At 47.6% G+C, this 85,084-nt stretch carries 66 protein-coding genes; 17 read left to right on the top strand and 49 right to left on the bottom strand.

Annotation, left to right across the window (positions count from 1 at the left end; all coding sequences use genetic code 11):
* Window positions 1-504 precede the first annotated feature (504 nt).
* From AC4BAP_RS17955 to AC4BAP_RS17935, 5 genes are all read right to left on the bottom strand, one after another.
* Entirely contained in the window at window positions 505-2,013 is a 1,509-nt protein-coding gene (locus AC4BAP_RS17955) for an NFACT RNA binding domain-containing protein (RefSeq protein WP_490584060.1), read from the bottom strand.
* A gap of 187 nt (window positions 2,014-2,200) precedes the next feature.
* Window positions 2,201-2,962, bottom strand: a complete 762-nt coding sequence (locus tag AC4BAP_RS17950) for an MBL fold metallo-hydrolase (RefSeq protein WP_490584059.1) — start codon at window positions 2,960-2,962, stop codon at window positions 2,201-2,203.
* Window positions 2,959-3,234, bottom strand: a complete 276-nt coding sequence (locus AC4BAP_RS17945) for a hypothetical protein (RefSeq protein ID WP_490584058.1) — start codon at window positions 3,232-3,234, stop codon at window positions 2,959-2,961. The genes AC4BAP_RS17950 and AC4BAP_RS17945 overlap by 4 nt, the downstream gene beginning before the upstream one ends.
* Window positions 3,235-3,612, bottom strand: a complete 378-nt coding sequence (locus tag AC4BAP_RS17940; RefSeq protein WP_490584057.1) for a response regulator — start codon at window positions 3,610-3,612, stop codon at window positions 3,235-3,237.
* A gap of 9 nt (window positions 3,613-3,621) precedes the next feature.
* Entirely contained in the window at window positions 3,622-8,835 is a 5,214-nt protein-coding gene (locus tag AC4BAP_RS17935) for a PAS domain S-box protein (protein WP_490584056.1), read from the bottom strand.
* 179 nt (window positions 8,836-9,014) lie between these two features.
* Between AC4BAP_RS17935 and AC4BAP_RS17930 the strand changes: the two genes are divergently transcribed.
* Together AC4BAP_RS17930 and miaA are read left to right on the top strand one after the other, a co-directional pair.
* A complete protein-coding gene (locus AC4BAP_RS17930; protein ID WP_490584055.1) occupies window positions 9,015-10,103 on the top strand; it encodes a glycosyltransferase in 1,089 nt (362 codons plus the stop codon).
* A complete protein-coding gene (gene miaA / locus AC4BAP_RS17925; protein WP_490584054.1) occupies window positions 10,091-11,014 on the top strand; it encodes a tRNA (adenosine(37)-N6)-dimethylallyltransferase MiaA in 924 nt (307 codons plus the stop codon). Before AC4BAP_RS17930 ends, miaA begins: the two co-directional genes overlap by 13 nt.
* A 213-nt stretch (window positions 11,015-11,227) precedes the next feature.
* On the opposite strand, the gene tamL is transcribed toward miaA, so the two are convergent.
* From tamL to pfkA, 3 genes are all read right to left on the bottom strand, one after another.
* Window positions 11,228-13,603, bottom strand: coding sequence for a translocation and assembly module lipoprotein TamL (gene tamL, locus AC4BAP_RS17920; RefSeq protein ID WP_490584053.1), 2,376 nt, complete (start codon window positions 13,601-13,603; stop codon window positions 11,228-11,230).
* Between the two features lie 32 nt (window positions 13,604-13,635).
* Window positions 13,636-18,480, bottom strand: coding sequence for a translocation/assembly module TamB domain-containing protein (locus AC4BAP_RS17915; RefSeq protein WP_490584052.1), 4,845 nt, complete (start codon window positions 18,478-18,480; stop codon window positions 13,636-13,638).
* A 516-nt stretch (window positions 18,481-18,996) separates the two neighbouring features.
* Window positions 18,997-19,968 (bottom strand): 6-phosphofructokinase, encoded by a 972-nt coding sequence (gene pfkA / locus AC4BAP_RS17910; protein ID WP_490584051.1) that lies wholly within the window; start codon window positions 19,966-19,968, stop codon window positions 18,997-18,999.
* A gap of 269 nt (window positions 19,969-20,237) precedes the next feature.
* Here pfkA and AC4BAP_RS17905 point away from each other — a divergent pair, with 269 nt between their 5' ends.
* The gene (locus AC4BAP_RS17905) at window positions 20,238-20,666 is read left to right on the top strand and encodes a TerB family tellurite resistance protein (protein WP_490584050.1); all 429 of its coding nucleotides are present in this window, start codon (window positions 20,238-20,240) and stop codon (window positions 20,664-20,666) included.
* Window positions 20,667-20,669: 3 nt separating this feature from the next.
* On the top strand, window positions 20,670-21,002 hold the full coding sequence (locus AC4BAP_RS17900) for a hypothetical protein (RefSeq protein ID WP_490584049.1): 333 nt from the start codon (window positions 20,670-20,672) through the stop codon (window positions 21,000-21,002).
* A gap of 7 nt (window positions 21,003-21,009) precedes the next feature.
* Here AC4BAP_RS17900 and AC4BAP_RS17895 read toward each other — a convergent pair whose 3' ends face one another.
* The 4 genes from AC4BAP_RS17895 to AC4BAP_RS17880 all read right to left on the bottom strand — a co-directional run bounded on the left by AC4BAP_RS17895 (window position 21,010) and on the right by AC4BAP_RS17880 (window position 24,640).
* A complete protein-coding gene (locus tag AC4BAP_RS17895) occupies window positions 21,010-21,633 on the bottom strand; it encodes a hypothetical protein (protein ID WP_490584048.1) in 624 nt (207 codons plus the stop codon).
* 48 nt (window positions 21,634-21,681) lie between these two features.
* On the bottom strand, window positions 21,682-23,439 hold the full coding sequence (locus AC4BAP_RS17890) for an SLC13 family permease (RefSeq protein WP_490584047.1): 1,758 nt from the start codon (window positions 23,437-23,439) through the stop codon (window positions 21,682-21,684).
* A gap of 395 nt (window positions 23,440-23,834) precedes the next feature.
* Window positions 23,835-24,278, bottom strand: a complete 444-nt coding sequence (locus tag AC4BAP_RS17885) for an SDR family oxidoreductase (RefSeq protein WP_490584046.1) — start codon at window positions 24,276-24,278, stop codon at window positions 23,835-23,837.
* Window positions 24,215-24,640 (bottom strand): SDR family NAD(P)-dependent oxidoreductase, encoded by a 426-nt coding sequence (locus AC4BAP_RS17880; RefSeq protein ID WP_490584045.1) that lies wholly within the window; start codon window positions 24,638-24,640, stop codon window positions 24,215-24,217. The genes AC4BAP_RS17885 and AC4BAP_RS17880 overlap by 64 nt, the downstream gene beginning before the upstream one ends.
* A 167-nt stretch (window positions 24,641-24,807) precedes the next feature.
* Between AC4BAP_RS17880 and AC4BAP_RS17875 the strand changes: the two genes are divergently transcribed.
* Together AC4BAP_RS17875 and AC4BAP_RS17870 are read left to right on the top strand one after the other, a co-directional pair.
* Window positions 24,808-27,168, top strand: coding sequence for a TonB-dependent receptor (locus AC4BAP_RS17875; protein WP_490584044.1), 2,361 nt, complete (start codon window positions 24,808-24,810; stop codon window positions 27,166-27,168).
* A 31-nt stretch (window positions 27,169-27,199) separates the two neighbouring features.
* Complete coding sequence (locus tag AC4BAP_RS17870; protein WP_490584043.1) at window positions 27,200-28,093, top strand: DUF4249 domain-containing protein; 894 nt, start codon at window positions 27,200-27,202, stop codon at window positions 28,091-28,093.
* A gap of 59 nt (window positions 28,094-28,152) precedes the next feature.
* On the opposite strand, the gene AC4BAP_RS17865 is transcribed toward AC4BAP_RS17870, so the two are convergent.
* Window positions 28,153-28,881: a Dph6-related ATP pyrophosphatase gene (locus tag AC4BAP_RS17865; RefSeq protein WP_490584042.1), complete on the bottom strand. Its 729-nt coding sequence runs from the start codon at window positions 28,879-28,881 to the stop codon at window positions 28,153-28,155.
* Between the two features lie 207 nt (window positions 28,882-29,088).
* On the opposite strand from AC4BAP_RS17865, the gene AC4BAP_RS17860 reads away from it, so the two are divergent.
* A complete protein-coding gene (locus AC4BAP_RS17860) occupies window positions 29,089-29,268 on the top strand; it encodes a hypothetical protein (protein WP_490584041.1) in 180 nt (59 codons plus the stop codon).
* Between the two features lie 68 nt (window positions 29,269-29,336).
* Here the strand turns inward: AC4BAP_RS17860 and AC4BAP_RS17855 are convergent, their stop codons facing one another.
* Window positions 29,337-30,431, bottom strand: coding sequence for an MBL fold metallo-hydrolase (locus AC4BAP_RS17855; protein WP_490584040.1), 1,095 nt, complete (start codon window positions 30,429-30,431; stop codon window positions 29,337-29,339).
* 297 nt (window positions 30,432-30,728) lie between these two features.
* Between AC4BAP_RS17855 and AC4BAP_RS17850 the strand changes: the two genes are divergently transcribed.
* The 3 genes from AC4BAP_RS17850 (at window position 30,729) to pepE (ending at window position 32,193) form a co-directional block, all read left to right on the top strand.
* Window positions 30,729-30,959: a hypothetical protein gene (locus AC4BAP_RS17850; protein ID WP_490584039.1), complete on the top strand. Its 231-nt coding sequence runs from the start codon at window positions 30,729-30,731 to the stop codon at window positions 30,957-30,959.
* Between the two features lie 99 nt (window positions 30,960-31,058).
* Complete coding sequence (locus AC4BAP_RS17845) at window positions 31,059-31,322, top strand: hypothetical protein (protein WP_490584038.1); 264 nt, start codon at window positions 31,059-31,061, stop codon at window positions 31,320-31,322.
* A gap of 151 nt (window positions 31,323-31,473) precedes the next feature.
* Window positions 31,474-32,193: a dipeptidase PepE gene (pepE, locus tag AC4BAP_RS17840; RefSeq protein WP_490584037.1), complete on the top strand. Its 720-nt coding sequence runs from the start codon at window positions 31,474-31,476 to the stop codon at window positions 32,191-32,193.
* 88 nt (window positions 32,194-32,281) lie between these two features.
* Here pepE and AC4BAP_RS17835 read toward each other — a convergent pair whose 3' ends face one another.
* The 9 genes from AC4BAP_RS17835 to AC4BAP_RS17795 all read right to left on the bottom strand — a co-directional run bounded on the left by AC4BAP_RS17835 (window position 32,282) and on the right by AC4BAP_RS17795 (window position 40,392).
* A complete protein-coding gene (locus AC4BAP_RS17835) occupies window positions 32,282-32,719 on the bottom strand; it encodes a hypothetical protein (RefSeq protein WP_490584036.1) in 438 nt (145 codons plus the stop codon).
* Between the two features lie 9 nt (window positions 32,720-32,728).
* Window positions 32,729-33,172 carry a hypothetical protein gene (locus tag AC4BAP_RS17830; RefSeq protein ID WP_490584035.1) on the bottom strand — a complete coding sequence of 148 codons (444 nt, stop codon included), beginning with the start codon at window positions 33,170-33,172 and terminating at the stop codon, window positions 32,729-32,731.
* A gap of 35 nt (window positions 33,173-33,207) precedes the next feature.
* Window positions 33,208-33,747: an RNA polymerase sigma factor gene (locus AC4BAP_RS17825; RefSeq protein ID WP_490584034.1), complete on the bottom strand. Its 540-nt coding sequence runs from the start codon at window positions 33,745-33,747 to the stop codon at window positions 33,208-33,210.
* A gap of 124 nt (window positions 33,748-33,871) precedes the next feature.
* Window positions 33,872-34,828, bottom strand: coding sequence for a transketolase family protein (locus tag AC4BAP_RS17820; RefSeq protein ID WP_490584033.1), 957 nt, complete (start codon window positions 34,826-34,828; stop codon window positions 33,872-33,874).
* 67 nt (window positions 34,829-34,895) lie between these two features.
* On the bottom strand, window positions 34,896-36,254 hold the full coding sequence (locus AC4BAP_RS17815) for a vWA domain-containing protein (RefSeq protein ID WP_490584032.1): 1,359 nt from the start codon (window positions 36,252-36,254) through the stop codon (window positions 34,896-34,898).
* Window positions 36,255-36,333: 79 nt separating this feature from the next.
* Window positions 36,334-37,191, bottom strand: a complete 858-nt coding sequence (locus AC4BAP_RS17810; protein ID WP_490584031.1) for a transketolase — start codon at window positions 37,189-37,191, stop codon at window positions 36,334-36,336.
* 155 nt (window positions 37,192-37,346) lie between these two features.
* Window positions 37,347-37,796 (bottom strand): thioredoxin-dependent thiol peroxidase, encoded by a 450-nt coding sequence (gene bcp / locus AC4BAP_RS17805; RefSeq protein ID WP_490584030.1) that lies wholly within the window; start codon window positions 37,794-37,796, stop codon window positions 37,347-37,349.
* Between the two features lie 90 nt (window positions 37,797-37,886).
* Window positions 37,887-39,821 carry a M23 family metallopeptidase gene (locus tag AC4BAP_RS17800; protein WP_490584029.1) on the bottom strand — a complete coding sequence of 645 codons (1,935 nt, stop codon included), beginning with the start codon at window positions 39,819-39,821 and terminating at the stop codon, window positions 37,887-37,889.
* Window positions 39,781-40,392 carry a fumarylacetoacetate hydrolase family protein gene (locus AC4BAP_RS17795; protein WP_490584028.1) on the bottom strand — a complete coding sequence of 204 codons (612 nt, stop codon included), beginning with the start codon at window positions 40,390-40,392 and terminating at the stop codon, window positions 39,781-39,783. The genes AC4BAP_RS17800 and AC4BAP_RS17795 overlap by 41 nt, the downstream gene beginning before the upstream one ends.
* Before the next feature lie 366 nt (window positions 40,393-40,758).
* On the opposite strand from AC4BAP_RS17795, the gene AC4BAP_RS17790 reads away from it, so the two are divergent.
* Window positions 40,759-41,553 carry a M48 family metallopeptidase gene (locus tag AC4BAP_RS17790; protein WP_490584027.1) on the top strand — a complete coding sequence of 265 codons (795 nt, stop codon included), beginning with the start codon at window positions 40,759-40,761 and terminating at the stop codon, window positions 41,551-41,553.
* A gap of 17 nt (window positions 41,554-41,570) precedes the next feature.
* Entirely contained in the window at window positions 41,571-42,197 is a 627-nt protein-coding gene (locus tag AC4BAP_RS17785; RefSeq protein WP_490584026.1) for a hypothetical protein, read from the top strand.
* A gap of 62 nt (window positions 42,198-42,259) precedes the next feature.
* Here the strand turns inward: AC4BAP_RS17785 and AC4BAP_RS17780 are convergent, their stop codons facing one another.
* Both AC4BAP_RS17780 and AC4BAP_RS17775 read right to left on the bottom strand, forming a co-directional pair.
* The gene (locus AC4BAP_RS17780) at window positions 42,260-43,066 is read right to left on the bottom strand and encodes an exonuclease domain-containing protein (RefSeq protein WP_490584025.1); all 807 of its coding nucleotides are present in this window, start codon (window positions 43,064-43,066) and stop codon (window positions 42,260-42,262) included.
* A 21-nt stretch (window positions 43,067-43,087) separates the two neighbouring features.
* Entirely contained in the window at window positions 43,088-44,464 is a 1,377-nt protein-coding gene (locus tag AC4BAP_RS17775) for a UDP-N-acetylmuramate--L-alanine ligase (RefSeq protein WP_490584024.1), read from the bottom strand.
* Between the two features lie 156 nt (window positions 44,465-44,620).
* Between AC4BAP_RS17775 and dnaB the strand changes: the two genes are divergently transcribed.
* Window positions 44,621-46,192 carry a replicative DNA helicase gene (gene dnaB, locus AC4BAP_RS17770; protein ID WP_490584023.1) on the top strand — a complete coding sequence of 524 codons (1,572 nt, stop codon included), beginning with the start codon at window positions 44,621-44,623 and terminating at the stop codon, window positions 46,190-46,192.
* 137 nt (window positions 46,193-46,329) lie between these two features.
* On the opposite strand, the gene AC4BAP_RS17765 is transcribed toward dnaB, so the two are convergent.
* The 4 genes from AC4BAP_RS17765 to hppD all read right to left on the bottom strand — a co-directional run bounded on the left by AC4BAP_RS17765 (window position 46,330) and on the right by hppD (window position 51,350).
* Window positions 46,330-47,544: a glycosyltransferase family 61 protein gene (locus tag AC4BAP_RS17765; RefSeq protein WP_490584022.1), complete on the bottom strand. Its 1,215-nt coding sequence runs from the start codon at window positions 47,542-47,544 to the stop codon at window positions 46,330-46,332.
* 223 nt (window positions 47,545-47,767) lie between these two features.
* Entirely contained in the window at window positions 47,768-48,199 is a 432-nt protein-coding gene (locus tag AC4BAP_RS17760) for a hypothetical protein (protein WP_490584021.1), read from the bottom strand.
* An 87-nt stretch (window positions 48,200-48,286) separates the two neighbouring features.
* Window positions 48,287-50,020: a phospho-sugar mutase gene (locus AC4BAP_RS17755; RefSeq protein ID WP_490584020.1), complete on the bottom strand. Its 1,734-nt coding sequence runs from the start codon at window positions 50,018-50,020 to the stop codon at window positions 48,287-48,289.
* A 235-nt stretch (window positions 50,021-50,255) separates the two neighbouring features.
* Window positions 50,256-51,350 carry a 4-hydroxyphenylpyruvate dioxygenase gene (gene hppD / locus AC4BAP_RS17750; RefSeq protein ID WP_490584019.1) on the bottom strand — a complete coding sequence of 365 codons (1,095 nt, stop codon included), beginning with the start codon at window positions 51,348-51,350 and terminating at the stop codon, window positions 50,256-50,258.
* Window positions 51,351-51,530: 180 nt separating this feature from the next.
* Here hppD and AC4BAP_RS17745 point away from each other — a divergent pair, with 180 nt between their 5' ends.
* The gene (locus AC4BAP_RS17745) at window positions 51,531-51,929 is read left to right on the top strand and encodes a hypothetical protein (protein WP_490584018.1); all 399 of its coding nucleotides are present in this window, start codon (window positions 51,531-51,533) and stop codon (window positions 51,927-51,929) included.
* Window positions 51,930-52,073: 144 nt separating this feature from the next.
* On the opposite strand, the gene AC4BAP_RS17740 is transcribed toward AC4BAP_RS17745, so the two are convergent.
* Window positions 52,074-52,748, bottom strand: coding sequence for a hypothetical protein (locus tag AC4BAP_RS17740; RefSeq protein WP_490584017.1), 675 nt, complete (start codon window positions 52,746-52,748; stop codon window positions 52,074-52,076).
* Between the two features lie 404 nt (window positions 52,749-53,152).
* On the opposite strand from AC4BAP_RS17740, the gene AC4BAP_RS17735 reads away from it, so the two are divergent.
* The gene (locus AC4BAP_RS17735) at window positions 53,153-53,521 is read left to right on the top strand and encodes a methylglyoxal synthase (RefSeq protein WP_490584016.1); all 369 of its coding nucleotides are present in this window, start codon (window positions 53,153-53,155) and stop codon (window positions 53,519-53,521) included.
* Between the two features lie 1,119 nt (window positions 53,522-54,640).
* Here the strand turns inward: AC4BAP_RS17735 and trpS are convergent.
* From trpS to AC4BAP_RS17695, 8 genes are all read right to left on the bottom strand, one after another.
* A complete protein-coding gene (gene trpS, locus AC4BAP_RS17730) occupies window positions 54,641-55,615 on the bottom strand; it encodes a tryptophan--tRNA ligase (protein WP_490584015.1) in 975 nt (324 codons plus the stop codon).
* A gap of 83 nt (window positions 55,616-55,698) precedes the next feature.
* Window positions 55,699-56,169: a copper resistance protein NlpE gene (locus AC4BAP_RS17725; RefSeq protein ID WP_490584014.1), complete on the bottom strand. Its 471-nt coding sequence runs from the start codon at window positions 56,167-56,169 to the stop codon at window positions 55,699-55,701.
* Window positions 56,170-56,455: 286 nt separating this feature from the next.
* Window positions 56,456-57,358: an EamA family transporter gene (locus tag AC4BAP_RS17720; protein ID WP_490584013.1), complete on the bottom strand. Its 903-nt coding sequence runs from the start codon at window positions 57,356-57,358 to the stop codon at window positions 56,456-56,458.
* A gap of 233 nt (window positions 57,359-57,591) precedes the next feature.
* The gene (locus tag AC4BAP_RS17715) at window positions 57,592-58,389 is read right to left on the bottom strand and encodes a queuosine precursor transporter (protein ID WP_490584012.1); all 798 of its coding nucleotides are present in this window, start codon (window positions 58,387-58,389) and stop codon (window positions 57,592-57,594) included.
* An 83-nt stretch (window positions 58,390-58,472) separates the two neighbouring features.
* Window positions 58,473-59,390: a ribonuclease Z gene (locus tag AC4BAP_RS17710; RefSeq protein WP_490584011.1), complete on the bottom strand. Its 918-nt coding sequence runs from the start codon at window positions 59,388-59,390 to the stop codon at window positions 58,473-58,475.
* Between the two features lie 16 nt (window positions 59,391-59,406).
* Window positions 59,407-59,784: an STAS domain-containing protein gene (locus AC4BAP_RS17705; protein WP_490584010.1), complete on the bottom strand. Its 378-nt coding sequence runs from the start codon at window positions 59,782-59,784 to the stop codon at window positions 59,407-59,409.
* 44 nt (window positions 59,785-59,828) lie between these two features.
* Window positions 59,829-60,785: a phosphoribosylaminoimidazolesuccinocarboxamide synthase gene (locus AC4BAP_RS17700; protein WP_490584061.1), complete on the bottom strand. Its 957-nt coding sequence runs from the start codon at window positions 60,783-60,785 to the stop codon at window positions 59,829-59,831.
* A 185-nt stretch (window positions 60,786-60,970) separates the two neighbouring features.
* On the bottom strand, window positions 60,971-62,434 hold the full coding sequence (locus tag AC4BAP_RS17695) for an SDR family oxidoreductase (RefSeq protein WP_490584009.1): 1,464 nt from the start codon (window positions 62,432-62,434) through the stop codon (window positions 60,971-60,973).
* 416 nt (window positions 62,435-62,850) lie between these two features.
* Between AC4BAP_RS17695 and AC4BAP_RS17690 the strand changes: the two genes are divergently transcribed.
* On the top strand, window positions 62,851-63,582 hold the full coding sequence (locus AC4BAP_RS17690) for a hypothetical protein (RefSeq protein ID WP_490584008.1): 732 nt from the start codon (window positions 62,851-62,853) through the stop codon (window positions 63,580-63,582).
* A 74-nt stretch (window positions 63,583-63,656) separates the two neighbouring features.
* On the opposite strand, the gene lysA is transcribed toward AC4BAP_RS17690, so the two are convergent.
* From lysA to bioB, 9 genes are all read right to left on the bottom strand, one after another.
* A complete protein-coding gene (gene lysA / locus AC4BAP_RS17685; RefSeq protein ID WP_490584007.1) occupies window positions 63,657-64,829 on the bottom strand; it encodes a diaminopimelate decarboxylase in 1,173 nt (390 codons plus the stop codon).
* A complete protein-coding gene (locus AC4BAP_RS17680; RefSeq protein WP_490584006.1) occupies window positions 64,792-66,126 on the bottom strand; it encodes an aspartate kinase in 1,335 nt (444 codons plus the stop codon). The genes lysA and AC4BAP_RS17680 overlap by 38 nt, the downstream gene beginning before the upstream one ends.
* Before the next feature lie 134 nt (window positions 66,127-66,260).
* Window positions 66,261-70,640, bottom strand: coding sequence for a T9SS type A sorting domain-containing protein (locus AC4BAP_RS17675; protein WP_490584005.1), 4,380 nt, complete (start codon window positions 70,638-70,640; stop codon window positions 66,261-66,263).
* A gap of 371 nt (window positions 70,641-71,011) precedes the next feature.
* On the bottom strand, window positions 71,012-75,361 hold the full coding sequence (locus tag AC4BAP_RS17670; RefSeq protein ID WP_490584004.1) for a T9SS type A sorting domain-containing protein: 4,350 nt from the start codon (window positions 75,359-75,361) through the stop codon (window positions 71,012-71,014).
* 372 nt (window positions 75,362-75,733) lie between these two features.
* Window positions 75,734-76,939, bottom strand: a complete 1,206-nt coding sequence (locus AC4BAP_RS17665) for a beta-ketoacyl synthase N-terminal-like domain-containing protein (protein ID WP_490584003.1) — start codon at window positions 76,937-76,939, stop codon at window positions 75,734-75,736.
* Between the two features lie 11 nt (window positions 76,940-76,950).
* Window positions 76,951-78,231: an adenosylmethionine--8-amino-7-oxononanoate transaminase gene (gene bioA / locus AC4BAP_RS17660; protein WP_490584002.1), complete on the bottom strand. Its 1,281-nt coding sequence runs from the start codon at window positions 78,229-78,231 to the stop codon at window positions 76,951-76,953.
* Window positions 78,232-78,615: 384 nt separating this feature from the next.
* On the bottom strand, window positions 78,616-79,230 hold the full coding sequence (gene bioD, locus AC4BAP_RS17655; RefSeq protein ID WP_490584001.1) for a dethiobiotin synthase: 615 nt from the start codon (window positions 79,228-79,230) through the stop codon (window positions 78,616-78,618).
* Window positions 79,227-80,354, bottom strand: a complete 1,128-nt coding sequence (locus AC4BAP_RS17650; protein WP_490584000.1) for an aminotransferase class I/II-fold pyridoxal phosphate-dependent enzyme — start codon at window positions 80,352-80,354, stop codon at window positions 79,227-79,229. Before AC4BAP_RS17650 ends, bioD begins: the two co-directional genes overlap by 4 nt.
* A gap of 85 nt (window positions 80,355-80,439) precedes the next feature.
* Complete coding sequence (gene bioB / locus AC4BAP_RS17645) at window positions 80,440-81,441, bottom strand: biotin synthase BioB (RefSeq protein ID WP_490583999.1); 1,002 nt, start codon at window positions 81,439-81,441, stop codon at window positions 80,440-80,442.
* A 302-nt stretch (window positions 81,442-81,743) separates the two neighbouring features.
* Here bioB and AC4BAP_RS17640 point away from each other — a divergent pair, with 302 nt between their 5' ends.
* Complete coding sequence (locus AC4BAP_RS17640) at window positions 81,744-82,502, top strand: DUF8692 domain-containing protein (protein ID WP_490583998.1); 759 nt, start codon at window positions 81,744-81,746, stop codon at window positions 82,500-82,502.
* A gap of 355 nt (window positions 82,503-82,857) precedes the next feature.
* Here the strand turns inward: AC4BAP_RS17640 and AC4BAP_RS17635 are convergent, their stop codons facing one another.
* Both AC4BAP_RS17635 and AC4BAP_RS17630 read right to left on the bottom strand, forming a co-directional pair.
* Complete coding sequence (locus tag AC4BAP_RS17635) at window positions 82,858-83,895, bottom strand: SDR family oxidoreductase (protein ID WP_490583997.1); 1,038 nt, start codon at window positions 83,893-83,895, stop codon at window positions 82,858-82,860.
* Window positions 83,896-84,315: 420 nt separating this feature from the next.
* On the bottom strand, window positions 84,316-84,801 hold the full coding sequence (locus AC4BAP_RS17630) for a GyrI-like domain-containing protein (protein ID WP_490583996.1): 486 nt from the start codon (window positions 84,799-84,801) through the stop codon (window positions 84,316-84,318).
* Between the last annotated feature and the right edge of the window lie 283 nt (window positions 84,802-85,084).

Genomic DNA, 85,084 nt, shown 5'->3' with positions numbered 1-85,084 from the left:
ACAGAGGAACTGGACACTGAAATAATAAAGCAGATTGTGCTAATATGTGGCGGCAACCCAGCTAAAATGGAAAAACTAGTCACCTAAGTAAGGTTTCGAACAGTAGTGGCCCCTACCCCCACAGAGAAACTGAGATGGACACTTCTTGGCTGACGACTATTTCAACAGGGAAGTAAGTATAAATTAGCAGTAACAGAAACTCCCCTCCTTGGCCAAGGAGGGGTAGGGGTAGGGTCGTTTCATTCTAATAAAAAAGTGAAAAATCTCTGTCATTCTGTTAAGAAACTTGTGAGAAGGGAGGTTAAGCTTGTCCTCCCAGCCACCAAGATCCTTCCAGGATGACAAAAAAATAGAATGAAACGACCCTAGGGGTAGGGGTGGTTTGACCCGGTATTGCGATATTGCCCTCTTGAGAACAGGGGCGGTATTGTAAAAAGCGAGTCTGGAGACTCGCACCCACTATTAGGCACCAGCTGGATGCTGGCGCCAGGGCACATGCTTTAACTAATGCTGTCGCTCAAACGGATTCTCAGGCTTTACAAGTATAACTTTCTCGCGCTCTACCACCACAGAGCCAGGTGCGGCACCTTTTGGTTTGCGTACCCACTTTTTCGGAGTATAAAGCACCGGACATAGCGAGTCGGATTTGCGTTTGCTGTAATAGGCTGCCAGTTGGGCTGCTTTTTCCAGCACGGTGTTGGGTATGGTTTTGCCAGCCTGGTGCTTGATGACCACATGAGAGCCTGAAACGTCCTTTGCATGAAGCCAGAGATCTTCTTTGTAAGTATGGCGTTGGGTAAGTTCATCGTTGTTGCGGGCACTTTTACCCACCAGTATCTTGTAGCCCTCCGTTTCAAACACCCTGAAAGGGACCTCCTGTTGTGCCTGCTGCTTGCTTGTGAGCAACGGGGCGTACTCCCGCATAAAAAGCTTAAGCTTTTTATAGTCCGTTGCTTCGGAGAGTGCCTGCAGGGCATCCTCAAGTATGATCAGCTCTTCGGTTTTACGCTCTACTTTCTCCTCCAGCTGCTTAACCTCGAGGTGCTGATTTTTGGCTTTACGGTACAAACGCTCGGCATACTTTTGCGGTGTTTCGCCTTGCTTTAGTTTGTAAGTGCGGGTGTGGTCTGTATAAAAATCATATAGTTCCACTTCTGTTGCTCTGGGCGGAATTTTGGTCAGGTTTGCCATGATCACATCGGCAGTCTGGGCATAAGACCTGTCGTTTTGAAGCTCCTGCATTTTGGCTGCGGATTGCTCTAAAACGGTTTGCGTGATATGCAATTTACGCTCTAATTGCTGCCTGGTCTGGGTATACTGCCGTTCGTAACCGGTTTCGGACAAGTATAAACGGGTATAGGCATTAAGCGCCTCCATAGGGCTGGCGTAGGTATAAAGTACCTCACCGAGGGGTAAAAGCGATAGGCGTAGCTTATCCTCCAGGCGGATGATGTAAAATGCTTCAAGTGCATCCAGTACATCCAGCATGTGCTGCACCAGCTCCCATTTCTGCTCTAGTGGTTGCTGCTCATAGCCTTGTTGAGCCAGGTATAAGGCAGGCAGCTCCCCGAAGGTTGGGTATACTTTCCGGAGGTTGCCATTTGCATCTGCGAAGGCCTCAAAATTCTGTTGTAGTGGCCGGTGCATCTGCAGTGGGTTTAGCTCGGCATCGGCATTCAGTTTTTTCCGGAAAAGCTCTACTGGCTCGTTGTGCTGGTAAAGTATAATGTTGGACCTGTTACCGAAAAGCTTGAACAGAAGTATAAAGTCATCGGTAAGCCTGAAGTAAAAGCTACGTTCGTTCTGGTGTTGTACCACTTCCTGTACAGCCTGCCCCTGCAAAGGCACCATCAGTTCCATGGTGTTGGCCCGTGCCCGCTTAAACTCCTTCGGGAACGAAAGCGATGTGAACTGAGAAGTCAGAAGGGCACGTATGTAGAATTCCTCATCTTCGTTGGCAAAGCCAATCACAAGTTCGCCTTTGTTCTGGGTAAAGGCAGTCATGGCTTTCATGCCAATCAGTTTATGACCGAGTTCAGTGGCTAGTTGGCGAAGAAAATAATAGTTAAGATGCACCTTGTTTAGACAAAAGATAATTTGACAAAAGACAAAGGAGATTTCCTGAAACTGTTACAGATGATTAAGTATAAACAAAAAATGTCTTTTATCCTTTGTCAAAATGTCAAGCAGTTGATACAAATCATACTTCTAACTGCAGGCCGTCATAGGCCAGCCGGATGAAATCGGGAAGCTGCGGCTCTACGTTGCGGTGCTGGCCCAGCAAGTGGCTGATGTGCGTAAGATAAGCCTTTTCCGGTTGCAGTTCTTCCAACAGCTCTACGGCTTCGTGCAGGGAGAAGTGTGAGATATGCGGCTCTTTGCGCAGGGCATTTAATACGACTACTTTGGAGCCTTTGATCTTTTCCTTTTCCTGCTTGTCGATGTGGTTGGCATCGGTAATGTAGGTAAAGTCGCCAACGCGGTACCCGAAAACCGGAAGCTTGTAGTGTAAAGCCCTGATCGGAGTGAAAGGGATGCCCTCTACCTCAAATGTCTCGTTCTGGATCGGGTTAAGCTCTACCCTTGGAATGCCCGGGTATTTGTAATCGGCAAAGATGTAGGCAAACTCCCGCTGTAATTGGTCGAGCACACGCTGTTCACCGAATACCGGTATATCTTTGTTCTGTGAGAAGTTAAAGGCACGGATATCGTCCAGGCCGGCAGTATGATCTTTGTGCTCATGGGTAAATACCAGCGCATCGAGCTTTTTGATGCGCTCGCGCAACACCTGCTGCCTGAAGTCAGGGCCCGAGTCGATGATGATGCTTTTGTCTTCGATCTGCAGGTGCACCGACACACGCAGACGTTTATCACGGTAGTCTACAGAACGGCACACCTCGCAGCTACACCCAATAACGGGTACGCCCTGCGAGGTGCCTGTGCCTAAGAATGTTACTTTCAATTGGCTTTCTCGTGATTTCTGATCTCCTGATAGAGTTGCCGGTTTTTTTCACTCAAGCGGCTTTCATCTACAGTAATGGTACGGAGAATATCGTAGAGGCAGTTGATCTTGCCCTCCAGGCTAAAGTACTTGTTTACCACAGCCACTTTCATATCCTTCAGCACACAGTAACCGGCTTTAAAGTTGCCTTTTTCGTAGCGCAGCACAAAATCCGACTCTGCAAAAATATCCTCCAGTTTGTTTAAGAATGGCCGCGTATACTTTAGCTCCATTTACTGCGCTGTATACTTTTTAACCGTTAACACCAGTGCGTCAAAATCAAGCGGTTTTGGCAGATAATCGTTAATGCCGGCCTCCTTGAAGTCTTCCATTGAGTAGTTGTTGGCATTGCCGGTAACCGCTATGATCGGAATGTTGGCGATGTCCTTGTTCTCATGCGCGCGGATCTCGCGGGTGCAGTCCATACCGTTTTTCACAGGTATGTTCAGGTCCATCAGGATAGCGTCGATCTTGTTGTTTTCAACTTGCTTTATTACCTCTCCTCCATTCTTTGCAGTCAATATCTTGTAGTTCTGAAGCTCAAGGATCTTTTTTGTCAGGTTTAGGATTACAGAGCTGTCCTCTGCGATCAGGATTGTTTTTTCTGCCATAAGAGTAAATTAGATGATAATTTCTTTATATGCTTTTCGGTAATTCTCGTATTGTGCCAGGAGCTCGGTAAACATATCGTCCACGTTCTCATACTTGTCGTGCTTTATGTCGTGCTCGAGTTGCTTTGCAATTTCTGCCAGCTGGTTAATGCCAAGCGTAAAGCCGGTGCCCTTAAGCTGATGCAATGTACTCAAAATACTCTTGTATTGTTGTGACTGCAGTTCTTTTTTAGCTTCCTGAAGCAAATCTGCGGCTTCCTGCTCAAATTCAGAATAAAGTTGCTTGGTAAAATCCTCTCCGCCAATTTGCTTTAATTGCTCTACTACTTGCATGTCTATGATCGGGCTGTCGGCAGGGGTGTCTTCGCTTTCTTCTTCCTCCGGTAAACCCACGGGTACCGCGCTTTTTTTCCACTTATTGATGGTGGCGTACAGGTCGGCGCTTTTAACCGGTTTAGACACATAATCGTCCATGCCCTGGCTCATGAATTTCTCCGCATCGTCTTTCATGGAGTAAGCCGTCATGGCCACAATCGGAGGGCAGCTGGCCCCCAACTGTTCTTTGATGTGCTGTGTGGCCGTAACCCCATCCATCTCCGGCATCTGGATGTCCATGAAAATAATGTCGTAGGGTTTTGAGGTGGCGTACTCAATGGCCTCGAAACCGTTGGAGGCAATGTCTGTGGTACAGCCGAGGCGCTCCAGTTGCTTCTGCGCCACTTTCTGGTTTATCTGGTTATCATCTACCAGCAGCACAACAGGCTTGTAGTCCAATACTTTTTGCTCCACATCCTGCAACTGCTGGCTCTTGATGTGCTCGTTAATTTCGGCTTCGCTTGCTTTGCGCACTTTAATGTAAAACCAGAACACACTACCATCGCCAGGCATAGATTCTACCCCGATGTCGCCGCCAAGCAGGTGGGTTAGTTGCTTTGAGATAGCCAGGCCCAGGCCGGTGCCGCCGAAGGTTTTCGTGGAGGAGTTATCCAGCTGGGTAAAATCGGTGAACAGCAGTGCCTGGTTTTCAGGTGTGATGCCGATGCCCGAGTCCTTTACCCTAACCTGTAGTTTATACTTGTCAGACTGCAGCCACTCGCAGGCTACGTTTATACTTACATCGCCGGCATTGGTAAACTTAATGGCGTTCGAGGTAAGGTTCGAGAGAATCTGTAACAACCTGGTTTCGTCGGTAACAATATAGCGTGGTGCTTTCTCAGAGATAGTATAGGTAAAGCTAAGGTCTTTTTGTTGGGCCCTGTTTGCAAACAGCGAGTGGATCTTGCCGATCGTCTCGTGCAGGTCGACGGTATTTTCGCTTACCATCAGCTTGCCTGCCTGTATTTTGCTCAGGTCAAGTATATCGTTAAGTATGGCAAGCAACGCATCAGAAGACTTACGCAGCGTGTCTATATATTCGCTCTGTTCCGGGTCCACGTTCATCTGGCTCAGCAAATCGATCATGCCGATGATGCCGTTCATCGGCGTACGCAACTCGTGGCTCATGTTGGCCAAGAACTGTGTCTTTACCTTAAGCAGGTTTTCGGCTTCTTCTTTGGAGGCCAAGAGCTCTTTTTGTGTGCGCTTCAGTTCTGATACGTCACGGGCCACGCCTTCCAGGGCTACAGGGTTACCCTCGGGGTCATAGGCTATGCGGCAGTCGATCAAGAGGTCTATTTTTGTGCCGTCTTTATGCAGCATGTCCACTTCGTAATCGCGGATGCTGATGTGCTCGAGCACCAGGCGCTTCAGTTCATCAAAGTCCTCCTGCCTAGCATAAAACGACCTAACATTTCTGCCGATCACATCCTCTTCGTGGTACCCCATCAGGTTGTACACCGAAGGGCTTATCAGTTCTATTTCGCCATCCATGGAAGTGCGGTAGTACACATCCTGGAACGACTCAAACACATGCCTGAATTTCTCTTCGTTCTCGGCAAGGGCCAGCTGCGATTTCTTTTTATCAGTAATGTCGAGGGCTATACCGGAGATCTCCTCAAAAGTACCGTCTTCCAGGTAAATGGGGTGCAGGTACACCTCGCGCCAGCTTTCAGGCTCCAGCAGGTGCACCTCGAAGTGCTGTGGCTCTCCTTTAAAGGCCAGTTTATACTTTTCTTCCCAAAAACCATAGGAGTTCATGTGAAGTGGCAACATGTCGGAGCTGTCAATCCTGGTGTAAGGCAAAAGTTTCTGGTCGTGCCTTACCTCAAAGCTCTGGGCAAAGTTGCGGTTAAAAGAGGTAAGCTCAAAGTTGCGGTTAAGGGACCACATGTGGTGCGTACCACTCTCGAAAATAGCGTTTAAACGGGCATTCTGGGTGTTTATCTGTTCCTCGTTGCGTTTACGCTCAATGGCAAGGGCAACCTGGTTCGAGATAAAGTGCAGTATCTCAATGTCGGTGTGCACGTAGGCATCCGGGTTATGGTAGTCCTGCAGGGTGATCACGCCGATGATCCTGTCGCCGATAGCCAGCGGAGAGCAAAGCATAACTTCAGGTATCACCCCATGTATGACCAGGTCTTCTTCCTCAGCCAGCTTCAGGAGGTCTTCCTTTTGCATGTAAAGCGGCTTGCCAGACTGGATGATATACTCTGAGAGGCCCTTGGTAAATGGCCTGTGGCGCGATGATGATTGCGATGTTTTGTCTACGTACTGGTCTACGAGGTAAACAAAGCTCAGGAGCCTGTGCTCTGTGTCGCAGAGGGCAATGTAAATATTGCGTGTTTCTATGATCTTGCTCAACTCACGGTGTATGGCTGAGTAAAGCGAGTTTAAGTCTTTGCTGCTGATGGCCAGGTTGGCAATGCTATAGTATACTTTCTGCAGACGCTCAGCCTTGATACGGTCTGTAATATCGTGGAGAATGCCGCGTGTGGCCACAGGCTTGCCATCCTGCCAGCTGCAGGTTATACTTCCGATAAGGTGCACCGGTTTGCCGGCCTTGGTCAGGAACACCGTCTCGATCTTGTTCACATTCTCTCCCTTGTACAGGTTGCGCAGCTGGTAGATCAGCTTGGCCTTGTAATAAGGATGTACAATGTCGTTCAGGGTCAGGGTTTCAATGTCCTCGTCAGTGTAGCCCAGGCGTTCTTTCCAAGCCCTGTTTACAAAGATAAACTTGTTGTCAACGGAGATGTTCTGGATAAGATCGTGGGCGTTGTCGAAGAGGTCCTGTAGGCGTATCTTGTTGTCTTTCAGGGCTTCCATGGCGATACGCTTGTCGGTCATATCCTTGCCCACCATGGTCACGCCGGTCAGCTCTCCATCGGCATTGTACTCGAACATGCTGTTCCAGCGGATCGTCTTGTTCTGTCCCAGCTTGGTGAGCACATCGCGCTCATAGTACGTGTTCAGTTGCCGCGTCTCCAGGGTGTTCAGGAACTCCTGCCTGCGCTGTTCCCTGTCCTGCTCCGGCACCAACAGTTCAAAGTAATCCTGCCCGATAAGCTCTTCGCGGCTATACTCTATGTACTTTACAAAATAATCATTTACATAGGTGATGATGCCGTCAACACTCAAACTAAAGTATATCAGGTTAACTTTATCCAGGAAGTTGCGGAACTGCGCCATGGACTCGTTGAGGATTTCCTGGCGGCGCATTGTCTGCTGCACTTGCTTGCGCTGGGTTATATCCCGCAAAAACACCTGTATGTAATAATCGCCTTCAAGTTTAAGCCTGTTGGCGTTTACCTCAGCCTCAAATAAAGTCCCGTCTTTTCGGCGGGTAACCCACTCAAACGTAACAGCCTTGCCAGTTTCCAGTACCTGCTGCATCAGCTGATCAGCCTTTTTGCCAGAGTGCTCGCCATCCGATTGAAGATCGGGAGAGTAATCGGCCGGAGCATGGTTGATCAGGTCTTCACGGGAGCACCTGAACAGTTCCAGTGCTTTTTCGTTGCATTCCTTCACCACGCCGTCCTTAAACAGAAGTATGGCGTCGTAAGAAGCCTCGAATAGAAGTTTATACTTGTCTTCGGTAAGTGTAAGCTGGTGCAACAGCCTATGCCTGGAAATATAATTGCCTATGGCGCTTCCGATAAAGTCCAGGAGGGCGGCGAACGATTGCGTCATGTGTGCGTCATCGCCTGGCCATATCAAAACCAAACCTATCAGCTCTGTTTCGGTGGTAACCGGCACTACTGTCAGGTCGCGCCGGGTTTCCTTCACCAGAAAATCACGTGCATCGTTCAGTGCTTTGCGCCTTTCACTTTTCAGGATCTTATTGATCAGGGCATCTGGTAACACCAGGTGCTCGGGCAGGGTTGGTTCTCCGGTTTCGCCGGCAGAGTACGAGAGCTGCAACAAATTTTCAGATTGACTGAAAGTATAAACAGCACCACCCGTCACATCGCTTGTCTGGATAAGCTTGTCTAAAGTATAATTCAGTACATCGTGCTGGCTGTCGGAGGAGGAAAGATCGGTTATGAGCTGGTTTACGAACTCTAGCTGGTGGTTTCTGAAACGAATATTCTGTTCAGAGCCGATCACCTCGTACAAGTTCTTCACGTAGCCGAATACAACCGGCTCGTCTCGGAAACTGCCGGCCTGAAGCGATATCTCAACTGGCAGCAATTCTTTGTTGTCCTCGTGCAGCCACCACTCAAACCGCTGGGGAGCCCCGGTAAGGGCCATGTTTATCTGGTTTTTTAATGCAACGCGCTCAAACAGGTTCAGCCCAAAGTTGCGGTAAATAGATGCACCCACCAGTTCCTCTTTAGGCTTGTGTATCATTTTAAGCGCACTCTGGTTCAGGTCTATAAAATTGCCCCGGCAGTCAAGTATAAACAGTGGTTCTACGCTGGTGTCGAATACATTGTGGTAACTGTCGCCGTCCAGGGGCACAAGGGCAGAGGGCTGGCCCACGCCAGATAGCTCGGTACAGATGAAGGCATGCCCCTGGTAGTTTACCAGCCTGATGCTGTAATGCACCACCATCAGTCCGTTGTCTGATGTGGCCGGGAAGTTACCGGATTTTGTTTTGCTTGCCTGTAATTCGGCAACTATATCCCTGAACGCGGCGGGTTCCAAAGAAAGCATATCCGGCATTTGCTCAGATGCCTTCGGCACAAACCGTTGCACCTGCTTATTTGTAGCCAGTACCTGCCCGCTGGGCAGCGCAACAAGCAGGCCATTGCTTTGCTGTGCAAGCTGCTCAAGTACATCCAGAAGGCTGGTTGCGATCTGTACTAACTTTTGATCCGGGCTAAGCGTGGGAATATAGGGCATTTCAGAAACGGCTATGTTAGAGAGTGTATTTTACGCAGGGCGGCACACTCTTTCTATTAATTTTACAAATTGCGTCATAAATTAGCAAAAAAAGCATTGCTAAATTTAGCGTTGTAGCACTTAAACAAGTATAAGCTGCTCTTAGTGCTATTTAGGCTTAAATACTTGCAAGTGTTGCCATGAAGAAACTTTTGTTTGCCGTAACCACCGACCTTAACCACGACCAGCGCATGCAGCGGATCTGCTCGTCGCTGGCGGCTCATGGTTACGAGGTGGAACTGCTGGGCAGGCAAAAACCAGATTCCAGGCCATTGCAACAACAGCCATACAAACAGCATCGCCTGAAATGCAGGTATAACAAAGGCAAGCTGTTTTACCTGGAATACATGCTGCGCCTGTACGCTTACCTGGGCAGGCGAAATTATGATGCCATCTGTGCCATAGACCTGGACACGGCACTGCCATTATACTTTCAGGCCACACAAAAGGGAGTGCCCTTTATTTACGATGCCCACGAGTACTTTCCGGAGGTAGTAGAGGTTACTGACCGCAAACTGGTGAAAGGCATCTGGACAGCCATTGAAAAGTTTATAGTTACCCGCACAAAGTATGCCTACACGGTTACACAGTCTATTGCCGATATCTTTTACAAAAAGTATAACACGCGTTTTGAGGTGATCCGGAACATGCCTGTGCTAAAGCCAACCGATCCTGTTGCAAAGGAACCGGCAACCATACTTTACCAGGGAGCTGTAAATGCCGGCAGGGGACTAGAGCCGCTGCTGGAGGCGATGGTTGGGTTAGAGGCCAAGTTAATTATCTGCGGTGCCGGTGATGTTCTGGAGAATCTGAAAAGGTTAGCCAGGCAACTTAACGTGGAGGAGCAAGTGGAGTTTAAGGGCCAGGTGCTGCCAGAAGAGCTGCACCAGATCACGAAAGGCTGCAAAGTAGGCGTGATGCTGCTCGAGAACAAAGGCCTGAGTTATTACTATTCACTGGCCAACAAGTTCTTCGATTATGTGCATGCCGGAGTACCGCAACTGGTTATTGATTTTCCGGAGTATGCCCACCTCAACAAGAAGTATAACGTAGGCCTGCTTACCTCACTAAATGTAACTGAGATTCGGGAGAAGCTAAGATTGCTGCTGACAGACGAAAAGCTGTATAACCAACTGGTGGCAAATTGTGAGCAGGCTAAACATGAACTGAACTGGCAGCACGAAGAGCAGAAGCTGATCAGTTTTTACGAGAAACTATGGCAAGTATAAACAAGCAAAAATACCTGGTGGTAGTGGTTGGCCCAACAGCGGTAGGCAAAACCGATCTCAGTGTACAACTGGCAAAATACTACCGCACCGACATCATCTCTGCCGACTCAAGACAGTTTTTCAGGGAGATGAACGTGGGCACGGCCAAGCCAACTTTGCAGGAGCAGCAAGGCATAAAACACCACTTCGTAGACTCGCATAGTATAACAGAGGAGTATAATGCAGGCGCTTTTGAGACAGATGTGCTGCAGCTACTTGAGCAGTTGTTCAAAGAGAAGGACGTTGTGATCATGACCGGGGGCTCTGGCTTGTATGTGCGTGCGGTGCTGGAGGGGATGGATGAAATGCCGGAGGTAGACCCGGAAATCCGGGCCGGGCTTACGCGCAAGTATGAAACTGAAGGCATAGCGCCGCTCCTGGAGCAACTGTCAGAGTTGGACCCAGTATACTTTGCGCAGGTTGACAAAGCGAACACGCAACGTGTGATCAGGGCCCTGGAAGTTTGCCTGAGCAGTGGCAAACCCTACTCCTCGTTCCGGACAAGCGAAAAGCGTGAACGGCCCTTTCAGTTTATCAAGATAGGCCTTACCCGTGACCGTGCTGAGCTCTACAGCCGCATAGATCAACGCATGGACCTCATGCTGGAGCAGGGACTGCTTGATGAGGCAAAAGCTTTATACCCATACCGTGCACACAACGCTTTGCAAACAGTAGGCTACAAAGAAATTTTCGATTACCTGGAGGGCAAGTATGATTGGGAAGAAGCCGTGAGGTTGCTAAAGCGCAACAGCCGCCGCTACGCCAAGCGCCAGCTAACCTGGTTTACCAAGCACCCCGACGAGTACACCTGGTTCCACCCACAACAATGGCAGGAGATCGTGGATCATATCAATGAGCGGATTGATAGTTGATTGTTAATTGTTAATTGTTAAATGGTTAGATTGAAAACTACGCTGCTACCATTATTTTCCTATCGAAACAGTTAAATAATCTTGAGTTCACCAAAACCCAAACTGCTTGCCCTTGCTGTGTGTTTTCACCAGCAAGTACAAAAGACATCAATTCAACAATTCAACAATTTAACCATTCAACATTCACTCATCCACTCATTCACTAATTCAAAATTAAAAAGGATACCCGATGGCGATGTTCAGGACCATGCCGTAGTCATCATTAAAGCTGCCTGTGAAGTCGCCGAGCACGAAGCGTTCGCCTTTTGGCAAGTATGGCACCCGCACGGGTATACCCAGGTCCAGCCTGATCACGAAGAACTCCACGTCTATCCTTAACCCGACACCGGTACCAACGGCCAGTTCGCTAAGCAGGTCTGCGGCCTCAAATTTACCGCCTGGCCTTACAGGCTGCCCGGTATCATCCAGTGTTTCGCGCAGTAGCCAGATGTTTCCCGCATCCACAAATACGGCTCCCTTAAAAAAGCCTGCCAGCGGGAAGCGGTATTCCACGTTGGTTTCCAGTTTAATATCACCGGTCTGGTCAAAAAAGGACAGTGCCAGTTCGTCTGGAATGTTGTAGGTGCCCGGGCCAACGCTGCGTGCCCTGAACGCGCGTATGCTGTTAGGCCCACCCACTGAGAATTGCTTTACATAGGGTAGGGTAGAGGAGTTGCCATAAGAGTAGCCTACCCCAAATGCCAGACGGGAAACCAGCTGGCTCTCTGCCCCAACCTTGAGGTAATGCCTGAAATCGTTGTCTACCAGTACATACTGCGCATAGGCCTGGCCGATGAGGGTGCGTGGTTCGTCGTCGGTTGGTGTTTTGCCGCCTGTCAGCGAGTGCAGGCCGCTTATCAGGTTACCCGACAGGTCCAGCGTAAGTCTGTCAAAAAAGGTGTTGGTCCTGTCCTGGAACATCTGGGTACTGAAAGTAGCCTGGTAAATAGACCCGATGATGAACTGGTTCTCGAAGCTGCGGCGCAGGTATGGGTTTGCCTGCAACAAGCTATCGAAGACCTCGGCACTGTTTAAGCGCACATACTGCAGGTTAATGGGAGTAGCGTCGAAGGTGATGATCTCTCTTGGCCGCCAGGTATAGCCGTAAGAAGCATTGTAAGAATTGAGCTGATAGAATTCCCGGCGGTTGAGGAAGTTAAAGCCCAGGCCGATACGGGTTTTAGGTACAAACTCGGTACGCAGGTTCTTCAGGTTAAAGGGCGAAACGATCCGGGGTATGGTCAGGGAGTTCTGTACCCCGAACTCAAAGGAGGTAAGGTTAGTGTTTTGGGTAGTGGTCTCTCCGCTGGCAAGTCCTGCCGAGCCCCTGCCGCCCACCTGCGACTCCATACTTCCGGTAAATTCTACACTCAGCAGTTCAGAGCCTTTCAAGGCATTGCGGTTCCGGAACGCCACCGTAAGCCCCGGCCCGGCAAACCCGTTTGACTTCGTTACCATTTTCACTTCTGCCCGAAGCGATTTCTTCATGGATGGGGTGAGGAAAACAAAGGCATCGAGCTTGTCATTGTTTAGGGTATCTACTTCATAATCAATGTTCACAAACTTATAGGCTGATAATCCAGACAAGCGTTTGATGGTAAGCAGATGGTCGTCACGGGCATACAGGCTGTCATGTTCCAGGAAAACGCCCCGCAACAGGTGCTTTGCCTTTACATAATTCTCGTTAGGGATGTAATGGTAACCCCGCACATTGATGGTGTCGTTTATTGATAGGCTGTCCCCAACTGAGTATTCCGCGTTTATGTAAATGTCATCCAATGTATAAGCTCTGAGGGCCTTGGAGGATGCCATTTCCTTTATGCGTAACAGCACATCCACTTGCCTGTTGCCAACCATAGAGTCCACGCTGAAAATAAGTATCTCCGGACTGAAAAAGTAATAGCCTTTGTTTTTGAGTACGCCGTCTATGCGGGTACGCTCCTGCGAGAACGTTCCGAGATCGTAGGGATCACCTGGTTTCAGTAGCGTTTCATTAAGTGTTTGCTCAATAACTTGGTGCACCGGAAGAGAGTCTTGCAGGGTATAGGCGATTTTACGGATGCGGTAAGGTTCGCCAACCCGGGCAGTCCAGTCGATGGTGGCTTTTTTGTTTTTGACGGTAGTAGTGCTGCTGACGCTGTTGTTAAAATAGCCCCTGTTGTGTAGCCGGTTGCTCATGATGGTACTGACACTTGCCGTATCAACCTCCGAGACCAGCACAGGAGGCTCTCCCAGTTTTGTCATGATCCAGTGACCGATGCCTTTCTTTTTTTCTGTATAAAATGCGTTGTAGATGGATAGTTTGGGCCGCCAGCCAAGTATGGAAAAGTTTGGTTTGGGACGTACTGTGGCACTTAACTCTGTTTCAAGTTCGCCGGAGCGCTTGCTGCTGTCTTTTTCGCCTTTTACCTCCACGTTATAGCCGATAAACAATGCATCGTTTTTAGGTACTCTTTTGGTTGCGCTACAACCAGCGCTGAGCACCAGCACCGCCAGCAGCAGAAGATGGTATGATTTAAAGTAGCATGTAAGCGATTTGGCTATCATCATTCAGTTGGGTACAGTTTATACTTCATACTTTCTTATTCGAGGTTATCGGAACGCAGTTTTTCCATTTCCTCCTGGCGACGTTCTGCATCACGTGCACGTCTTCTTTCCAGGCTCCTAAACAGGTCGGAGAAATTCTGGTATTCTTTTACAAAAATCAGCGCCACACCGGTTGCCCGCACATCGCCGCCTTCAATTATACCTTCGTACTGGTTTCGCTGGAAGCCCCGTACACGCAGCCTTCCGTCTTCGGTCAGGGAGTACTCAATGGAGATATCACCGCCAAAGCCACTCATGGTCTGATTGGATTGGTTGCCGCCCTCCAGGCCAATGTCGGTACCTACGCGCACGGTAAGCCTGTCGTTTAGGAACTGCTGTCGAAGGGCCACGTTCAGGTCTGTACGTCCCTCCGCGGCACCCGAAGAGTAGTCCTGGTACGACTCAACGCCAAATTCAAGGCCAAGGCCACCGGCATAGCGGTTGGTGAGCTGGTTTAGCTGGCTGGTCATAACCTGGCCCAGGCTGTTGCGGGCAGTAGACTCTAAACCACCACCAGAACTAGTAAAGGGATCGGGGGCAAGGAAGCGGTTCAACACCAGCAATGCGAACACTTGTTTGTTCAACTCCGACTCATCCTGGCGCAGATTGCCCAGGCTGGTGGTTACCTGTGGCGGCACACTGCCCTGGCGCTCTTCCGGCAGGCGTATGTCAAAGCTTATATCCGGTGTCAGCATATCGCCTTCCACAAACACATACACCTGGAAAGGTACCTGGTTCCGGAGCACAGGAGCATCGTAACCTGCCATCTGAGAGGCTACCAGTTCACGTGGGGCGGTCTCGACAGTATAAATGGCGGTAATGTCCATGAAAGCCTGCAGCGGATCGCCGGTCCAGTTTATGTAGCTGCCTTCTGCAATGTCAAGCTCTCTGGAGGCCAGGTCATAAAAATCCATGCTATACCTGCCATCTGTTACCGTGTAGCGCCCCGACATGTTTATTTCCCCGCTCGGCCTCATGCCGATAAACAATGGGTCGGCTGTTCCTCTTACTGTCAGCTGGTCGCCGGTGATCGGGTCGAGGATGATGGTGACAGGCACACTGTCCGGAACGCGCAGCTGCGCCGAGATGTCCGCGCCAACAAAGCCGGTTACCGTGGTAGTGTCTTTTTCTTTTTTGTTGAGGATGGCGGTAAGCGAAGGATTCAGGTCTACAAACTCCACTATGCCGTCGCGCTCTGCGGCGGCCACTTCATCGGCTGGTATCACAATGGTAAAGTCAGAGCCTTCCAGCACTCGGGCATCCACCTCTATCACGGGCACATTCAGGTTGCCCCCAATATTGGCGCTGGCATCCAGGTACACAGTGCCATAAAATAACTCATTGTCCTGTACTGTGGAATTGAGTGCCAGGAAGCGGTCTGTGTTTACTTTCAGGTCAAACTGGAAGTCGGTGTAGTCATCGGTAAGTATACTGCCGTCCACTACCATGTCGTTGCCCAGCGAATCGGTAACCGTGAAGTTCGGGAAGCGGATACCCTCTTCTGCGAAAATAAGCCGCTCATTCTGCAGCGTAAATACCGAACCCAGCGCCGTGAGGTTAAACTGTGCCTGGTTAAAGTTGAGCTGCCCCAGTACTTCCGGGTTTTCGAGGGTGCCGGCAATGCGCAGGTTGCCACTGGCGCTGCCGTCAAGGTCATCCACAATCCCCTCGGTAAAGCCTTGCAGCGTGGCAATGTTGAGGTTGGTTACATCGGCATTCAGGTTAAGTATGGTGGCATCGGGTTGCGTTTCCATAAAGCCGGCTATACTTACCTGGTTGTTGTTGCCGGTCAGGGCTGCATCTATGTTTATGCGGTTTCCAGCGGCGCTGTTTGCCTCCAGTGCCAGGTTGCCCACGGGCACTCCCTGGTAGGTGAAGTCCGTAATGTCCAGGTCGGATGTGAAGGAGAGCGTGCCCGAAAGTATGTTCTGCACAGTTGCCTCACCGTTCAGCGTACCATCGAGCAGCAGGCTGTCTTTTGGCTGGAAAGAACTCATCAGGTAGCCCAGGTCAAAGTTCTGGATGGTTACCTGCAGCGGCGCACCCGGACCAACAGGGCCGGTGCTGTTTAGCCGCAGTGTGCTGTTGTTGCGTTGCAGGGCAATGTTGTTGGCGTAAATAAAATCCGTATCAAACTGCAGGGAGTTGTCTTCCGATACTTCCCAAACATCCCCGTTTATGATCACCTCATCAGGTTTAAAGGTGAAACGGTAACCTTTGTCAAGGCTATTGAAAATGCCGCCCAGCATAAAGTTTGTCTCGGTGGTGTCGGAACCGGCCACAGTTAACTTTACCTGCAGGTTATCGTCGCGTGCGGCGCCTTCCAGTGTCACGTTGTTTACTTTAAGAGATGGGGAAATAAGTTTTTTCAGGTCTATTTCGTAGGCCAGTTGCTCCCTGTTGCCTAACACGGACAGGTCAATGTTCTGCAAAGTATAGTCTGTGTAGGCCACCTTGCTGATGTTGCCTTTCATGGTCAGTTGCTGTGTGCTGCCATCGTAGGTGGCTGTGATCGGGCCGCTGGTCTGCAGTTGCTCCAGGCCAGGCACAAAGGAAGTGATCACGCCTGTCTTCTTCAGGTCAAGGGAAACATCAAAGTCTTTTAAGTTCAGGTTGGCAGGGTAGGGCGGATCGGGTTGCAGGTCAAAATAATTGGAGAAATGTTTTTGCAAGGCACTGGGAAGCGTAGCCAGCGAGTTGCCAAACTGCATTTGTGCATCGGCCACATCAGAGCGTACAAGTACTTTTGCTTTGTCACCGCTTTGATCCAGTGTCAGGTACAGCGAGTCGATGGGATAAGCTTTGTTGTTGTGGCGCACCACCAATTGATCTCCGGTCAGGTTGCCGCTGATGGTGGCAGCATCTGCACCTGTAAACCTGCCTTTAAGTTGCCCTTGCACTGCCAGTGGTTCCGGGTATAAATTAAGTGCCTGCAGATTGGCTTTGCGCAGGTCCAGGTTAAAATCATAAACCGGGCTTTGCGCATTGCGAAGGTTAAAGTCCCCGATCAGGTTAAAGTCAAGGTTCTGGTCCTGGGCTGTGGCATTAACGGAGTAAAGGTTACGGTTTATGTTGGCGTTTAAGTCGATGTCGTTGTAAGTATAGTTATTATAATCCAGGCGCTGTATAGTGGCTTTTACATTGGCCTGCATTGTTTCGGGTGTAAGGCCCCTGCCCGAGGCCCTGGCAGTTAAGGCCACTGTGCCTACACCCAGGCTATCGGTAAACAACTGGTCCAGGGCAAAGCCCCCCGATCTGACTGTTGCCGTAAATGTCTCGTTCGGGCCCATGTCCACCATCACATCCGCATTGCCAAAACTTGTTCTGATGTCGGCTTTTGCATCGAAGGCGGTTAAGGTGCCTTCGTAATTGCCGGTTAGGCTCATGTTGTTTGGTATCCTGATATTAGGGGGCAGAGTGCCTGCCGGCAACAGTGCCTGCATATCGGTGCGTGTCGTGCTAAAGCGCCGGATGTTGGCATCGAGGTATAAATTGTCCGGGTCCAGTGTGTTGCGTATCCTGCCACTCACGTCTATGTTGGTGCCCTTCAGACCCACCAATTGTAAGTTATTAACCTGTAGGTTATTAAGGGGGCCTTCGGCTTGTGCTTCTACCTTAATCGTGGAGCCGGCTATACTTCCGAAGTACGGATCCTGCCTGAGGTCGGGGGCAAAGTACAGCACATCTTCCATGCCGATGTAGCTGTTGCGCAGGTCCACGTCCAGTATTATACTTTCAGGCCGCTCGGCCATTGCCTCCAACGAGGGGTACTGCATGGCCAGGTGGTTTTGGAGGTGGCTGTTCGGTGTTTTGATATCCAGTTTGGTAAGGCTGGCCTGGGTAGAGTCGAATACCAGGTTGGCCTGCAGGTTTTGCAAGGTAAAGCCGCTTTTTTCCTGTAACTGCAACTGGTTTATGTCAGCCACCGTCCTGTTCAGGCTGTACTCAATATCCTGCGCCTCAATAAGTATGTCTTTAAAGTATAAATGGTTATAGTCCATGCCCCGTGGCTGGCGTGGCATGTTAAAGTTGTCAAACCTTACATTGAGGTCGGTAACGTTCAGGTCGCCCAGGGCCAGTACCCAGTCCATGGGTTGTGCGGCAGCCTTCTCCACGGACTTATCCAGCTTCTCGGCGGTGCGTTCCGGGTTTATGGCCAGCGAGTCGGATGGTTTATACTTTTCCTGCACATAGATCACGTCGGTGTTGTGCAGGTCAAAGCGCTTGAGGTCTATCCTGGCTTTTTTCAGGTTTATATCATCCGATACGATCTCTGATTTGCCCAGTGCCAGTTCCAGCCGCTGTTCTGCCACCCGGTTCAGGAATTTGAATTTTATATTTTCCAGCGCAACCCGGTTAAGGCCAAAGTCCAGCTCCAGGGGTTCTTCTTCGCCGGAGGGCGGCGGAATCTTGGTCTGTTCGTAGCTTATCGAGGTGTTGCGGAGTTCCACTTCATCCACGAGGTATTGCTGTGCGTCAAGGTCCAGTTTCTCCATGGTGGTGGTCAGTTCCCCAATACGCCCCCTGACGTAGTTGCCGCCGGCATCGTCTTTAAACACCAGGTATACATTGTCGAGGTTCACAACCCCCAGGTTTATAGCCATGGAGGCAGTGGTATCGGCTGGTTGGGCGGGGTCGGTGGCGAAGGCATCCAGTATAAAATCGTAGTTGGTGGTGCTGTCCTCGCGGATGTGCAGTTTAACGGTGGCGTTATCCAGGTCTACTTTGCTGATGTTGAGTTCTCCTTTTATCAGGGAAAAGATACGCATGTCTACGCCAAGCCGCTCAGAATACCACAGGGTGTCCTGTTGCAGGTCTTCGATGTAGACATCTTTAAGCACAAAGCCATTGCGCCAGTCGGTAGTGAACCTGCCTATGTCTACCCGCGTGCCCCAGCTGTTCTCGAGGTAGTTAGCGGCTTTCTGGGCAACAAAGTTCTGTACCCCCGGAAATTGCAGCAGGATTAAGATAAGTATAACAAGCCCGACTACTATGGTTAAGAACCAAAGTATGAATTTCAGTATGCCTTTCCCGATATGTTTTGCCGATGCGATAAGTAGTCAAATTAACTGTGTACTACTTTTACGGGAAAGTATAAATATGGATAGTTTGAGGCTGTTTTTTGGGGTTTTAAACTGAGATGTGTGGATAAGGCAACCCAAAAAGTATACAATACCCGTGTAAATGCAAAAGCCCCTGCCTGTAAGGGCAAGGGCTATCTAAAGTATGGATGCATTCGGTATAAGTATGGGTGATCCAATACAGACGTTCTCACAAATTCCGGCCCAGTCGTGGGCATGTTACCTTAAAGCAATCAACAGAAAAAGTAGAGTGCGGATATTTCTTGAATCTCTTACCTATACGGAAAGTATGTTCACCATCTCTATATAATATGGGTTAATGGCCTTTTCCTTTGTGATGGTATCGATAAAGGGCGTGTAAACCAGCTGTGAATTTACAATGCCGGCCATCTCGCATTTTCTGCCTGCCACCAAGCCATCCACACACGCTATGCCCAATTGGCTGGCCAGCATTCTGTCGGCGGCTGTTGGCGCGCCACCGCGCTGTACGTGCCCAAGTATGGTAACGCGTGCATCCATGTAAGGCAGGGTTTTCTGTACCTGCGCGGCAATGTCGGCGGCATTGCCTTCTTCGTCGCCTTCGGCCACAATTACTATAAAGGATGTTTTAGAGCGGTCCCAGCCGGTGCGCAGCGTATCCACCACCGATTGTATGCTTGTCTCCGTCTCAGGTATCATCACGATCTCGGCGCCGCCGCCAATGGCGCAAGGTATGGCAATGTAGCCAGAGTCGCGGCCCATTACCTCGATAAAGAAAACACGGTCGTGGCTGTCGGCTGTGTCGCGTATCTTGTCAATGGCATCCAGGGCAGTGTTCACGGCTGTGTCGTAGCCAATGGTATAGTCGGTGCCGTACAGGTCGTTATCGATGGTGCCTGGTGCGCCAAGCGTTGGTATGCCATACTCTTCGTAAAAGATGTTGGCCCCCGTAAAAGTACCGTCGCCGCCTATTGCCACCAAGCCCTCAATTCCCAGTTTCTTCAGTTGTTCGTAAGCCTCGCGCCGGCCCTCTTTGGTCATAAACTCTTTGCTGCGTGCAGAGCGAAGTATGGTTCCCCCTTTTTGGATGATGTTGCTCACAGAGTTGGACTCCAGCCGCTCGATCTCTCCTTTTATCATGCCGCGGTAACCGCGCTTAATGCCAAAAACCTCGATGCCCTGATGCACGGCTGCGCGCACTACTGCACGTATGCAGGCGTTCATGCCCGGAGCGTCGCCGCCAGAAGTAAATACCCCAATCTTTTTCATAAATGTAAATTTTGCCCGTTTAAACAGCTCTAACGGGTGTTACCAGCTGTGCTCTCTATTGCTGAACAGGCAGATTAAAATGTTGCGCCGCCTTAAAATTAAAAAAAGCTGCAAAACCTTATCCTCAAAAATAGAGAAAACCGTATGTAATACCGGTAGCATGCGTGCTATTATTTCCCGGAGCCGTAAAACGTACCAATCTAATGTAGTACTGTAACTCCTGCAAGATGCGTTATATAAATAAATTATACATAATAAACGGGTAATGTATGTTCGGTTTTTTTGAGAGCGAAGAAACAAAAAAGATCAAAAGCCACATCGCTAACTTAAGTGCACTCGCCAAAATAGACGGCCACGTGGACCCGAACGAGATCAACTTTATCATCTCGATAGGGCAGAAGCACGGTTTAAAGGAAGATGATGTGCGCCACCTGATAGCGAACGCCGAAAAGTCCGAGCCACAGCTGCCCACCAACGACTCAGAGCGCTTTGATCAGATCTATGACCTGGTAGAGATGATGCTGGCCGATGGCATAGTAGATGAAAGCGAGATGGAGTTTTGCATTCATATGGCGGCGCGCCTGGGCTTTAAAAAGTCTATTGTAGGCGTGCTGGTAAGAAAGATATCGATGGGAGTGAAAGACGGTTTTACGCGCGAACACATCAAACGTGAGGCACAGGCCTTTCTTAACTACTGATACATGCAAAAAGTAAAGCTGGACTATAAGGCGCTGATCCTGATTTATATTTGCCTGCTGCTCCTTCTGGGTTCCTATCTGTTGCTGAGCAGTAATTTCCTGATGAATCATAACACACCAAGTAAGCTGCCACTCGACTTCCTGTTGCGCTTCGGCATTTTCTGGTTCATCAGTTTTGTGCTGGCACTGCTTTTCTTTGTGATCCATATCCGGATGCACCAATACACGCTTACCACCACAGAAATTATTCAGTCCAACAGGGTTGGTACGTATACTTTTATCTGCGGAGTTGGTATGGCTGTTATCAGCGGGCTGTTGTTTTATACTTTAACCTAAGTATAACTTACCTCGTCACAGCATAGCTTTTGAATTTGTTGTTGCGGTACACGTAGGTGGTAACGTTATCCTCGAACCCCACCGAGATCGCATCCCTTTTCAGCTCAATTTTTTCGCCGCTCTCAAGGTCCGTAACGCTTTGCCCCGACTCTGTGAGCATGAGGCGGTACACGCTGCGAAGCGTACCCCGGTCGTTAAACAGTATATCACGCTTGAGTTCGTGCAATGCCCACTTTTCTGTGCCTGATGTGTCGAGTACGGCTACTACGTAAATATCCTTGTCTTTCTGCAACTGCAGGGCATAGTCCAGGTAAGTGTCGTTTGTGAAGAAGCCGCTAAGCATATAGGGGCCCTGTGCGTCCTCATCATACTTCTCCTTTATGCCTTCTGCCAGCTTTGGCTGTTCGTAACCGGGGTATTTCTGAGCCAGCAACTGCAGTACGGGCTGGGGCAGTGGTAAATCGGTTTCCTGGTCTATCTGGTCTATTTTGGTGCCGTCTTTCTCTGCACTTGCCACGGAGTCGATGGCTGCAGCCGGTGGGCTCAGGTCGATCTGCTCTTCTGAAACCTCTTCGTTTTTGGGATTACAGGCAAATGCGAGTAAAATCAGAAATGTGCAATACTTTTTCATGATGCCGGTTTTGTGTATACTATGCTTACTAACATCCGGCTCATGCAGTTACATTGGCCAGAACACAGGAACCAGGAAAATAATGACGAGCACCAGCAGGATAGTTAAGGGGGTTCCTACTTTAATAAAATCCCAGAAATGATACTTGCCGGGGCTGTAAACCAGAATACAGGCAGGCTCGAAAGGCGTTACCATGGAAATAGAGGCGGCCAGCATGATACTTATGGCAAATGCCCTTGGGTCGGCATTCAACTCGGCGGCGGCCCTGAGGGCAACCGGTATTACCACCAGCGCGGCAGCGGCATTCGACATTGGCTGTGTAAGTACAACGGTAAGGATAACAAAGCCACTTAAAACTGCCAGTTTCCCAAAAGGCCCCATCAGGTTCACGATGCCCTGCGCCAGAAAATCAGCCGCACCCGAGTTCTCCATGGCTGTGCCAAAGGCCGTCATGCCCCCGATAAGTATAAGCAGGCGCCAGTCTATGGCAGCGTATGCCTTGTTTGTGCCGATGCACCTGAAAAGTATGGTAAGTATGGCTGCCATCAGAAACGCGATAGATAGCGGCAGCAGCTTTGTAGTACCGGCCACAATGGCAAGCAAGAAGCAGGCAATAACCACTATTCCTCTTCTCTTTTTAAAGAGTAGGGGCTCAAATTCATCCAGCAGCGCCACATTGTTAGACTGCCTCAGCTGGCCAAGCCTTTCTGAGCTACCTTGTACCAGCAACAGGTCGCCGAGTTGCAGCTTTATACTTCCTATCTTGGCCCGCAATGTTTCGCCATGGCGGGAAATGGCAAGCACCACCAATCCGTAGCGCCGTGTAAATTCCACCTCCTTTATAGAACGGTCTATCAGGTTAGACTGCCGCACCACCAGTAGTTCTGCCAAGCGAATGTCTTCCGTCTCCAGGTCTTTTGAAAGTATGGCATCTGCCATTATCTGTATGCCTTTCGTTTCCTTTACCTTGATCAGGTTATCCAAATCGCCCTCAACCAGCAGAATATCGTTGGCCTGAATGCGGGTTCTGAAGTCTGGTAAAAAATTATCCTTACCCCTGATAATGTTCAGCATCCGGAAGTTCAGGTTGGTCAGGTCGGAGGCAAAAACCAACTGACCTACCAGCGGAGAGTCGGGGAGCACCACGATCTCGGTCAGGTATTTCTGGAGCTTATACTCGTCGGTTAGTTGCAGGTCGTCGTGGCTGGGCAGCATGCGCTGGCCAATGGTCATCATGTAAACAATGCCAACAATAAAGATAACCAGACCTATACCCGTAATCTCGAAAAGACCGATAGGGGGCAAACCTGTTTTAGCGATGTAGCCGCTCACTGCCACGTTGGTGGAAGTGCCGATCAGGGTGCAGGTGCCGCCAAGTATGGCTGCAAAGGCCAGGGGCATCAGAAGTTTGGAGGCGCTGCGGTTTATGCGTTTCGAAAGCCCGACCAGCGGGGTTACAAACATGGCCGTAACTGTGGTGTTGTTCATAAAAGCTGACACAACGCCGGTTACCAGCATCACCACAAACAGCATTAGGTTGTTACTCTGCTTTGCCAGCCTGGCAAGGCGCACAACGGCAAAATCCAGTATCCCGGTTTCCTGCAGGGCGGCACTAAGTATAAAAATGGAAGCAATGATGATGATGAAGTCACTGCTGAACCCGGCAAAGGCCTCCTCAGGGGTAATAATGCGCACACTGGCGAGGATGATCAGCATGGTCAGCGTCACAATCTCGATAGACAGGGATTCGGTTGCGAACAATATGATGGCCACAACCAACAGAGTAAGCACAAGTGCTATTTCCATAAAAGGAGTTTGGGTATGTCTATACTTGGGTAGATAATAAAAAGTATAGTTTCGGCTTCTACGTGCAAGTGTCTGCTCAAGTTATACTAACCCAAGTGATAACCATTCAGCGCTTATTGTTTGAGCTTTGGTTTCAGAGCAACTTACCGCATCGGGGCCGACATACCACTACTGTTCGAAACCTACTTAATATGCTCTTTTTCTCCTGTAATCCTACTTTTTAAGGACGAAAGTGTCCCCTTGAGGGGACTACAGGGGTGTCAATCAGGTTCCGGATTGCTCAAAAGTTCATTTATACTTATAAAGCCTGCTAACGAAAACACCCCTATGGTCCCCTCAAGGAGACAGTCTGTTCTCAAACAAACATACTTTTAAGGCATTAGGACACACAATGTCTAGGTTTCGAACAGTAGTGCCGACATACCCCCGTCAATTATTAAAGTATGGCCGGTTATATAAGAGGCAGCATCGGAACAAAGCCATGCGATTGCCGCAGCCGCCTCTGCCGGGTCGCCTAGTCTTTTCTGAGGTATAAAGTTGAGATAGGCTTGCTTTACCTCCTGTTCTTTGGCGGCATCGCCGCCAGCCTGTAGGTCAAACATATGCTGCAACATGGGGGTGTAGTGCACACCGGGGGCAACAACATTTACCCTGATATTGGAGGTTGCCAGTTCTTGTGCCGATGCCTTTGCCATGGCAATTACCCCTGCTTTTGCTGCGGAGTATAAACTGCCGCCTGGTGCACCGCCTAATCCATTTATACTTGCAACATTTACTATAGCACCTCCACCTGGTTGCTGTCCAGCATCAGCCTGATCTCCTGTTGCATACACAGCCACACACCGCGCAGGTTTGTCGCCATAGCAGCCTCAAAATCTGACAGCTCAAACTCATGCAACGGTTTGCCCACGCCTGTTTCGTCGGCAGCATTTTTTACAGCAACATCCAGGCGCTTATACTTATGCTTTATACCTTGGAACAACTCCAGTATAGCTTCAGGCTGACTGTTATCTGTCTGTACAAATTCAAAAGTATAGGTTGCGTTTTCTGAGGCAGCTTTCGCTTTTTCAGGGTCACGGCCAGTGATTACCACGGTGGCACCTGCTCTAGCAAAAAGCTTTGCTGTGGCCAGGCCTATACCCGATGTGCCGCCTGTAATCAGCGCAACTTTATCTTTGAGATTATATTTTACCTGCTCCATATAATTGTTTTGTCTACCAAGGCTTTACGGGACTTGCCAGGTTGTGATACCAATGTCTAAACAAACAGTATTGCGTTCACTAAATATTTTAGAAAGTTAATACTTGGCATACTAGTTGCTATTGAGGATTCCAATAAATTTGGTGAATTGTTCAATTAATTGAAACTATGAAAAAACTATTTACGCTTGTGTTGATGGTTTGCTGTACTAGCCTTGCTTTTGCACAGAGCAAGTATACGATCAGTGGTTATGTACGCGAGAAAGGCAGCGGCGAATTGCTGATTGGGGTTAGCGTGTACCAGCCGGGCACTACGATTAGTACCACTACCAACACCTATGGGTTTTACTCCCTCACGCTTCCTGCCCAGGATTCGGTGCACCTCGCCTTCGGGTATTTGGGCTATCAGGCCCAATTTAAAAAAGTAGCGCTGCGCCAAAACCAGGAATTGAACATTGAACTGCAGTCAGAGGCTACTTTAAAAGAAGTGGAGATTGTGACTGAGCGAGTAGAGAAAGTGAGCCAGGCGGTAGAGATGAGTAAGCTTGAAATTCCAATCTCGCAGATCAAAAGTGTGCCGGCGCTGCTCGGGGAGAAAGACGTGATGAAGGTGCTGCAGCTAATGCCCGGGGTACAGTCTGGTAGCGAGGGCAACAGCGGCATTTACGTGCGTGGTGGCGGCCCTGACCAGAACCTGATCATACTTGACGATGCCACCGTTTACAATGCATCGCACCTGTTCGGTTTTTTCTCATTGTTTAATGGTGATGCCCTGAAAAGTGTGGAGCTAACCAAAGGTGGTTTTCCTGCCAGGTATGGTGGTAGACTCTCTTCGGTAATCGAACTGAACATGAAGGACGGCAACAAAGAAGAACTGCATGGCGAGGGAGGCGTTGGTATACTTTCATCCCGCCTGATGTTGGAGGGACCACTGGTTAAAGGTAAGTCTTCTTTCCTTGTGTCTGGCCGCCGAACCTATGCCGATGTGCTGGCCCGTCCTTTCTTTAAAGATGATGAGCGCCCTGGCTATTACTTCTATGACCTGAACACAAAACTTAACTACGACTTTGGCAGAAAGAACAAGTTATACCTGAGCGGCTATTTTGGTGAGGACAGGTTTTCTTTTGAGGAAAGGGATGGCAATGAGGTAAACAAAGCCGGCTTTAACTGGGGCAACGCCACTGGTACACTGCGCTGGAACCACCTCTTCAACGAGAAGCTATTCGCCAATACCTCACTTATTTTCAGCCGCTATAAATTCAATATTTTTACAGAGGAGAAAAGCGATGATGACGAGTATAGTCTCCGCTACTCTTCCGGCATCCGCGACATCGGCATAAAGTATGATTTTGACTTTTTGCCAAACCCGCAACACTCAATCAGAGCAGGCTTGCTGAGCACCTACCATCGCTTTAGCCCAAGTGCCATAGTGGTAAAAGACACCGACATTGATAAGTTTGAAAGCAAAGTTAAAAATATTGATGTGGTGGAATCTGCGATATACGTGGAGGATACTTACAGGCCATTTGCCAACCTGCGCCTGAACGGTGGTTTGCGCCTGAGTCATTTCTATACTAAGAACAAACAGTACATCAGACCAGAACCACGTTTGTCTGCAGCTTACAACTTGAAAGAAGATTTGGCGGTTAAAGCTTCTTTCTCGCAGATGAATCAGTATGTGCACCTGCTCACCAATACAGGCATCGGCTTGCCAACCGACCTTTGGGTACCCACCACAGACAGGGTAGCGCCACAGCAGTCGTCTCAGGTGGCGCTTGGCTTTGCAAAGGATTTTGAGAAGCGCGACATTGCTTTAACAGTGGAGGGTTACTATAAAAAGTCTAATAACATCATTGGGTATAAAGAGGGTGCAAGCTTTTTATTGATCGAAGATCCGGAGTCGGCTGAGGAAGTTAGATGGGAGGACAATATTACTAAAGGCAAAGGCTGGTCTTATGGAGTGGAGGTACTGTTGCAGAAAAAAGTGGGCCGCCTGTCTGGCTGGGCCGGCTATACCTTGTCGTGGACGCAGCACCAGTTCGACTCGCTTAACTTTGGTGAGAAATACTATGCCCGCTACGACCGCCGCCACGATGTGTCGCTGGTAGGAATCTATGAACTAAAGAAAAACATTACCTTATCAGGTACCTGGGTATATGGTACAGGCAATGCCATCACGATGCCTATCGGAACATGGCAGGCCCCTCGTAACACCCCATCCCGCGATGAATCTGCCCCTGGACATAGCTATTGGGGTATGGGCTCTACGCACTATGGGCCGATGAACGGGCATCGCATGGCACCCTACCACCGCCTTGACCTGGGCATACAGTTCCATAAAGAGAAAAAGTGGGGAGAGCGTACCTGGGAAGTCAGTTTTTACAATGCCTATAACCGCAGAAACCCATTCTTCTATTACCTGGACCAAAGATCCACCCAGGTAGGGGACAAGTATGAATCGGAGGTTAAGTTAAAGCAGGTGACGCTTTTCCCGATCATCCCTTCTGTAAACTACAGCTTTAAATTTTAGGTCTACGGCGAATACTAAATATAGCAATCAAATGAAATTACACAGATATATACTTACAGGGCTTGTAGTACTCGCTGCCGCACTGCAAAGCTGCGAAAAAGATGTAGCTAACTTCAATATAAGTACCAAACCAATGCTGGTAACAACAGCCTTTATTTCGCCACAAGACACAGCGTTGGCAGTAGAGGTGAAGCGTACCCAACCCGCCATAGGCAAGCAAATGGAAGAGGAAGTCTTAAAGGTGAAAGATGCCACCGTAACCATATCAGATGGTACCCAAACCGTGCAATTAACTTATAACACCACTTGGAACAAATATTTTGCTTCTGCAAAACTGTTGCCTGTGGTAGCTAATAAAAGCTATTATTTAAAAGTATCCACACCATCTGGCGAAAAGGCAGAAGCCACCTGCACTGTACCATCCCGAGACGGTATTCAAGTAATGAGTCTGGATTATGCTACCTCGACCACGGAGCAGTATGGTAGCACTTACGAAGAGCATAAAATAAAACTCAAGTGGCAGGATGCGCCAGGCACTGAAAATTACTATCATATTACCAGTTATCGCACTTATAGTTATAGGATTGGCTGGCCTCCGGTTACAGAAACGCATCACCAACCGGCCTATGCAGATACTAAGAAAGCTTTTATTTCAGACAGGAACCAGAACGGCACTATTATGCAGTCACCGGACTTTAAATTCATGACTTCATACCCTGATAATGTGCCGAAGCCTTTTACAATCGTAGCTATACTTGCCATAACAGATAAACCTTATTACCTGTACCATCAGTCGGTAATGGAGCAGGATGAAACGGGAGGTAACCCCTTTGCGGAGCCTAAACGCTTGTATAGCAATATTCAGGGAGGACTGGGTGTGTTTGCAGCCTACAATCAGATAAAAGTGCAGAAGCAGGTTAATTAAGTTTCAACAACTACTATAATGAGGTCCGGTAAGTATAAAATTGCCGGACCTTTTTGCATTTAATTGGCAGGTAACAGATCACAGAACCAGAAGCTGGTGTCGTAAGCTGGTTTGTCTTCCTTTTTAAAACAGCTATCTGCTTCGTCATCTGGTACGCCATAAGTTTTTAGAACTTTCTCTCCCAAAGTATACTTTACAGGCTTATTAAAAATGGGGCCATCAAACACGAAAGTATGATACTCGCCGTTTTCACCGGCAGGGTCTAGATTATCTGGCAAATCGTTCAGGAAGCTCTCGTCCAGTAGCCGCCCAACAAACGACTCGTCCAGTAGTCTGGCATTTATACTTACCACCACGGCTTTAAATCCTAACGCTATAAACTCTCTTACCAGCTCTCCTGTTGGTTTGCCCCACAACGGAAATACTGCTTCCAGGCCAACCTGTGCCAGTTGCTGCTCCCTGTATTGTCGCAGGTCCTCCAGGTTAATATCCCCGAAAATAGAATGAGTAATGCCGTTGTCTTTAAGCATTTGAGTTGTTTCCAGCATCAGGCGGTTATACGTTTCCATAGTGGGGTTTTCGGGCAGAATAACCTGGTGCAAGGGTATGCCTATACTTTCTGCCTGCTGCTGCAGCAACTCCTGCCGTACGCCGTGCATGGTAACACGCTTCGTGGCGGCACTGAGGGTTGTAAGCAGATATTTTACGTTGTATTGGCTTTGTTTCAGGGTGTGGTAGAGGCACAGGGCAGAGTCTTTGCCACCACTCCAGTTAAATACACTTTGCATGCTGTTGCGGTTAAAAGTATGGGTTGGTAAAAGTATACATAAACTGCTACTTATACTTTGCTGTGGCGCAAACTATACTTCAAAAGCCGCCTGTACAGCAACCGAAACCAGATTTTTTCTAATCTAACCACCGAAAACACTCGTAAAAAATAGTAGGCGTTGCAAAATGCAGTGCTGTATTATGTGTAACTAAAAACTTTGAAAGCTATGTCAAAAGGAGATAAATCAGCTTACACAGATAAGCAGAAACGTCAGGCTGAGCACATTGAAAACAGCTATGAAAAAAAAGGTGTAAGCCACAAAGAAGCAGAGAAAAGAGCCTGGGCTACTGTTAACAAGCAAGATGGCGGTGGCAATAAAAGCGGCTCAGGAAGAAAGAACTCATAGATCGAATTAAGGAAAGATCAACAAGCTAAAGCAAAAGGCCAGATGTAAACGCATCTGGCCTTTTCATGTTATGGGTAATTATTTGTGTGTGCATCCGGGTCGTCGTGGTCAGGGTCTATGGTAGGCGGAAAACCGGTCATTACGCGATTATGCGAGAAGGGCCGCTCTTTTAGATTGCCCCGTTTCTGGCTTTTGGCAGACACCTGTTTGTGGGTGTTTTTATTGCGAAGGCTTGCCCACACCAGGCCAGCCACGGCTACGGCCCCTGCCACAGCCAGTACTTTAGGCAATGTATTGTTTACCGGAGGCGGTAATGTTACCACTCCACGTTCATCTGTTATGGCTGGCTCGTGCACATAACGGCCATGTTTGGGTACAACTTTCAACCAGAAATTTTTAACAAGATCTTCCAGTTCCCAGGCCAGGTTATCGCCTTTCATCGGTTTGCCATGACCTGTGGCAGCTATTTTAGGACCAAGATGCAAAAGTGTTTCCACGGAACGGTGTGCGCTGCCCCAGTCTGGCGTGTAATAATTTGGTGGGCCGTGTACTTCTCGTTTTTCTGTCATTACGGCAATCGCAGACTCTGCGTCGCGGGTCGTAAAGGCATCGCCGGCTATTAGTAGCTTGTCTTCCTCTCTGAAAAATGACACATGCCCTGGGCTGTGGCCAGGCGTGAACACCCATCGCCAGCCTTCCAGTGCCGGCACGCTGCCATCCTCAGGCAATAGTACCAGCGATTGGTTAATGTTGATCGGCTTTTTGGGAAATATGAACGAGAGGTATGCCATGGCACCGCCGCCAACACTCGGGTCGGCAGGAGGGTAGCTTGACATGCCCGTTAAATAGGGAAACTCCATCATGTGCGCATACACCGGAACCTGCCAATAGTTTGCCAGCTCTTTTACATTGCCTGTATGGTCGAAATGCCCATGGGTAAGTATGATGGCTTGGGGTGCACTGTTCTCGCCGAATATGGAATCGGCTGCCTGTCTTATCTGCAGGGCAAATCCCTTTACGCCTGTGTCAACCAATACCCAGGTACCATCGGGGTTAGCCACAAAGTATAAATTCGCAAATATGGTTTTCATGCCCCAAACACGCGGGGCCACCGGAAATGTGAGCCTGCTGCCAGCGGTATAATTAGGTTTGGATGTTTCCATAGGAGATGTGTTTAACATAGTTTAGGGAAATAGTGTCAGCCTTTTACTACGTGCCAATGCCAAATTAGGCTGGACAAACAATTTATAAAAATCTATTGTTAATTCTAAGTAATTGTGCTTGAACCCTTCCCCTGAAAGTATGCATGATCAATTAATTAGGGCATGCTTTTTGAGAAACTATTGGTAGAAGTACATTCACTTAAAATTTTGTAATTCGATTTCCTGTTTTGCAGGAATTAATTATATTAACAGGAAAGTTTATTATTTATGGTTAATTTATTTGTTCCACCTAGCTACATGGCAGTTTACGCAAAGTGCGTAGACGCGTCTTTGCCAGCCTTTGATCCGGAAGAGTGGGTCGAGGAGGGTAAGGTGTACCCCGTAAAGCATTTTTCGGAGCCACTCAACCAGGGCGATGGTTTTGCCATTACCATAATGGATGAGGATGGCGTTGAAATTCACCCTTCGTCTTCGCACTGGAGTTTTGCTTCCTCAAGGTTTGAGTTGTATACACTGCACCTGAACTAGACCAAATTCAGAAAAATTACGTTTAACTATAAAGGCTGCCTCGTGCAGCCTTTTTTTAATATTCAGAGTATTTATATAGTATAAGCGTACAGTTTTACCATGATAAGCGCCAAAGAATTCAATGAGCTGCCCCCTCATCTGCAGTCGGAACTTGTTTTAAACCAAGGCCATTACCTCTACCACCGAATTAAGGGTTGGTGCAAAATAGACCTGTATTGGTTTCATGATTTTTATGTAGAGATCTGGTTCTTATATGATCTTAAAAGTATAGGTTTGGTTCGAGCCCTTACCCGTTACAGGCAATTGGAACCTTACCTGGAAACTATAAAGCTTAAGCTGAAAACAGCGAACAAAGAAGAGTAAAATTTAGAATTACGAATTACGAATTACGAATTACGAATTACGAATTACGAATTACATTTCTTTAAGCAACAAAGCCGTCTGCTAGTATAATGACCTGCGCCTAAAATTTAGGATCTTTTTCTAAATCAACTCAGAATGCCTAATTTTGAGTATGAGCAGAGATTTACTTTTAATTAGCACCTCAACTACGCATGGCACCGGTTACCTGGAGCATGCCAAAGAGGAGGTTCTGGAACTGCTAAATGGCAAGTCCAGTGTATTGTTTATACCTTATGCACGTCCGGGAGGTATTTCCCATAAAGATTATACAGCCAAAGTAAAAGAAGCACTGGAGCCATGGGGCTTTAAAGTGACTGGCATACATGAGTACGATAACCCAGTGAAGGCAGTGCAGGAGGCAGAGGCTGTCTTTATTGGCGGCGGCAATACCTTTCAGTTGTTAAAGAACCTGTACGCTAACAAGCTGATAGAGCCTATACAAGAGCGGGTGAAAAAAGGTATGCCATACATGGGCACCAGCGCCGGAACCAACGTGGCAGGCAAAACCATCGGTACCACCAACGATATGCCGATCGTGCATGTAAGGTCATTCGATGCGCTGCAGCTAGTGCCATTCAATATCAACCCGCATTACCTGGACCCGATCGAAGGCTCCACACACATGGGAGAAACGCGCGAGACACGCATTGCAGAGTTCCACCACCTGAACCGCCAGCCGGTAGTAGGTCTGCGCGAGGGAAGTATGCTGCGCATTAAAGGCGACAGGATAGAGCTGAAAGGCCCACACTCAGCCAGGATATTCCTGCAGTCCGAGAAGCCAATGGAGTTTAACCCAGGCGATGATATCGGATTTCTGCTGGAGGCTTACTAGCAGGTTTGTATTTTATACTTCAGGATAAAAGAGAAAAGGCACTCCAGTTACGGTAGTGCCTTTTATTCAACTTTAGCCAAAGAGTTTATTATCGGTTCGCTGTTTTGCTGGCATCCAGCTTTTTTAACAGCAGTTTTGTAAAGTCACGTTCTGCGCGGTAAAGCTTTATAAGTTGTTTTGGAGTAATAATGCGCTGGTACTTGGCCACATATTCTTTCTCCAGGTCAAGCTCTTTTTCTTTGATAAAGAACATTTCTTCTATCCTGGCCTTTGCTTCCTGCTCAGTCATCTCTTCCAGGTTTTTGCGGTAGCCGCTGCGGTAGTTGCGCATCAGTTCGCGGCGCTTCGTTTCGTACTCGTTATACACCGGCCAGAATTTCTGGGCCTGATCGGCGGTCAGTTCCACCTTATCGGTAAGGTAGGCGATCTTTGCCGCCTCCACGTTCTCGTTGCGGTCCTGCGCGCTGGCACTCAGGCTCCCAAGGGCAAGCAGGCAGAACAGTATCAAAAAAAAGTATTGTCTCATTTGGGTGAATTAATCTTCAATGTGTCTGATGTGGTAATACTCCAGTTCCTCTTCGGCAACTGTAGGGCTTATATTTAAAAAATCCTCTGTCAGGTCGTTGCTGGAAAATGAATTCAGTTCTGCCAGGTCTGCAGTCTCCAGGTCTTCATTATAACTCAGGTAATTAAGTATTTCCTCCTCGGCCAGTGGTTTCAGGGCATATGCCTCGTCCTGCTTCTGCATCTGGAGGGTAAAAATAAATGAGCCCACAAAAACCAGAAGCAACACCAACGGCGCAAGCACTGTGCGCAATGGTGCCCACAGGACAGGCTGCCATGCCGGGGCCTGCTGTCTGGCTCCCGCAGTCCTTTCCATTACACGCATCGGCAGGCGGTCGAAATAGTTCTCCGGCACCTGGTAAATGTTGTGCTTTGGTAGGCTTTCCAGTTTAAAATCTTCCTTCATTTTATCCATACTCTGGTTGTTAGATAGAGATTGCGTGTAAAAGTTTAATCGCGCTTTATAAATTCTTCAATTTTTTTTACTGCCAGGTGGTAAGAGGTTTTTAAAGCGCCAACCGATGTGCCCAAAATTTCGGAGATTTCCTCATACTTCATCTCATCATAGTATTTCATGTTAAACACAAGCCGTTGCTTGTCTGGCAGGCGTAGCAGGGCTTTCTGTAGTTTTACCTGTATCTCATCACCCGAAATGTCCGGAGAGGTGTCGATCTTTTCGGAGAGTTCGCCGGCAACATCGTGTATAGGCAAAAAGAAACGCTTTTTCTTGTTAGATAAAAAGGTAAGGCACTCGTTGGTGGCAATACGGTAGATCCAGGTATAAAGCTGTGCGTCTTTCCTGAAATTGCCCAGGTTCTTCCATACTTTCACAAACACCTCCTGCGTCAAATCATCGGCATCGTCATGGTCGATCACCATCTTGCGGATGTGCCAGTATATCTTTTGCTGGTACTTGCGCACAAGTTGGTTAAAAGCCATGTTCTGGCTTTCCGGGTTGGAGAATTTCTCTAGGATCTCGTTATCTTCCACGGGTAAGGGAAAACTGCAGGCAGCAAATAAAATTACGTGTTGCTACAGTTAAAGATAGCAAGTATAAAAAAATAGAGGGAGATATGTAACACCTCCCTCTATTTTATACTATTAAATCGATGAACTACTGTTTTCTGCCGATAACTTTTTCCACAGCAGCTACTATATCGTTCTCCGTAAGGCCATACTTTTCCATCAGCTCGTCAGGTGTGCCAGACTCGCCAAAAGTATCGTTGGTAGCCACATACTCTTGTGGAGCCGGGAAGTTGGTTGCAAGCACTTGTGCTACGCTGTCGCCAAGGCCACCAAGGCGGTTATGCTCTTCTGCGGTTACTACACATTTTGTTTTGCGTACCGATGCCAACACAGCCTCTGCATCCAGTGGCTTAATGGTGTGGATGTTGATGATCTCAGCTGAGACGCCTTTTTCTTCAAGCATCTTACCTGCAAGTATGGCCTTCCAAACCAGGTGGCCGGTTGCAATAATGGTAACATCTGTGCCCTCGTTCAGCATTACTGCCTTACCGATCTCGAATTTCTGGTCGGCTGGTGTGAAGTTAGGTACCGACGGACGACCAAAACGCAGGTAAACCGGACCCTCATACTCTGCAATGGCAATGGTGGCTGCCTTTGTCTGGTTAAAGTCGCATGGGTTGATCACGGTCATGTGCGGCAGCATTTTCATCATGCCGATGTCTTCCAGGATCTGGTGCGTGGCGCCATCTTCACCTAATGTTAGGCCAGCGTGAGAGGCGCATATCTTTACGTTTTTGCCTGAGTATGCAATTGACTGACGGATCTGGTCGTAAACGCGGCCAGTAGAGAAGTTGGCAAACGTGCCAGTGAACGGAATCTTACCGCCAATGGTCATGCCTGCTGCCAGGCCCATCATGTTGGCCTCTGCAATACCCACCTGGAAGAAGCGCTCCGGGAAGTCTTTCTTAAAAGCATCCATTTTAAGCGAACCGGTAAGGTCGGCGCAAAGCGCCACCACATTCTCATTGTTTTTTCCCAGTTCATGCAGACCGGCACCGAAACCCGAGCGTGTGTCTTTTTTCTCTGAATAAGTGTACTCTTTCATCTGTGTGTTTTGGCTTTTATTGGCAAGCCCTGCTTGTTTATACTTTTCGCAGTGCAGCCTTATCTTTTTATCTGTTGAAAATCCTAACGTTTGTAGTTGCACCGGACTTAATGGTAAAGTCCTGCACATCTGTAAATTTACTTGCCTGTGCCGATTTCATGCGGTAAACCAACCTGTACTTTCCGGGTTGCAGCGCCAGGGTAACCCTGCTGTTGTCCTCGGGCAGATTGCAGATCCATGTCTGTTTCCCGGCCTCGTCGAGCTCATAAATACTGCCAAAGCCCTGCATCTGCGAAGGTATGGCCAGCTGACCCGGAGGTGGAATGGTAATGGTCTTTGTCTGTCCTTGCTTTATCTCCACGTCTTTTAAATGAATGCGTGGCATTGTCAGGATCTCCATGTCATACTTTCCGGTAAGGTACTTGTGCCTGTTGCCGAACACCTGCACATTCAGGGTTTCCGTAGCGCCCTGCTGCCTTACAATGGCGTGTAATGTGCCGTAAGGCGAAGGGCCGTCCTGGCGTAAGTACAGTTCTCCCTGCGGTGTTTTTACCTGAACCACATTGTGCTGCCCCGGCTTGATCTTCAGATTTCTTTCCACTACTACCGGTGTGGTGTTCACCACCAGGTGGTAGGGGATAAGGGCATCGATGTCGAGCTTGTCGGTTTTGCCTTTGCCGTCCTGGAAGTGCACAAAGTTATACTCTGGCACTCCGGTTACAGCATTTATAAAGGTCATGTTCAGGTTCGTCTCCGTTGGGCGGTTCTGCTCATCCAGCAGCTCTACGCTAACCGTGGTCTCGCTAAGCGTTTGGGTCACGATCTGTGTCAGAACGTTCTCAAAGGTCTTAACGTCGGCTGCGTTAAAATACTCCCCGATACAGCTCAGTTGCCGCTCATACTCCGCGTCGATGCCAATGCCTATTATAAAAGGACGCAGGAAAATCCTGTTCTTTTGCAGCGCCAGCGACACAGCACAAGGATCACCGCCACAAGACTCCAGGCCATCCGTGATAAGTATGATCACGTTGCGGGCCTTGTCTGCCGGAAAGTCGTTGGCTGTTTGTTGCAGCGAATAGGTAATAGGCGTGTTTCCACGGGGTATGATCTGCTCCAGTTTCTTTTTGATGGCAGCACTGTTGTTACCAGCGGCAAAAGGAACCTCCAGCTTCGTGTCTTTGCAGTCGTTGCGTTCGCGGCCAGACTGGTGACCATACACCCGCAGCGCTACTTCCACGTTGCTATACTGCCCCAGGGAATCTACCAATTCGGCCAGCAGGTTTTTGGCAATGCTCATACGGTCACTGTCTTCCCACTTGGCCATCATGCTTCCGGAGGCATCGAGCAGGAAAAGTATACGTGTTTTAGGCTCTGGTTTTTTATCCTGGGCAAAAGCGCTTCCGGTTGCCGAGGTTATCAGCAACATAAAAAGCACCGCCAAAATTTTAAACCAGTTACCCATACGCTATCTCCTGACCAGGCAAATTAGTTTCTGATGTTTATGCCTAATAGTCTGATGCTGCCTTCACAGCCAATTGCTGTAATGCTACCTGCAACTGCTCATCGTTTGGCGCAACACCGTGCCACTTATGCGAGCCCATCATAAAGTCTACGCCATAGCCCATTTCAGTGTCCATCAGCATAAGTACCGGTTTGCCATGACCTGCGCTCTTTTTGGCTTCCTCCAATGCAGGCAGCAATGTCTCAAAGCTGTTACCGTTTGTTTCCAGCACATGCCATCCAAAAGCCTCAAATTTCGCTTTCAGGTCGCCTAAGCTCATCACTTCATTCGTAGAGCCGTCGATCTGCTGCCCGTTTCTGTCGATGGTGGCGATGATGTTGTCAATTTTGTGATGAGCTGCATACATGGCAGCTTCCCAGATCTGGCCTTCCTCTACCTCGCCGTCACCCATCAGCACATATACCAGCTTGTCGTCGTTGTTCAGTTTTTTTGTCTGAGCGGCGCCTAAAGCAACCGATAAGCCCTGACCCAATGAACCGGAAGCCACGCGTATACCTTCCAGGCCTTCTTCTGTAGCAGGGTGTCCTTGCAACCTGGAGTTGATCTTACGGAATGTCGCCAGTTCTTTCACATCGAAGAAGCCGGCGCGGGCCAATGTGCTGTACCATACCGGAGAGATGTGGCCATTGGAAAGGAAGAAAAGGTCCTCGCCTTTGCCGTTCATGTTAAACTCCGGATTGTAGTCCATTACTTTGAAGTACAACGACACAAAATAATCTGTACAGCCCAGTGAGCCACCCGGGTGGCCTGAGTTAACGGCGTGCACCATGCGCACGATGTCGCGGCGCACTTGCGCTGCAATCTCTTTTAGCTCTTCAATGCTTTTGTTGTGTGGATTCACGGTAATTTAATTGTTGATTGTTAAATTGTTTAATTGCTAAGTTCGGTTTCTATACTTTGTCGGGTAGCTATAATCAGGCTAATTGAAAGAAGTATAGAATATATCCTTTAAGATACGAAAAACGCAGCTGCCTTTTCTGGCAGCTGCGCTTATTATTACTTTAATATCTGTTTGGTGTGGTCGCTGGTTTTAACCTTGGTGATAATGTCCTGTATCACACCGTTTTCGTCGATTACGAAAGTATAGCGCATGGTGCCCATATACTTCCGGCCATACATCGATTTTTCCTGCCACACCCCATACTGTTCTACAATCTTCTTGTCTGTGTCGGCTATCAGCGTAAAGGGCAGTTCGTATTTACTGATAAAGTTCTGATGCGATTTCTCACTGTCTATACTTACCCCGATCACTTCGTAGCCTTGTTGCTGCAGGTCGCTGTGGTTGTCGCGCAGGTTACAGGACTGTGCGGTGCAGCCGGGCGTGTTGTCTTTCGGGTAGAAGTATAAAACTACTTTCTTGCCGCGGTAATCACTTAGCTTTACAGTTTGGCCGTTCTGGTCTTTGCCTTCAAAGTCAGGCGCTTTGTCGCCGATGTTGAGTGTCATAGTTTAAAACGTATCATGTATCACGTATCAAGTAGAACGTATCTATTAAGTGGTCGTAATACGTGATACGTGTGTCGTGATTCGACAAAATTAGATTCTTGTAGTATAAGTGGCTTCGTTCCCTGCCATGTCTTTCACCTTCAAAACCACTTCTCCGGACAAAGGTACACTTTTATCTAATTTTTCGGAGTATATCAACGCCTCTTTGTGCTCATACTTCATCAGCAGCCATTCGCCGTTCACATAGGCGTTGAAAGAGGAGATCCCGGACATGTCATCGGATATTTTAAACCTGATCTGTGCTGGGCTTTTGCTTACTAACCGTATACTTGGGGGCCTTACATCTTCCATCACCTTAAACTTGCCCATGTTCTTGGTGGTGAAGGTTATGGTATTGCCTTCCCACTTGCCTCCGGTAAAGCCACGGCCTCTTCCGGTACCCAGAAAGTATACTGCAGCCTTACTCTTATCCTTAATATCGCTGGCGTTTGGAGGTGTAACGGTAACCTGTATAGCCTGGTGCAGCGGTGTAAAGTAGTCACCAATCGTATACACATCCCCGGTCAGGTTGGTGCGGAAGAACAGCGTGTCGTACAGTGAGCTGCTGTTGAACTGCACCTTAGCGAACTTATTCGTAAAGGTGTGGTCAACGGCCGGTGGCACAACCTGCTCCACACCCAGGCCAGAGGCTATCCCGCAGAATCGAATTGAATCCGGGGTGCCGCCGCGCAGGTCGTAGAGCCCTATCACATTGGAGTTCTTAACGTAGCTTGGCACCAGTATCATCACTTTACCGTCCTTGTACAGTTCTATGTTCTGTGGCGTGGAGCTTGTGTCGGCGGCGTTTACTTTAAGTATGTTGCCAACAATCTCATAGTCCAGTGCGGGGGCTTTAACAGCTTTCGACATCGTTTGGGTAAAGGTCGGTTTCTTGCCCTTGATCACAAAGCTGAGCGAAGTGGCATTGTCGTAAGAGTCGCGGGCCACCAGCTTGACCTGATAAGTTGAATCAGCGTTAATTGTTACGCGGCCTTGCCTGCCGTTTGTTTTATATAATGGCAGATCGTTGCCATTGTCTACAAAGGCTTTCTGGAAGGTGCGGCCAGTGCGCTTATACTGGTAATAGTTAATGTGCTGCGATACCTGCCGTGATAACTCAAAGGGAACCTGGTCTATGTAATGATAGTAGTATGGCTTGCCATTCACGAAAAGCGTAACTTCTTGGGTGCCATTCTTATTGGCAGCTCCATCCAGCCTGTCGATGGTTTGCAACTCCAGCCCCAACAGACCGTGCGCGTAAACAGTATCAGCAAGTACGTAATTATTACCTTTTTTTATGGTCCTGTATTCTTTGCGCTCGAACTCATTGTTCACACGGCCATGGATATTTAACGGTGTTATACCTATAGTATAAATATCAGGCGGCGTAGTGTCGATGATCTCGGAGAACTTATACTTGAGCGGATTGTAAAGGCGGTCCTTTTCGTCGCGTATCTCAAAGTGCAGGTGCGGGCCACCAGAGCCTCCTGTGTTACCGGAGTAGCCGATTATGTCGCCGCGCTTTACCGGGAACTTGTCCGGCTCCGGAAACAGCTCCAGCTCAAAGGTCTTTTTATCGTATTGCTTTTTAAGTATAAAATCGGCCAGTGGGTTGGCAAACTCACGCAGGTGCGCATAAGTGGTAACGAGCCCATTGGTTGGGTGCGTAATGTACACAATGTTGCCGTAGCCATACGTAGACTGCTTTACCCTGGAGATATAGCCATCCGCGGCTGCATATACTGGCAGGCCCTCACGCTGGTCGGTTTTAATATCAAGCCCCCCATGAAAATGGTTCGAGCGTATCTCCCCCATAGTGCCCGATAGGTAATTGCGCTCTCCGGGTTTTATGGGAAACAGAAACTCCCCGGCCTTTGGCGTAGCCATTTGGGCAACAGCAGCGGTGCCAGCCAGCCAGCCAAGTATAGCCAGGCACAGCGTTTTTCTACTTAACCTCGAAGTCCAATAGTTTTTTATCTTCAACATACCCTTCTAGTCTATCTCCAATTTTAACCGGGCCGACACCTTCTGGTGTGCCGGTAAAAATGATATCTCCTTTTTTAAGTGTAATAAATTTAGAAATGTAGGCAATGATGTCATCAAAAGAATTGAGCATCATACCGGAATTACCCTTTTGCCTTGTATCCCCATTAACGTCTAGTCTGAAACTGATGTTGTGCAGGTCGGGGAATTGCTCCAGCGGAATAAACTCAGAAACCGGAGCCGAACCATTAAAGCCTTTGGCCAGAGTCCAGGGTAGGCCTTTTGCCTTTGCCTTTGCCTGCAGGTCGCGGGCTGTAAAGTCTATGCCCAGGCCTATGGCGTCGTAATACTTGTGCGCAAACTTCTTCTCGATGTTTTTACCCTCGCGGCTGATGCGCAGCAAAAGCTCAGCTTCGTAATGCACATCATTTGTATATTCCGGGTAATAGAATGGCTCGTTGTTTTTAAGCAGCGCTGTGTCCGGCTTAAAGAAAATCACAGGCTCATCGGGTACTTCGTTTTTTAGTTCGGCTATATGGTCGGCATAGTTTCTGCCAATGGCTAGTATCTTCATTCAGGGTGAAATTAGGAATTGCGTTTCTCAAAAATAGGGTTTATCCGCATTTTATCCACTATTAATTTATAATTTATCTGTGCTGCACTCTTGAATGGGTACGCCAGGTATGGCTTGCCTTGGTTTGTCCTGCGTCGTAATGCGTACCTGTTTCCTGCCTGCATGGCACTGAACACTTTAGCCATGCAGAAACGTATAACCTGAAAAGTAATTTGTACTTTGTTTAGTGCCTGTTTCCTGATTATGGTGTATAAATGGACAGGCTAAGTATAAACATATGATAATTTATTAATGTAACAGATTTGGTTTTAGGAAAAATGGTTCAAAATTTGAACCTGATTCAAAGACCACTAAATTTTTAAGAAGATGCATAAGAGAATAATTGCCTTTGTAATGGCCGTAACCATGTTCGTGGGCTGTACCACAGTTCCGATCACAGGTCGCCGCCAGCTAAGTCTTGTTTCTGAAGCCGAAATGCAGGCGATGAGCTATGAGGCTTATGACCAGTTTTTAAGAGAGAATAAACTTTCGAATAACGCGCAGGCTACCGCCATGGTAAAGCGCGTGGGTAACCGCATAAAGAATGCCGTAGAGCAATACATGGCCGCTAACAACCTGAGCAGCGAGTTGCAGGGTTATAAGTGGGAGTTTAACCTGATTGATGATGACCAGGTGAATGCTTTTGCCATGGCCGGCGGTAAAACAGTAGTGTACGAGGGAATTTTGCCTGTGGCACAAAACGAAACCGGCCTGGCTGTCGTAATGGGGCATGAGATTGCCCATGCTATTGCCAAACATGGTAGCGAACGTATGAGCCAGGCCCTTGCACAGCAGTTTGGCGGACAGACGCTTTCTGCTTTGGCAGGTTCTTCGCCGGGTGCGGCCTCAAACTTAGTGATGGCTGTTTACGGTGTCGGTTCTCAGTTAGGGCTGTTAAAGTATGGCCGTACGCAGGAATCAGAAGCTGACCGTTTGGGTTTGATCTTTATGGCGATGGCCGGTTACGACCCACAGCAGGCAATCCCGTTTTGGCAGCGTATGGAGGCTAAAGGAGGCGCACAGCCACCTGAGTTCCTATCAACGCACCCAAGCGCAGGCACACGTCAGGCCGACCTGAAGCGACATATGCCGGAAGCTTTGAAATACTATAAACCAAGATAACCTAACCACACAACCACATGAGCAAATTCACCCTTGGCCGTTACTGGCACTTTACTATCCAAACAGGTTGCTTTATAGCACTACTGTTGCTGATAACCACAGCCTGTACCAGAAGAGAAGCTTTTCCGGAAGACAGTGAAGAGCCCATGGAAGTGGCGGAAGGGGAGGAGGCACCTGCAAAGTATAGCGGCGTGCTGCTTGCCCAGGTGGTGTTTGATAGTGTGGATTATATTGTTGATCGTAAAGACCTGCTGCAACCATTTATCAAAGAGTTTGGGGACGGCACCGTGGTAGACAAGGTGATGATCCGGAAGGTGCAGGAAACCAAAAACGATAAACCCGGCTATTATCTGGTTGGGCTCGGTATCCGAAACGGTGCTTTCAGGTCAATGGCTTTACAATTGGATGTAGCCTCAGACAACAGTTTATACCTCAGCAGCAACAGCTCAAAGTATATCTGTAATGCTGGGCCTGGCTGCGAGTTTTGTTATTTTACGTTTGTAGGTAATAAGATAACAGGCTGTGAATGTGCCACAAGGGCGGCAGGCAACAACTGCGGATATAAAACCACCGAGAACAACGAGTTGCTCACCAACTCAAGACTCAGGCAGGTAGAAAGGTCTTCGCAACGTCCGAATCCATAAACAGAAAGGGGCTGCAAGTTTTCTTGCAGCCCCTTTTTATATTTTATACTTTCTGGTAGCTCTTACGACATCTGCACGTTTCGCAAACGGATGCGTGTGAGTACCTTTTTGGTGTAAAGCGGAAATTCCCCCTTCATCATCCAGTCGTAGTAGCTGGGTTCCTTTAAGAGTACTTCCTCAACAGGTACATTTTTATACTTTCCAAAGTTAAATACCTCCTGTCCGGCATTGTTGTAAACTATCCTGCCTGATAGGTCGGCTGTTTTCTGGGTGGTAAATTTGTGCAGCATTTCCATGTCGTTCTGTACCGGGTACTCTTGCACACCCTCTGTAATCTCTACTGGTGTGTCTTTGTAACGATCCAGCTGCGCCATCAGGATATGGTAGGTGGCAACGGTGTCGGCTTCGGCGCTGTGCGCATTGTCCAGGGACTTATCGCAGTAAAACTTGTAGGCAGCCGATAAAGTGCGCTGCTCCATCTGGTGGAACACGCGGCATACGTCCACCACGTTTCTGTTCTCAATGTCAAAATCGATTCCGCAACGCAAAAACTCCTCTGCCAGTAACGGGATATCGAAACGCAGCAGGTTATATCCTCCCAGGTCGCAACCCTTCAGAAAATCTTCGAAGTTTTTGGCCACCTGCTTAAATGTAGGGCAATCCTTCACATCCTCATCATAGATCTTGTGGATCAGGCTGGACTCCAGGGGTATCGGGATAGTTGGATTGATGCGTCTGGTCTTCAGGATCTCTTCTCCGTCAGGCATGATCTTCAGCACGCTTATCTCAACAATTCTGTCGTTGCAGATATCGGTGCCGGTGGTCTCAAGGTCGAAGAATACGATAGGGCGCTTTAAGTTTAGCTTCATAGCTTTTTAAAGTATAAAAGATTAAAGTATAGCCTGTTTTAAAGCATTCAGATCCATGCCATTGTAGGTGCCGGAGCTCATAAGCAGCAAGTTGGCGTTTTGCCAGTTATGGTTCATCAGGGTTTCCTGAAGCGCGGCCGAATCTGTAAACACTTTTATACTTTGGTTTCTGAAGGCATTTTTCAGTTCCTCTTCCGAGATCATCTCCATGCGCTTATGCTCCAGCGTTTTTGGGCTGAAGAACACAATCGCTTCGTCTGCTTTGTCCAATGATCCTGCATACTGAGGCAGAAAGTTCTTGTTAAGGCTGCTAAAAGTATGGAGTTCCACCACAGCCACCAGTTCGCGCTGCGGGAATTGGTTTTTAACCGCTTCGGTGGTTGCCTTTACCTTGGAAGGGGCGTGGGCAAAATCGCGGTAGATAACCGAATGGTCATTCTCGCCCAGTTTCTCCAGGCGCTTGGCTGCTCCTTTAAATGTTTTCAGGGCCTCGTAAAAGTCATGCGCTTTCACACCTATCTTTTTGCACACTTCCTTGGCCGCGTTAATGTTGCGCAGGTTGTGCTCGCCGAAAAGCTGTATCTCTACATCGCCCTCTTTTTTGGTATGAAGTATGGTTTTGCCGTTTCGGATGCTGTGGTCGTGCACGCCATAGCCAATATAGGCAATATCGGCAGGGTTGCGTGGAACGGCCGCCAGCAATACCTGTTCATCGTCCTGGTTGTAGATCAGGGTACCCGCCTTCGGTGTCATCTCGGCAAAAATGCGGAACTGCTCACGGTACATGTCCGGGTCAGGGAATACGTTTATGTGGTCCCAGCTGATGCCGCTGATAACTGCAATGTGATGATGGTACAAGTGGAACTTAGGCACACGTTTGATCGGGTCTGAAAGGTATTCATCGCCTTCAATTACAATGATCGGTGCATCGTCAGTTAGTTTCACCATGCGGTCAAAACCCTCTAGCTGAGCCCCAACGGCATAGTCAAATTTACGGCCCAGGTGCTGGAGCACATGCAGGATAATAGAGGTGATGGACGTCTTACCGTGGCTTCCCCCGATCACGATGCGTTGCTTGTCCTTGCTTTGCTCGTAGATGAACTCAGGGAAGGAGTAGATCGGGATGTTAAGCTCCTGCGCACGCTTTAGCTCCGGATTGTCGGGGCGTGCATGCATGCCAAGTATGACTGCATCCGGCTTGGCATCCAGCTTTTCTGGAAACCAGCCTTCCTGCTCCGGAAGTATGCCTGCGTTGGTTAGCCTGCTTTTGGCCGGTTCGTATATCTCGTCGTCAGAGCCTGTTACCTGTAAGCCTTTGTCGTGCAGGGCCAAAGCCAGGTTATGCATGATACTTCCGCCAACAGCGATCAGGTGAATATGCTTAAATTCCTTCTCCATAAGCCTATCTGTTATTTCTAAAACAAACAAAGTTAGAAGTACTTGCCTAAAATAAAATAGCTATACACTAATATGTTGATACTTTGTGGATATCTTGTGGATTATTAACACGGTTATAAAGATTACATCTACGGCTTAACTCTTAAATTTGTGCTTATGGAGGAGATGAAAATGAATGTGCGTGCTGCGGGCAACCGCAACGGGTGGCAAAAAAAAGCCCCTGCTGTTTCGGAGTTAGGAAAAAAACCACCGCAGGCACTTGATTTGGAGGAGGCTGTTTTAGGCGCTCTTATGTTGGAGAAGGATGCCCTGACCAACGTTATTGACATTCTGCGTCCGCAGAGTTTTTACAAAGAGGCGCACCAGCGGATATTCAGAGCCATACTTGCACTGTTTGATAAGTCGGAGCCTATCGATATTCTGACGGTGACGCAGGAACTTCGCGAGAACGGCGAACTGGAACTGGCTGGCGGTGCTTATTACGTTACGCAACTAACCACACGCGTAAACTCGGCGGCAAACATCGAGTACCATGCCCGTATCATCACGGAGAATTCCATTAAACGCGATCTGATCTCTATTTCCTCAGAAGTTTTGTCCAGTGCCTACGAAGACACCACCGACGTTTTTGAGCTGCTGGATAAGACAGAGGCCAAGCTTTACGAAGTATCTGAATCCAACATCCGGAAGAACTTCGATGACATGCGTTCCCTGATGCACCAGGCTATAAAGGAACTGGAGGAGAAGCGTAAACAGTCGGATGGCTTGACCGGTGTGCCAAGCGGATTGGTGGCACTTGACAGGGTAACATCAGGCTGGCAGAAATCTGACCTGGTTATACTTGCGGCCCGTCCTGCGATGGGTAAAACGGCCTTCGTGCTTTCGTGCATGCGCAATGCTGCCGTGGATTTCGGAAAAGGCGTTGCTATTTTTTCACTGGAGATGTCCTCGCTGCAGTTGGTTAACCGTTTGATTTCTTCAGAGGCGGAGTTGGAGTCGGAGAAGATAAAGAAAGGCAGCCTGGAAGAGTATGAGTGGGCACAGCTAAACCACAAGATTGCTAAGTTAACCGAGGCACCTATTTACATCGACGATACGCCGGGTCTTTCTATCCGTGAGCTACGTACCAAGTGTCGCCGCTTAAAAGCGCAGTATGATATTCAGATGATCATTATTGACTACCTGCAGCTGATGAGTGGAAACGCGGATGGCAAGGGTGGTGGTAACCGTGAACAGGAAATTGCCTCCATTTCAAGAGCCCTGAAAATGCTGGCCAAGGAGTTGAACGTGCCGGTTATTGCTCTGTCGCAGTTGAGCCGTGCAGTGGAAACCCGTGGTGGCGACAAACGTCCGCAGCTATCTGACCTTCGTGAATCCGGATCGATAGAGCAGGACGCCGATATGGTGTGCTTCCTTTACCGTCCTGAATACTACGGTATAACCGAGGATGAAATGGGCAACCCAACAGCCGGAGTAGGAGAGGTTATCATTGCCAAACACCGTAATGGCTCGCTGGAAAACGTGCAGTTGAAATTTATTGGCAAGTTTACGAAATTCACCAACCTCGATGCAGACTTTGGCGGTGATCCAATGGGCGGGTTTAACGCGCTTCCAAACAGCACGTTTGATGCTGAGTCGCCAGGCTCTATACGCTTGGGTAGCCGCATGAACGATGGTGGAGGGGGAGGTTTCCCATCTTCTAATTTTGATGAAGAGCCACCTTTCTAAACTGTAGTTTACGGAGAGCAATAAAAAGCACAAGAAGCTGTTAAGTTAAAGTATAAATTGATGAACAGCTCTAAGATATAGCCAAAGGAAGATTAGCCGTTGCGTTTAAAAGACCAGCGGCTTTTCTTTTGGTTGTATCAGATTACTTCCTGCTCCAGGTCGTATTGCACCTGCTGCATCTCAGAGTTGGCTTTCTGAACCATTTCTTCCAACCTGTCTAAAGACACATGTATACTTTTATGCATGGCTGCCCGCTGGTTTTTGGCAACCGGATAGGTAAGTGAAATCAGGAAATCATAATTTAAGTTTACCTTACTTGCCAGATCTGCATAAAGTGCCGGGGTATACTCCTTTGCAAAAAGCTCTAGTACCTGGGTGCCAGGTTGGCAAAACACGATATTGGTGAGCCCTGCCCCATGCGGTGAAATGATATACTCTGCATTTTTAAATAATGCCACCTGCTCTGCAAGCGTCAATTCACTTAGCAATACTTTTTCAAAGCCATACTTCTGTAACAGTGCGACAACTGCCTCTTCGTTCTCAATATTTCGGTAATTACTGTCCTGGCGGCTTATGTAGATTCGTTTAGGAGTAATGGCTGTGCGTGGCGCTATTGGCAAAAAACTGTCTCTCAAGAAACTGCAAACCCAAGCGGGGATGTGTTCAATGTTCCGAACAAATGTAGAAGTATAAAGTGTATCCGCCTGAATGTGCCTGATCTGGTGCCCCTCTACAATTTTAGTGGTGTCTATGCCCAAAAGTCGCAAGGTATCTCTTTGATAAGAGAGGTTGCTGCTGGGCACCACAAACCAGTCTACCTCATCAAACCAACCTGCCTTTTGAAGTAAGTGTATGCGTGGCAGCGAATCGATCATCCAGTGAAAATAGTTTGATTCGCCACTGCCTCCGATTAAAGTATGGAAAGCACTGCCCTTTAAGTACATTGGTGTAGTAAACCACTTCTGCTTAAAAACAAGGTTATCAGCCGGGTTCGTGGATCCCACCTGCAACGAAATGTCACCAATCAACTTATTATCTTCCGCTACTATGGCTGCATAGTCTACTGCGTTTGTGCAAATCCTCCCGGACTTTACAGAAACTACCATGGCTGGTGGCTGCACTCCACATTGCTGAACAGCAATATGGTATTTGTTTGACCCTAATAGCATTTCCGGGACATTTAGTTTAGAAGCTTCGGGAGGGTATATTTCTACAGTTTCAGATCCGGTGGTGGTTATATAGTCTCTAAGCGTAGGGTAGAAACCGGCAGGTCTGTAGTTTATATTGTGAGGAACAAGCCGGTCAACAATGCAGTCCAGTTTCCTTAGGGCTTTTCGGATTAGGTTTGGCATAGGTATACAAGTAATTGTTTTAATGGCTGGTAGTATGTTTCTGGTCCAGCCTTAGCATCAACTACAGGTATACTAGTATGTATATATAATGTTATAGATTATTCTAATAAATAATATATTTATTTTTTTTGTATTGTTCTTCTAAGCAGATGTAATCGGGAAATAACAGCCATTTCCAGCATAAAATCTGACAAGAAGTAAATTAATAAGTTATGCAAGAGAACTATACACTCATCAGCCACTCTTTTGCCTGCTCTTCACTATCAAACAGTTTTACCTCCAGCAAATCCCCAATTCGCTGGTGCAGTTGATGAAACGACATCTGGCCATAAATGCCAGGGGCTAAAACCTGTGCCATGTAGCGCATGCCAAGCTCGATGGCTTGCGGTGTCCATCGTTGTGAAATCCAGTCGTTGGCAAAATCCCAGGGGCCAATAAGTTCTTTGTGGCTGTTAAGCAGTTTCGGGTTAGGATTCTTTCGCATCTCATCCAGGAATACCAGACCACCCTCCATTATGGTATCCATGGTTTGGATGCCTGTCCAGCGGGCAAACAGGTAATCATCAGACACACGTTGGAGTGTGGCATACAGGTCCCCGTTTTGTTTGGTAAACTCAATGGTGGCAGGGTTTGTTTTTGATAGCTTATAGGGCATGATAAATATCGAATGTGCAAGTTGGTTAAGGTAAAAATAAAAGGGCTTTAGATTTTATCTAAAGCCCCCAATCAATCAGTCTTATACTTATTTTAGTTTCAGGTCAACCAGGATCTGTTCGATCTTAGCATTCAGTTGTTGCTCCACTGCCTCAAACTGCTCTTTACTTTTAAGCGGCTCATTAACGCTGATGTAAAATTTGATCTTTGGCTCGGTACCAGACGGACGTGCTGAGATCTTGCTGCCATCTTCGGTTAGGTATTGTAACACATTAGAGCTTTCCAGACCTAACCTGGTTTCTTCACCGGTAATCAGATTCTTGCGTGTGCTCAGTTTGTAATCACTCACTTCCACTACTTTAGAGCCTGCTATACTTTGCGGCGGGTTGCTGCGCATGTCTGCCATCATCTGCTGTATCTCTTCGGCACCGCGCTGCCCTTTTTTAGTGAACGACACCAGTTCCTCTTTGTAGAAGTTATACTTCTCATACATCTCCACCATCATTTCGAACAGGGTAAGGCCATTGTCTTTTGCCACAGCGGCCATTTCCGCGATCAGGGCGCAGGCTGAGATGCCGTCTTTGTCACGCACAAAGTCACCTATCATATAGCCATAGCTCTCTTCACCGCCTCCGATATAGAGTTCTTTGCCCTCTACTTCGCGAATTTTCTCGGCAATGTATTTGAAACCGGTCAGGGTCTCGTACATTTTTACATTGTAGCTGTCGGCAATGTCTTTGATCAGATCTGTGGTTACAATGGTCTTAACGATAAACTCTTTGCCTGTAAGTTTGCCGGCTTTTTGCCATGCCTGCAGCAGGTAGTTTATTAAAAGGGCACCGGTTTGGTTACCATTTAGCAACTCAAACTCGCCTTTCAGATTTTTAACGGCAATGCCCACACGGTCAGAGTCCGGGTCTGTGGCCACTACCAGGTCGGCGTCAATTTCCTTTGCCTTGTACAGGGCTAGTGTCATAGCCTCTCTCTCCTCCGGGTTAGGGTAAACCACTGTCGGGAAATTACCGTTCGGCACAGACTGCTCTTCCACTACATGCAGGTTGGTAAATCCAAAGCGCTTTAACACCTCCGGCACCAGCGTAATTCCAGTTCCGTGTAGCGGCGAATAAACAATTTTAAGGTCATGCTGACGCTTGATGGCATCTTGTGAAATGGACAGGCCCAGCACTTTCTCGATATATGCCTCATCCAGTTCCTTGCCTAACATGTGAATTCTGGCCGGGTCTGGCTGGAACTTCACTTCATCAATAGAGCTGATTCGGTTAACTTCTGCAATGATATTTTTGTCGTGCGGGGCAGTTACCTGTGCGCCATCGTTCCAGTATACTTTGTAGCCGTTATACTCGCGTGGGTTGTGCGATGCTGTTACCACCACACCGCTCTGGCAACCCAGGTGACGGATGGCGAACGACAGCTCCGGCGTAGGGCGCAGTTCTTCAAACAAGTATACTGTTATACCATTCGCCGAAAAGATGTCTGCCGAAATTCGTGCAAACTCAGGGGAGTTGTTGCGGCTGTCGTGTGCTATGGCGACCTTAATCTCCTGATCCGGGAAATTCTGCTTCAGGTAATTGCAAAGCCCTTGTGTGGCCATGCCAAGGGTATAGCGATTCATGCGGTTGCTTCCGGCGCCCATAATGCCACGCAAACCACCCGTGCCAAATTCAAGGTCTTTGTAAAAGGCGTCGGAAAGCGCCTCGTGTTCTTCACGCTCCAGCAGCGTGCTTATTTCGCTTTTTGTTTGCTCGTCATAGTTGCCGGCAAGCCAGCTGTCAATTTTTTCACGTATGGTTGGTTCTATCATAGTCGTGTTTGGCAATGTAATGTATAGTTTTGAGGTTATGATTGTCGCGTGCCCATACTGCAGCTTATTGAGCAGCTGTTCACGCTGTAAGTATACTTGCTTCAGAGCTTAGTTCACAAAAAATCACACCAGCTTTCTATGTGCACAGGCACATCCGAAAGAACTGGTGTGATCAATGGTTGTAATGTAAAGTAAATTACCCAAATATACACTGGGTACTATACTTAATTTTATACTAAAGGTTTCCGCGCAGGGCCTGCTCGCGCTCTATAGCCTCGAACAATGCCTTGAAGTTGCCTTTGCCAAAAGACTTGGCCCCTTTGCGCTGGATGATCTCATAAAATACTGTTGGTCTGTCTTCTACAGGTTTAGTGAATATCTGTAGAAGGTAGCCTTCATCATCTCGGTCAACAAGTATGTTCAGCTTTTTCAGGTCATCCATGTCCTCGTCAATTTTTCCGATGCGCTCAATCAGGTCCTCGTAGTAAGTATCCGGTACATACAGGAACTCAACGCCACGGCTGCGCAGGTCGGCCACTGTCTTCAGGATGTCGTTAGTGGCTACGGCAATGTGCTGAACACCGGCTCCGCGGTAAAACTCCAGGTATTCATCAATCTGGGATTTCTTCTTGCCTTCGGCCGGCTCGTTTATCGGGAATTTGATATAGCCATTGCCATTCGATACTACTTTAGACATCAAGGCAGTGTACTCTGTGCTGATATCTTTATCATCAAAAGTAAGCAGTAGGTTGAAGCCCATTACTTTTTCATAAAACTGCACCCAGTCATTCATCTTGCCCAACTCCACGTTGCCAACACAGTGGTCAACATAACGCAGGCCAACCGGCTCTACCTGCAGCTCAGAAGAACGCGCCACAAAGCCAGGCATAAATGGACCACTGTAGTTTTTGCGCTCCACAAAAGTATGGATCGTGTCGCCGTAAGTATGGATTGAGGCCACCTTTACTTCGCCGTGTTCGTCGGTAAGCGTTTTAGGCTCCATGGCAGGTTTTGCGCCACGCTCCACGGTACCTCTGAAAGCTTCTTCTGCATTGTCTACCCACAGGGCCAGTACTTTTACACCGTCGCCGTGCTGGTGTACGTGCTGGGCTATCTCAGAATCAGGGTTAATGGCAGTGGTAAGAACAAAGCGTATTTTATCCTGTACCAATACATATGAGGCACGGTCGCGCACACCTGTTTCTGGTCCGGCATAAGCCACTAGCTTAAAACCAAAGGCAGTTTGGTAGAAATGTGCTGCCTGCTTGGCGTTACCCACATAGAACTCGATGTGGTCGGTGCCATTAAGAGGCAAGATATCTTTATGCATTGTATCTGCTGTTTTTGTACTGGTATCCATAGTCTGTTGCAATAGATTTTGTAAAATATTATGTAAAAATACAGCTTTTAGGGTTTTAACAAAACCAAAGCCCTGCCGGAGTTAAATTATCGTAGTGTTTACTTGCAATTACTGCAGCATGTTTTCAACTTTGTAAAAAAAGAAGACGCTATGAACGCAAATGCCCTTAACAGCGCTATTGTTGCCATATTGGAGAAAAAGCAGGAACTAAACTCATTGGATTACAACGATGAGCGTTATGATGATATTGAAGAAGAACTCCATGACCTGGAAGATGATTTCAACGAGGAGTACGGCGACTACCTGGAGGATGTACTGGAAGACGTACATGGTAAGATAAAATCTGACGCAGACATTCTGTTGCCAACAGCATACCTTGCCAGCTCTCTAGACGGGAAGGAGCTTGAAGAAGGAGAAGAAAGTGAAGGGGTTTGGGTTGAGTCAGATTCTTTCCCGGGGGTTGAGATGCGCCTGGTACTGGTTGCTAACCCGCCGCGTGTGTTGCTTATACTTTCTGATCAGGAGCGTGTACTCTGGAAAGCTGAGTAATTAGACTCATATACAAAAACATAGAAGGGCTGCAGGTAAAACCTGTAGCCCTTTCTTTATGCATGTGAACGTTTAATTACAGAATAATATGTGTATAGATAAAGGTGAAAAAAATAGTGACTCAATTAAAAGCAGGTTTTTACTCTAGTTAACGTCAGTTGGAATCTCATAGAATCTTAACTGAAGTATTTTCAGGCCGTTATTATCGTAATTCCAGTAGTAATCCTCCAGCGCATCATCAAATAATGGATAGCGTTCATCTTTTCCGTCACCATCTAGGTCTGCATATATGTATAATAGATCTCTGGAGACGTTTGTGAATGAGGACTTACCTTTATTTCTGACAGAAACCACGTTGCCGCTACTGCAAATATCTTCTTGCGTTTCTACAACTGTGGCGCAGGTTGTCATAGTAGAGCCACCTCCTGGTTTGCCTAGTGCACGTGCCCACACCGAATATTCAGTAATGCCATCGTTTTCTGGATCAGGATTAGGTAATTGGAAAGCAGCGGAACCGTCTGTGCCATTAGCATCCAGTACTTGGAACGTTTCTCCCTCAGCAAGCATGATCTTGCTATTACCCTCAAGATTTACGAAAATTCTGTGGCCATTATTGCCGTCCATGCTGGCTTCTTTACCTTTTGGTACTCCAATAATGTTGAGGTTGTAATGTGCGCCGGATGGAGCGCCGTTACCTGTGGCTAAAGAGCTGGAGGACGCACCCAGGGTGGCGGAAGGTGCAATGTCCTGGCCCTCAGAACATCCTACAGTAAACATTGCCGGGATAGCCAGCAGCGCGAAAAGCTTAAATTTGTTCATGAATAAATTGTGTTTTAATGGTTAAAAATATGAATATTGCAGTGTTACGCTCAAGGTTGATATATGTTGTTTAAACAATGGTGTTAAAACAATAAATTGCATCGTTTGTAATTATTTTGATAGGTTATAAAGCCTGGTAGGAAGTTTGAAATCTTAAATGATGGCTTGTATGGAGATGAGGTAAGTATATCTTACAGTATAAAAATATTTCATAATTGTATTAAAAAAGTATTTTAAAATTTAATAATAAAATAAAGAATGCAGATGGCTTATACTTTAAAGGCGTAAATAATGCCGGACTTTATTCATCTTGGTTTTGATAAAAACTTATGGGCCAGAAGTATATATTACAGGATTACGCTATATTTAAGAGTGTCAATACTTAAACGCGTTACACCTAAGCCATGAAAAAGACCATTGCCCTGATAGCCCACAACAGCCGTAAGAACGATATGCTGAACTGGGCAAAAGTTAATATTAACCAGTTGCGTGAACACGAGCTGATAGGCACTTCCAACACATCGCAGTTGATAAACGATATGCTGGACCTGGATGTGAAGGCATTTGGCCATGGCCCGAGTGGTGGTGATATTATACTGGCTGCAAAGATCTTACAGGGTGAGGTGCACAAGGTTATCTTCTTCATCGATGCTGAAACGCCACATGGTCACGAGCACGATATCCAGACATTAATCCGGACCGCGGTTATCAATAACATTCCGATTGCGCTTAACAGAGCATCCGCTGATCTTATAATTCAGGATAGCTTTTAGTTCTGGCGGTCTTCTGCTTAGTTGTGCTTAAACAGGAAGCATCCATAGATGATTATTTCCTGGTTATACTTTAAAGAAGTATAATTAACTCATTTGCGATTAACCCACCTCTAAAGCGCTGCGCTCGCTAGCTCTCAGGGAGGCTTACATCCAATGCCGGCAACTTAAGGCAAAAGCACTATCGGACTTTTTTGTCCGAAAGTAAAACTGCCAGGGGACAAGGATATCCGAGTCAGCTTTATAAAATCCTTAAATTGGCGGCATTGGGTCGCGACCTGTCCGAAGAGTGCTGTCAGCAATGAAACTTAAAGCTAAGATAAGTAAAGCCAGAAAATCCCCCTCTTGGGAGGAGCTGGTGTGTGTCATTCTATTTTTTGCTGGCGCGGATCTGTGATCCGTGACTTGTTATACAGTTGGATTTGCAATTAGGAGTGTTCGGAAGTTGACCTAATTTAGAATGAGTACTCTTTTAAGATGATCAATGTGAGTCTAAAAGATAAACAACTATCTACATTAAGTTACTTAGGCTCTTCTTCCGACCACTCGTAATTTGCAATCCAACTGGGCCAGAGGCCCAAATAAAGTTAATCAAGAGCGAGGGCGCTCGCGCTATGACAATATAATTTGTAGAATGAAACGACCCTACCTCTTGAGATGGGCTGGGGTGTGTCAATCTTCTACAGAAACTCCGCTCTTTGGTCAAGGAGGGGGGCAGTGGCAGGGGGTGGTAATGCAAAATTTCCCCTCTTTTAGATTAGCCAAAACGAGATTTTGAGCTAGCGAGATTAGCTATCAGGGATGTGTTTTACACCTGCCTGGTTTATCATATATCGCAACTTGAGTTAACTCTAGGCTGCCTGGGACGCAAACGAAGACAATGCACCTAGAGGGTGGTTTAAAACAGCAGCGCTACAAACGCAACTGGGATAAAGACAATGATGGCAGTATCAGTAAAAAGAAGTGTATACCGATGGTGTATCGATGCTTTGAGACACAAACAGAGACGGCATGCTGGGTTCAAATGAATACAATTCCAGGTATAACAGGTACTATGGGCTAGAGATCGGTGCCCTGAAAAAAGAAAGCCTGCCATTTGGAAGTATGGCAGGCTTTCTTTTTCTAGAATCCTAGTTTTTCTCTCACGCGCTGTAAGACAGGGGCAGCAATGGCTTTTGCTTTTTCAGCGCCTTCCATCAGTTTTTTATCAACTTCTTCCAGGTTACTCATGTAGTAGTTAAACAGTTCACGCTCCTGTGCATACTTGCGAATAATCAGTTCGTAAAGTGCCTGCTTGGCATGTCCGTAGCCATACCCGCCGGCAAGGTAGTTGTCTCGCATGGTGGCTACCTCGTCTGGCGATGCCAGTAAGCTATAGAGTTTAAAGATCGTGTCGCTATCTGGATCTTTGGGCTCTTCCAAAGCCTTGCTGTCTGTCACGATGCTCATAACGGTTTTGCGCAAAGGCTTCTCCGCTTCAAAAATATCAATGGTGTTGCCGTAAGATTTACTCATCTTTTCACCGTTCACACCTGGTATCGTCATCACCGATTCATCCACCTTTGCCTCTGGCAATACAAATGTTTCCCCGTAAGTATGGTTGAAAGAGCTGGCAATATCGCGGGTAATTTCGAGGTGCTGGATCTGGTCCTTGCCTACAGGCACAAAGTTGGCATCATACATTAAAATGTCAGCAGCCATCAGCACTGGGTATGTAAACAAACCCGCATTAACATCAGACAAGCCTCTTCTGGCAGATTTGTCCTTGAAAGAGTGCGCGTTCGCCAGCATCGGGAATGGCGTAAAGCAGTTCAGGTACCAGGTTAATTCTGTCACCAAAGGCACATCAGACTGACGGTAGAAAATGTGCTTGTCTGTGTCGAACCCAAAAGCCAGCCACGCCGCTGCCACGGCATATGTATTGCTGCGCAGCAATTCTGCATCACGAATGGTGGTAAGCGAGTGCAGGTCTGCAATAAAGTATAAAGACTCCTGCTCCGAGGATCTGGAAAACTCAATAGCTGGAACGATCGCGCCCAGTAAGTTGCCCAGGTGGGGCCTGCCTGTAGCTTGAATTCCGGTTAGATAACGTGCCATTTACTGTATTTTGTTATGTTAGGCACGCAAGATAAGTTAAAATGCCTTTTTTTAGAAGCCCAAGCTATAATAAGAGCACAATGCTAACTACGCTGCTTTTTCAAAGTATAGTTGAGCTTAGACTTGATCTGTTGCTGATCTTTGCCAAGCAGCTTTATACTTCCGTCCTTCTGGTACTCAAAGTATAGCAAATCTTCCTTGCCGTCGGGGATGAGCTGCAGGATTTTGGCGTTTGGGTTTTGCTTGTTACCGATGGCTACGAACCACTTGCCTGTTACCGTATAGGTGCTCTGGCTTACCGTTTTACCTAGATATTTCTGGTTAAGTACAAACGTTTTGCTCTTAGTCTTTCCCCCTTCCTGAAGCAAAAGCTCTATCTCAATACCCTGGCAATCGGCGCAAGGGAGAGTGCCTTTGTAGGTGCCCAGATAAGCTGCCTTAGGGTTTTCAGTTACAGTATAATCTTTAGTGGGTGCACTTGGCAGTTTTGCCTGGGCTGTGGTATAAAACAGGGCAAGTGCCGAAAAAAGGGAAATGGCGATTGACTTTTTCATAAAAATAAAATTGAGTGAAGCGTAAAAAGTCCAGCATCGAATTCCTTTAGGTGTTGAATCGGGGTGTTTATACTTTTTTAACTGGCAAAGGCGGTAAATATTGTATGTTGCTGTTAAAAGCCTGTTGCTATTAGGTTGGAACAATTACACATGCCTATAAAAAATAATGGTTAGCGAACAGTACTATACTGAACCTAACCATCGTAAATCAACCAATCCAAATAAAATCTCTATAAAATCATAGGCAAATGTCTAATTAAAAAAACAGGTAGTAGTATTAATAGGGTTATGTGTTGGCCACAACAATGGTTGAAGGCAGTTGTTTCTTCTTAAATATTGTTTTCCAGTTGGATACAAGTATGGCAAAAAGTATAAGCGCCACGCCCAGCCATTGCACCGGCCAGACATCCTCCCGCAGCACTATCCACGACATGAGTACCGCCACAGGCAGTTCGGCAGCACTAAGTATGGCGCTGAGCCCTAAACCGGTTTTAGGTATGCCGTAGGCAAAAAGCACTGGTGGCAGCACCGTGCCGAAAACGGATAATACCAGGCCCCATTTAAACAAGCCATTAATAAGCGCCCCATTAACAAGGAATACAGGAGGAAACACGCTAAAAACAAGCACAGTGGCTCCTGTCAGCATGATGGCGCTCTTTGTAGTCGGGTGCAGCGAGTTGCCTATCTTTCCGTTTATCGCCAAAAATATGGTATAGGAGAATGCAGCCAGTAAGCCAAAAGCTATGCCTGTCCAGTCGAAAGCCGTAGGCTGGCTGGAGAAAAGCCTCCCGGCCAAAGCGGTTCCAAGTAACACCAGAATCACCATACTTACCTGCGATGCCTTTGGCATTTTGCGTTTCATCACCGAGTCAAGCGCAAGGCTCATCCAGGTAAACTGCATCAGTAAAAGTATGGCAATGGAGGCCGGAACGGTTTGTACGCATTTGTAGTAAAAAATGCTTACCAAACCAGTACTGGTGCCCAAAGCAGCGAGTTTTAGCTTTTCCCTGAACGATGTGCCGCTGCGTTTGCTGCCCAGCAGCTGTCGCAACAACACTATCACCCAAAGAAAAATCAACCCAAAAAATACCTGAGTGCCAGTCACGTCACCCAAGGTAAAGCCTTCTTTATATGCTAATTTTACAAAAGTCGAAAGAATCCCGAAGCTGCACGCTCCAAGAAAGACCATAATGCTTCCTCTGAACACAATTGTCCCTCCAAAAAAAATACTAAAACAAAAATGGAAATAGCTGGGCTGTGTAGCAGCCCTAGATTTAGGAAAGGGATACTCTTACAAGTCGTGTAGTACGTAACCTGTAATAAAAATTTGTGTATGTGCTAAGTGAGCAGGCATTTTTTATTTTGCAAGGCTGCAAAGGTAGTGTTAGTTGGTTATACTTTGCAAGTATAATTTGAAAAAAATTAAACCTCACTTTCAAGCGCAGCCCTCTCTGTAAGTGTTTCTGCTTGAGTTTCACCTAAATAGTTGTCGATCAGGGCATGGGCAATGTATAGCAAAGGTGTAAGTATAACCGCCACCAAAAACTTGTACAGGTAATTTAACGCCGCCACCGACAGCACCAGCTCCATGGACCAGTTGCCGAAAAGGTAAAATGCGATAAACAGCACCACGAAACTGTCGATCAGCTGCGATACGAGTGTGGAGCCTGTGGCGCGGAGCCAGATCATTTTGCTACCTGTATACTTCCGCAGCCAATGAAACACCGTGGCATCCAAGAACTGGGAAATAAGAAAGGCTATTACAGAGCCGATGATGATGCCAAGCCCCTGGCGGTAAATGGAGTTAAAAGCGAAGTCAATATTGTACGGATTGCCCTGTTGGTCAGTACTGTTAAGTTCCAGCCAGAATGGGGCAGGGGGCAGGCCCGTAACCAGCGTGATCACCAGGAAAGCATATAGTATAAGTATAACGGTAAGCACGCTCACCCGCTTCACGCCGCTTTTGCCAAAGTACTCATTTATGATATCGGTAGTAATAAACACCACTGGCCAGATGATCACTCCGGCAGACAAGTTGAAATCAAGTTTGGTGTCGCCAAGAAAAGGAAGCTGCGCGCCTGGCAGGCCGAAAATGGCCTCACCCGAAAAGATCTTGACCCCAATCAGTTCTGCCAGCAAGGCATTGGCAATGAATATACCGCTGAGTACCAAAAACAGGGTAGTGCGTTTCTTTTCAGGAGAAGCTGATGAACGGGCCATTAGGTTTATACTATGGTAATTGGGAAATGCAAAATTACGAAATATTGGCAAGGAGCCGCACCATAACTGCCGATTGTGAGGTATTACTCCTCTACTGCAAACACGGTGCCCTCTACTGCCAGTTCAGCGTCCGGGAATACTTGCCTGGCCTCTTGCAAAAGTGGTGTAAGGTCTTTGTAGCGCACCGAGAAATGACCAAGCAGAAGCTTTCTAACCGAAGCCTGAGCAGCCAGTTGCGCAGCCTGAATAGTGGTGCTATGGAAAGTATAGGCAGCCCTTTCGCGCAGGTCATCCATAAAGGTAGCTTCGTGGTAGAGCAGGTCTACGTGCTGCACATAGGGCACAATATCAGGTTTATAGCGGCTGTCGGCGCAGTAGGCGTAACTTCGGCTGCGTTTTGGCTCACCTGTCACGTCCTGGTAGCTAACAAGCAGGTTGCCTTGATCGTCCTTTATGTCCTCGGCCCATTTAAGCCTGACAAGTTGCGGTGGTGTGAGGTGGGGTGGCAGCTTGTCCTTCAGCAACGGACGGGGCTTTAGCTTTTCTTTAAACAAGAATCCACAGCACGGAATGCGGTGCTCCATCGGGATGGTGTGTACCGTGATCTGCTTGTCCTCGAATATCTTTTTATGGCACGTGCTGTCCAGTTCATGAAATATCAGCGGATATACCAGGTTAGTGCCGGAGTATTTGAGTTGTAAGCTTAAGATCTCGGATAAGCCGGGAGGGCCGAAGAGATGGAGTGGCGCCTGACGCCCCTGCAGGTGCATGGTTGAAAGTAAACCTGCCAGGCCAAAATAATGGTCGCCGTGTAGGTGGCTGATGTAGATGTTTGAAATGCGCTGATGCTTTATTTTGTAAAGCATCAGCTGCATTTGTGTTCCTTCGCCGCAGTCAATCAGGTGGTACTGGTTACCAATGGTTAAAACCTGGGCGGTATGGTGTCTGTTTGCCGATGGAGTGGCCGACGAACTGCCAAGTATTCTGAGTTCGAATTCCACCACAGGCGGCCGTTAATTAGTCTTCCTTGTTTGTAAGGTCCTGCTCAATCTCGTGTAAGAACACACGGTCAATCGCTTCTTCAACGGTTGGCAGGATGTTTAATACAGACTCTAGTTTAGAGATTGTGATCAGTTTCATCACGTGGTCCTGAAGGCCGGTAAGTATAAGCAAGCCGTTTGATGAGTTGCAAAGACGGTTTGCGATCAGGATAGAGCTCAGTCCGGAAGAGTCGGTATATTTAACGTTGTTCAGGTCTAGAATCAGGTTGGTGATCCCTTCGGCATTCAACTTCACGAACTCTGACTTAAGATCGGGTGCGATGGAAGTGTCAAGTTTCTTCTCATCTATCGTGATGATGGTGTAGTTTTCTTTCTTATCAATCGTGTACTTCATAGATCTACCTATAAGGATTTAAAAGCAAATGTACCAAATCTACTTTAGAAATTGTAATCTTTGGTGTTAAAAATGTTATCTGCTAGCTGCTCTTCAATTCTGTTCAAAGCATTGCTATAATCTTGTTTTACAAAGGCTTTGCCGGTGAAAACCTCAAATAACTCTATGTAGCGATCCGAAATTCCGGCCACTACTTCGTCAGTCATTTCGGGTATTTGTTGCCCTTCTTTGCCCTGAAAACCGTTTTCGATGAGCCACTGCCTCACAAACTCTTTTGAGAGCTGGCGCTGTGGCTCCTGGCTGGCCTGCCTCTCGGCATAACCATCGCTGTAAAAATAACGTGATGAGTCCGGTGTGTGTATCTCGTCGATCAGATAAACTTCGCCGTTATACTTGCCAAACTCATACTTGGTATCCACCAAAATAAGCCCTCTTTGCTGCGCAAGCTCCGTGCCGCGTGCAAAAAGTGCCCTCGTATAGCGCTCTAATTTAAGGTAATCTTCCTCAGAAACAAGGCCCTTTGCTAAAATTTCTTCACGCGATATGTCTTCGTCGTGGCCTTCGTCTGCTTTGGTAGTGGGGGTAATGATAGGTGTAGGGAGTTTGTCGTTTTCACGGAGCCCCTCGGGTAAGCTTACACCACAAACGCTTCTTTTCCCTGCCTTATACTCCCGCCAGGCGTGTCCGGCTAGGTAGCCGCGAATCACCATCTCCACTTTAAACGGCTCGCAGTTATAACCTATGGTCACGTTCGGGTCAGGGGTGGCAATAACCCAGTTTGGCACTATGTCCCTGGTTGCCTCCAGGTTAAGGCTGGCGATCTGGTTAAGCACTTGCCCTTTGTATGGAATGGCGCGTGGCAGCACTACATCAAAAGCGGAAATACGATCTGTGGCAACAACGGCTATCTTATCTCCGAAATAGTAAACGTCACGAACTTTGCCTTTGTAAAATCCGGTTTGGCCGGCAAATGAGAAGTTAGTTTCTTTAATAGCCTCCATTTGGTGTGTTGTGTAGTGGTAGTGCAAAGTTAACTATATTTTAAAGGGCGAAAAGAATTTGTGACACCAGCAATTAAATTAAGTATGGGCCATTAAAAATATATATTCCAACTTATATTGAAGTATACTTAGGGTAAAATATTAGGTTTTACATTTAATAGCCTTTAAATTGTACTTTAGTCTGATTATTGCTGTATGCTTTGTTCCGGCTCTTTATACTCAATAATATTTTGAACCATGCCCCCGAAGATAATGAAATGGAAAGGAAGGACGGCATACCAGTAGAGGCGGCCTAGAAGACCGTTGGGCCTGTAGGCAGCCAGCTGCTCCAGGTAATTCCCATCGGGTTCCTGCAGTATCCTGAACTGCAGCCAGGCTTCACCGGGCAGCTTCATTTCTGCGTACAGCAGCAGGCGCTTCTGTTCTTTGTCTGCAACCAGCACACGCCAGAAGTCGATAGAATCGCCTGCCTTCAGGTCGGTAGGGCTACGCCGGCCCCGCCTCAAGCCCACGCCCCCAACAAACTTGTCCATCAGTCCGCGAATGCGCCACAGGAAATCGGTTTTGTACCAGCCACGCTCTCCGCCAATTCGCCAGATGTTTTGCATTACTTCCTCTACGGGCCTTTCAAACTTCCTGACCTGTCTGTCTGTGAGCACCCCAAATGCCGGGATCTGTACAAAATCCATGTAGTTGAGGTGCATGTTGCCGCTTACCAAGGCATCTTTCCAACTCGAGATAACTACATTCTGCTCTATTTTGCTGAAGGCGAGCTTTATCGCCTCTTCGTACCTGATGCATTCGTGCGGCAATACCTGGTCTATACTGTGATCTTTTACCACCACATCATTCCTGAGACTGTCTACAAGGCTTTTGGCCAGGCTAAAGCTTGTGCTGGTTACAAAGTATAACCAATAGGATGAAAGGCGGGGAGTGAGCACTGGCACTGAGATCAGGTAGCGCTTCAGGCCGCGCAGTTTTGCAAAGCGCAATATCATCTCTTTGTACGTGAGCACGTCCGGTCCCCCGATCTCGAAGCTTTTTCCATAACAGCCGGGGTTGCCCAGTACTTCGGTCAGGTAAAAGATCACATCCCGGATGGCAATGGGCTGGCACTTGGAGTTAAGCCACCTCGGGGTGATCATGACGGGCAGTTTCTCTACCAGGTCGCGCAGTATCTCGAAAGAGGCGCTGCCTGAGCCTATGATAATGGCAGCGCGCAGCACCGTATGGTTGGCCCTGGCAGTAACTAAAATATTCTCGACGTTAAGGCGCGAGGTAAGGTGCCTGGAGAGGTTCTCTACGTTCGCAATGCCGCTCAGGTAAACGAGTTGCTTCGCTTGTGTCGTATCAAGGTAGTCTACAAAGTTCTGTGCCGATGTGGCCTCCATTGTAGCAAAGTCCTGGTTTGCGCCACCCATCGAGTGCACCAGGTAGTAAGCAGCGTCAATGTCTTTAGGCAACTTTGCAAGCGAAGCCGGCTCTAACAGGTCACCCCTTACAACCTCAACCTGCTCTTTCAGGGTTTCGGGCAAGTCAAATCTTCTGGGGTCGCGTACCATGCATACTACCTCATGCCCATGCTCTATCAATAGCGGCAGGAGGCGCTTGCCGATATAACCATTGGCGCCTGTCAGCAGAATTTTCATAGTTTTTTGATGGTATCTGTCAGTGCTTTGTATTAAAACTATACTCCGTAACACCTGATGTGGATGCCACGATGGTGCAATTTATACTTTAGGACGGTTCCTGCTTAAACTGCACTTGTCAACCCTGTATCTGTCCTAAAAAGGAAAGCTTTCAATAGCATTCGTTCTCAGTATAAAAAGGTAACAGGTCGACTACAATGTTGTTTAACCTATTTCGCGGCATTTGATGCTTTGTTTTTTAAGTTTTACTGTACGAAATGCAATGACAATCAACAAAAGTATTAACCTATGTTAATAAAGTGGATTAATAAAAGAGCGATGTGTGCAATAATGCAAAAAATGATACTATAAATTGTAGCTGTTCCTTAAATCTGCACGTACATCTATATAAGTGATGACCCCTAAATTGTACGACGATGAAGATAAATATTATACCCCTATTTATTTATACCCTCACCATACTTGCCCTGGCATCCTGCAGACAGGAAGACGGTTCTCCGATACGGAATGTGCGCTTTGACCCTAACCTGCTAAACCAGGCGATGGACGGTTCTCCGTGTACCTCTTTCAGTTATTTTTATCAGGATGAGGAAACTACTCTGGGAACAGTTTATACAAAGCAGGTTTTAGTATCGTTTGCCACAGGAAGCTCTTTTGATGAGCAGAAGAAAGCTGTTGAAAAGTATGGCTTTGTGCGCAACCTGGGTAACCAGACAAGTACAAACTCTGCTATACTTTATACTTTGGAGTTGGAGAACGGACTAAACTGCAAGCAGACCGAACAGCTGATGAAGGTATTACAGAATGATCCGTTGGTAACTTATGCTGCACCTTACTTCCTGAAAGGGAAAGACTTGTTAGGCATAAGCAACGAGGCGATCGTGAGTGTTAGAAACGGAGAGGTTGCCACATTGAACAAATTGTTGAAAGATTACAATGCAAGCCTGGTTACACGTTTGAGCGATGATGTATATGTGGTAAAAGTTGATAAGAACTCAAACGGTAATGCCCTGGATCTAGCCAACTACCTAAAGGGGCGCGAGGCAATAACCCACGCAGAACCAGACTTTGTGGTATCCGTGGCGCCTTTGCACACTGGCTTGAACAGAGGAACTGATGGAACGAGAAGAGCAGCATTCACCTACTAGCTTGACTCATACAAAAGAAAAACCCGCACTTACTGGAAAAAAGTGCGGGTTTTTGATTTTTAGCAAACTATACTTTACAAGTATAAAGTTTTTGCCTTGCTGCGCAGGTTGTAGCCCGAGGCCATTACCTCGCCGTAGGCGCCAGCTGTGAGTATGGCTATCAGATCGCCCCGGTTTGTTTCCGGCAGCATAACGGCCTTACCAAAGCAGTCAGACGATTCGCAGATCGGGCCTACCACATCGTAGCGTACCTCTGGCTTGTCGCTGGTCAGGTTCTCTATTTTATGATAGGACTGGTAAAGCGCCGGTCGGATGAGCTCCGTCATGCCTGCATCAAGTATGGCAAAATTGGTGGTGATGCCGTTTTTAATGTAAAGCACACGCGTTACCAGGGTTCCGCACTGCGCCACCAGCGAACGGCCCAGTTCAAAGTGCACCTGCTGCCCTGGCCTAACTTCCAGAAACTGGTTAAACAAGCCAAAATAAGCGTTAAAGTCAGGGATCGGGTTTTGCTCCGGATGGTAATAGTCAACACCCAGGCCACCGCCAACGTTTATATGCTCCAGCTCTATCTTGCGGGTTTCGAACCAGTCCTGAAACTCATTTACGCGGGTGCAAAGGTTCTTGAACGCAGACAGGTCTGTGATCTGAGAGCCGATGTGGAAATGGATACCGATCAGCTTAACGTTTGGCAATTGCTGCAGCAGCGTCATCACACTGTCCAGTTCCCATGCGTTAATGCCGAATTTATTCTCCTCCAAACCCGTAGTAATGTATTTGTGTGTGTTGGCGTTAACGTTTGGGTTAATGCGCAGGGCCACGCGGGCAATTTTACCTTTCTTCTCTGCCAGCTCGTTCAGCACCTCCAGTTCGTGGCTCGACTCGCAGTTAAAGGAAAATATATCCTGATCCAGGGCATAGTTAATTTCCTCGTCGGACTTACCGACACCAGCAAAAACCACCTCCTGTGGGGCAAAGCCATTTTCGATAGCCGCCTTTACTTCATTCCCGCTTACGCAGTCGGCACCAAAACCATGGGCACGCATCTCATCAAGTATAGGTGTGTTGGCATTGGCTTTAAGGGCGTAATGCACATGGTAGTTATACTTGTCGGCTTCCTGCTTAGCTGCCTGCAGCGTCTGGCGCAGCAGGTTCATGTTATACACATACAGCGGAGTTGGGTGTTGCTGCAGCTCCTGCAGGTGCTGCTTAAGCGTTGTCTCCGTTGTTTCTCTCAAAAATTCCATCGTTTAGTCTTGTAAGCGCCTCTACTTTATCGCTTGTGTTAATCAAAAGGCTAATGTTGTTCTTGCTGCCGCCATAAGAGATCATGCGCAGCGGGATAGACTGTAGTGCCTCAAATATTTTAAGGCCAGAGCCACTTCGTTCAGCAATAAAATCGCCAACTACGCAGATAATGCTCTGATCAGTGTCTACCTCTACCTGTCCAAACTCTTTTAGCTCCGTAATAATTTCATCCAGGAACTTCGCATTGTCTATTGTCAGCGAAACGGCCACCTCAGAGGTCGTGATCATGTCGATTGGTGTTTTATACCTTTCAAACACCTCGAACACACTTCTTAAGAAACCATAGGCCAACAGCATTCTACCGGATTTTATTTTGATGGCCGTGATGCCGTCTTTTGCAGCGACTGCCTTTATACTTCCGCCCTTACTTTCTGATGTGATGATGGTGCCTTTTGCCTCTGGCTGCATGGTGTTGAGCAAACGCACAGGTATGTTTTTCTGCTTTGCCGGCAGCACGCTGCTAGGGTGAAGGATTTTGGCCCCAAAGTATGCCAGCTCCGCCGCCTCATCAAAAGAAAGCTCCGCAATCGGGTAGGTGTTCTTTACAATGCGCGGGTCGTTGTTGTGCATGCCGTCGATATCCGTCCAGATCTGTATTTCAGAGGCATCGGCTGCGGCCCCAATCAAAGAGGCAGAATAGTCTGAGCCACCACGCTTCAGGTTGTCGATCTCGCCAAAGGCATTCCGGCAGATGTAGCCCTGCGTGATGAACAGGTTAGTGTCCGGGTATTTGGCCAGTTCTGCCTTCAGGTTTTTAGCAATGTAGTCGGCATCAGGCTCCTCGTTCTCATCTATCTTCATGAAGTTTAGCGCCGGCAAAAGCACTGAGGCAATTCCCTGCTCCTCAAGGTAAAACTGGAACAAGGCCGTAGACAACAACTCGCCCTGGGCCAGTACAGCGCGCTCTTCATGCACTGTAAACAGGTCAAGAGTAAAAGAGCGGATGTAGTCAAAGTGGTTGTTGATCAGCTCGTGTGCCTTTTTCTTTATATCTGCGGAGGTGTAGAAGCTCTCTACCACCTGTTTATACTTGTCGTGTAAAGAGTCGATAAGCTCTTTGGCTTCCTGGTTCTTGTTCTGGTACAGTTTCTCAGCGATCTGCACCAATGCATTTGTAGTGCCCGACATAGCCGACAGCACCACGATCTTAGGCTCATCACTCTGGATAAGCGAGGCTACAGCCTTCATGCGCTCAGCAGAGCCCACAGAGGTTCCGCCGAATTTTAAGATTTTCATCTAGGTGTCTTAAAAATAAAATGTTAAGCTACAAAAATAATGCAGCGAGTTCAGAATATCAGTACAATCAGGAAATAATTAGAAAAAGAAAAGCCGCCTTAATAGGCGGCCTTTACTTATACTTACTGTATTGGCTATCTTGCTTTAATGATTTTCCTGGACATTGTTTCTCCGTTAGAGCGTAGTTGAATAAGGTATACCCCGTCCGGTAGAGGAGGTACGTTGACCTCAAAGCTGTTCAATCCGTTTACAAGCTGGTGATTTACCTTGTAAACTTCTCTGCCTTGTAGGTCTACTAAAACAATCTGGGCAGTTTTGTTCTGCGTAGCTCTTACGCGTATGTTCAGTGTGTTCTCAAATGGCACCGGGTATACTTCCAGGCTGTTTCCTGCTGTTTTTAAAGAGCTCAGGTCTACTGCAACAATATTGCTGTACTCGAAGTCACCGTTAATGTCTACCTGCATCAGGCGATAGTATAGTATATTGGCCAACGGACTTGTATCCTTGTATTCATACTTTATTCGCTGGCTGCTGTTGCCGTTTCCTTCCACTTTGGCTATACTTTCAAAGGATTTCCCATCCAGGCTTCGCTGCACTTCAAAATGGCTGTTGTCTGTTTCAGATGCCGTGATCCAGGTTAACGTTACTATGTCATCTGCAGCAATAGCAGTAAAGCTTACAAGTTCCACCGGCAGGGGCACTACTGTTGGTGAGTTACCATAAATGCGCAGCACGATCGGGATGGTGGTCACGCCACCCAACGCATCCGTTAAGCGGACGGTCAGGTTATAGGTGCCCTCGGTTAAAGCAGCCCTGTTAGTTACAGTTATGATGCCGCTTGTGCTGTTGATAGACGTACCAGGAGGTAAATTGCCCTGAAGTATAGTAGCACTGGTTATCGCGCCATCAGGGTCTGAAGGCGTGGCAATTATATCTCCGTTGTTATACTTGTCTTTATAGTTTGGTACAGCAAGTGCATAGGTGGCATCGCAGTTCACGGTTATGGTTACATCGCTTTGAGTGGTTGTGGTTGTACCGCCACAAGTCGTTTGTACCGTCCAGCGTAATACATAAACTCCCGAGGCCAGGTTTTGTACAGTGGCGTTGGGATTGTTTGGCGAACTGAAAGTAACAGTGGTTGGTCCGCTTACCCGTGACCAGGTTCCAATTCCCGGGGAAACGTCGTTGGCAGCCAGTGTGGCCGTTGTGCCACAAACCGTTGCTGCCGGGCCAGCGTTAGCCGCCGTAGCGTTATTGGTAACCTGAATTGTAGCCTCGTTTACTAGGTTAAGCACCCCACATGTGCCAGTAAGGTTTCTTACCGTAACAAAAAAAGTTTCAGTACCAACTGCGCTTAACACGCCTGTATTTGTAGTTATGATGTTGCCGTTCCCACGGAAAGTGCCCAGCACCTGGTTTCCACTTAGTCCATTCGCAGCCGTTGGCCTGCGGTACACTATGTATTCATAATCGTTGTTTGGCTCCGTTGAAACGTTTATCAGCGTAGCCCCGCCTGCGCATACTTTACTTGCCGTCGGGAATACCGCACGTGTAGTGGATGGGCTTGTGATAATGGCCGTTACTTGTGAAGGTAACGTTAAAGCACAACCGTTAGCTGTTGATGTAACTACCAGGGCAAATGTTGTGTTGGCTGTAATATTGTTTGTTCCCAATGATATGGAGCCCCCTGTTCCAATAACGGCGCTGCCTACCAATTGGCCTGTACCTTCGTTCAGTAACCGGTAAGTGTTGCCTGTTACCGTACCATTCAGGGTAAACGTGACAGGTTGATTGGCACAAGTAGTCAGGGTATTACTGCTAAAACTTAAGCCAGTTGTACTAGGTTGTGGCCTTACGGTTACAGTTGTTGAGGAGCTAAGCGTCGCATCACAGACAGTACCTGTTACTTTACGGGCCCTTACGGTGATTGTGGCTGTAATATCACTAGCTGTGGTATTGGTAATTGGCCCTGAAGTCAGTGTGATGCCGCTGCCTGTTCCTATCACTGAGTTTCCGGATTCTACACCGTTTACTAAAACTCTGTATGAAATGCCATACTCAGAGCCTGATAAGGTAATATTCGTGGTGGCCCCGCCACAGATAGTCGTAGGTGAAGCCGTGATGGTAAAGTTTGTTCTCGGCGGGCTGCATTGAACGATCAGAGGGCTTATCCTGGCACTTTCGCACGGGGCTGCTTCCTTGTAACTTGCTGTTACGGTAGCACCTGCAAACACCTCCAGGGCAGACAAGCCAACGACAGACCAATTGCCACTTGCATTTGCTGTGACAGGTGTGAATGGAGTGCCTTCAATAAAAAGGGTAACCTGCGCACCGGCTGGTGCAGTTCCCGAAATAGTAGTTTGTCCTTCTGTAATAGGCCCCGTGATGGTAAGCGCGCCGGTTGGCCGTGCCGCAGAAGTTACCGTGTTGGAGGCAATACTGGTTGCTTTGCCTGTGCTGCTTGCCCTTGCCGTTATACTCACACCAGGCGCTATACCTCCTCCTGACAACGGCGAAAGGTCTACTGTCCAGGTTCCGGCAGTGGTAACAATACCCGTCCTGCCGGTTGCAACGCCATTCTGATAGATCTCAACTACAGTGCCGGCAGGCTCTGTTGATGTGCCGGATATACTAGAAACTGTGCCACAGTATGGACCCGCATTAATAATTGGGGCTGCCGTGGTAGATGTAACGCGCAACAGGTTTGAAATACTTGATGGGGTAGGACAGGTCGTCTGGCCACCACCAGTTAGCGTCCAAACGGTGCGCACATTTAGCACATCCCCTGCTTTCAGGGTAAGAGTACCTGCAGGTATGGCAATGGACCATGTAGTTGCAGTAGTCTGAATTGTGGTACGTAAACTTACTTGCTCCACAGCATTTACAAAAACAGCTATATACCCTGTAGTACCCGATGCTATATTACTTGGAGCAGCAGTTAATGTGCCTGATATGGAGGCAACATTAGTTGGTATACTCGGGAATGTTGAGTTAGCACTGGTTTGGGTTACGCCATTGTAGGTAACACTTGTGACAGAGATTTGCTGCAGGTTAGTTCGTGGTTGTCCATTTCTGAAACAGATCTGGTTCGACCTTAACGACTCGCAACCTGTTGTAGCCGTATTCGTGCTGTTAACTGGTGTAACCGTAGCGTAATAATTATTTTCAGATATGGCAAACTCAGGAGAAGTCCAGGTAAATGGGCTGCTTCCTGAAGGAGTAAATAGAAAAGAGCCAATAACAGTACCTGCACTGCTGTAGATTGTAATCCTTTGAAAGGAGTTAAAAGTGGTGGTGCCAATAAAGGAACGGTTCGTATTGCCACTGCCTCCTAAGTTAGTGATAACCGGTGGTGGAGTCGCTATACAAACGCCTGCTGTAACTGTAACCGGGGAGGATGCCGGCGAAATGCTTTTACCTGCAGGTGTGACCTGGGCAGTAATGGAATTGCCCTCCTGTAGTAAATTTCCTGACAGGCCTGTTAAAGTCCAGGTGCCGTTTGCGCTAACCGTTGGACATGCAGGTTGCCCAGCACCGCCACAAATAGCCACCCCGTTCCGAAGCACAGTGACAACCGATCCGGCTGCCTCAATAGATGAACCAGAGATGGATGTGCTGTTTGCCAGTATAGGGCCACTTACAACAGGGGCCGTTGCGATTACCTGTCCGAAACCACCTGAATTGATCTGATTAAGCGTAGTGGGCGGGAATGTGTTGATGATAGCAGCCCATGCTTTTTGCTTGCTGAACTCATAGTTCTGAAAGTTAACGCCACCAACATCTGATACTGTACCTGTTATGCCGCTCTGAGCACTGGTAATAGTAACACCCGACATGCGCAGTGGTGTGTTCGCAGTTATTCCTGGTAAAGCAGAAAGCGGCACATAATAGTCATAAAAGTAGTCTGGGTTGCCACTATTGGTTGTAGCTGCCACGGCACGCTGAGAATACTGATCAACTGAGCCGCTCCAGATTTTAGGGCCGCCAGACGCATTGTTCCGGTGATCGTAAACGGCTACGCTGAAATTTGACTCAAGTATGATCTCAAACTCAAAGCCGGGGTTGGGTGTGGTGGCCGGGTTTCCTCCCGCAACCAGGTTGCCAAACTGATTGTCAGCATCAATCAGCACACTGTAACCCTTCGATGAAGTTGAGGTGCCGCCAAGCCTTAGCCTGAACATTAGATTTCTGCCATCAAAGTATGCTTGCACAGGAGAAGGTGGCGCCAGGTCTGTATGTCCGCCGGCGCTACCTGTGTTAAGGTCGCCTATTACTTCGGCATCCAATACAGGCAATGGGCGGTAAGGAATCTCGCTTACAGTCGGCCCAACATCGTTGGTGCCGCTAAAACCTGAAGTGGTGATGGAAATGTACCCGTTACCATTTGGGTCCAGAACTTTTTCGCCTCCGCCGGTTGCGGGCTTATAGATAAAGCCAGGCGTTTGCGAGTAAGAAACAAAGGGCAAAAGTAGAATAAGTATAAATGCACAATAGCGGTAATAAAAATTCTTCATCACTGTATAGCTTAAAATGTAAAGCCAGCTACAGCAAACAGGTTGTATGCTATTATTTATTGTACAGTTTTGTCCAGAGTTATTCTGCTGAATAGTACAGCAGATAATGGGGTTCTCAGACAAAATTTGAAAGCTGGCAAATCTCTATGCAGCCAAGGGTGAAAAAAGCGGATAGGTGCTGTTAAATAGTGTATGGTATTGTACTGTATTGTATAATTAACTGTTTTAAAAATAGGATAGAATGCAATATTTAGTTGTTTAGATATAATTTGCTTGATAAAAACTCAATATTGCATACCTGGTACTAAAAGTTTAACAACCAAAAAGGCCACATGTTTGTGTGGCCTTTTTGATTGTTAAACTATGTTGTGTTATAGCGTCTTCACTACCTTCAAAGTTTGGTTAAGTCCCCCACCGTTCAATCTTAAAAGGTAAACACCCTGTTTTAGGTTAGAAAGTGGCAATTTAACTTCATGTGTTCCTTGCTCAAATGTCATACTTTTTAGTAAAACAGTTGTCCCCTGCACATCCAGAAGCTGAACCTGTAATTGGCCCTCGGTCTCCAAGGCTACGCTAATGTTAAGCTCCGTAGAGAAAGGATTGGGGTAAGCCTGCGCAGACGCCTTTAAGGACTTGTCAGCGGATACAGCTACTGTTTTGCTAAAGGTATACTTCCCATCGAAATCTACTTGCTTCAGGCGATAGTAGAAAGTACCGGTAGCAAACTGTTTGTCGTTATAAGTATAGCGCATTAACTGGTTGGTCGTTCCGTTTCCTTTCACGGTCCCAATCTTCAGAAAGTCTTTGCCGTTAATACTTCTTTCCACTTCAAACCGGTCGTTGTTCTCTTCTGAAGCGGTTACCCAGTTCAGTATAACTGTGTGGTTTGCATACGAAGCAGTGAATGATGCCAACTCAACAGCAAACGGGAGAATTTCAGGGGGTGTTTGCCTATCATACATTCTAATGCCCACCACCGAGTTGGTTTGTTTATCATAGGCATCAATGGTACGTACCGTAAACACATAATTCCCCGACTGTAACTGAGAAGCGTCTGTAATCCTGATCTCCCCGGTAGCATTGTTCAAGGTGGTACCCCTTGGCAAAATACCTGACTGTAAGCTGGCGCTTTTAATTCCTCCATCTTCATCGGCTACTGTGGCGAGCACTTCCACATTCACATATTCATCTACAAACTTGGTTGTTTTTACACTATACACAGCCTCGCAGTTAACCGTTAATGTTACGGTACTTGAGGTGCTGGTTGCTGTGCCACAATTAGAAACAACCGTCCACCGGAACTGATATGTGCCGGAAGTAAGCCCGATAACGTTTGTCTTGGCATTATTCGGATTCACGATGGTGGCGCCTGCAGGTCCGCTTACCTGTGTCCAGGTGCCGGTGCCGGGGGCCGGGTCACTGCCTTGTAAAGTGTAGTTCTTAACGCAGGTGGTGGCATCCGGTCCTGCAGAGACCGTTGACGGGCCACCGGTAGTCACCTCAACAGAGGGCTCCGTTACCAAAAATGTATTGCATGCGCCACCCGTTACCCTTATTCTGTAATTTTTGATACCGGCGGTGTTTAGTGGGCCAGCATTGAAAGTGACTTTAGTACCTGTGCTACCATTCACACTAGAGCCTACCTGTCCGCCTGTAGCCTTATCAATCAGGCTATAAGTATAGCCGCTCTGACCATCAAAACTAAAGCTTACTGTTCCTCCCACACACACCTTTGAAGCACTTTGGGTAACTGCCTGTGTTACAGTAGGGCCTGTTATGGTTACAGTAATATACTTTGAGTTTATGTTCTCAGTGCCGCATTGTGTTTCCGTACTTTTGATGTACACACTGTAGTCGGCAGTGCTGTGCACTGTAATGGCCGGAAAAACAATGTCTCCTGCCGCAGTTGGTGTAATTGGTGTACCAAGCAAAGATTTTGTGGTGATATTGTACAGCTGATACGAATAACCAGTGGCTGCAGCTTTAACGGTTATACTTGTGGTTAAACCCGGGCATCCGGAGGTGGTTGTGGCAGTAACGTCGTATGTGTTTGGCACCTGCGGGTATACGCCCACAGTGCTAGCATTACCAACATTTGGCTCACAGTTAACGCTGCCCACCTTAGTTGCTTTAACCTGTAAAGTTGTAGGGTCTATGGTTAATGGGCCGGACAAAAGCGAGATAGGTTTGCCAGTGCCTAATACGGAGCTGCCGGTACGGGTGTATACACCATTCCGGAAAACATACATATTATAGATAACACCATTTTCTGATCCAGACAGATTTAATGTAACATTACCCTCGTAGCATACTTTGTCCGGAGAAACGATGGAAGAGCTTACTGTGAAGCCGGTGGCAGGTGCCTTGCATTGCACATACACAACAGGAGATGGTGCACTCTCGCAGGTTGTAGCCGTCTTTACCGTAACATACAAATCAGCTCCGGAATAAAGCTCAAGCGGTGAAATGTTAGTGAAAGTCCAGTTGCCAGTAGATGTAGTAACAGAGCCGTAGGGCGACCCGCCGATATACAGGGTAATAATTTTGTTGGATCCAGCAGGGGCAGTGCCCGACAGTGTGGTGGTGCCTTCAATCACCGGAACAGAAGTGATGGCCAGGCCGGTATTTGAATCCGGTGAACGCAGGGTTACTGTGCTGGAAGGCTGGCTTGGGCTTTTGCCGCTGGCCGTTGCAATGGCATAAAAGGAAGTGCCGCTGGCTATAGTGGCAGTCACCGTCCAGGAGCCGCTGGCATTTACCGTGGTTGGGCTGCCAATTGGAGAATTGTTGCTGGCATTGTAAAGTTGAATAGAAGTGCCCGCAGGCTCTTTACAAGCACCCGTGACACTGGAAATACTACCCGTGGTGCAGTATGAACCAGAGATAGTAGGGGCTGACGTGACAGCTGTAATTGTTAAAAAATTAGATCGGTTGGAGGCCACGTCGCCGCACACAAAATTTCCATTTTTTACACCAGTTTCTATTGATCTTGCTGTAATTACATCACCTGTATTAAGTGAAAGCGTGCTTATGTTAATCTGCCAGTTTGTTGTTGTGGGCACAACAGAATAAGCCATCTGCCTTTCACCATTTTTGAAAATACAAACTGCACTCCCGATCCCTGAGCTACTAACTGTGCCAGATACAAGTGAAACATTCCTTTTAATAGCTGGACCTGTACTAGTGGTGTTGTCGCTGTAAGTTACGCTGCTTATTGTTACTGTGGTTGTGTTAAAAGAGCCTTGTCCTTGTCCATTATAACACATTTCATTGGATTTGAACGATTCACATTGGCCGATTGGGGTAGTTGTAATAGACCACATGCCTTCTGTCAATCCTGTCGTTAGCTCAAAGGTAAACGGAGCTGTTGTTGTAGGGGTAACTGTTTCGCTGTAAGCGGGGCTCATAGATCCATTCTTGAAAACCTTGATAACCTGTTGCCCCGAGTATTGTGTGGTTCCGGTTATTGTTTTAGTGTTGCCATTAGATACCCCTGTGATGACAGGAGGGACGGTGGCAGTACAGAAAGAAGCTAGTTGAATTACACTTACACCAACGGAAGCTACAGATTGAGGCTTACCCGGCGCTGTGACCCTGGCTGTAATTTCTGCCCCACCGATCAGGGTTCCGAATGGGATATTGTTTAACGACCAGGTACCAGAAGCTGTAACGGTAGGGCAGCTTAGGCCTGCGCCACAGATTGGTGCTCCGTTTTGGAACAACTGAATTACAGAGCCAGCTGCCTCTACAGAAGTGCCGCTTATACTTGTGCTGGAAGTGAAAATGGTGCTGCTGATAACCGGAGGCCTGGCCAGAATAGTATTCGAAGGAAAGCCGCCATTCATAAGTTCGTTCAGCGTAACGGCCGGGAAACTGTTAATAACATCGGCCCAGGCATTTCTTGCCTCACCACCATACGCTCCGCTAAAATTTACGCCACCCACATCAGACACTGTACCTGTAATACCACTTTGGGCACTGGTAATCGTGATCCCGGTCATGCGGAGTTTTGTGTTCAGGTTAACGGTGCCGGCAAAAGCTGACAGAGGCAGGTAGAAGTCGTAAAAATAGTCATCGTCGCCACTGGCTCTGGAGGCTGCAATGGATTTCTGGAAATATTGATCAATAGAGCCGGTCCATATCTTGGTGCCGCCATCGGGTTTGTTTCTGTGGTCGTACAGGCTCACATCAAAGTTGGAAGCCAGGACCACTTCAAACTCAAATCCAGGGTTTGGGGTATTGGATGGCGTACTGCCCGACACCAAATTCCCAAACTTTTCGTCTGTATCGATCATGATACTGTACCCTTTGGAGGCCGTTGACTGCTTGCCAATTCTTACCCGGAACATCAGGTTTGTGCCATCGAAGTATGCAGCCAGCGGTGAGCCTGTGGCCCCTATCGACTGTGAAGGAACAAAGTCAGTGTGGCCGCCGCTGGTCCCGGTTACAAGGTCACCAACAACTTCGTTGGTCATGGTTGGGAACGGATGATAGGGAATTTCGCTGTAAGTACCTCTTTCATCGTTTGTGCCCACAAATCCGGTTGCCTGTTTAGAAACATAACCGTCTCCGTTTGGGTCAAGCACTTTGTTGCCACCGTTTACTGCAGGCTTAAAAATTAGACCAGGAGTTTGGGCATAGCTGCCTTCAACAACGAAAGTGAAGAAGACCAAAGCAAAAATGACAAACAGGGTATGCGATAACCTTTGAGCGTGTCTCATGGTGGTAGTTATCAGGAAGATAGATAGTAGTAGGTGTAATAAAAAAGAGCGGGGAGTACTATTTTTTGCGGTGACCTATGGCCTCAGGTGGGGAAAAATGAGTTGATAAAACATATGTTAAGTATATCACGCACTAAAATACTAAGTATAACACGCGCAAATGTAACGTATACTTATTGATATATAAAAGTGTATAAATACAAAAGCAGCCAAAGTATACTATACTTTGTATGGTTATTATAGGATTAATTTAATTTGGAAAGGATAGGTGCGTGTAGGATATCTCTGCAATTTTTAGTGCAATTCTAAAATTGGACTAAAAGAAGTTATATTTATACGAGTACTGTGTTAAGATGAATTAAAGCAATATTATCAGGCAGATCTAATTATTATACTTGATGCATTACCGCCAAAACCTGCCGCATTAATCATCACCCTGTTTATGGGATTTTTTGACACTGATTTTTTTTGAAAAAAATTTGAAAAAAGTGGAAGTTCTGTTTGTTGGCACAGGCTAATCCCATACTGCATACTTAAAGCTCCGGAAGCCCCTAAAGTATGGCCTATTATCCATTTGTTGGTAGTATAACCTACTTCCTGTCCGGTGAAAACGGCACTAATAGCTTGTTGCTCTGCCTTGTCTCCTGATCTGGTGCCAGGGGTGTGGGTTATGAGAAGATCAATGGCGTTATCGGATGCAGGGAGTTGTGCAAGTGCGTGGCGCATCGCCTTCTGGAAGTTTATGCCATCAGCCGAAATCCCTGTTTTGCTCTCTATTTTCTCAAAGCCAACTCCTACCGCTTCAACTATAATGTCGCCTTTGCGCAGGTCTGTCTCTTTAACCAGCTCCAGGGCAAATACGGCAGCTCCCTCGCCTAACACAAAAGTATTTTGCACCCCGGCGTAGGGCTGACAAGGGTATGGATCAGATGCCAGCTTAGAGTAGATGCCAATGGCTTTCATTTGGGCAATAGTGAAGGGCGTGAGCGGAGCCTCGGTGCCACCTGCCAGAAAACGCCTGGCCATGCCTGCCTTTAGCCAGGCAACTCCATTGGCAATCGCCATTAAAGCTGTGCTACAGGTAATAGAATGGCTTATCTGAGCGCCACCGGCATTAACAGCATGAGCCGCCCAGCTGGATACGTTGCCTAATGTAGTGGTGGGGGAGGCAGAGGCTGGAATGCTCGCATTGTTGCTGTTCTGGTACTTGTCAAGGTACTGCTCGAACAAACCCGTTGCGCCTCTTGAGGAGCCAATATTTACCGCCAGGTCCTCCTGGAGTGTAGTCTCATTATTAAGCCACCCGGCTTGCTCAGCGGCTTGCCTGGCTGCGTAAACAGCCATCAGCACAGACCTGTCGAGGTGCCGGTAGTTTGGGTTTTGTTGTACCAACTCTTGCAGCGCCGCTTCAGCAGCAGGAGGGAGGGCCGCAACAGGTGTTGGTTCGTTGTTATGCAATATGGTTGTAAAGGCTGGCGTACCGGCTGCATATCCTTTGTTTACAGAGGCCACATTGTGCCCAAGCGGCGAAATGATCCCCGTACCCCTTATAACGATATGCTGTTTGGTTGCTTCCAACTTCTTTGTTTCTACTTTGCCGTTGCCACCAGTTCGTGCATGCCAAGTATAGTCTGGTATACTTGATCTAATTGCTCATTGCTGATGCAGTATGGCGGTATAATGTAAATAATATTACCTAAAGGACGTAGAAGCACTCCCTGCTCCAGTCCGAAGTTGTATAAAGTGTCGCGGAGGTTGCTAAAGTATGAGGTGCCGCCTGCCTCGAACTCAACGGCAAGTATAGTGCCTTGCTGACGCACATCTGCTACGTGCGCTAAACCCTTAACTTTGGTAGCAAAGGTACGGTGCTGTGCTGCTATGCGCTCAATATCCTGCTGCGTGTTTGTTTGTAACAAAAGATCCAGGCTGGCTAAGCCGGCAGCACAGGCCACAGGGTTACCAGTATAACTGTGTCCATGAAAGAAAGTCTTGCTCTTATCGTCGTGCAGGAATGCCTCGTAGATCTGGTTGCTGCATGTTGTTAAGCCAAGCGCCATGGTACCACCGGTTATACCCTTCGACATGCACACGATATCGGGTTTGTGCTGCAAGTATAGACTGGCGAAATGGCGTCCAGTTCTGCCAAAGCCTGTCATCACTTCATCTGCAATGGTAAGGATATTATACTTTCGGCAGATATCCATCATGTTGTCCAGCACTTCCGGGGTATACATTACCATGCCTGCCGTCCCTAACACCAAAGGCTCATAAATAAAGGCAGCAGCCCCACCGTCTATGGCAATCGTTTCCAGCTGTTTCAATGTTTCCTCCTCCTGGCCAGGTACGGGCACATCAATGAACTCCACATCAAACAAGTATGACCAGAAGGGGGCTGTAAACGTACTACGGCTGCTGATAGACATGGCACCGAAAGTGTCGCCGTGGTAGCTGTCTCTGAATGCAATAATTTTACGCTTGGGTTCTCCCAGGTTTTGCCAGTACTGGATAGCCATTTTAATGGCGACTTCCACTGCAGTTGAGCCATTGTCGGAGTAAAATGCGCGCTTTTGATTATCTGGCAGTATTTGGATCAAACGTTCCGCCAGCTCAACTGCGGCCGGGTGCGTGAAACCAGCGAAGATTACATGCTCCAGGGTATTCAGCTGTTCCGCCACTCGCTGTGCAATGTAAGGGTGTGCATGGCCGTGAAGGTTTACCCACCACGAAGAAACAGCATCAATGTAGGTCTTGCCATCTTCTGTAAAAAGCAGGGCGCCCTCGCCGCGTACAATCGGAATTGGCAGGGCTGCAGTTTTCATCTGGGTATAGGGGTGCCAGATGATATCATGATCACGTTGCGCTAAATTCATAGCCAAAGGTAAAGATTAAAAGTATTCGGATTTATACTTTGAGGGATTTGGTTGCGGTGATACCGGGTCCAACCACCCCTAACCCCTCCTTGTCTAAGGCGGGGAATTTTGACCTGCTGCTTCTGCTGTCATCACAATAGCAGCTATTCCTCTCTGTCATCTTGGAAAGATCTTGGTAGAAGGGAGGTTTAGCAAAAGCTACAGAATTTATACTTTTGCTAAAGTAATGGCCAAGTTCCCCACCTTAGACAAGGAGGGGTTAGGGGTGGTTGGACCCAATACTGCAGAAAATAAATCATGCCAATCCCTAAAATCCCCCTTAATCACCGGTCTAATCCCGGTTCAAACAATTAGTAGAGTTTATTCGATAGGCTATACTTAAAACTATAAATATCCTTTAAACTGCTCGGCGTATTCGGCAACTGTCTCTTTGCAGAAATCGGCTTCCTGACGAATGGATGGCAGGCGACGAAGGCCGGTATACTTGATGATGAAATCTTCGGAGCTCTGGTTTTCTTCGCCGTTGAAGATAATACCTGCCACCGGAATTTTGCGGTAACGCAGCACTTCAGCCGTAAGCAAAGTATGGTTTATACTTCCGAGATAGTTACGCGACACCAGTACCACTTCCAGGCCCAGTTGCTGTACAAGGTCCAGCACAAGATAGCGCTTGTTTAGGGGCACCATTAAGCCGCCGGCGCCTTCAACGATTAGGTTGTTGGTTGTTTCAGGCAATTTCAGGCTGTGAAGGTCTATCTCAATGCCTTCTGCGGCTGCGGCACGGTGCGGTGATGCAGCCATTTTCAGGCGGTAGGCTTCCGGGTGGAAAACGGATGCAGCATTAGACACCAGACTCATAACAGTGTCCGTGTCTGTAAAGTCAAGCCCGCCTGCCTGCACGGGTTTCCAGTAGTCAGCTTGCAGTGCTTCGGTGAGTATGGCGGCAGCAACTGTTTTGCCCACATCCGTACCGATTCCTGTTACAAAATATTGTTTCATTTTCCTTTGGCTATGGCCTGCACGAGGCCCTCAATTTCTTCTTCCGTATTATATGCGTGCACAATTACCCGCAAGCGCTCCTGGCCTTGTGGCACAGTAGGGCTGAGCACGGGGCGTACATCAAAACCATTTGTCTGTAAGTATAAAGCCAGTTCTTTTAACTGAGCTACGCTACTACTCTCCAGGAAAACAGAAAGTATAACACTCTCGTCCGGGGCGCATCGGATGCCTTTTACTTTATTCAGTTGCTCCAACAGGTGTTTTGCCAGCTCTCTTACATGCTGACGTTCTTTATCCAACTCAGGCAACAATTTATAAGCGCATTGCAGCGTTATAAGGGTATGCGTGGGCAAACCTGTTGTGTAAATAAAGGCACGGCTATAGTTTATCAGGTAATCGCGCAGCACCTTTGGGCCTACCACTGCCGCTCCGTGACTGCCCATGGCTTTGCCATAGGTGATTACCTGTGCAAATACCTGGTTTTCCAGTCCCAGCGCCACGGTCATGCCCTCGCCATTAGGCCCGTACAAACCTACTGCATGGGCCTCGTCCACGATAAGGGCCGCACCGGTTTCCTGGCACAGCTGCGCCAGCTCCGTTAGCGGGGCCTTGTCGCCATCCATTGAATAAACCGACTCGACTACCACGAAAACGGTGCCTGTTGCATTACTGAGTTTCCGCTTTAAATCAGAAACATCGTTATGCTTAAAACTATAGCTTTTTGCAAAACTCAGGCGTAAGCCATCTTTCATGGAGGCATGGCTGGCTTCGTCGTAAAAAACGGTGTCGCCGCGCTGGGGCAGGGCAGACAGAAGCCCGACGTTAGCCGTGTACCCGGAGTTGTACAGCAATGCTGCCTCACCGTGATGGTACCGGGCTATCGTGTTTTCCAGTTCCTCGAATAAAGTATGGTTGCCTGACAAAAGCCGGGAGCCTGTCGCCCCCATTGGCAATTGTTTATACTTGGCCTCTGCCTTATGGATAAGTGCCCGCAACGCTTCGGAGCGAGCAAGACCGAGGTAATCGTTGGAGCAGAAGTCTATAAGCCCTGCGGTTGTTTTTAACTGGCGCAAGTTGCCCTGCGCCTCCCGCTCAGCTAGCTTCTGCTTTAATTTATCTGACAAAGGAATTTGTGACAAAGGACAAAGGAGTTAAGAATAATACAGTAAAGTATAAAGTCTTTTGTCTTATGTCAAATAGTCATTTGTCTTAAGAACAAACGTGTTGGCTTTCTTCTTTAAATGATTTTCTTGGATTAAGGCCCAATAGCTCGAACATTGCCTTGTCCTGATCGAAGTCAGGGTTTGGCGTGGTAAGCAGCTTCTCGCCTGTAAAGATAGAGTTGGCTCCGGCCAGGAAGCAAAGTGCCTGCTCTGTAACGCTCATGCGCTCACGGCCAGCCGAAAGGCGAACCATGGTTTTAGGCATCAGGATACGGGCAGTTGCGATCATGCGCACCATTTCCCAGACAGATACCAAGGGCTGGTTCTCCAGTGGCGTGCCTTTTACAGGCACCAGCGCATTTACCGGTACAGACTCAGGGTGCTGCTCCAGGGTAGAAAGCGTGTGCAGCATTTTGATTCTGTCCTCATCCGTTTCGCCCAGGCCAATAATGCCACCAGAGCAAACAGAGATACCCGCCTTGCGCACATTGTTTATCGTGTCCAGACGATCATCGTAGGTACGGGTAGTAATGATATTACTGTAGTTCTCTTCCGAAGTATCCAGGTTATGGTTGTAGGCATACAAACCGGCCTCTTTCAGCTTCTCAGCCTGGTACTCGTTTACCATGCCTAGTGTACAGCATACTTCAAGGCCCATTTCGTTTACACCTTTCACCATGTCCAGCACCTTGTCGAAGTCGCGGTTATCGCGTACTTCGCGCCAGGCCGCACCCATGCAGAAACGGGTAGAGCCGCCATCCTTGGCACGCTGAGCAGCAGTTAATACCTGCTCCTGGCTAAGCAATTTGTGTACATCAACTCCAGTATGGAAACGGGCTGCCTGTGGGCAATACGAACAATCCTCCGGGCAACCGCCTGTTTTAACTGAAAGCAAAGTACATACTTGTACCTCGCCTGTGGCCTGGTACTGCTTGTGCACGTTTGCGGCCTCTACTATAAGCTCCAGTACTGGCTTGTAGTAAATCTCCTTTATCTCTTCAAGACTCCAGTTTGTGCGGAGTTCTGTGTTTTGTCCGTTTTGCGTCATGGTACTCGTGTTTGGATTACGAAGGTAATTTGAAGAATTAGGAAATAAAAATCAAAAATATGGGCAATTTCCGTGGATAAATACTTAAGTAATTCAGCTTGTGCAGGTTTTCTGTGGAAAAAATGGTCTGTTAATTTGTTGAGAAAATTTTGCGGAGTGTGCTTTCTCCCTGAAACAATAGTTTAAGCGCATCAATGCCATAGGATGAACTGGTAAAGCACAGGCAGCTGCATACTTGTGCTGTAACTGATAGTGTTAAATGCAAGTACTTGATTTTATGTGTCTTCTAAATCTTGCGCGCCATGCAACAATCACCAGTTATTGATTCTTCTAAAAATGTTGCCCCTACCTTAACTTTATCGGCTGGTTCAGTTGCCAAAGTGCTCCTGGGCATCGTGCTTATACTTCTGTGCCTCCACCTGGTGGGTGTTATACTTGAAAGTATACTGGTGTATGAATCGAGGTTGACAAGGATAGTGGTGCGCTATTTTGATTTTAACGGAGAGGAGAATGTGCCTGCCTTTTTCTCGTCGGTTACACTTTTAGTAGCCGCCGGCCTGCTTTATTTTATTTATCTGGCGAGCAGTAAAACCAAGGTTCGAAATGGCAAAAGATACTGGCTGGCCTTGGCTTTTATATTTGTGTTTATGGCCATCGACGAAAGTGTGCAGGTGCATGAGCATGTGGCGGAGTTTGTCAGGCCTCAGCTAAATTCGGACCTGAACGGGCTGCTTTACTGGTCCTGGGTAGTGCCTTATGCCATTGCTGTTGTGGTAATTGGTGCTTTCTTTTTGAGGTGGGTGCTTGCGTTACCAGTTGCAACGCGTAATCTGTTCATCGTGTCGGGGACGATGTTTGTTGGTGCTGCACTTGGCTTCGAACTGGTTGAGGGTTACTTGTACAAGCAGTATGGCATAGACCACCTGTACAACAGGATCATGTATACTTTGGAGGAGCTACTGGAGATGACCGCTATCGTGCTTTTTATCTATGCATTGCTGCGGTACCTGGGTACCTTTGAGGCAAGACTACATCTTGGGAATGAGCCAACTATGGTATAAAAGTAGCTTTGATTTTTTTAAGTCTATACTTACTATGTGAAGATGCTGTCAGTTTGAATTGCTAGTATATTATCTTTATCGTTTTGTTGGGCAGCGGCTAGGGGAGAAGGTTAAGTTATAATAAATATTATCCCCTTGAGGGCAGGGCCGATTCATTCGAGTAAATAAGTGAAATAAAATCTGTCATTCTGTTAAGTTTCAACCCAGAACTTGATTTGGGGAAACTTGATAGAAAAAGAGGGCCCCTACCCCCGGAGGTTAAGCTTGTCCTCCCAGCTACTAAGATCCTTTCAGGATGACAAAAAAGTTAGAATGAAACGACCCTACCTCCATGAAGGGTTAAGCAGGCATTATACTATACCAGAACCTTATCCTCTTCCATCTGCAGCACCATGTCTTCCACGGTTTTGTCCAGAGGCTTGTAGTTTAAGCCGAGTTCCTTTTTACTTTTAGCGGCATTTAACTTTAGCGGATGGCCCACATTTCTGCTGATAAACTTATTGGTCAGGCCAAACATCCAGCCAACAAGATGCAGCACAGCTTTCGGAGATTTCATCAGGGGGAGTTTATACTTGTTGCCGAATTTCTGTTTCACGATTCCGGCAATATCCAGTACACTGGCCGTGCGTTCTGCCAGAATATGTCTGCCCTCAGCCACATCTTTTTCCAGGGCCAGCAGGTGGGCCTCGGCCACATCGCGCACATCCACAAACCCAAGGTAAAGTTCCGGTGCCCCCATTCTATACCTTCCCGTCAGCAGGTCTTTCATAAAACTGAGGCTCTCGGAGTTCGAACCTTTGCTAAGCGCCGGACCCAGCACAAAAGACGGATTGATAACAACCAGCTTCCAGTTTTGCTGCGCATCGTGTATACGCCAGGCCTCTTTCTCGGCCATTACCTTAGAGTAGGAGTAGGGCTGATGTTCCGGCGAGCTGCTGGTATTAAAATGAGCCTCAGTGAATTCCTGCAGGCCCTGTTCTTTCATATCCACGTTGTCGCCGTGCACGGCTGCCACGCTGGAGGTAAGCACCACTTTTTTAACGCTGCCCGATCGGTTTGCAGCTTCCAGCACATTGCGTGTACCTTTCACAGCCGGGTCTATCAGTTCTTTTTGAGCATCTTTAAACCGAAGCGTAAACGGGGATGCCATATGAATAATTGCCTCAACGCCTTGGGCTGCCTCATCAAAAGCCCCTTCCTGCAGCAGATCGGCTTCCCAAATTTCCAGTTTGCCGGTGCTATTGGCTGCCAGATCGGTAAGGTGGGCGTAGTTCTGGGTCTTATTTTTATTGCGCACTGTCATACGCACGGTGTAGCCTTTTTCGAGCAGCATTTTTACTACCCACGAGCCGATATACCCGGTTCCGCCGGTTACTAATACTGTTTTCGCCATATGGTTATTTTTTGCTCATGAATATACGTGAGGTGGCCCAATTTAGAGCCTGGTGTCCGGTATAAATTTAGTTTATTAACTTAAGTTACGATTTAACCCAGCATTGGCTATTAAGAGGAGGTAAATTACATACACGAGTAAAATTCCCTTCTTGGAAGCAGGCCCGTTAAGTTCTAACAAATTACAAGGTTTTAGCGCAAGCGTCCTTGCTCGTGTTTGGCTAAAGTTGGGCCTCCGGCCCAGTTGAGTTGAAAACTCAACACCATGTCAAACCACCCCGAAAGCGTTCGGGGCAGCAGGAAATAGTAGAATGAAACGACCCTACTTTTGGGAGGGGTTAGGGGTAGGTTTACAATTGCTTTTTCTTCCGAAGTGCTCAACTTGAGTTATAAAGTATAAACCGTGGATTTTGTGTAGGGTTTATACTATGGGTTTGATTGGAATCCATACTTCCTCCTCGGCATCAGGTGAGGCGGGGTGGTAGGCTGAGCCCATTACCTCGAAATGCGGACGTTGGTCTAGATGGTAGTCTGAGTTTGGGAGCCACTGCCCAAAAATGTAGGCAACGGTTTGCGGGAATGTTGCCGGTGTGCCTTTGTGTATAAAAACCGCATACAATCCACCGGGCAAAGTATAGCTTTCCATCCCTTCCGGGACATGGGTACTTTCTGCTACTTCCACGGCAGCCCATTTGTTAAAGCGTGTGTCTGGCGAGAAAGAATGCAGGCTAGTATTATCCCCGAAATCCTGCACCGAATAAAAGTCGCCTCCAACCCGGTCGCCGATTTCCTTTACCCGCGGTTTAAAGCCACTCCAAAGCTCAAATGTGCGGTTCTCAGCCAGCGAAGTATAAATTTTTTGTCCGATAAGTTGTTTGGTAGGAATAGTTCGGATTTCTGGTTGCATGGAGTAGAGTAAGGTTTGAGTTGGTGGAGTTGTGAGGGGTATTTAATGGACTTGGATTTGAGCAGGCGGGCTTTAAAAGCTACTTACCTGTCAGCCGAGACCATATTTTGTAAAAAGTATTATCGTTTCGTTTAGCACTGTTCGCCCGCTTGCTTATAGCTGTTGTGTGCGCCCAGCATGGCGCGAGTCATATTTCTCTAGAAATATACTCAGATTATCCAGAGGGTGCAAGTCCCTTATTGGCAAGTTGGCGAAGCCGATTAGCAAGCTGCAAGGGTGGAGA

Source organism: Pontibacter sp. GD7 (assembly GCF_058216375.1).
The sequence above is the reverse complement of the archived record's forward strand: the minus strand, read 5'-3'. Positions and strand labels throughout refer to the sequence as shown.

What these genes read in the sequence shown, in the direction of transcription:
- AC4BAP_RS17955 (WP_490584060.1), bottom strand. Translation starts at nt 2,013, where the DNA reads ATGAAAGCCATGACTGCCTTTACCCAGAACAAAGGCGAACTTGTGATT.
- AC4BAP_RS17945 (WP_490584058.1), bottom strand. Translation starts at nt 3,234, where the DNA reads ATGGAGCTAAAGTATACGCGGCCATTCTTAAACAAACTGGAGGATATT.
- AC4BAP_RS17940 (WP_490584057.1), bottom strand. Translation starts at nt 3,612, where the DNA reads ATGGCAGAAAAAACAATCCTGATCGCAGAGGACAGCTCTGTAATCCTA.
- AC4BAP_RS17935 (WP_490584056.1), bottom strand. Translation starts at nt 8,835, where the DNA reads ATGCCCTATATTCCCACGCTTAGCCCGGATCAAAAGTTAGTACAGATC.
- AC4BAP_RS17930 (WP_490584055.1), top strand. Translation starts at nt 9,015, where the DNA reads ATGAAGAAACTTTTGTTTGCCGTAACCACCGACCTTAACCACGACCAG.
- miaA (WP_490584054.1), top strand. Translation starts at nt 10,091, where the DNA reads ATGGCAAGTATAAACAAGCAAAAATACCTGGTGGTAGTGGTTGGCCCA.
- tamL (WP_490584053.1), bottom strand. Translation starts at nt 13,603, where the DNA reads ATGATGATAGCCAAATCGCTTACATGCTACTTTAAATCATACCATCTT.
- pfkA (WP_490584051.1), bottom strand. Translation starts at nt 19,968, where the DNA reads ATGAAAAAGATTGGGGTATTTACTTCTGGCGGCGACGCTCCGGGCATG.
- AC4BAP_RS17905 (WP_490584050.1), top strand. Translation starts at nt 20,238, where the DNA reads ATGTTCGGTTTTTTTGAGAGCGAAGAAACAAAAAAGATCAAAAGCCAC.
- AC4BAP_RS17900 (WP_490584049.1), top strand. Translation starts at nt 20,670, where the DNA reads ATGCAAAAAGTAAAGCTGGACTATAAGGCGCTGATCCTGATTTATATT.
- AC4BAP_RS17895 (WP_490584048.1), bottom strand. Translation starts at nt 21,633, where the DNA reads ATGAAAAAGTATTGCACATTTCTGATTTTACTCGCATTTGCCTGTAAT.
- AC4BAP_RS17890 (WP_490584047.1), bottom strand. Translation starts at nt 23,439, where the DNA reads ATGGAAATAGCACTTGTGCTTACTCTGTTGGTTGTGGCCATCATATTG.
- AC4BAP_RS17880 (WP_490584045.1), bottom strand. Translation starts at nt 24,640, where the DNA reads ATGGAGCAGGTAAAATATAATCTCAAAGATAAAGTTGCGCTGATTACA.
- AC4BAP_RS17875 (WP_490584044.1), top strand. Translation starts at nt 24,808, where the DNA reads ATGAAAAAACTATTTACGCTTGTGTTGATGGTTTGCTGTACTAGCCTT.
- AC4BAP_RS17870 (WP_490584043.1), top strand. Translation starts at nt 27,200, where the DNA reads ATGAAATTACACAGATATATACTTACAGGGCTTGTAGTACTCGCTGCC.
- AC4BAP_RS17865 (WP_490584042.1), bottom strand. Translation starts at nt 28,881, where the DNA reads ATGCAAAGTGTATTTAACTGGAGTGGTGGCAAAGACTCTGCCCTGTGC.
- AC4BAP_RS17860 (WP_490584041.1), top strand. Translation starts at nt 29,089, where the DNA reads ATGTCAAAAGGAGATAAATCAGCTTACACAGATAAGCAGAAACGTCAG.
- AC4BAP_RS17855 (WP_490584040.1), bottom strand. Translation starts at nt 30,431, where the DNA reads ATGGAAACATCCAAACCTAATTATACCGCTGGCAGCAGGCTCACATTT.
- AC4BAP_RS17850 (WP_490584039.1), top strand. Translation starts at nt 30,729, where the DNA reads ATGGCAGTTTACGCAAAGTGCGTAGACGCGTCTTTGCCAGCCTTTGAT.
- AC4BAP_RS17845 (WP_490584038.1), top strand. Translation starts at nt 31,059, where the DNA reads ATGATAAGCGCCAAAGAATTCAATGAGCTGCCCCCTCATCTGCAGTCG.
- pepE (WP_490584037.1), top strand. Translation starts at nt 31,474, where the DNA reads ATGAGCAGAGATTTACTTTTAATTAGCACCTCAACTACGCATGGCACC.
- AC4BAP_RS17835 (WP_490584036.1), bottom strand. Translation starts at nt 32,719, where the DNA reads ATGAGACAATACTTTTTTTTGATACTGTTCTGCCTGCTTGCCCTTGGG.
- AC4BAP_RS17830 (WP_490584035.1), bottom strand. Translation starts at nt 33,172, where the DNA reads ATGGATAAAATGAAGGAAGATTTTAAACTGGAAAGCCTACCAAAGCAC.
- AC4BAP_RS17820 (WP_490584033.1), bottom strand. Translation starts at nt 34,828, where the DNA reads ATGAAAGAGTACACTTATTCAGAGAAAAAAGACACACGCTCGGGTTTC.
- AC4BAP_RS17815 (WP_490584032.1), bottom strand. Translation starts at nt 36,254, where the DNA reads ATGTTGCTGATAACCTCGGCAACCGGAAGCGCTTTTGCCCAGGATAAA.
- bcp (WP_490584030.1), bottom strand. Translation starts at nt 37,796, where the DNA reads ATGACACTCAACATCGGCGACAAAGCGCCTGACTTTGAAGGCAAAGAC.
- AC4BAP_RS17800 (WP_490584029.1), bottom strand. Translation starts at nt 39,821, where the DNA reads ATGTTGAAGATAAAAAACTATTGGACTTCGAGGTTAAGTAGAAAAACG.
- AC4BAP_RS17795 (WP_490584028.1), bottom strand. Translation starts at nt 40,392, where the DNA reads ATGAAGATACTAGCCATTGGCAGAAACTATGCCGACCATATAGCCGAA.
- AC4BAP_RS17790 (WP_490584027.1), top strand. Translation starts at nt 40,759, where the DNA reads ATGCATAAGAGAATAATTGCCTTTGTAATGGCCGTAACCATGTTCGTG.
- AC4BAP_RS17785 (WP_490584026.1), top strand. Translation starts at nt 41,571, where the DNA reads ATGAGCAAATTCACCCTTGGCCGTTACTGGCACTTTACTATCCAAACA.
- AC4BAP_RS17780 (WP_490584025.1), bottom strand. Translation starts at nt 43,066, where the DNA reads ATGAAGCTAAACTTAAAGCGCCCTATCGTATTCTTCGACCTTGAGACC.
- AC4BAP_RS17775 (WP_490584024.1), bottom strand. Translation starts at nt 44,464, where the DNA reads ATGGAGAAGGAATTTAAGCATATTCACCTGATCGCTGTTGGCGGAAGT.
- dnaB (WP_490584023.1), top strand. Translation starts at nt 44,621, where the DNA reads ATGGAGGAGATGAAAATGAATGTGCGTGCTGCGGGCAACCGCAACGGG.
- AC4BAP_RS17765 (WP_490584022.1), bottom strand. Translation starts at nt 47,544, where the DNA reads ATGCCAAACCTAATCCGAAAAGCCCTAAGGAAACTGGACTGCATTGTT.
- AC4BAP_RS17760 (WP_490584021.1), bottom strand. Translation starts at nt 48,199, where the DNA reads ATGCCCTATAAGCTATCAAAAACAAACCCTGCCACCATTGAGTTTACC.
- AC4BAP_RS17755 (WP_490584020.1), bottom strand. Translation starts at nt 50,020, where the DNA reads ATGATAGAACCAACCATACGTGAAAAAATTGACAGCTGGCTTGCCGGC.
- hppD (WP_490584019.1), bottom strand. Translation starts at nt 51,350, where the DNA reads ATGCATAAAGATATCTTGCCTCTTAATGGCACCGACCACATCGAGTTC.
- AC4BAP_RS17745 (WP_490584018.1), top strand. Translation starts at nt 51,531, where the DNA reads ATGAACGCAAATGCCCTTAACAGCGCTATTGTTGCCATATTGGAGAAA.
- AC4BAP_RS17740 (WP_490584017.1), bottom strand. Translation starts at nt 52,748, where the DNA reads ATGAACAAATTTAAGCTTTTCGCGCTGCTGGCTATCCCGGCAATGTTT.
- AC4BAP_RS17735 (WP_490584016.1), top strand. Translation starts at nt 53,153, where the DNA reads ATGAAAAAGACCATTGCCCTGATAGCCCACAACAGCCGTAAGAACGAT.
- trpS (WP_490584015.1), bottom strand. Translation starts at nt 55,615, where the DNA reads ATGGCACGTTATCTAACCGGAATTCAAGCTACAGGCAGGCCCCACCTG.
- AC4BAP_RS17725 (WP_490584014.1), bottom strand. Translation starts at nt 56,169, where the DNA reads ATGAAAAAGTCAATCGCCATTTCCCTTTTTTCGGCACTTGCCCTGTTT.
- AC4BAP_RS17720 (WP_490584013.1), bottom strand. Translation starts at nt 57,358, where the DNA reads ATGGTCTTTCTTGGAGCGTGCAGCTTCGGGATTCTTTCGACTTTTGTA.
- AC4BAP_RS17715 (WP_490584012.1), bottom strand. Translation starts at nt 58,389, where the DNA reads ATGGCCCGTTCATCAGCTTCTCCTGAAAAGAAACGCACTACCCTGTTT.
- AC4BAP_RS17705 (WP_490584010.1), bottom strand. Translation starts at nt 59,784, where the DNA reads ATGAAGTACACGATTGATAAGAAAGAAAACTACACCATCATCACGATA.
- AC4BAP_RS17700 (WP_490584061.1), bottom strand. Translation starts at nt 60,785, where the DNA reads ATGGAGGCTATTAAAGAAACTAACTTCTCATTTGCCGGCCAAACCGGA.
- AC4BAP_RS17695 (WP_490584009.1), bottom strand. Translation starts at nt 62,434, where the DNA reads ATGAAAATTCTGCTGACAGGCGCCAATGGTTATATCGGCAAGCGCCTC.
- AC4BAP_RS17690 (WP_490584008.1), top strand. Translation starts at nt 62,851, where the DNA reads ATGAAGATAAATATTATACCCCTATTTATTTATACCCTCACCATACTT.
- lysA (WP_490584007.1), bottom strand. Translation starts at nt 64,829, where the DNA reads ATGGAATTTTTGAGAGAAACAACGGAGACAACGCTTAAGCAGCACCTG.
- AC4BAP_RS17680 (WP_490584006.1), bottom strand. Translation starts at nt 66,126, where the DNA reads ATGAAAATCTTAAAATTCGGCGGAACCTCTGTGGGCTCTGCTGAGCGC.
- AC4BAP_RS17675 (WP_490584005.1), bottom strand. Translation starts at nt 70,640, where the DNA reads ATGAAGAATTTTTATTACCGCTATTGTGCATTTATACTTATTCTACTT.
- AC4BAP_RS17670 (WP_490584004.1), bottom strand. Translation starts at nt 75,361, where the DNA reads ATGAGACACGCTCAAAGGTTATCGCATACCCTGTTTGTCATTTTTGCT.
- bioA (WP_490584002.1), bottom strand. Translation starts at nt 78,231, where the DNA reads ATGAATTTAGCGCAACGTGATCATGATATCATCTGGCACCCCTATACC.
- bioD (WP_490584001.1), bottom strand. Translation starts at nt 79,230, where the DNA reads ATGAAACAATATTTTGTAACAGGAATCGGTACGGATGTGGGCAAAACA.
- bioB (WP_490583999.1), bottom strand. Translation starts at nt 81,441, where the DNA reads ATGACGCAAAACGGACAAAACACAGAACTCCGCACAAACTGGAGTCTT.
- AC4BAP_RS17640 (WP_490583998.1), top strand. Translation starts at nt 81,744, where the DNA reads ATGCAACAATCACCAGTTATTGATTCTTCTAAAAATGTTGCCCCTACC.
- AC4BAP_RS17635 (WP_490583997.1), bottom strand. Translation starts at nt 83,895, where the DNA reads ATGGCGAAAACAGTATTAGTAACCGGCGGAACCGGGTATATCGGCTCG.
- AC4BAP_RS17630 (WP_490583996.1), bottom strand. Translation starts at nt 84,801, where the DNA reads ATGCAACCAGAAATCCGAACTATTCCTACCAAACAACTTATCGGACAA.